The organism is Amorphus orientalis (assembly GCF_030814015.1).
GTDB lineage: Bacteria > Pseudomonadota > Alphaproteobacteria > Rhizobiales > Amorphaceae > Amorphus > Amorphus orientalis.
Genome location: NZ_JAUSUL010000002.1, coordinates 972,374 through 1,084,568, shown reverse-complemented (window position 1 = coordinate 1,084,568; position 112,195 = coordinate 972,374). Strand labels below are relative to the sequence as shown.

The following is a 112,195-nucleotide window of genomic DNA, read 5'->3' as shown; positions in this document are numbered from 1 at the left end:
GGCGTCGTCGGAATCCAGCGCGGCGAGACCGTCTGCGACGGTATGCGGAGGAAGGTTTCCCAGAATCTGGAGGCGGATCGCCTCTTCGACTTCTGTCAGGGCGGTGTAGTCGAAGGAATCGCCGAGCGTCGCGATGAAGCCGATGCGCAGCTCGGGCGTGAGGGCGGTCAGGAGTTCGGCGACGTCGACCTCGTGCAGGCCGTCGATCAGCTGTTCCAGAGTGTCACGGTCTTCCGAGACGACGGCCGCTTCCACCGCTTCGAGAAAATCGGTGTTCAGATGGCCCTCGTCATCGCGAAAAAGGGGCGCGATCTCTGTGCGGATATCGGCTTCGGCGGCTTCAGCCATAAAGCGACCCTTCTGGAACGGTCCGCACGCAACAGATGCGCGGGACCACCAAGCACGAGAAAAGACGGGTGTGCAAAGTTGTAGACCGCGCGGCACGAATATCGAGGGTCCGCACCGATTGCCGCGGTTTTCGCAGTGACTGTTAGACGATCCGGGAGCAGGGCGAAATCACCCGGACGAGGAAAATGATGGGTCAACCGCCGGTTTCGGCCGAAAGCCGCATGACGTGCGCGCACCCGGTATCCGGTAGCTGGGCCAATCGCACGCCGCGGTCTCGTGTGACGATCGAGTAAGCGCACACTGTGCGCGTTCCCGGTCGAGGTCAAGAGCGCCGCGGGGGAGGTGCGAGGGCCGGGCGACGAATCTGCCGCCCAGCCGAATGGCCGTCGGTCGGGGCCGGCATACTCGGCGTGGCCCTGACAGAAGGTCGGTGCGGGGTCAGCGCTCGTCGTCTGGCAGCTGAGCTTCGGAGTGGTCCTGGCCCTGCTGGTTCTGAACGTGTTTGGTGTCGAGGCCCCGCTCGTCGGAATGCTGGGACTTCTCGCGGTTGGAGAGGATCTCGTCCTCTTCGACCATGTCCTTGGGCATGTCCGTCATCGCGCCGGACCCGTCGTTCTTGCCCTGTGCGCCGTGGCCCATCTTCTTTGACGCGTTTGCCATGTCCAACTCCCTTCGATTTGCGGGATCGAGCGATCGCAAGGGCTCGATCCGTTGGGAAGGGCCAACGCATTCCGCCGCCCGAAGTTCGCGGTGAGGTGTCGGATCGCCGGCGGACGGAGGGCTCCCGTCAGTGCGAGCGCGCGATGCGGAAGGCGACCAGCCGTCGCCGGAACGGAAGGAGCGCAGCGAGGACTCCCACAACAAGGATCCAGAATGCCGGGCGCGGCTCCGGGGCAAGCTGCAGATTGGCTGAAAGGACGGCCTGCCAGGGAATGCGTGTCGCAACGCCGTACCAGCCGGCCTCCAGGAACGCCGTCACCACCGCACCAAGGCCGGCCACGCCGATCAGCGTGAACGGGGAGGCGAGGGGGAGGCCCAGCGCGTGGGCAGCGCGATAGCTCATCACGAGCAGGAAGAAGCCGAGCATCAGCGCGGCCTGGTCGGCGTCGATCTTCGCTTGCATGAAGAAATGCAGGATGGCGAGCGCGGCGCAGAGATAACCGATGCGGTGGAGCTTCTGCCAGGTGTTGCCGAGCCGGTGGATCGCGCCATCGGTCGAGGTCGCGGCGAGGACCGCGAGCCCGGCAAGCGCCGCGAAGCCGATGGTCAGATAGACCCGCGAGACCAGCTCCGTGACGATGCGCGCCGGGTTCCAGTTCTGGTCGGCCCAGTAGAGGACAAAGTGCCCGAACGCGTAGCCGAAGGTGGCAAGCCCCAGGAGCCGGCGGACGGTGATGAGGCGGTTCCAGCCGGTGATTCGGCGCAGCGGAGTGATCGCCAGCGTGAGGATCAGCAGTCGCACCGCCCATTCGCCGGTGCGGTGGATCGCCTCCGTCAGCGGCTTTGCCCCGAGATCGCCGATGGCGGCATCTAGGATGAGGATCAGTGCCGGTCCGAACGCGATCAGACAGGCCACCAGCCGGAGCCGGCTGAACCGTCCGGCCCGGTCGTTCCAGGGCATGTCCGCAGCTTGGACCCGCATGAACGGACGCCTCACGGAGGGCCGGGACAAACGCCGCCCGGCTCGGGGAGGCCGACTTTCAGACCGGTATCCCGATCAGGGGAAATAACAATGTTGGGAAAAATGGTGCGGTCGAGAAGACTCGAACTTCCACGGGTTGCCCCACAGCGACCTCAACGCTGCGCGTCTACCAATTCCGCCACGACCGCACATGCTCTTTGAGGGCGTTGGCTGGGCCGACGCCGACGAGCGAGGTGGCATGTAACAAATCGGGGAAGGGGTTTCAAGCAAGGCCGTCGATCTCCATGATGGTTTGGAAAACTTCTTGTGGGTGAATCGAAAGCGATGCGCAGCGTGGACACTGCGGCGGACGCGCTCCTGACCGGTCTTCGCGCCGATCCGGATGCTCCGCCGGTCGAATGGGTGATCGAGGACGAGCCGGTCGCCTATGGCGATGCCCTGGCCGAAATGGAGGCCCGGGCGGCCGCGGTCGCCGAAGGCCGCGCCGCCGAGCGCGTCTGGCTCCTGGAGCATCCGCCGCTGTACACCGCCGGCACGAGCGCGCGCGCGGAGGACCTTGTCGCGCCCGACCGGTTCCCGGTGCACTGGACCGGTCGGGGTGGGCAGTTCACCTACCATGGCCCGGGTCAGCGGGTCGCCTATGTCATGCTGGATCTGTCGCGCCGGAAAAAGGACATCCGCGCCTTCGTCTACGGCCTGGAACAGTGGCTGATCGACAGCCTGTGGGATTTCCACGTGCGCGGCGAGCGGCGGGCGGACCGCGTCGGTGTGTGGGTGAGGCGGCCCGACAAGGGCGCGGACGCAGAGGACAAGATCGCCGCCATCGGCATCCGGGTCCGCCGCTGGGCGACGTTCCACGGCGTTGCCCTCAATGTCGAACCGGACCTCTCGCACTATGAGGGGATCGTCGCCTGCGGCGTCCGCGAGCACGGGGTGACGAGCCTCGTCGACCTCGGCAGGCCGGTCACGCTTGCTGACGTGGACGTTGCGCTGAAGGCGCGTTTCGAGCCGATCTTCGGGCCAACGGTCCGCGCCGCCGGCGGCGCGCTGACGTCGACCGCAGCCTGACGGCACAAGATCCCGCCGGGCCGTCTTTCCTGGGGGCACATCACGGGCTTGTTAGCGATGCATAAATGCATCGTCTGCGAGAATTCGGACTGAACAGGGCCGTGGCGGGACTCGCCACCCGGACCATTCGCGGGCATAAGATCCAGACAGCCCTCAGGCAGAATTCGTTCAGTTGCAGGAACAGCGTAAGTCCGATGCGAAAAATCACCTGTGCCATTGCCGCCGTGTCTCTCTTCTGTGCCGGCGGTGCCGCATCTGCGGACGACGACAAGCTTACGGCCGAGCAGGCGGGTACGCGGGACATTGTGGTTGATCTCGGTGTCGGGGCGCAGGTTCAGCCGAAGTTCGCCAGTTCCGACGACTACATCGTCCTTCCCTATCCGCTGATCGCAATCAGTTATCTGCGGCTGCCGGTCTTCGGCGAGCTGGTGTCGGCGCCGACCCGCGCTTTCTCGATCTATCCCTCGATCAACTTCGTGGGCTCGCGCTCGTCGAGCGATGCCTCCTATCTGACGGGAATGGACGACGTTGATTTCGCGTTCGAATTCGGCCCGGGTGTCGCCTATCGCTACGGCATGTTCCGCGGCTTCGCGAACCTGCGTTACGGCTTCACCGGCCACAACGGCTTCGTCGGCGAGGCGGGCGTCGATCTGGTGCTGAACCCGATGGAGCGCGTCCAGCTGTCGCTGGGGCCGCGGGTCGGCTTCGCCAACGACGAGTATGTGCAGACCTATTTCGGCGTTTCCGCCGCCGAGGCGACCCGCTCCCAGTTCGCGGCCTACGATCCCTCCGGCGGCTTCACCGATGTCGGCGTGGGCGGCCGGATCACCTACGACTGGACGGAGAAGACCAAGCTCCACCTCCAGGCCGACTACACCCGCTATATCGGCGACGTCGCCGATTCGCCGGTGGTGGAAGCCGGCAGCGAGGACCAGTTCTACGTGGGAATCGGCATCACCTACCGCTTCGGTCTCGACCTGTTCGACTAGCAGCGTCCGCCGCGGCTGGCGGCAGCATCGACCATCGCTTTCGAAGGCCCGCGCATCAACTGCGCGGGCTTTTTTGCGCGCGCGTGCGCGCAGCAATAAAGCGCAAGCAGAGCGCATTGCGCAGACGTTTCCGCGCATCCCGGCCGCACCCGATGGCGGCGGTCCGGAGCGCGGAGGTGAAAGGGGGAAAATTTCCTCTAAGGAAAAGTTGTGTCTCTTGAAGAAATATGATTGGGTGCCGGCGATCCCTCCCGATCGCGAAGGAAGCCAGTCCGCATGTGTGGCATTGTCGGCCTCTATCTGAAGAACCCCGAGCTCCGCAGCGGGCTCGGTACCCTGTTTTCCCCGATGCTCGCCCAGATGCGCGATCGCGGGCCCGATTCCGCGGGTATCGCGGTCTACCGGGACGCGGCCGCGAGCGACGCCAAGGTGGTCGTCTATCATCCCGAAACGCCTTACGGCTGGGACGCCGTGGCCGGCGAGCTGGCGGATCGCCTGGGCTGTCCGGTGACGGCCGAGCCGGTCGCCAACCACGCCATACTCACCGGCGGATCGTCGGCGACGGCGCTTCGCGATGCCGTCTTCGCGAGCTGCCCCGGTGTCCGGGTCATGAGCGCGGGAACGTCGCTGGAAATCTACAAGGACGTCGGCCTTCCCGCCGAGGTCCTGGACCGGTTCCGGGTGTCCGCCATGTCCGGGTCCCACGCGATCGGCCATACCCGCATGGCGACGGAGAGCGCGGTCTCCACGGAAGGGGCCCACCCGTTCAACACCGGCGAGGATCTCTGCCTGGTCCACAACGGGTCGCTCTCCAACCACAACGGCCTGCGCGAGTGGCTCTCCACCCACAAGGGCATCCCGTTCCAGACCGACAACGACTCGGAGGTCGCGGCCGCCTATCTCACCTGGCGCATGTCGGAAGGCGCGACGCTTTCGGAAGCCCTGGAGGCGGCCCTTTCCGATCTCGACGGCTTCTACACGTTCGCGATCGGCACCCGGGACGGGTTCGCGGTGCTGCGTGATCCGGTCGCCTGCAAGCCGGCGGTGATGGCGGAGACCGACGACTGGGTGGCGATGGCCTCGGAATTTCGGGCGCTCGCCGCACTCCCCGGCATCGAGGCCGCCACCGTCTGGGAGCCGAAACCCGCCACTGTCTACAGCTGGGGGCGCGCCTGATGGAGACCATCGATCTGAAGACCGCCTCGACCCGCGAGCTGAACGCGCGACTCCAGGGCGAGGGGGCGGGCTCCAACGCGGCCTTCGAGGTCCTGCATCCGGACGGACGCCACGCGCTCGCCTGCGGGCTGACGGCACCGATCGCCGTCAGCATCAAGGGCCATGTCGGCTACTACTGCGCCGGCATGAACGAGAACGCGACCGTCACCGTCCACGGCAATGCCGGCGTGGGCGTGGCGGAAAACATGATGTCCGGCCTCGTCCGGGTGAAGGGCGACGCCAGCCAGTCGGCCGGTGCGACCGGTCATGGAGGTCTGCTGGTGGTCGAAGGCTCCGCCTCGGCCCGCTGCGGGATCTCCATGAAGGGCATCGACATCGTGGTCAAAGGCTCGGTCGGGCACAACTCCGCCTTCATGGCCCAGTCCGGCCATCTGGTGGTCTGCGGCGATGCGGAGGACGGCCTCGGCGATTCCATCTACGAGGCGGTGATCTATGTCGCCGGCAAGACCGGCAAGCTGGGCGCGGACTGCGTCGAGCAGGAGATGACCAGCCAGGACCGGGCGACGCTCACCGAGCTTCTGGCCCGCGCCGGAATCGAGGCCGATCCCGCCTCGTTCCGCCGCTACGGGTCCGCCCGCACGCTCTACAACTTCACAATCGACAATGTCGGCGCCTACTGACCGCGAGGCGGTCGGTGCGCGAGCCGGAGGACCGGGTATGACGAGGCCTGCGCCGCATATGCGCGAATCCCAAATCTTCGATCGGGCGTCGATCCACGAGATCCAGCGCGCCGCGAACGAAGGCATCTACCGCATCCGCGGCTTCGGCGCGAAGCGCGCCGTGCCCCATTTCGACGATCTCGTGTTCCTGGGCGCGAGCATGTCGCGCTACCCGCTGGAGGGCTACCGCGAGCGCTGCGACACCGACGTCGTGCTGGGCTCCCGCTTCGCCAAGAAGCCGCTCCATCTCAAGATCCCGATCACGATCGCCGGCATGAGCTTCGGCTCGCTGTCGGCGAACGCCAAGGAGGCGCTCGGCCGCGGCGCCAACGAGGTCGGCACATCGACCACCACCGGCGACGGCGGGATGACCGACGAGGAGCGCGAGCACTCCAACCAGCTCGTCTACCAGCTGCTGCCGTCCCGCTATGGCATGAACCCGGTCCATCTGCGCAAGGCCGACGCGATCGAGGTCGTGGTGGGGCAGGGCGCCAAGCCCGGCGGCGGCGGCATGCTGCTCGGCCAGAAGATCTCCAAGCGCGTGGCGGCGATGCGCGACCTGCCGGAGGACATCGACCAGCGCTCGGCCTGTCGGCATCCCGACTGGACCGGTCCGGACGATCTGGAGATCAAGATCGAGGAGCTGCGCGAGCTCACCGGCTGGGAGAAGCCGATCTACGTCAAGGTCGGCGCGTCGCGCACCTATTACGACACGCTGCTCGCCGTGAAGTCCGGCGCCGACGTCATCGTCGTCGACGGGATGCAGGGCGGCACCGGTGCCACCCAGGAATGCTTCATCGAGAATGTCGGCATTCCGACGCTGCCCGCTGTCCGGCTGGCCAGCGACGCGCTGAAGGAACTCGGCGTTCATCGCCGCGGCGTCCAGCTCATCGTCTCCGGCGGCATCCGCACCGGCGCGGACGTCGCCAAGGCCATTGCCCTCGGTGCCGATGCGGTGTCGATCGGCACGGCCGCGCTGATCGCGCTCGGCGACAACCGCCCGGATCTGGCCGAAGAGTACGAAAAGCTCGGCACCGCGCCCGGCTTCTACGAGGACTGGCAGGCGGGCAACGACCCGGCCGGCATCACCACCCAGGACCCGGAGCTGGAAAAGAGGCTTGATCCGGTCAAGGCAGGACGGCGGCTCGCCAACTATCTCCGGGTGCTCACGCTGGAAGCCCAGACGCTCGCCCGGGCCTGCGGGAAGAGCCACGTCCACCACCTGGAGCCGGAAGACCTGCAGGCGCTGACCATCGAGGCGGCAGCCATGGCGCGTGTGCCGCTCGCCGGAACCGGGTGGATTCCGGGTCAGAATTTCTGACGTACGGCCCGAAACATGCACGTGCCGGACTGCCGCGGAGTGGCCGCGGATCCGGCGCCTGCCCGGACAGACTGCAAGACTGAGAAAAAAAGACCGTCACCAGAGGGGCCTTGGACGCATGACCGATCTCGCCCAGTTCGCGCGCGACACCGGCGTGAAATATTTCCTGATCAACTTCACCGATCTGAGGGGCGTGCAGCGCTCGAAGCTGGTGCCGGCACCGGCGATCGGGATGGTGCAGGAAAACGGTGCCGGTTTTGCCGGCTTCGCCACCTATCTCGACATGTCGCCGGCCGATCCGGACATGTTCGCGATGCCGGACGCCGACACGGTCATCCAGCTTCCCTGGAATCCGGACGTGGCCTGGGTCGCGAGCGACCTGATCATGGACGGCAAGCCGGTGTCCCAGGCGCCGCGCTGGGTCCTGAAAGACACGCTGGAGGCGGCATCCGAGCGCGGCTTCCGGATGATGGCCGGTATCGAGGCCGAGTATCACCTGATCGATCCCTCGGGCGAGGACATCTCCGATCCGCGCGATGTCGACGCCAAGCCCTGCTACGACCAGTCGGCGGTGATGCGCCGCTACGAGGTCGTGTCGGAGATCTGCGACGCGATGATCTCGCTGGGCTGGGGCCCGTATCAGAACGACCACGAGGACGCCAACGGCCAGTTCGAGATGAACTGGGACTATGCCGACGCGCTGGTCACCGCCGACCGGCACGCCTTCTTCAAGTTCATGGTCAAATCGATCGCGGAAAAGCACGGGCTTCGGGCGACCTTCATGCCGAAGCCGTTCCCGCACCTGACCGGCAACGGCTGCCATTCCCACGTCTCCATCTGGGAGACCGACGGGGACAAGAACCTTTTCGCCGACGACACGAACCCGCTGGGCCTGTCCCGGACGGCGCTCGCCTTCGTGGGCGGGCTTCTGGAGCATGCCGAGGCGATCTGCGCGCTGACCAATCCGACGGTCAACAGCTACAAGCGCATCAACGCCCCGGTAACGGCCTCGGGCGCGACCTGGTCGCCGAGCTCGGTCACCTGGACCGGCAACAACCGCACCCACATGATCCGCGTGCCCGATCCCGGCCGGTTCGAGTTCCGCCTGCCGGACGGATCGGCGAACCCGTACCTCCTGCAGGCCGCGCTGCTGGCCGCCGGTCTCGATGGCGTCGACCGGGAGCTGGACCCCGGCGAGCCGCTGCTGCATGTCAACATGTACACCGAGGGCCACACGGTGGACGCGCGCAAGCTGCCGCTCTACCTGATCGACGCGATCCGCGCCTTCGACGCCGACAGCGCGCTCAAGAGCAAGCTCGGCGACGACTTCTCGGCCTCCTACGTCAAAATGAAGATGGCGGAGTGGAACGACTATTCCCGTCACCTGACCGACTGGGAGCGCCAGCAGACATTGGATTGCTGAGGGCCTTTTCGCTCGCGCGGTTCGCTTCGCGTACCGCTCCGCAGGGGGCGGCGCAGCGGCGGCGCTGAACGGACGCTCAGAACTGGCCTCGCATTCGGGAGAGTGCGGGGCCTTCGTCATTCCGAGAGCGGTTCGGGCACCTCCGGCATCGGCCCGCGCTCGAGATAGGTCCCGAGCGCCACGTGGCTCCGGGTCGAGCGCACGCCTTCGATCTGCTGGATGCGCGACAGGAGGTGTTCCAGGCTGGCCGGGCCGGACGTTCGGACCTTCAGGATGAGGCAGGTGTCGCCGGTGACGGTGTGGATTTCTTCCACGTCGGCGAGGTCCTGAAGCGCGAGGACCGGTTTCGTCATGCCCCAGCCCTCGGTCGTGACATGGACGAAGGCCAGGAGCGGGCACCCGATCTTCTCGCCGTCCAGCCGCGCGACGGTGCCGCGGATGATCCCGTCGCGGCGCAGCCGCTTCACCCGTTCGTGGACCGCAGGGGCGGAGAGATGGACGTGCGCGGACAGGTCCGCATAGGATCGGTCCGCCCGTTCGGCGAGCAGCCTTAATATCATTCGGTCGGTCCGGTCGAGACCGGAAGGGTGTCGACTTCCCTGTCGAATGCCATTCGTTTCCATGGACGCCGCTCCCGATTTCCTTTGCCAGTTCTGCGTGATTTATCTCATCTGACCGTATGTCATACAAAGAAAGCTCATCTCAGACGAATCTTGTTCGGTCGATTGAGGTCGCGGCGCTGCTCGCGGCGGTGCTGCTGGTCGGGTCGAACGCCTTCGTCCTGAGCCCGATCCTGTCCGACGTGGCGTCCGGGCTCGGAACCGAGCCGTTCCGGGTGGCGTGGGCGATTTCCGCGTCCGGGGCGGCGACGGCGGTGTCGGCCCTGACGCTGGCGGGTCTGGTCGACCGCTTTCCGGCAGGACGGGTCCTCGGCGCGGCGGCGCTGCTTCTGGCGTTAGCCCAGGCCGCCGGTGCGGCCAGCCAGAACTGGATCTGGCTCTGTCTCTCCCAGGCGCTCGCGGGCGTGGCGGTCGGGATCATCCTGCCCGGGGCCTATGCCACCGCCGCGGCGACCGCGGAGCCGGGCCGCGAGGCCGCGCGGCTGGGATTCGTGCTGACCGGCTGGGCGCTGTCGCTGGTGTTCGCCGTTCCGCTGGCGGCGCTGGTCGCCGAGCAGTTCGGCTGGCGCTCGGTCTACGTCATTCTGGCCGGTCTCTCGGCGGTCGTGGGTGTCGGCCTGTTCGCCGGCCTGCGCGGCGTGCGCGCCGGAAGCGCTGCTCCGACGGCGCCCTTGCGCGCGCTGCGGCTGCCGAACGTGGCGCTGCTGCTTGCGGTGATGTTCGCGTTCATGACGGCGTTCTACGGCAGTTTCGCCTTTCTGGGAGAAGGGGTGCGGGCGGCGTTCGGCCTGACGGCCAAGGGAACCGGCGTGTTCGTGCTGGCCTACGGGCTGGGCTTCGGACTGGCCGGTATCGTCCTGGGCGTCGCGCCGCCGAAGATCTCGCGCGTCTACGTGCTGCTGGTCCTGTTCGGTCTCGCCTCCAGCTACTGGGCGTGGCGCTTCGCCCTCTCGTCGCCCACGGCGGCCTTCGGGGCGACGGTCATCTGGGGGATATTCAACCAGCTCGGCGTGAACGCCCTGGTGGTGTCGATGAACCGGCGGGCCGCCGAAGCCCGCGGGGCGGTCATGGGCCTCAACAGCGCCGTCACCTACTCGGCCGTCTTCGCCGGGCCGGTGGTGATGGGGCAGGTTTATGCCGGTTCGGGCTTTGTTGCGGTCACCGGGCTTGCCGCGGTCCTCATCCTGGTCGGCGCCGCAGTCAGCTGGAAGGCCCTGCAGCCGGCGGCGTGACTGCGCCGGATGCGGTCCGGCCGGACAGCCTCAGTCGCGGCTGTCGAGATGCTGCACCCGGCGCAGGTCGGGGAACATCTTCGCCCACAGACCCGCAACGGCCATGGTCCCGGCGCCGCCGACCACGACGGCGCCCACCGTTCCGATCATCGCCGCCATCACGCCGGCGCGGAACTCGCCGAGCTCGTTGGACGCGCCGACGAAGACCATGTTCACCGCGTTCACGCGTCCGCGCACGTCGTCCGGGGTCCACAGCTGCAGCAGGGTTTCGCGGACATAGACGCTGACCATGTCGAAGGCGCCCATCAGGGCGAGCGCCACGATCGAGATCCAGACCGTCTCCGACAGGCCGAACACGACCGTGAAGGCGCCGAAGGCGAACACGCACAGGAACATGGCGAGGCCGGCATGGTTGCGGATCGGGTTCATGGCCAGATAGACGGCCATGGCGACGGCGCCGACACCGGGCGCGGAGCGCAGGAGGCCGAGCCCCCAGGGGCCGAGATCGAGGATATCGCGGGCATAGACCGGCAGCAGGGCCGTGGCGCCGCCGAGCAGGACGGCGAACAGGTCCAGCGAGATGGCCCCGAGCACGACCTTCTCGTGGCGGATGTAGCGCAGCCCCGCGATCACGCTCTCCCACGTCGCCTTGGTGTTGACCGTCTTCTGGGCCGGCTGGGGGATCAGCATGATCAGGAGCATGGCGGTGAGGAACATGCCGGCCGCAGCGCCGTAGGCCGCGATCGGGTCGACGCCGTACAGCAGGCCGCCGGCGACCGGGCCGACGATGGTCGCGACCTGCCAGGCCGACGAGTTCCAGGCGATCGCGTTGGAGAGTTCCGCCTGGGGCACGATGTTGACGACCAGCGAACTCTGGGCCGGATTGAAGAAGGCGCGGGCCGTGCCGAAGACGACGAGGGTCGCGAAGATCGGCAGCACCGAGCCGGCGCCGGACAGCGTGAACACCAGAAGGAACACCGCGCATGCGGCTTCGACCGAAGCGCCGAGCATCATGATGGTGCGGCGCCGGTAGCGGTCCGAGGCCGTGCCGGCCACGAACACCAGGAGCAGCGCGGGCAGGAATTGCAGGAGGCCGACGAAGCCCAGGTCGAGCGGATTGCGGGTGATGTCGTAGACCTGCCAGCCGACGGCGACCGAGACGATCTGGACGGCGAAGGTGGCGGAGAAGCGGGCCGCCCAGTAGAGCGCGAAGCTCCTGTGGCGGAAGGCGGCGAAACGGGAAGCCGGGTGGCCGCCATGGGGAAGGGACATCGGCATGTCGCTTGTTGGACGGACCGCGCCACGGTGATCCGCGCGCGTGCGTCATGGTGGGGCAATCGAGCGGCCCCGAACAGGAATGATCAGCCGCTTTAGACCAAGCCGAGCGACGGCGCAAAGCCTGTCGACGGTGCCGCTGTCAGCCTTCGCCGGGGGCCGCAATGATGGAGAGATAGCGGGCGGGCATCGACAGGAGCGCGGCGGGCCCGTGCGGGGCGATGGCGTCGAAGAACAGCGAATCGCCGGGCGAGAGGGTGAACTCGCGCTCGCCGTGCCGGTAGATGAGTTCGCCCTCGAGCATGTAGATGAACTCCACGCCCTCGTGCTGGAATTCGGTAAAGACCTCGGACTGCTCGGTCAGGGTGATCAGGTACGGCTCCAGCGACACGCTGGAGCGGATCATGTGGCCGAGGAGCTGGTAGATGTGGCCGGCCCGGGTGCCGCGCCGGTCGATCTCCAGGCCCCGCCCGGCCGGCACGTAGGAGACGTCCCGGCTTTCCTCGAAGGAGCGGAAGAAGGCCGACAGCGGCAGGTTGAGCGCGCTGGCCAGCGTGGTGAGGGTGGACAGGGACGGCGAGGTCTGGCCGTTTTCGATCTTGGAGACCATGCCCGGCGACAGGCCCGTCGCCTGGGCCAGATCGGCAAGCGTCATCTGGTGCGCCTGCCGGTGGCGGCGCACCTCGCGGCCGATGTGCCGCTCGATCGAGCGTGTCTTCTCCGATGCGGCAGGCTCTGTCTGCGAGCTCATTCTCACCCGACCCGGCAGGGGAGCGCCCGGGAGAGGCGCCCCGATCAGACGATCAGCGGCAACGCGGCCGGGCGGGCGCCGTCCGCCGGGCCTGCCTCACACCGCCTTCGGATATGCGGTCTTCGGCGCCGTGCGCCAGTTGGAAATGCAGGGAATCTTGTTGCGGTCGCAGCGGTCGGCGTAGCTGCGGGCGATGTTGGTGACTTCCTCCATCAGACCTGCCTGGAGCGTGATCGGCGACAGGCCCATCCCGAGGAAGCGGTCGTTGGCGACGTGGAGGTCGTTCTCGTCCGCCTCGTTGCGCGGGTTGGGCAGATACTCGATCGACACGCCGGTCATCTCGGAGATCATTTCCGCGAGCGTCCGGATGCGGTGGGTCTCGGTCATCTGGTTCAGGATGTTCACCCGCTCGCCGGCCTGGGGCGGATTGTCGATCGCCAGCTCGATGCACTTGCAGGTGTCGCGGATGTTGATGAAGGCGCGGGTCTGGCCGCCGGTGCCGTGGACCGTCAGCGGATAGCCGATCGCCGCCTGCATCAGGAACCGGTTCAGCACCGTGCCGTAGTCGCCGTCATAGTCGAACCGGTTGATCAGCCGCTCGTCCATCGAGGTCTCGTCGGTCTGCGTGCCCCAGACGATGCCCTGATGCAGGTCGGTGATCTTCACCCCGTCGTTCTTGTTGTAATAGTGGAAGAAGAGCTGATCCTGGGTCTTCGTCATGTGGTAGATCGAGCCGGGATTGGCCGGATACAGGATCTCGTGATCGATCAGGTCCTCGCCGGTGTCGATCTTGATCTGGAGATAGCCCTCCGGGATCTTCATGCCGGCGGTGCCGTAGCCGTAGACGCCCATGGTCCCGAGATGGACCAGGTGGATGTCGAGGCCGGACTCCACGATGGCGCACAGCACGTCGTGGGTGGCGGTCAGGTTGTTGGAGACCGTGTAGCGCTTGTGGCGCGGCGTCTTCATGGAGTATGGCGCCGCCCGCTGCTCCGCGAAGTGGATGACCACGTCGGGCTTTTCGGTCTGCAGCAGGGTCAGAAGCCGGTGGTAGTGCTCGCCGACGGTGAAGGAGTGGTAGGGGATCTCCTTGCCGGTCAGCTCTTTCCAGACCTTGAGCCGCTCGCCCAGCGGCCGGATCGGGGTCAGCGATTCGACCTCGAGCTCGACGTCGATCTTGCGACGCGACAGGTTGTCCACGATCACGACGTCATGGCCGCGCTTCGACAGATGAAGGCTCGTCGGCCAGCCGCAAAACCCGTCGCCACCAAGGACAATTACCTTCGCCATACCCACTACCTGTTCATGCGGAGTTCGGGGCCGGGCGGATTTGAGCCGTCCGGACACCGATCATGCCGGTTCATCGTTTACGGCGCGGCGACGATTGCGACCGCACCATCCAGTGTTGCGCATCCGGTACGCCATCGTCGAGGCCGGCGAAGATTGCCGGCCCGGTTTGCCCCCGAATTTGTAATGTGGCTTAGCGCATCCGGACGGGCGATGCCAGCCGGAGACACCAGGCTTTTCTAAGGCTTTTCGCTCCGGCGTGTCCCTGTCACCGCCGGTCCGGACTTTCGGCCGGCGCGTGGAGCAAACCCCGCCAAACGGGCCGAAATGTGGAGGTCAGCGCCGAGTTGTGGCGACGAAGGCGGCGGCCCGCATTTCGCGCTCGCGGCGCTCGCGGCGGCGCATCGCCTCGGCATCGGCACCCCACAGCTGGATGTTCCAGTCCTCGTCGACGTGGGCAGCCGTCCAGGCATCGTCGACGCTGAGCCGGTCCCGGTAGACGGCCAGCGCGATCAGGACCGAGCCGGTCAGTGTCGTCATGGAGTGCAGCGCGGTGAGCGGCAGCGCCTCGTCCCGCGGAAGCAGGGCCTTCACGGCGCCGATCGCTTCCGGGGCCTGGGCCACCGGCATGACGCCCTCGGCCAGGATGAACCGGGCGCCGAGTTCGCGCTCCGCCCAGCCGAGGATCGGGTCCCAGATCTCCTTCTGGCGCTCGACCAGACCGTCGGGGCCGGAGGCGCGGTAGCACAGGAGATCGGTTTCCGCGTAGCCGGCGATGTCGTCGGCGACCGCCTCGCGGGCCGGATCGACGCCGTCCAGGGCGCTGTTCAGAAGCCGGGTGAGGGGCATCCGGTCGGGATCGATGCGGTCCTCCTGGGCGTCCCATTCGCCGGCGACCGCCGCGGCGATCCGCGAATCGGCAACGGTCAGGAGCTTCCCGCCGGGGGTGCGCACCGGCCGGCCGTCGAGGGTGATGGAGAAGCCGGCGTCCGCGGTGCTGGCTTCCGCCCGGTCGTAGAACCGCTTGGGAAGCTCCGGCCGCATCATGGTCTGCGCCCGGCGGACCGGGTCGGTCTCCTCGTGGGCGCCGAAAACGCTGTGGGCGCCGAAATCGTTGCCGCTCGTCATCCGTCGCTCCTTGTCCAGCCGACCGTGTCGGCGATTGCGGCCCGAAGGGAATCCACGTTGCTGCACATATGATCGCATCCCGCCGCCACAAGCGCTTCGACGGGATGATAGCCCCAGCCGACCCCGATCGCCGTGACACCGGCGGACTTGGCCATCTGCATGTCGAAGCTGGTGTCGCCGATGACGACGGTCGCCTGCCGCTCCGCACCGGTTTCGGCGAGCGCCTGTTCGACCATCCCGGGATGCGGCTTGGACGGGGCGTCGTCGGCGGTCTGGATCGTGGCGAACCGGCCTTCGAGCTCGAACCGCTTCAAGACCATGTCGACGCCGCGGCGGGACTTGCCGGTGACTATGCCGAGCAGGAGGTCGTCGGCGCGGTGGAGATCGTGCAGCAGTGCCTCGATGCCGGGAAAGAGCGGCTCGTGATGGGCGGCGTCCGCGCGCAGGTCGCGAAAGGAGTTCTTGTAGGCTTCCACCACGCGTGGAACCTCGCCGACGTGCTCGGCGCCGACCAGGGCGCCGACCGCCTGGGGCAGGGAGAGCCCGATGATGCCCAGGATCGCGGTGCGCTCGGGGGCCGGGAAGCCTTCGGCGTCGAATGCGCGCTCCATCGCGGCGACGATGATGTGCTGGCTGTCGACGAGGGTTCCGTCGCAATCGAAGAGGATGAGTTTCATCGGGTCGGGCGTCTCACTGGAACGCGTTCCGTTCGGCCGCGGCAGGCGCGCCGAAACGGGACATGTTCAAAAATATCGAATCCGGCGCCGTTTCCTGTCGCCCGGATGTCGTCATCGGCGCGGAACAGGCTCCGGGAAGCGCGCCGTGCTGACACGCCGCGGCACCGGGTGCAAGGCGGTGGGCGGTCTCAACCGCGTTCGGACAGGACCTCGTCCAGGGAGTTGGTGCCGGTGACGATCATGCGCGCGACGAGGGCGGCATAGTCCTGCCGGCTGATCGGACCGCCCGGCCGGAACCAGAGATAGTGCCAGTTGAGCATGCCGAACAGGGACATGGTGACCGGCTTGAGGAGTCGGGGGTCGCGGCGCAGGTCCGGGTTGGCATGGGCGATCGCTTCGGCGAAGACGTCGACGAGCCGGCGTTCCATCTCCTTCAATCGGTCCTGCTTGTCGGCGGGAAGCCGGCTCAGATTGTTGATCTGCACCTTGTGCTCCGCGTCGGCATCCCGGTAGGCCTCCAGGATCGCCGTGCACAAGAGGACCAGCCGCTCGGTGGGTCCGAGATCGGCGGGCACCGCCTCGACGGCGGCCACCAGATCCTCCAGATGCGCCTCGATGACGTCGAAGAGGAGCTGCTCCTTGTTGGTGTAGTAGTGGTAGAGCAGGGCCTTGGAGACGCCGCAGGCAAGCGCGATCTGGCTCATCGACGCGCCGTCGAAGCCGGTCTCGGCGAAGGCGTGGGCCGCCGCCGAAAGGATTGCCTTGCGTTTGTCGTCGTAATCGACCGCGCGCGGGCGGGCCATTCGAACCTTCCTTCACCTCGCGCGCGGGGCGGCTTGTGCCCCTCGCGCCGTTTCAGCCTTTCGGCCGCCGGTCGATGACGCGCTGCGCCTTGCCCATGGACCGTTCCACGCCACCCGGGTCGGCAACCACAATCCGCGTCGATACGCCGATGTTGTTCTTGATGTGGGCCTTCAGCTCGGCCGCCTGGGCGGCACGGCTTGCCTCGTCGGCCAGGCCCTCGCGGGCTTCCACATGAACGGTGACCTCGTCCATGCGACCCTCACGGGTTACTTCGATCACGTAGTGGGGGGCAAGCCCGCTGCAGCGCAAAAGCTGTTCTTCCACCTGGGTCGGGAACACGTTGACGCCGCGGATGATCAGCATGTCGTCGGACCGCCCGGTGACCTTTTCCATCCGCCGCATGGTGCGGGCGGTGCCCGGCAGAAGCCGGGTCAGGTCGCGGGTCCGGTAGCGGATGATCGGCAGCGCTTCCTTGGTGAGCGAGGTGAAGACCAGTTCGCCGACTTCGCCGTCGGCGACCGGCATCCCGGTCTCCTGGTTGATCACTTCCGGATAGAAATGATCCTCCCAGATGTGCAGGCCGTCCTTGGTCTCGACGCACTCGTTGGCGACGCCCGGACCCATCACCTCCGACAGGCCGTAGATGTCGACGGCATGGATGTCGAAGGCCGATTCGATCTCCTGGCGGACCGAGTTGGTCCAGGGTTCGGCGCCGAAGATGCCGACCTTCAGCGAGGTCGTCGCCGGATCGATGCCGCGATGGCGGAACTCGTCCAGGATCGCCAGCATGTAGGAGGGCGTGACCATGATGATGTCGGGCTTGAAGTCCTCGATCAGCTGGACCTGCCGTTCCGTCATGCCGCCGGAGATCGGCACCACGGTGCAGCCGAGCTTTTCGGCGCCGTAGTGGGCGCCGAGGCCGCCGGTGAACAGGCCGTAGCCGTAGGAGACATGGACGATCATGCCCGGCCGGCCGCCGGATGCCCGGATCGACCTGGCGACGACTTCCGACCAGACCTCGATGTCATGCTTGGTGTAGCCGACCACGGTCGGCTTGCCAGTGGTGCCCGACGAGGCGTGGACGCGCGCCACCTTTTCCCGCGGGACGGCGAACATGCCGAACGGGTAATTGTCGCGGAGGTCCTGCTTCGTCGTGAACGGGAATTTCGCGAGGTCTTCGAGCGAGGTCAGGTCATCCGGATGGACGCCGGCCGCATCGAAGGATTTCCGGTAGTGGGGCACGTTCTCATAGGCATGGCTGAGCGACCATTTCAGGCGCTCGAGCTGAAGCGCGGCAATCTCGTCGCGGGAGGCGACTTCGATCGGATCGAGAATGTCCCGGGTGGGGCTCAGGTCGAGCATGGCGTTCCTCCTTGGCGCCCGCCGAAGGTGCCGGTCTATCGGCGCCGGCATCCGGTCGGCGGGCGAGACGACGATGTTTTTCAGGGGCTCGGGGGCCGGGTGTCCTCGTCGAGCAGCGTGCCCGAGATGGTTCGGGACTGGCCCCGGAATTCCGCAATCGTGCTGCCGGTCTGATCGACCACCGTGATGTCGTAGATGCCGGAGCGGCCCTCCCGCCAGCGCTCCTCGGCGCGGGCGGTGAGAAGGTCACCGAGCTTCGCTGCCTTCACGAAGCTGATCGAGCACATCTGGGCGACGGTGCGCTGATTGTAGGTGTTGCAGGAGAAGGCAAAGGCGGAATCGGCAAGCGCGAAGATGAAGCCGCCGTGGCAGATGGCGTGGCCGTTCACCATGTGGTCCTGCACCGGCATGGTCAGCTCCGCCTTGCCGGGGGCGACGGAGACCAGCTCCATGCCCTGACCTCGGGAGGCCTTGTCCTCGGCCCACATGGCGTCGGCGCAGGCGCGGGCGATGTCCTGGGCGTTCATGGCCGTGCCTCAGCCCTTGCGGCCGGCAAAGGCCGGCGGCCGCTTCTCCATGAACGCGCGCACGCCCTCGGCATAGTCCGGGTGACGGCCGGCCGCGCGCTGGGTGTCGCGTTCCAGGTCGAGCTGGGTGGCGAGGTCGTTGTCGAGCGAGGCGTCGAGAAGGGTGCGCTGGCGGACCAGGCCTTCCGTCGGCGCCTTGCCGAACTGGGCGGCGAGCTTGGTCGCGTCGTCCATCAGGGCGTCGTCGTCGACCGCCCGGTAGATCATGCCCCAGGCTTCGGCCGTTTCGGCCGGGACCGGCTCGGCGGTGAGGCAGATCGCCTTGGCGCGGGCCAGTCCGATAAGGCGCGGCAGGATCCAGGTGCCGCCGGAATCCGGCACCAGGCCGATCTTGGCGAACGCCTGGATGAACTTGGCGGAGCGGGCGGCGAGAACGATGTCGCAGTTGAGCGCGATGTTGGCGCCGGCGCCGGCAGCCGTTCCGTTGACCGCCGCGATCACCGGGAAGGGGAGGTCGTGCAGCTTGCGGATCAGCGGATTGTACCAGGTCTCGATGGTCTGGCCGAGATCCGGGGCCTCGCCCCCTTCCGGCCGCACCCGGTCGGAGAGATCCTGGCCGGCACAGAAGCCGCGCCCGGCGCCGGTGAGCACCAGCGCGCGACAATCGGTGTCGGCCCGCGCCTCGTCGAGGGCGTCGGCGAGCGCCTGGTGCATCGCTTCGTTGAAGGAATTGAGCTTGTCCGGGCGGTTCAGCGTGACCAGCCGGTAGCCCTCGCGCACTTCGGTGAGAACCGGAGTCTCGGCCATGGCATTCTCTCCCAATCATGTCGGCGGTTGTCGATGCGATCCCCTTATCACGCGGATCGCCCTTACCGCTCTTTCGTCCGAAATCAGGGCTTGACTGACCGGACGGTTAATCAATTAGTATGAGCGAAAAGCAGGCCTGTCAACGCGTTCGCATAGGCGACGGACGGGCTGAAAGATCGCCGCCGCACCAGGCCGGCGGCACAGGGAGAGAGATATGTCGGAGCTGTTCGACCGCCACCGCGAAACCCTGAAACAGGCCGTCGAGGCCGCCCACACGCGCGGCTACTGGTCGCCCTATCCGGAGATGCCGTCCGGCAAGATCTACGGCGAGACGGCGAAGGCCGACGGCGAGGCCGCCTTCAAGGCGATGCTGGACGCCCCGTTCGACCTGGACCAGCCGACCACGGGCAAGCGCGTCGGCAAGGAAGAGAGCCCGTACGGCTTCAAGCTCGGCACGACCTATCCGGCGGTCGACGTCGATCAGCTGGTGAGTGCAGCCAAGACGGCCGGCAAGGCCTGGGCGCAGGCGTCCGTCGAGACCCGTGTCGGCGTCTGCCTCGAGGTGCTCGCCCGTATCAACCGGCAGTCGTTCGCGATGGCGAGCGCGGTCATGCACACGTCCGGGCAGGCGTGGATGATGGCGTTCCAGGCCGGCGGCCCGCACGCCCAGGACCGCGGCCTCGAAGCGGTGGCCTATGCCTACGAGGAGATGTCGAAGATCCCCGGGGCCGTTCGCTGGGAGAAGCCCCAGGGCAAAAATCCGCCGGCGGTGCTGGACAAGACCTTCAAGGTGATCCCGCGCGGGATCGGTCTGGTGATCGGCTGCGCGACCTTCCCGAACTGGAACTCCTATTCGGCCTATTTTGCGGATCTGGCGACCGGCAACGCCGTCATCGTCAAGCCGCACCCGATGGCGATCCTGCCGCTCGCGCTGACCGTGAAGATCACCCGCGAAGTCCTTGCCGAACAAGGCTTTGATCCGAACGTGGCGCTGCTGGCGCCGGACGAGCCCGACGCCCCGATCACCAAGGAGCTGGTGGCGCATCCGGAGATCGGGATCATCGATTTCACCGGCTCGCGGACGTTCGGCGACTGGATCCGCCAGAACGCGGCTGGCAAGCTGGTCTACACCGAGGAGACCGGCGTCAATTCGGTGGTCGCGCTGTCGACGGATTCCTTCAAGGGCATGTGCGGCAACATCGCCTTCTCGCTCTCGCTCTATTCGGGCCAGATGTGCACGGCGCCGCAGAACGTGTTCGTGCCCAGGGACGGGATCGAGACCGACGAGGGTCACAAGAGCGTGGACGAGGTGGCCGAGGGGATCGGCAAGTCGCTTGCGAAGCTGCTCGGGGATCCGGACCGCGCCATGGGGATCCTGGGCGCCGTCCAGAACCCGGACACGCTGAAGCGCATTGAGGCGGCCCGCGGGTTCGGCCGGGTGGTGCACGAGTCGGCGCCGGTGACGGGCGACTCCGTTCCGGAAGGCGCGCGCACGGCGACACCGCTTCTGGTGCAGCTCGATGCGGGCGACGAGGCGGCCTATCTGGAAGAGCGCTTCGGGCCGATCGCCTTTGTGATTGCCGCCACGGACGGGCCGGACGCGATCAGGCGTGCGGCTGGAGCCGCGAAGACCAAGGGTGCCATCACGGCGTCGATCTATTCGACCGACGATGGCCAGCTTGCCGCGGCGGAGGAGGCCTTCGCGGAGGCCGGCGCGCCGCTCTCGGAGAATTTGACCGGCCAGATCCTGGTGAACCAGTCGGCCGCGTTTTCCGATTTTCATGTGTCGGGGGCGAACCCGGCAGGCACTGCCAGCCTGACCGACGCCGCCTTCGTCGCCAACAGGTTCCGCGTTGCCACGGTGCGCCGACAGGCCGCCTGAGCTTCGAAGGAGCAGCGATCGAAATCGCTCGAAAATACTGGGAGGAAGAAAGACATGACTAGGCTTCGTCGACTTACGCGACTGGCCGCGGTGTCCGCCAGCGCGCTCGCGCTCGGCCTGACCGCTGCCGCTGCCGCGGACCCGATCAAGATCGGCTCCGTTCTCGCCGTCACCGGACCGGCGTCGTTCCTCGGGGATCCCGAGGAGAAGACGCTTCAGATGTACGTGGATCAGATCAACGAGGCCGGCGGTGTCGACGGTCGACAGATCGAACTGATCGTCTACGATTCCGGCGGCGATCCCAACAAGGCGCGCACCTTTGCGACGCGTCTGATCGAGGACGACGAGGTGTCCGCGATCATCGGCGATTCCACGACCGGCGCGACCATGGCGATGGTGCCGCTCGCCCAGGACTATGAAGTGCCGATGATCTCGCTGGCCGGCGCGGTCGTGATCATCGATCCGGTCAAGGAGTACGTCTTCAAGACGCCGCACACCGACCGCATGGCCTGCGAGAAGATCTTCCAGGACATGAAGGCCAACGGCTACACCAAGATCGGCATGATTTCCGGCACCGGCGGCTTCGGCAAGTCGATGCGGGAGCAGTGCCTGGACGTGGTCGGCACCTACGATATCGAGGTCGTCGCCGACGAGACCTACGGCCCGTCCGACGCCGACATGACGCCGCAGCTCACCAAGATCAAGAACACCGACGGCGTGCAGGCGGTGATCAACCCCGGCTTTGGCCAGGGTCCCGCGATCGTGACCCGCAACTATCGCCAGCTCGGGATCGACGTGCCGCTCTATCAGAGCCACGGCGTGGCCTCGAAGAGCTTCATCGAGCTCGCCGGTGACGCGGCCAACGGCGTCCGGCTTCCGGCCGCGGCCCTTCTGGTCGCCGACAAGCTGCCGGACGACGACCCGCAGAAGGAAGTCGTGGTGAACTACAAGACCACCTACGAGGAGGCGACCGGCGAGCCGGTGTCCACCTTCGGCGGTCACGCCTACGACGCGCTGATGATGCTGGTCGCGGCTATCGAGAAGGCCGGCTCCGACGATCCGGCCGCCATCCGCGACGCCCTCGAGCAGACCTCTGGCTTCATCGGCACCGCCGGCGAGGTGAACATGAGCGCCGACGACCATCTCGGCCTCGACGTCTCCGCGTTCGAGATGCTGGAGATCCAGGACGGCGACTGGGTCATCATCGGCGAGAACTGATCTCGCGCGATCGTGCCGGCCGGGAGAGATCCGGCCGGCACGCCTTCTTGCTTTGCACCCTTTCTGAAACGGCCGCCGCTCCCTTCGGGCCGGCCGGACTACGGGGCGGTCAGCGACCGCCGGGCACCCTTGGGTCCCGGCGCGGCGCGTCACTCGGGCGGAACCGATGGCTGAATTTCTGCAGTTTGCGTTTTCGGGGCTGACGGTCGGCGCGGTCTATGCGCTCGTCGCCCTCGGCTTCACGCTGATCTACAACGCCTCCGACGTGGTGAACTTCGCCCAGGGCGAGTTCGTGATGATCGGCGGCATGGCGACGGTGTTCATCGCCGCGGTGGGTGTGCCGCTTCCGGTCGCGGCGCTGTCGGCCATCGTCGTGGCGATGATCGTTGGGCTGCTGCTTCACCGCCTGGCGATCGAGCCGGCGCGCGGGGCGGACGCGGTGACGCTGATCATCATCACCATCGGCGCGTCGATCTTCCTGCGCAGCGCGGCGAGCTTCATCTTCGACAAGCAGTTCCACACGCTGCCCCCGTTCACCGGCGACACGCCGATCCTGTTCGGCGGCGCGGCGATCCTGCCCCAGAGCCTGTGGGTGCTGGCCGGCGGCTTCGTGATCGTCATCCTGCTGTGGGCGTTCATGAGCCGGACCATCCTCGGCAAGGCGATCCTGGCCACGGCTGCGAACCGGCTTGCGGCGCGTCTCGTCGGCATCAACACCAGCTACGTGGTCGGCCTGTCGTTCGCGCTGTCGGCGGCGATCGGCGCCATTGCCGGCATACTGGTCACGCCGATCACGCTGACGCGCTATGACGTCGGCACGCTGCTCGCCCTCAAGGGTTTCGCGGCGGCGATGTTCGGCGGCATGGGCAGCCCGATCGGCGCCATCGTCGGCGGCCTCATCATCGGCCTGCTGGAGGCCTTCGGCGCCGGCTACATCTCGTCGGAGTACAAGGACGCCATCGCCTTCATCGTGATCCTGGGCGTTCTGTTCTTCATGCCCACAGGGCTGTTCGGCCGGAAAAGCGTGGAGCGGGTCTGAAGCATGTCGCGTCTCGCCGCTCATCCCCTGTTCGTGCCGCTCCTGATCGCGGCGATCGTGCTCGCCTGTGGGTTCGGTCTCGGCTCCAACTTCTATCTCCGGGTCGCGACGCTGGTGTGGATCTCCGCGCTCGCCGCCATCGGCCTGAACCTGCTGATGGGCTTTGCCGGGCAGGTGAGCCTGGGCCACGCCGGCTTCTTCGGCATCGGCGCCTACACGACCGCCGTCGCGCCCAACGTGCTGTCGATCTCGCCGCTGCTGGCGCTCGTGCTCGGGCTGGTCCTGTCCGCCGCGATCGCGTTCCTGGTCGGCCGGCCGATCCTGAAGCTCAAGGGCCACTATCTCGCGGTCGCGACTCTCGGCTTCGGCATCCTGGTGTCGATGGTCCTGACCAACGAGAGCGGGCTCACCGGCGGGCCTGATGGCATGACCGTCGCCCGGCCCGAACTGTTCGGCCTGCGCATCCGTGGCGTCGACCACTGGTACTGGATCTCCGGCGCCGTCCTTGTGCTGGGCGCCTGGCTCGCCGGCAACCTGGTGCGCTCGCCCACGGGCCGGGCGCTGCGCGCGCTGCACGATTCGGAGGTCGCCGCCCGCGTGGTCGGCGTCGACGTGGCCCGCTACAAGGTGGTCGCCTTCGTCGTGTCCGCGGTCTACACGGCGCTCGCCGGCGGGATGCTCGCGCTCTTCAACGGCTTCATCACGCCGGACGTGGCCGGCTTCCTGCACTCCATCGAGTTCGTGGTGATGGTGGTGCTGGGCGGGCTCGGCTCGATCTTCGGCTCGGTCGTGGGCGCTGCAATCCTGATCGCGCTGCCGCAGGCGCTCTCGGCCTTCCAGGAATACGAACACCTGGCGCTCGGCTTCGTGCTGATGGCGTTCATGATCTTCCTAAGGAAGGGCATCGTTCCGAGCCTCGTCGCCCTGGTGTGGAGGGGAAGCAAATGAGCGCGCTCTCCGTTCAGGACATCGGCATCACCTTCGGCGGCGTGAAGGCGGTCGATTCCGTCTCCTTCAGCGTCGAGGACGGCCAGATCTTTTCCATCATCGGCCCCAACGGCGCCGGCAAGACCACGCTCTTCAACCTGATCTCAGGCGTCTACGTGCCGATGTCGGGACGGGTCACGCTCCAGGGGCAGGACGTGACCGCCGCCGCGCCGAACCGGCTTGCCGCGCGCGGACTGTCGCGGACCTTCCAGAACCTGCAGATCTTCTTCCGCATGACGGTTGCGGAGAACGTGATGGTCGGCCGGCATCTGAAGGAGGAGCGGGGCGTCTTCCCGCATCTGTTCTCGCTGCCGTCTGTGATCCGGCAGAACCGGCACAGCCGCAAGGAGGCGCTCAGGCTTCTGGAGCGGATCGGGCTGGCGGACCGGGCCGACGACCTGGCCGCGAACCTGCCCTACGGCGAACTCAAGCGGCTGGAGATCGCCCGGGCGCTCGCCACCGAGCCGAAGGTGCTGCTGCTCGACGAACCGGCCGCCGGCTGCAATGCCCGGGAGACGGAAAACATCGAGCACATGATCAAGGAGATCGCGGAGACGGGCGTGACCGTTGTCCTGGTCGAGCACGACATGCGGCTCGTCATGCGGATCTCCGACCGGATCCACGTGCTCGACTACGGCCGCACCCTGACGGAGGGCAACGCGGAAGAGGTCCGCACCAATCCGGAGGTGGTGAAGGCCTATCTCGGGACCCATGGCGCTGAGGAGGCGGCCCGTGCTCAGGATTGAGGATCTGCGGTCCGGCTACGGCCGCATCGAGGCCCTGCACGGCATCACCATCGAGGTGAACGCCGGCGAGATCGTCACGCTGGTGGGCGGCAACGGCGCGGGCAAGACGACGCTCCTGAAGGCGGTGTCGGGCGTGCAGCCGGTCAGCGGCGGACGGATCACGTTCGAGGGGGCCGACATAACCCAGGCAACGCCCCACAAGCGGGTGGCGCTGGGCATTTCCCAGTCGCCGGAGGGACGGCAGATCTTCGGGCCGCTGTCGGTGGAGGACAATCTCCGGCTCGGCGCCTACCGCTCCAGCCAGGGAAGTGCTGCGGTCGAGGCCGATCTGCAGAAGATCTACGCCATGTTCCCGATTCTGGCGGAGCGGCGAAAGAACCCGGCCGGCGGCCTGTCCGGCGGACAGCAGCAGATGCTGGCGATCGGGCGGGCGCTGATGAGCCGGCCGCGTCTGCTGCTTCTGGACGAGCCGTCGATGGGGCTCGCGCCGATCCTGGTCGACCAGATCCTGGAAACGATCGCGAGCCTGCGCGACCAGGGCGTGACGGTGTTCCTGGTGGAGCAGAACGCCTTCGCCGCGCTCTCGATCGCCGACCGCGGCTACGTCATCGAGACCGGCGAGATCGCCAAGGAAGGGACGGGCAAGGACCTGATCGCCGACCCGGCCGTGCGCGAGGCGTATCTGGGCGTTTAAGGCCCTCCGAGCGGTTCGGAGATCAGAGGCAGATCCTCCGCTTTCGGCGGCAAGTGCGCCGCGATTGCGGCCGGATTGGTGGCCTGCGCGGGTCAACCGCCACGTCCCGCGACGGTGCGCGCAGAGAGCACGACGGGACGCCTCATTTAGAAACCACGCCGCGCAGCCCGCCGCTGATCAGAACGGCGACGTCCGCCAGCGCGACCAGCGGATTGAGGCCACCGGCGACGGCCATGTAGCGCGGCTGCCATTCGGGGCTGAACTTGTTCTTGAATTTGTGCAGGCCACGGAAGTGGTAGTAGCGCTCGCCGTGCTCGAACACCGCACGTCCGACCCGGTTCCAGAGCGTCGCGCTGCCCGACCGGAAGCCGGCAAGCGGCGCCATGCCCAGCCGGAACCAGGCATAGCCCTCGTCCTTCAGAAGCAGGATCAGCTTCAGGAACAGGAAATCCATGGTCCCGTTCGGTGCGCCCGGCGCCACGCGCATCAGGTCGAGCGCGACCTCGTGGCGGCTGTCGGTCGTCATCAGGCTGGCGAAGGCGATCACCTTGCCGTCCTGCCTGAGCGTGGCGATCGGCTGGGTCGCGACGTAGTCGCGCTGGAAGGATCCGAGCGAGAAGCCTTTTTCTCGGACCTTGTTGTGGGTCAGCCAGGCATCCGAGACCTGTGCCAGCTCGTCGATGATCTCGCCCACCCGCTCCGGCGGCACCAGCTCGAAGCTGAGACCGAGCTTGTCGCCCTTGCGCAGCGCGGTGCGCAGTTCGGCACGGCGCGAGCCCTGCAGGTCGAACGCCTCGAGCCCGACGCGCGCGCTCTCGCCGAGCCGGAAGGCGGCGAGCCCCGCGTCCGCATAGAGCGCGAGGTGGTCCGGTCCGACCTCGTAGAACACCGCCCGGCCGCCGTGCCGGCGGGCCAGTTCGTTGAACTTCCACACCAGCCCCGGCCACGAGGCCGTCGCGCCGATCGGATCGAACAGGGCGACCCATGAGCGCCCCTGCCGGGCGAACATGATGAAGGCTTCGCCGTCGTCGGAGAACAGGATGCTCTTGTCGCCGGTCCGCACCAGGTTGGCCTCGGGCCGGTCCTGCTTCACCGCAATCGTCAGGGCCCGATCCATGTCTTCGGGACTGGGAGACGACGGGACGCCGGGCGCTGGCATCAACAGCCACCAGATCGCGAACAGCGAGCTCGCGAGCAGGATTCCGAGGAGCGCCCGGAGGCTGCGCGGAGCGTTGTCGGAGAATGCGAACTGCCACCACAGCTCGCTCGAGTAGGCGACCTCCTTGTAGGCGAAGAACATGACGGCGGTCGTTGCGATGGCCACCGTCGCGATCGCCACGATCCAGCGCCGGCTGAGCGTTTCGTGCAGCAGGGACGACGGCCGGTCGAACTCGGAGCGCGACAGAAGCAGCGACACCAGCAGCAGCGCCAGCACCATGGTCTCGCCGACCGCGAGCGCCTTCAGGGGCGCCAGCGCCAGCGCCAGCGCCGCCGCAATCGCCGTGACCCACCAGGCGCCGTCCAGCCGGAACAGGAGAAAGCGGGCCGTCACCACAAAGACGGTTCCGAGAATGCTCGACAGGAAATGGGCGCTTTCGACGATGGGCAGCGGCACGTAGGCGGCCAGGGCCTCCAGGCGTCGAGGCGGCGCCGGCGTCAGGCCGGACAGGACCAGCATCGCCCCGGTCACCAGGCTGAGCGTGGTCAGCACCGGCGGGGCCAGCGCCCGCGCCACTGCGGCGAGCCGCGTCGCGGCCGAGCCGGCCAGCGCGCGCCGCACTTCGAGCGTCACGATGATGAGGGCGGCGACGGCAAGCGGAAGGGCATAGTAGACCAGGCGATAAATGACGATCGCGCCGAGCACCTGATCAACCGGCACGACGCCGGCCAGTGCCGCGACGATGATCGCATCGAACACGCCGAGCCCGGCGGGCACGTGGCTGAGCACGGCGACGCCGATCGCGACCGCGAAGATGGCGACGAATGCCGGAAAGCCGATCGAGCCTTGCGGCAGCAGCACCCAGAGCACCCCTGCGCACGCCGTGACGTCGATGGCGGTGATCAAAAGCTGGCGCGCCAGAAGCCCGGCGGAGGGCAGCGGGAGCCGGAGGCGGGCCAGCCGGATCGTCCGGTTGCCCAGCAGCGTCCAGACGACCGGCAGGAGCGCGAGCGCGGCAAGGCCCGCTCCCGCGGCCTGCAGCAGGGCGGGGCTGGTGCGGACCACGTCGGCAACCGCATCGCCGGCGACGAGCAGGCCGATCGAGGCCGTCATGCAGAGCCCGAGGCCGAAGCCGACGGTGATGAACCCGATGAGGCGGGCGATCTGGTCGGGCTTCAGGCCGAGCGGCGTGTACAGACGGTAGCGGACGGCGCCGCCGGACAGCGGACCGAAGCCGGCCGTGTTGCCGATCGCATAGGCGCAGAACGAGGCCGGTGCGACGAGCCGGTATCGGATCTTCTGTCCGGCATATTCGAGGCCGGACACGTCGTAGAGCGTCAGCGCCCCGAAGCTGACGAACGTCAGAAGGACCGCGATCAGGACCCGCACGCTCGGGGTCTCGGCCAGGGCCTTGGCGACGTCATCGTAACGGACGTCTCGGGCCAGGTCCTCGATGGCCACCGCCACCAGGACCAGCAGCGCGACCGACAGGACCGGTCCGACGAAGCGGCGCCAGCGCCACCGTGAGCGACCGATCCGCGCAATTTCGGTATCGTCCGCCACGCCAGCCGTGTCCATTCCAGTCCCCGTCCGGTCGCTCGCAGGCCCGCATCCCGACGGTCCGGAGGGACCCGGCCGGGACCGAAAATTCAATTTCGTCTAGAGCATTTCCAGCCCAGGTGGAAACCGATTGGCCGTCCGGAAATGGCTCGACAAAAAGGGTTAGAGCCGTTCCGCGATTCCATCAAAGGCTGACCGGCTCTGGCGATCGATAATGGCACGTGCGGCTTTCAGGAAGCTGTCGCTTCGAGATCGTCCGCAATCCGCGCGAACACCGCCTCGAACATCTCAGGCGTGAGGCGGCCGGTGTTCGTGTTGTAGCGCGAGCAGTGGTAGCTGTCGTAGATCGCCGGCGCACCGGGCAGGCGGTGGACCGCGCCGTGGGCGAACTTGTGCCGGGACGGGCGCTCGCCGAACGTGGCGACGATCGCGTCATGGGCGATCTTGCCCAGCGCCAGGATCGCACCGACCGACGGACGCTGGGCGACGGTCGCGGCGAGGAAGGGCAGGCAGGTGCGGATTTCCGCCGGCAGCGGCTTGTTCTGGGGCGGGACGCAGCGCACCGCGTTGGTGATGGCGGCGCCCGACAGGGTCAGGCCGTCGTCCGGATCGGCCCGGTAGGTTCCGCTCGAGAAGCCGAATTTGGCCAGCGTGCCGTAGAGAAGGTCGCCGGCGAAGTCGCCGGTGAAGGGGCGGCCGGTCCGATTGGCGCCACGCAGGCCGGGTGCGAGCCCGACGATCAGGAGCCGGGCGTCGGGGTCTCCGAAGCTCGGCACCGGGGCGTTGAACCAGTCGGGATTTACGGCGCGGTTCTCTGCGCGGAAGGCGACCAGCCGCGGACAGTGGGGGCAGTCCCGGTCGGGATCCGTCCGGGAGGCGGGAACGATGGGCGCGGGTGCCGCAGCCATGGACGGTCAGTAGTCGTCCTGGTCTGCGGTCTCGCGGGCTTCGCGGTCGGCGCGCTCCTGGGCGCGCGCGGCGCGTTCGGCCGGATCGCGTCCGATTTTCGACTGCAGATTGACCAGATCGATGAAGTGGTCCGCCTGCCGGCGCAGATCGTCGGCGATCATCGGCGGCTGGGTCTGCAGCGTGGAGACCACGGAGACCTTCCGGCCGCGGCGCTGGACCGCCTCGACCAGGCGCCGGAAGTCGCCGTCGCCGGAGAACAACACGACGTGATCGACGTGTTCGGCCATTTCCATGGCATCGACCACGAGCTCGATGTCCATGTTGCCCTTGACCTTGCGGCGCCCGTTCTGATCGTAGAATTCTTTCAACGGCTTGGTAACGACATTATAGCCGTTGTAATCGAGCCAGTCGACGAGCGGCCGCAGCGTCGAGTACTCCTGATCCTCGATCATCGCGGTGTAGTAATAGGCTCTCAGGAGAAATCCCTTGGAGCTGAATTCTTTCAGAAGCCGGCGGTAGTCGATATCGAAACCGAGCGATTTCGCCGTGGAGTAGAGATTGGCGCCATCAATAAAAAGGGCAATGCGCTCGCGATCATCAAACATCGGATAGACTTTCTCTAAATACGCGAATACCGATCAAATACTCGTCACTGAGGTGTATGTGCCTGTCGTTTGCAGGTGTGGTTTCCATCTTGAAACCAGTGCGATTTCGACCGAAAACGACGGACGTTGATCAGGTGGCTACGAATCGAGCCACTTATGAATCGGACATATTTCACTCCCGGGTTGCTTTCAAGGCGAAGCAACAAAGATTGAAAAGTTGTAATGATTATTCACAAGGGCAGGGCATGTGCGGGGTGCCGGATGTCGTGCCGCCGGGGTAGTGCGGCGGATCTCGACGCAATCCCTTGCAATCGGGCCGTGCGACCTGATATCTGCTCCGGTTCCCCGAACGGCACAGGAGTTCTGCGGCGATGGCGCGCGTAACTGTTGAAGATTGTATCGACAAGGTCGACAACCGGTTCGAACTGGTTCTCCTTGCGAGCCACCGCGCCCGGATGATTTCGAGCGGCTCGGAGATCTCCGTCGAGCGCGACAACGACAAGAACCCGGTCGTTGCGCTCCGTGAGATCGCCGATCAGACGGTGAGCCCGGGCGATCTGAAGGAAGAGCTGATCCATTCGCTCCAGCGCTATGTCGAGGTCGACGAGCCGGAAGCGGAGACGGTTCCGATGATCGCCAACGAATCGGGCTCGGGCTCCTCCGAGGACGAGGTCGACCTGACCTTCAACCGGATGAGCGAAGAAGAGCTTCTGAAGGGGCTCGAAGGCATGGTGCCCCCGGACAAGAGCGAGGAGCTCTAGGACGGACGAACGACGGCCCGCGCAGCCGTCGGGGGGCTGCGACGGGACACGACTCTAGATGATGCGGCAGTACGAGCTTCTCGAACGCGTGACCCGGTACAATCCGGCGGCCGACGAGGGGCTCCTGAACCGGGCCTATGTCTATGCCATGCACAAGCATGGCAGCCAGACCCGGGCATCGGGGGATCCCTATTTCTCCCATCCGCTCGAGGTCGCCGCGATCCTGACCGACCTCAGGCTGGACGACGCGACCATCGCGGTCGCGCTTCTCCACGACACCATCGAAGACACCGACGCCACCCGGGCCGAGATCGACGAGATGTTCGGTCCGGAGATCGGCAAGCTCGTCGAGGGGCTGACCAAGATCAAGCGGCTCGATCTTGTGTCGAGCAAGGCCAAGCAGGCGGAGAATTTCCGCAAGCTGCTCCTGGCCGTGGCCGACGACGTGCGGGTGCTTCTGGTGAAGCTCGCCGACCGGCTCCACAACATGCGCACCATCCGCTACGTGCCGCCCCACAAGCGGGTGGCCGTGGCCGAGGAGACCATGGAGATCTATGGTCCGCTGGCCGGCCGGATGGGCATGCAGGAGGTTCGCGAGGAGCTGGAGGACCTGGCGTTCAAGGTCCTCAACGCGGAGGCGGCTGCGGCGATCACGGCGCGGATGGAAGCGCTGCGCGACCGCAACTGGAGCGTGATCCAGGAAATCGAGCTTGATCTCGCGGCCCGGCTCGCCGACGAGGGAATCGCCGCCAAGGTGTCCGGCCGCGAGAAGCGTCCCTATTCGATTTTCCGCAAGATGCAGCGCAAATCGGTCAGCTTCGAGCAGCTGTCCGATCTCTACGGGTTCCGCGTGATCGTGGACGACGTGGCCGAGTGCTACCGGGTGCTCGGCATCGTCCATACCTCGTGGCCGGCCGTGCCCGACCGGTTCAAGGACTATATCTCCACGCCGAAGCAGAACGACTACCGCTCGATCCACACCACCGTCGTGGGGCCGAGCCGGCAGCGGGCCGAGCTGCAGATCCGCACCCATGCCATGCACCGGGTGGCGGAGTACGGCATCGCCGCCCATGCGCTCTACACCGACCGGGAAGGTGGCGGGCGCAACATCGCGCGCCTGACCGCCGACAGCCGCGCCTACGAATGGCTGCGGCACACCATCGATCTCCTGTCGGAGGGGGACAGCTCGGAAGAGTTCCTCGAGAACACCAAGCTGGAGCTGTTCCACGACCAGGTGTTCTGCTTCACCCCGAAGGGTCGCCTGATCGCGCTGCCGCGCGGAGCGACCGCGATCGATTTCGCCTACGCGGTCCACACCGACGTCGGCAATACCTGCGTCGGCTGCAAGGTCAACGGCCGGATCATGCCGATCATGACCGAGCTTCAGAACGGCGACGAGGTGGAGATCATCCGCTCCAAGGCCCAGACGCCGCCGCCCGCCTGGGAATCGCTGGCGGTCACCGGCAAGGCGCGGGCGGCGATCCGGCGGGCGACGCGCGAGGCGGTCAGGAAGCAGTATTCCGGCCTCGGCACGCACATCATCGAGCGCGCCTTCCAGCGGCTGAACCGGACGGTGACGCCGGAGCAGCTCGAACTCGCGCGCGAACGGCTCGGCAAGGCCACGGTCGACGACCTGCTGGCGGCCGTGGGCCGGGGCGAACTGTCCTCCGGCGAGGTGGTCCGCGCCGTCGATCCGACGGCGAACCTCGACGGCGAGGCAAAGCCGGCCAAGAAGGTCGTGAAGAAGAAGGCGCCTGGGAAAGACGGTCCCCAGTCGCTGCCGATCCGGGGTCTGCGCGGCGACTATCCGGTGCGCTTCGCGCCGCATCTGGGCGCCGTTCCAGGCGACCGCATCGTCGGCATCCTGACCCCCGGCGAGGGCGTCACGATCTATCCGATCCAGTCGTCCGCACTGCAGGAATTCGAGGATCAGCCGGAACGCTGGGTCGACGTGCGCTGGGACATCGAGGACGACAGCCAGCAGCGGTTTCCGACCCAGATCATCATTGCCGCAATCAACGAGCCGGGGTCGCTGGCCTCCATCGCCCAGATCATCAGCGACAATGACGGCAACATCGACAACATCAAGATGATCCAGAAGGGCAGCGACTTCCACGACATGATCATCGATCTGGAGGTCTGGGACCTGAAGCATCTGAACCGGCTCATCCAGCAGCTTCGCGCGCTGCCGGTGATTTCGGATGCGCGGCGGGTCAACGGTTAGCGGGCGGCACGGCCGCCGAGACGGGCACGACGAGACGAGAAAGGCGGCGCCATGGCTCCTGAAGAGGTGCTGGACATCTTCCGTGACTGCGGGGCGATTCTGGAGGGGCACTTCGTGCTGACTTCGGGACTGCACAGCCCGATCTTCCTGCAGAAGGCCCGCGTCTTTCAGTATCCCGAGAAGACCGAGATCCTGTGCAAGGCCCTGGCGGACCGCATCCGTGCGGAGGTGGACGGGCCGATCGACCTGATCGTCGCCCCGGCGGTCGGCGGGATCGTGCCGGGCTATGAGACGGCGCGCCATCTGGGCGTTCGCGCCGTCTGGGTCGAGCGCGAAGCCGGTGTCTTCCAGCTCCGCCGGTTCGAAATGGAGCCCGGCGCACGGGTGGTGATCGTCGAGGACATCCTGAGCACGGGCCTGTCGATCCGCGAGACCATCACCGCGGTCAAGGCGATCGGCGGCGAGGTCGTCGCGGCGGCCGTTCTGATCGACCGCTCGGCCGGCGAGGCGGACGTGGGCGTGCCGCTGATCGCGCTGGCCGAGCACAAGGTTCCGGCCTATCCGGCTGACCAGCTCCCACCTGAACTTGCGGCGATGCCGGCGGTGAAGCCGGGAAGCCGGGGGCTTGCATAACGGCCGCGGTCGCGCCACTTGCCAAGCTGACGAGGCCGGTCAGGCGACAGGGCACGCGGGGGAGGGTTGGCGGATGAGCCCGCGGCACCTCCTCCGGGGTGTCGGCCGCCGCTGCGCCCGGCACCGTTCGGAGCGCTTCTAAACGCCGGCCGGAAAGCATATTTTAGGGAGGCGGTCCGTCGCTCGGGGATCGACCTGCCCACGCTACGACGTTTTGGACAATGATTTTCGGCCGCCGCGAAAGACCCAGATTTCAGGAACGGATGCGCACCGCGCTGTGGCCCCGCCGCTCGTGGGGGCGCTCGATGCGCTATTTCCGCAAGCGGGTCATGCGGCTGTCGGCGACGCCGCATGCGATCGCCGCCGGGGTGGCCGCCGGCGTCTTTGCCTCGTTCACGCCGTTCATCGGCCTGCACTTCATCCTCAGCTTCGTCGTGGCGTTCGTGATTGCCGGCAACTTCATTGCCGCGGCTCTGGGCACGGCGGTCGGCAATCCGCTGACCTTCCCGCTGATCTGGGCGGCTTCGTTCGAGGTTGGCCGCAGAGTCCTCGGCCGGGAGATGACGGAAGCGGCGAGCAGCTTCACCGAGTCGGGCGTGTCGGCCGGACTGCTTGCGGATTCGTGGGACAAGATCTTCTGGCCGGTGATCTTCCCGATGGTCGTCGGCGGGGCGCTGATCGGCTCGGTCGCGGGCCTGATCGCCTACTTCATCACCCGATACGTGGTCACCGCATATCAGACGGCGCGGCGCGCCCGGTTCCAGCAGAAGCTCGAGGCGATGCGCGCGGAAAAGGCCAATATCCGGCAGGAATCGTGACGGTCCGATGAGCTTCGAATTGCAGCGGCCCCTTCGGCTGGGCGTAAACATCGATCACGTGGCCACGGTGCGCAACGCACGCGGCGGACGGCATCCCGACCCCATCAGGGCCGCGCAACTGGCCATCGAGGCGGGCGCCGACGGCATCACGGCGCACCTGCGCGAGGACCGGCGGCACATCGTGGACACCGATATCGCGCGGCTGGTGCGGGAGATCGACCGACCCCTCAATCTGGAAATGGCGGCCACCGACGAGATGGTGGCGATCGCGCTGCACACGCGGCCGCATGCCGTCTGTCTGGTGCCGGAAAACCGCGCGGAACGCACCACGGAAGGCGGGCTCGATGTCCTCGGCGGACAACTCCGGCTGCGCACACCCGTTCGGCTTCTGGCCGATTCCGGTGCGCGGGTCTCGCTGTTCGTCGAGCCAGATGCGGAGCAGATCGACGCGGCGCGGGACCTGGGGGCGGCGGTCGTGGAGCTGCACACGGGGCGCTACTGCGATCTCGTGACCGCCGGCGACCAGGCGGCGGATGCCGAACTGGCCCGGCTCCGGGACGCAGCCGCACACGCCGACGCGATCGGCCTGGAGGTCCATGCCGGTCACGGCATCGATTTCGCCACGGTCGGCCGGATCGCCGCGATCCCCGAGGTGGTGGAACTGAACATCGGTCATTTCCTCGTGGGCGAGGCGATCTTCGTCGGACTGGCAGACGCCATAGCCAGGATGCGTCTTCTGATGGAAGAAGCGCGCGGAGAGGAACCGGCATGATCATCGGGATCGGCTCGGATCTGATCGACATCCGGCGCATCGAGCGCACGCTCGACCGGTTCGGCGACCGGTTCGTGGAGCGGGTGTTCACGGAGATCGAGCGCGAACGGTCCGACCGGCGCAGGAACCGGGCCGCCTCCTATGCCAAGCGGTTCGCCGCCAAGGAAGCGTGCTCCAAGGCGCTCGGCACCGGAATCCGCATGGGCGTCAAGTGGCGGGAAATGGGTGTGGTCAACCTGAAGACCGGGCAGCCGACCCTGGAGTTGAAGGGGGATGCGGCAGCACGTCTCGCCGCCCTGACTCCAAATGGCCACTATTCCTCGATTCATCTGACCATCACCGACGATTACCCGCTGGCCCAGGCCTTCGTGGTGATTTCGGCGGACATGATCACCGCCGCCCCGACCGACCGGTCGTAGCGGCCTTCGACACGACAGCGACGAGAGGTCCGTTGCGCGGGGTGTGGCGAGCCGATATCAAGGCCGCATCGCCGTGCATCCGCGAGGCTCGCCGCAACCAGGGCGGCACCGCCCGCGGCGCCGAACCACGGGCAACACGGCAACCAGGATTGCCCGCAGACATCTAGGGACAGAATGAGCGTGACCAGCGACAAACCCGCGAAGCAGGGCGGCCTCTACGAGACCGTGAAAGTGGTCGTACAGGCGCTTCTCATCGCGCTGGTGATCCGCACCTTCCTGTTCCAGCCGTTCAACATTCCGTCCGGCTCGATGATGGATACGCTGCTGATCGGCGACTATCTGTTCGTGAACAAGTTCAGCTACGGCTACAGCCGCTATTCGTTCCCGTTCGGCATGGTGCCGCTGTCGGGCCGCGTGCTGGCGTCGGAGCCCGAACGGGGCGACGTCGCCGTGTTCAAGCTGCCGTCGGACAACTCCACCGACTTCATCAAGCGGGTGATCGGGCTTCCCGGCGACAAAATCCAGGTGATCGACGGGGTCGTGCACATCAACGGCGAGGCCGTTCAGCGCGAGAAGATCTCGGACTTCGTCGACACCGATGCCAACGGTCAGGAAGTTCGCATTCCGCGCTATGTGGAAACGCTGCCGAACGGCGTGTCCTATCAGGTGCTCGATGCCGACGCCCGCGGCTTCTGGGACAATACCCGGGTCTACGAGGTGCCCGAGGGCCACTTCTTCATGATGGGCGACAACCGGGACAACTCGTCGGACAGCCGCGTCCTCAGCTATGTGGGCTACGTCCCGTTCGAGAACTTCGTCGGCCGCGCGTCGATCATCTTCTTCTCGATCCGCGAGGGCGCGCCCGTGTGGCAGGTCTGGCGCTGGCCCTGGGACGTGCGCTGGAACCGGATCCTCGATACTCTATGACCGGGCGCAACGGCGGCGGCTTGGCAGACGTCGAGGCGGTTCTCGGGCATCGGTTCGCCGATCCGGACCTGCTGCGCACGGCGCTGACCCACGCCAGCGCCCTGTCGTCTTCGTCGGAGGCCACCCAGAGCTATCAGCGGCTTGAGTTTCTCGGCGACCGCGTGCTCGGGCTGAGCGTCGCCGCGCTGCTCTATCGGGCCTATCCGGAAGCGGACGAGGGCGAACTCGCCCAGCGCTACAATCAGCTCGTGCGGGGCCAGACCTGCGCGGAGGTGGCTCGGGACTGGAACCTCGACAAGGCCCTGGTGCTGGGGGCGGGGGAGAACCAGTCGAAGGCAAAGCCGGGCACGGCGGTGCTGGCGGACGCCTGCGAGGCGGTCCTCGGCGCGCTCTATATCGATGCGGGATACGAAGCCGTGTCGGCCCTGGTGGAGCGGGAATGGGGTCCGCGCATGCGCAAGGCGATCCGGCCCGCGCGCGACGCGAAGACGACCCTGCAGGAGTGGGTCCAGGCCCGCGGCGAACCGACCCCGGCCTACCGGCCGATCGGGCGCAGCGGCCCGGACCACGCGCCGCGCTTCACGGTCGAGGTCGATGTGAACGGGATCGAGCCGGGGCGTGGTCACGGCGGATCCAAACGGGAAGCCGAACAGAACGCGGCACGCGCCGTGCTCGTTCGCGAAGGAGTCTGGAGCGATGACGGCGACACCGCCTGACGAGCCGCTTCGCGCGGAAGAGGCCGGCCCGGCGACGACCTGCGGCATCGTCGCGCTGATCGGGGCGCCGAATGCCGGCAAGTCCACCCTGGTGAATGCGCTGGTGGGCATGAAGGTCTCGATCGTCACCCACAAGGTGCAGACAACCCGCGGCGTGGTGCGCGGGATCATGCTGGAGGGCGAGACCCAGGTCATCCTGGTCGACACGCCCGGCATCTTCGACCCGCGGCGCAGGCTGGACCGGGCGATGGTGAAGACCGCGTGGGGCTCCGCCCACGATGCCGACCTCGTCTGCGCGCTGATCGATGCCAAGCGCGGTCTCGACGAGCCTGCGGAGAAGATGCTGGCCGGGCTGGAGAACATCCGCGGCCCCAAGGTCCTGATCCTGAACAAGGTCGATCTGGTGGCGAAGAGCGAACTTCTGGGGCTGGCCGAAGAAGCCAACCGCCAGGCGAACTTCGACGAGACGTTCATGATCTCCGCCCAGACCGGCAGTGGCGTGGCCGAGTTGAAGACGGGTCTCTGCGCGCGGATGCCGAAGGGGCCGTGGCTTTATCCGGAGGATCAGATCTCCGACCTTCCGGAGCGCATGCTGGCGGCCGAGATTACTCGCGAGAAGCTGATGCTCCGGCTGCACGACGAACTGCCCTATGCCTCCACCGTGGAGACGGAGCAGTGGAAGCGGCTGCGCAACGGCAGCGTGCGCATCGAGCAGACGATCTATGTGGAGCGCGAGAGCCAGAAGAAGATCGTGCTGGGGCAGGGCGGGCAGACCATCCGCGCGATCTCTCAGGCCGCCCGCGCCGAGATCGCCCAGATGATCGAGACGCCGGTGCACCTGTTTCTGTTCGTGAAGGTGCGCTCGCGCTGGGCCGACGACCCGGAGCGCTACCGGGAGATGGGCCTGGATTTCTCGAACTGAGCATGAGGACGTCGAAGAAGTTCCGATCGGGCACTCCGCCGGCAGGACAGCATCCATCAGCGCTCGACAGAGCGCCGGCCGGAGCAAAGCCAGGAAAAGTGGTCTGCGGTTTTCCGTCCGGCTTTGCGGCTTAATAAGCAGGCCGCCCACCCGGAGCCGGTGAGCGGAGCGAACTCGGCGTGAGGGGCAGAAAACAGGCTGCGGCCTGTGGCCCTGGATCCCGACTTTCGTCGGGATGAGCGGAGGTCTTGTGAAGCCATGGAATGGCGGGACGAGGGGATCGTGCTGTCGACGCGGCCGTTCGGCGAGACCAGCGTGATCCTCGATATCATCTCCAAGGAGCACGGGCGCGCATCGGGCCTTGTCAAGGGCGGGCGGTCGCGGCGGATGCGGCCCAGCCTGCAGCCGGGCAACTCGGTGGAAGTCACCTGGCGGGCGCGGCTCGACGACCAGCTCGGCAATTTCGCCGTGGAGCTGTCCAGGGCGCGGGCCGGCCATCTGATGGAGACGGCGACCGGCACGTTCGGCATCCAGGCGATCGCAGGCCTGCTTCGCCATCTTCCCGACCGCGACCCGCATCCGAGGCTTTACGAGACGGTGGGGCTGGTGGTCGAGCACCTGGACGAGCCGGCCGCCGCCGCCGCGGTCATGGTCCGGTTCGAACTCGCCTTCCTGGAGGAGATGGGCTTCGGCCTCAATCTCTCGAGCTGCGCGGCCACCGGTCTGACGGAGGGGCTGGTCTGGGTCTCGCCCCGCAGCGGCCGGGCCGTTTCCCGGGAAGCCGGCGAACCCTATGCCGACAAGCTGTTGCCTCTGCCGGGTTTTCTGACGGCGCCAGAGGACAGGCTGCCGAGTGGCGTCGGCGATCTGCGGGCCGCCTTCGACCTGACCGGCCACTTCCTCGACGCCTGCATTCTCGGTCCGGCCGACAGGGTGCTGCCGGCCGCCCGCGAGCATTTCGTCTCCGCGGTGGCGCGCGGGCTCGGCGCCAACCGGTAAAAGTCAGGGGAACTGCGGCTTTGCGGCGATTCGCAAGCTTGCCTCAAAGCCCCACGGCGTTTACCCAGATCCTATGGGCGAAACACTGATTCCCGACGGCGAGGGCATTGAAGAGGTCGACCTCAAGGCGGCCCTGGAAGAGCGCTATCTCGCCTACGCATTGTCGACGATCATGCATCGGGCGCTGCCCGACGTGCGCGACGGCATGAAGCCGGTCCACCGGCGCATCCTGTTCGGGATGCGGCAGCTGCGGCTGGATCCCGGCACATCCTTCAAAAAGTCCGCCCGCGTCGTCGGCGACGTGATGGGTAAGTTCCACCCCCACGGCGACCAGGCGATCTACGACGCGCTGGTGCGGCTCGCCCAGGATTTCGCGGTTCGCTATCCGCTGGTCGACGGGCAGGGCAATTTCGGCACCATCGACGGCGATGGCGCGGCGGCGATGCGCTACACCGAAGCGCGCATGACGGCCGTTGCCGGCCTGATCCTGGAAGGGCTCGACGAGGACGCCGTCGATTTCCGGGAGACCTATGACGGGCTGGAGCAGGAGCCGGTGGTGCTGCCGGGCTCGTTCCCGAACCTGCTCGCCAACGGCGCGTCGGGCATCGCCGTCGGCATGGCGACGAACGTGCCGCCCCACAACGTGGCGGAGCTGGCCGACGCCGCGCTGCACCTGATCAAGCATCCGGACGCGGCGACCGAGACGCTGGTCAAGATGGTGCCGGGGCCGGATTTCCCGACCGGCGGCGTCATCGTGGAAGACGCGGCGAACATCCTCGAGGCCTACCGCACCGGCCGCGGCGGGGTGCGCGTTCGGGCCCGGTGGGAGAAGGAGGACCTCGGCCGCGGCACCTGGCAGATCGTCGTCACCGAAATCCCCTACATGGTCCAGAAGGGCCGGCTGGTGGAGCGGATCGCCGATCTTCTGACGGCCAAGAAGCTGCCGCTGCTCGACGACGTGCGCGACGAGAGCGCCGAGGACATCCGCCTGGTTCTGGAGCCACGTTCCAAGACGGTCGATCCGGAACTCCTGATGGAGTCGCTCTTCCGGCTGACCGACCTGGAAAACCGGGTCCCGCTCAACATGAACGTGCTGATGGGCGGCACGGTGCCGAAGGTGATCGGGCTCAAGGACGCGCTGAAGGCCTGGCTCGATCACGTCAAGGAGGTGCTGGTCCGCCGGTCGCGCCACCGGCTCGACAAGATCACCCGCCGGCTGGAGATCCTCGACGGCTTCCTGGTCGTCTATCTGGACCTCGACCGGGTGATCCAGATCGTGCGCGAGGAGGACGAGCCGAAGGTCGAACTGATCAAGGCGTTCGATCTCACCGACGTTCAGGCGGAAGCCATCCTCAACATGCGGCTGCGCTCCCTGCGCAAGCTGGAAGAGATGGAGATCCGCAAGGAGCACACCAACCTGACCGAGGAGAAGGCCGGGCTGGAGGCGCTGCTCGCCGACGAGGACGCCCAGTGGTCCCGTGTGTCGGACAAGGTGAAGGATCTGAAGAAGACCTTCGGGCAGAACACCGATCTCGGTCGCCGCCGCACCACGTTCGCCGAGGCGCCGACGATCACCGGCGACATCGACGTCCAGGCGATGATCGAGCGCGAGCCGATCACCGTGGTGGTCTCGGAAAAGGGCTGGATCCGCGCGCTGAAGGGGCATCTGCAGGACACGTCGCAGATCGCCTTCAAGCAGGACGACCGATTGAAGCGCGTGCTGCACGCGGAGACGACGGACAAGCTGCTGATCGTGTCCACGGCCGGCCGCTTCTACACGATCGGTGCCGACAAGCTGCCCGGCGGGCGCGGCCATGGCGAACCGATCCGGCTGATGGTCGACATGGAGCAGGGCCACGACGTGGTGGACGTGCTGGTCCACAAGGCCGGACGGACGCTGCTGGTCGCCTCCACGGCTGGCCGCGGCTTCCTGGTGCCGGAAGCGGACGTGGTCGCCAACACCAAGCGCGGCAAGCAGGTGCTGACGGTGGGCGCCGGCGAGGAGGCCTACAGGATCGTGGACGCCTCCGGCGACACGGTCGCGGTGCTGGGCGAGAACCGGAAGCTGCTCGTGTTCCCGAAGGCGCAGATCCCGGAGATGAGCAAGGGCCGGGGCGTGCGCCTGCAGCGCTACAAGGACGGCGGGCTCGCCGACCTGAAAGTGTTCACCGCGGAGGAGGGGCTTTCCTGGTCCGACTCCTCCGGCCGCCGGCACGTGCGCTCGATGGAAGAGCTGCGCGACTGGCTCGGCGACCGCGCCCAGGCCGGCCGGCTTCCGCCGCCGAAATTCCCGCGCGCCAACAAGTTCGACGCGGCGGAGTAGTACGGGTCGATCGGCGGCGCATCTGCCGGCTATCTGACCCGGTCATATCCCGATTGGTTCGACCGGACCGACGAAGTCAGGGCTTTGGCATAACCAGAGCCGGGGCGAGATTGATGCCCGTGTGGTTGTAGATCGCCCAGCCGACGGCCTTGAACACGGTGTCGACCACCTGCTGCAGCAGCCGGAAAGCGGCGAGGCGCATCTCGATGAGCGTGTTCTGGAACGCCAGGCGATGAAGCCGATGCAGCCGTTTCTCTCTTTCCTCAGTGATGCGGCTTTCAGCCAATGCCTGTTTCGTCTGCAAGGCTTCCTGGGCAACGATCTCCAGTTGGCCTCTGAGATCGACCTGAACGGTGTTGAACCAGTCGCCCACACTCGCCTTCAAAGCCTCGATCAGACCATCCACGAAAGCGTCGACGGTCGACGGTTTAAAGCTTTCAAAGGTAAAAGCCATTTTCGCTTGCCTCACTGGATGACGCGGTAGGGCGTGGCACAAGTGGTCTGAGTTGCCCGATATCCAACTTTTGCCGGAAGCCCGCCGGTTCGATGATCCTCAGCCATGATCTCGATCGCCTCTATGCAGTTGTCGATGGCGAGAAGCACGTCGGTCTTGGCCTGGTCCGTCGCCAGGGGGGCCGCCCCGGCGTCGATCGCGGCTCTGGCGGTGGCGAAGTTCGCGATCGCCTCGGCGTAGGTGTCGGAGGCGGCGGCGTAGCTGGACGCCGTTCGATAGTCGCCGAGCTCGGTCTTCGCGACGAGCTGGGAGACGGTCTTATAGCCCTCGCCGATCTGGGGGACCGTGCTTTCCTGAAAGGCCGGATAGAAGACGCTGCAGGCGGAGAGCACGAGCGCGCAGGCAAGGGCCGGGACCGCTCTTCGCGCCGTTGGGGACGACGCCGTGACCGGGGCGGCGATGTCGCCCGGACGAAGGAGCCGGGGCAGGCCGTTGCGGCGGTGGTGATACGTCATCGATCGCATGAGGCTTCTCCTCTGTCAGGCCGCGAGGACGTTGGCGGATCGCAGCATGGCGCGGTCGGTGGTCGCCTCCAGGAAGGCGGTCCAGGTGTCGGAACTGGAGAGGGGGCCGAGGTTGAGTTCGCTCAGCACGGAACCTGCGATCGCGTCCGTCTCGGGCCCGTAGACGCCGTCCCGGCCGAGCGTACGGTCGAACAGGTAGAAAAGGCTGTTCTGGAGAAACAGGACGCGGCTCTTGGACATGGTGTGGAAACCGGGCGGCTCGCCGTTGTCGAAGTGGATGTGGTCCTGATGGGCGCGGTTGTAGTCGTAGGTGAGAACCGTGCCGAAGGACTTCCGCAGGACCGCTTCGATCCCGAGATAGAAATGCGGCGCGTCGGGAAAGCTGTCGGCGACCCATTTCCGGCCATCCTCGAAGACCAGGGCGTCGAGATCGAAGGTGCGGTTCTGGTGATGGTAGCTCTGTCCGCCGACGGACGGGTCGCGACCGACACCGCCGGTGAAGATCGCGGTCACCTCGCCGAGGCCGGCGGCCGCGCATTCCAGAAAGAGGCGGGCGAAGAAGCGTTCGGTCTCTTCGGCGAACTCCCGATCGATGAACGGTTCGATCGGCACGCCACGGACTCCGTAATCCTCCGGACGGACCCGGTCATAGTAGATGCCGACGCCTGCGAACTGGTCGATGCGAATGAGATCCGTCATCCGATGCCCCCCAATCGGAAACGATCGCCCCCAAGGACTGTCCGGGGCGAAATCCAATATCTCAAAGGTTGTACAATACGCCGCCTAATATCAACCAAAAAGTGTACACACTGAAAAAGCGGGGGCTGGCAGATTGGAGGCAGGGGAGGGCCGACAGGTGCAAGCGCGTGTAGCTCGGCGATCGTCCGTCGCTTTGTGCGAATTCCGAAACTCGGGATATCAGCCGCTTATTCGCCTGCCCTGTCCGACGGGGCGGGTTCGTCGCGCCTGAACACGTAGGTCTGCCCATCCTCGAGCATCAGGCTGAGAACGGTGCGCTGGCCGGTCCGGTCGGGCTGGAACGTGGCAAGCGCAAGGGGATCGGGACCAAGCGAGTCCGACAGGGATCGGAACCGGCCGGTCGGCGCCAGGGTTACGAGGAAGATGCCGTCGTTCCAGGGAGTGAGCTTGATGACGGCGCCGGTGGCGAACGCCATGGCCAGCGCGGTTCCGTCCTCGGTGACGGTCACCGCTCCCATGGCGTCGTTGCGATAGGTTCCCGTCGGAAACTCCGGCGGGCCCGACGGCTGCGACGGCGCTGCCCACCGGCCGGCTTCGTTCTCGGCGGCCGCCTTCGCGGCGCTCAGCGTTTCGGCGGCGTAATCGGTCTCCGGATTGCCCAGGAACCGGTCGAGAACCCAAAGCCCAACCGCATCCGGGAAGCCGACATTGGCCGCATTCGTCAGCACGACGATGCCGACGTCCCTGGATGGCAGGAAACCCACGAAGGCACCGAACGACAGCGTGCCGCCATTGTGCCAGACGATCTCACCGTTCGGCGTCGACTGCAGCGCCCAGCCCATCGCATAGGCGTTCTTTTCGTTCACGCCGATCCTGGCGGTCCGGGTCGCCGCGAGGTTTTCCGGCGAGACGATCTGCCGTCCCTCGAAGGTGCCGTTGCCGAGCTGAAGGCGCAGCCACCGCGCCATGTCCTCGACGGTGGAATTGATCGCGCCGGCACCGTCCAGATTGTAGGGGAACAGATCCGTAAACGGCACTTCGATGGTGCCGTCCGGCGTCCAGCGATGGCCGATCGCGTGGTTGGAGGCTGTTTCGATGGCCGTCGCATTGGCCGAGGAGTCCGCCATGCCGAGGGGCTCGAACAGGTCGCGGCGGAGGGCGTTTTCCCAGTCCGGCGCATCCTGAGCCCGGGCGACGAGCCGGCCCGCCTCCAGATGCGTGACATTCGTGTAGGTGAAGGTCGACCGGAAACTCGTCCGCGGTTCGACGAACCTCAGCGACCGGATCATCTCGTCCCGGTCGAAACCCAGGAAGCTGTAGATGTCGTTGACATAGGGCGGCAGCCCGGACCGTTGCGCGACGATGTCGAAGACGCGGAACTCCCGGGTGACCCAAGGGTCCATCAACTGGAACGCCGGGTCCAGGTCGACGACGCGGTCGTCCCAGCGGAAGGCGCCGCGGTCGACCGCGATCGCCAGCGTCGTCGCGAGAAAGGCTTTGCTGGTCGAGCCGATCTGAAAGACCGTGCGGGTATCGACCGGATCGCCGCCCTTGCGGCGCACGCCGAACGCGTTGGCGTAGACGAGTTCGTCCCCGGAGACGATCCCGACGGCCAGGCCGGGGGTGTCGAAGGCCGCCATGCCGTGCTCGATGTAGGTCTCGAGCCGCGGAACGAGATCGTCCAGGATCCTGTCGGTATCGGAATCGTCGGCCGATGCCTGGGAAACGGCGGTCAGCAGGATCAGCGAAAGGCCGACCAGACGACGCGCGGTGAACGAACACCATGAGCGTGCACGCATGGAACCACGAACCCCCATTGCCCTCGCCGCACCGCGACCGATGAGACGGTGCCGCACCTCAAACCATACAATCCGGATGGCTGCGCCACGCCTCGGTCGGTGGGTTTGGACACATCGGCGGGTTGCCGGGCTGTGCAAGGCTCACCACCGGGATAATGCGCGTCCTGCTTCCAGCATGCTCGCGCGTCCGTAAGCCGCACCCGTTGAGCGATGCGATCACGGGAACGAGAGCGCGATGCAGCCGTTGACGATAATATGGCACGTCTGCGCCCGAATTGTGGGCGAGTGTCCAACGGACCAATGGGGGAGAATAACCGATGGCAACGCGAACAAGACAGGCGGGCGCGTTCGGCGCCTGGCTCGTGTGTCTGGCCGCCCTGTTGGGGCTGATCGTATCCGCAATCAACGCCTTCAGCGCCGGCAACGGCATCGCCTTCACGCCAGGGGCCTACCTGGTCCTCGTGACGTCGGCGCTGCTTCTTGTCGGCAGCCTGTTTCTCGCGTTCGGACACCATCTGCCGCGCTGGATGGTCGTGGTGATGGCGATCCTGGTGGTGCTCGACATCCTGGGAACCGGCTTCGCCGCCTGGCTTCTGGAAACGAACGTCCTGCTGGGCGCAATGATCGCGGCCGGGATCGGCTGGCTGATCTACATCGCGATCGACCCCAGCCGGCGCGGCCATTCCACCCGTCACGCAGCGCAGGGAGCTTGATCATGACCCATCGCAACATCGCGCTCGCGCTCACCACCGCGCTCACCCTATCGCTCGCCGGCGGCGTCGCAATGGCGCAGGACGGCACCGGAAACAGCGGCGGCAACCAGAACCGGCCGGCGGCAGAGGCCGGAACCGGGCAGGACACCGGCGCGTCCGGGACCACGACATCGCCCGCCGGCCAGGGCGCCACAGTGGAGACCGGTCCTGCGGGAACTCAGCCCGGCAAGAATTCGTCCGTCCGGAAGGGGCCGGACCCGTGGATGGAAACCACCGACACGTGGGCGACCTTCAACGGCGACCTGCGCGCCCAGAAATATTCCCCGGCTGAGCAGATCACGCCGGAAAACGTCGGAAACCTGGAGCGGGTCTGGGAATATCACACCGGCGATTTCTCGGACGGCTCGGGTGACCGGCCGACCTCGGTCTGGTCGGCGACGCCGCTGTTCGTCAACGACACGCTTTATCTCGGCACGCCGTTCTACCGGATCATTGCGCTTACGCCGGATACCGGCGAGGAGAAGTGGAGCTACGACACCAAATCGCGGCTCGAGGCGCTGACGCAGCCGGCCTTGAAGAACCGCGGCGTCGCCTACTGGCAGGAGGACGAGCCGGCCGAGGGCGAGGCCTGCCAGAAGATCGTCTATATCGGGACGATGGACGCCAAGCTGCACGGCGTCGACGCCGACAGCGGCGAGCCGTGTGAGGGCTTCGGTGAGAACGGCGTCGTCGACGTCAACCAGTGGAACACGGTCAACGCCAAGTGGCCGCTGTCGCTGCTGCAGCCGCCCACGGTCTACAACGACACGCTGTTCGTCGGCTGGGCCGGCAAGGACTGGACCGATTCCGCGGCTCCTCCCGGCACGGTGTTCGCGCTGGACGCGAAGACGGGCGAGCTGAAGTGGATGTTCCACGCGCTGCCGAACGACGTCATCGAGCGGACCGGCACGGCGAACGTGTGGGCATCGATGTCGATCGACCCGGAGGAAGGGCTGCTCTACCTGCCGATCTCGTCGCCGAGCCCGAACTACTATGGCGGCAACCGGACCGAGGAGCTGCCGCTGGCAACCTCGGTGACGGCGGTCGACACGGAAACCGGCGAGGTGGTGTGGAGCCGGCAGCTCATCCACCACGATATCTGGGACTATGACACGGTGGCGCCGCCAACCCTGGTCGACATCCAGAAGGACGGCGAAACGATTCCCGCGCTGGTGCAGAACTCCAAGCAGGGGTTCCTCTACGTCCTGAACCGCAAGACCGGCGAGCCGATCTATCCGATCGAGGAGCGGGAGGTACCGGCCTCGGACGTGGAGGGCGAGCAGGCCTCACCGACCCAGCCGTGGGTGGAGACGCCCGCGCCGCTGATCGACCACGAGTTCCCGGGGATCTCCATCCTCGCCGATGCGGTGGCCTTCGGAGGCTGCACGGAGCAGTTCGAGAAGCTGCGCTATGACGGCATGTTCACGCCGCCGAGCACGCAAGGCACGCTCGCCTTCCCGCCGACGACGGGCGGCGGCCAGTGGGGCGGCGGCGCGGTCGACCCGGACAAGGGCATCTACGTGATCAACTCCAACCACGTGGCCCAGATCTATCAGCTGATCCCGCGCGCCGAGTACGAGCAGCAGTCCCAGGACGGCGAGACGTCCGGGGACTACGCCCAGGGCGACGTGCCCTATGCGTTCCATCTGGAGACGTTCCTGAACTGGGCCGGCATGCCATGCTGGAAGCCGCCCTACGGCACGATCGCCGCCTACGACCTGTCGACGGGCGAGCGCCTCTGGAACCTGCCGTTCGGCCAGGTCCAGAAGCACGGCTTCTACATGCCGAAGTCCTGGGGCTCGGTGACGATCGGCGGACCGGTGATCACCAAGTCGGGCCTGATCTTCATCGGCGCCTCGATGGACAGCCGGGTCCGCGCGCTCGACGTGGAAACGGGCGAGGTGCTGTGGCGCGACATCGTGGATGCGCCTGCCGTGTCGCTGCCGGCGGTCTACACCTACAAGGGCAAGCAGTACGTGACCTTCGCGGTGGGCGGAAACACGATCCTGCTGCCGAAAGTGAGCGATCAGGTCGTCACCTACGCGCTGCCGGACTGACCGGCCCGAAGAGCGCCAAGCTAGGGCAAACGAAAAACCCCGCGTCGGATGACGCGGGGTTTTTTTGTGTCCGGACCTCGATCAGGTCCGGGAAGCCTCACGGTCGATCAGGAGACGTTCTGGGACGCGTTCGGCGAGGCGGGCAGGACGACGACCTTGGTGCCCAGCGGCACGCGCCGGTAGAGGTCGATGATGTCCTGATTGAACAGCCGGATGCAGCCCGAAGAAACCTGGGTGCCGATGGTGTGCGGCTGTGTGGTCCCGTGGATCCGGTAGAGGGTGTCGCGGCCGTTCTGGTAGAGATAGAGCGCGCGGGGCCCGAGCGGATTGTCGGGGCCGCCGTCCATGCCGTCGGCATAGGGACCGTAGCGCTCAGGCTCGCGGGCGATCATGTCCTTGGTGGGCGTCCACCGCGGCCATTCCGCCTTGCGCTCGATTGAGGCCTCGCCGACGAAATTGAAGGCGGCCTCGCGGCCCACGCCGACGCCGTACCTGAGCGCCTTGCCGTTTTCCCGGACGAGATAGAGGAACCGGGCGCCGGGATCGACGACGATGGTGCCGGGCTTCTCCGGCGTGGAATAGGCGACTTCCTGGCGCAGCAGGCGCGGGTCGATCTTGGACACGTCGACGCCGGCGATCGGCCACGGCTCCGTTGTGATCGGGCCGTACATCGCAACGTAGTAGGGGTCCGGGCGATAGACGTTCGAGGCGGCGGTTTGAACGGTGGCCTGGTTCTGGGTGACGCAGCCGGCAAGGGCGAAGCTCGTCATGCCCAGGAGCACCGATCGTCTGCTGATCGACATTGTTACTCCGTTGGGTTCGCAGCGGTGAGGCGCAGGCGTCACCGGCATGGCACCGGAGATAACGCCAATGATGGTGAAAGGTTGGTCACCGGAGGCCGGAAAAAGGGAATCGGCTGGAGAAATCCCAAAAGAGATCGCACAGAGGAGGCCACGGCGCCGCAAACGCCTTCTCACATCCGTGCGAGCGAGGGGGTGGCGCTGACGGGCCATACGGTCCGGAACGGCACCGTCAGATGCGGAGCTTATCCGCCGCGGTCGAGGGATCGCCCGTGTTCGGCGTGCCTTCGGGCTCGATCAGCAGGAGCTCCACCTCCTCGTCGGCTACGGGACGGTGCTCGACACCCTTCGGCACGACGTAGAGGTCACCGGGACCGAGATCGACCGCGCCGTCGCGCAGCTCGATGCGCAGCCGCCCTTTCAGGACATGGAAGAAGTCGTCGGTGTCGGGATGGGCGTGCCAGACGAAGGCGCCCTTGAGCTTCACCACCATGACGTCGTGGCCGTTGAAGGTGGCCACGACCCGCGGCTTCCAGTGGTCGGAGAAGGTGGCGAGTTTTTCTGACAGGCGGACGGCCTTCGGCATCGGGGTCCCTTTCGTGACGATCACGGACCGACGGGATGCCGGAGGATGCGTGCGGCGTCTTGAACGATCCTGGCGCAGCGCGAGAGAGGGCCGGCTCAGCGGTCGATCCGCATCCGTCCCTGGCGGGCGGCCTCGACCAGCTCCTCGTGCTCGCGCTTCCGGCGCGCCTGGGCGATGACGATGATCGCGTGCAGCGACGGGATCAGAAGCAGGAAGGCGAAGGTGAACAGGGTCAGCAGCGACAGCACGATGACCAGAACGATCAGAATCAGGTTGAAGATCGCCGAGAAGATCTTGCCCTCGATCAGGAGCGCAAGCGGCGGAAGAAAGAAGGCGAGGACGTAGATCATCTTTGCTGGGCTCCGCAGACTCGGTTCGTTCCGCCGGTTCGGGAGATGCGGAACGCTTCAAGGCAAGGGGTCTGACGCGTCCGCATCGGGCGGACCGGTTGCCACCGGTGACTGTAGCTCTCCGTCAAGGCGGCGGGAAGCGTCAGATCGAGGGGATTTCGGTCGTCAAGACAGAGAAGAAACCGACCGCTACATAAGCGGTCAGTCGAGCCGCTGCCAGCCCTGGGGGCCAAGATGCTCCTGGGGGAGGAAGCGAATCTTGTAGTCCATCTTGGGCGATCCCTCGACCCAGTATCCGAGATAGACATAGGGCAGCCCCCGCACGCGCGCTCGCCGGATGTGATCCAGGATCATGAACGTTCCGAGGCTGCGCTTGGTTTCGGCAGGGTCATAGAAGGAATAGACCATCGACAGACCGTCGGCGAGAACGTCGCTCAGGGCCGTTGCGACGAGCGGCCCGTCGCCGCGTCCGCTCAAGCCGCTGTCGGGCCCGGCGCGGCGGTACTCCACCAGCATGGTGTCGACGTGGGTATCCTCGACCATCATCGCGTAGTCGAGGACCGACATCTCGGCCATCCCGCCGGCGGCGTGGCGGGAATCGAGATAGTCGCGAAACAGCGAATACTGCTCGGAGGAGGGCGCCGGCGGGATCTCTTCGCCGATGAGGTCGCGGGAATTGGCGAGGATGCGCCGGAAGGAGCGCGTCCAGTCGAATTCGTCGACGCACACGCGTACGGAAATGCAGGACTTGCAGCCTTCGCAGGCCGGCCGATAGGCGATGTTCTGGGAGCGCCGGAAGCCACCCTGGGTGAGTATGTCATTGAGGGCCGCCGCCCGGTCGCCGACCAGATGCGTGAACACCTTCCGCTCCAGACGACCGTCCAGATAGGGGCACGGCGCCGCCGCCGTCAGGTAGAACTGCGGATTGTCACTATACTGCCGCGTCATGGTCGGTCGGTCTGCTCTGCCTCGTTCGCGGGCCTTCTCACACGTGTGGCCCAATCGCTGAGATTGCGAAAGCCCATTCGACACAAGCGCATATAGGCCTTGCGCCGGGCCTACCTAGAGCATGGGTCGTTCACACTGAACTCAGCCTGAACCCAACGATGCTGCCCGAAACGCCGGTGCGGGTCGCAGCTCCGGTCGCTCACCCGGTCCCGTAGGCGAAGTCTCACGAATCCTGCGGCCAGAATGCCTCAACCGGACGGACATGGTACAGCCCGATCCCGCGAAAAATCGCCGGTTCCGCTCGACGGGTTTGTGAACCGGGTGAGCGCCGATTCTCAACCGGTATCAGCCGAGACCATAATACCACGGCGCGGCCAGGGAAAACGTGATCCACAGAAGCAGCACCAGCGGCGCTCCGGCCACCAGAAAGTCCCGGAACCGATAGTGTCCCGGACCCATGACCAGAAGGTTCGTCTGGTAGGCAAGCGGCGTTGCGAACGAGCAGTTGGCCGCCATGATCACGGCCACGACAAAGGGCTCCGCCGGCACGCCCAGCCGGGAGGCGAGCTGGATCGCCACGGGGGTGAACAGGACAGCCGCGGCGTTGTTGGTGAGGACGTTGGTGGTGGCGGCGATCACCAGGAAGATGGCCGACAGGATGATCGCCGGCGAACTGCCGTCGAGCGCGGTGACCACCGCATCGGCGAGCGCTGTCGCCCCGCCGGTGGCCTCGAGCGCGGATGCCGAAGCGATCGCGGCGCCGACGAGCATGACGATGCGGCTGTCGATCACGCGGACGGCCTGGCGGATGTTGAGGCATCCGGTGGCCAGCATCGCGAGCGCGCCGGCCATCGCGGCGACCACGATGGGGGCGAGTTCGAGGGCGGCCGAGGCTACGACGGCGGCGAAGATGGCCAGCGCGAGGGGAGCCTTGGCGCGCCGCGGAACGTCGGTCGCGGTCCAGTCCACGAGCAGCACGTCGCGGTTGCCGCGCAGCCGTTCGATCTGATCGCGGGTTCCGGCGAACAGCAGGACGTCGCCGGCCTCCATGCGGATCTCCGTCAGCGGCGTCCGCGGCATCCGGCTGCGCCGCTGGATGCCCAGCGCGACGCAGCCCGTGTCGGTCCGGAATCCGGCCTGGGGGGTGGTCCGGCCGATGAGACGCGAGCCGGGCGCGACGATCGCCTCGGCGAGGGTGACCACGCCGCCAGGCAGGGGCTGGGGCTCCGGCTCTCCGTCGGACGCCGCGTCCGGCATCATCGTGTTCTTCTGGGAGAGGATCTTTTCCAGCTTTGGCCGGGTCGCGGCGACGATGACGATGTCGCCGGCCCTGAGGGTGACGTCCTCGAATGGGGGCAGGATCGCGCGCTCGCCGCGCTGGACCAGGCGCACGGTGATCTCGGAGAGCTGCGGAAACAGCCCGGCCTGGGACTTTGCTCCGTTCAGCGGATGCCCCTCGCGCACCGGAATCTCGGCGATGAACTGGCGCCCGGCGCCGGCTCTGAGTTCGTCGGCCATGGTCCGGCGCGGCGTGAGGATGCGTGGCATCACGCCGAGGACGTAGATCGCACCGACCGCGATCAGGATCAGGGCGATCGGGGTGAAGGAAAAGAAGCCGATATCGGCCACACCCGCCCGCCGCGCCACGTCGACGGCCAGGAGGTTGGTGGAGGAGCCGATCACCGTCGCCATGCCGCCCAGGATCGAGATGAAGGAAAGCGGCATCAGCAGGCGGGACGACGACCGGCCCACGGCAGTGCCCAGCGCGGCGATGACCGGCAGAAACATGACCACCACGGGGGTGTTGTTCATGAATGCGCTGAGGAGACCGATGCAGAGGAAGGCGCCGGCAATGGCGATCCCGCCGACCCGGTCGACGGCCTTCACCATAATCCGCGCCGCTCCATCCAGGGCGTCGGTGTGAAACAGGCCCTGTCCGACAACGAGAAGCGCCAGGATCGTCAGCAGGCCCGGATTGGCGAACCCGGCGATCAGCGCGCTGGCGTCGAGGGACGACGGCCCCACACCGGCCACCGGGAAGATGATCATGTAGGCGACGATGACGCCGAGACTGATCAGTTCGATCGAGTATCGCTCGGTCGCGTACAGCACCACCGAAAAGACGATGACGCCGAAGGTCAGCCACATCGCAAGGTCGGACATCAGCGTCATGCAGGGTCCATCCCGCCACGTCGATCAAAAGGGAATGGTGCCCCGGCTGCTTCTCCGCGTCACGATCAAAGACGCGTCCGGTCGTGCAGAAGAGGCCACCGCCAAGAAAATGGCCTGGACCGGCGTTCCACCGGACCCAGGCCACATTGTCCCGGAGCGTGCCCCGTTCCACTGACAAGGTCGAAACGAAACGGACCCGCTCAAGGTCGTGAAGACAGGAGGGCATATTGGCGGGTCGACCGGGCCGCGAAAAGGTAGCCCATTCCGATTTCGGGGTCGGGCACGCAATTTCCGGCCCGGATCGGGCGCAAGGGGAGAGGTGCGGATGCCCGTTCGTCCGTTCGATCCGCCGTAGGCAGGATCAGGCGGTGGCGGGTTCGTCGTGTCCGGCCACCACCGAATCGAGCTGACGGAGCGCCGAAGAATCCACCATGACCGTGCCGAGCAGCATGTCGTGGAGCAGCCGCTTGCGGTCGGAGAAAAAGGCCACCAGCAGCACCAGCGGCGTCAGGAAGCTGACCGAGAGGTAGTAGAGGACGCCGTGGATCATGGCGAGCAGCGGATAGACCTTGCCGCCGTGCCAGAGCCGGAGCTCGATGCCCATGGCCCGCATGCCCGGCGTCGCGGAATTCGAGCCGCCCAGGGTGAAGGCGATGTAGAGGAGGGCGACGGCCGGCCAGAGAATGGCGAACAGGACCCAGGCCAGACCGAGGGTGAGGACGCCGAGAAAGAGGATCGCGATGGAGGCGGCGAACATCAGGACCGTGATCAGCACGCAGTCCATGAGGAAGGCCATGGAGCGGCGGAACCGCATGCCCTGATAGAGTTCGGGATGGGCGAACGGGTCGAAAAGGGGATGGCCGGCTTCGTAGTCCATCGCGGCGCTCATCGCGAAATCCTCCAGAAAAATCGCCATTCGTCCGCAGCCGGCCGGGGTCCGGTCGCCGCGAACGCAGCACTCAGCAGATGTGCATTGCGGCGCCGAATGTCAAAAGAACCGGGCGCGGCGCGGCCGCAGCGGCCTCAGAAATGGGATTCGGCCGCCTCCAGGCGGGTGACGGAAAAGCCCAGCCCCTCGATGGCCGTGATCAGCTCGGCGGCATGGGCCGCGTCGCGGATCTCGATGGTGAAATCGACCGAGGTTCCCTTGGCCGGCACGTTGAGAAACAGCCGGTGGTGGGACACCTCGAGGATGTTGCCGCCGAGCCGGCCGATGGTGCACGCCAGTTCGCCGAGAACGCCCGGCCGGTCCTGGATCACGACCCGCAGGGCCACGATCCGTTCGCCGCGCGCCAGCTCCCTCACCATGATGGAGGCGAGGATGCGCGCATCGATGTTGCCGCCGCACAGGACGAGGCCGACCTTGCGGCCGGCGAAGCGTTCCGGCGCCATCATGACGGCGGCGAGGCCGGCGGCGCCGGCGCCCTCGGCCATCGTCTTCTGCAGGGTGAGGTAGGCGTTGACCGCGCGCTCCAGCGAGGGTTCGTCGACCAGCATGATGTCGTCGACAAGCGCGCGGACCGCCGCATAGGTCAGCTTGCCGACATTCTTGACGGCGATGCCTTCGGCGAGCGTGTTGCCGCCGCAGGTGGGGCTTTCGCCGCGCAGCATCCCCCACATGGACGGGTAGAGGGCTGCCTCCGTGCCGACGATCGTGATGTCGGGCCGGAGTGCCTTCGCGGCAATGGCGATGCCGGAGATCAGCCCGCCGCCGCCGATGGGCACCACGAGCATGTCCAGGTCCGGCGCCTGCTCCAGCATTTCCAGGGCGATGGTGCCCTGCCCGCGGATGACGTCCGGATCGTCATAGGGATGGATCAGGGTCAGATCCTGTTCGGCGCGCAGGCGTTCGCATTCGATCTGGGACTCCGCCAGCGTCTCACCGCTGAGCACCACGCGTGCGCCGCGGGCCTGGGTGGCCTGCACCTTCACGAACGGGGTGGTCTCCGGCATCACGATGGTGGCGGGGATGCCGAGCCGGCTGGAATGGTAGGCGACCGCCTGGGCATGGTTACCGGCGGACATGGCGATCACGCCCCTGCGACGCTCCTCCTCGCTGAGCCGCAGCAGACGCACCAGCGCGCCGCGGTCCTTGAAGGAGTTGGTGACCTGCATGTTCTCGTACTTGACGTAGATCTCGGCGCCGACGAGCTGGGAGAGCTTCGGCGCCGGCAGGCAGGGCGTGCGGACCACCTGGCCGTCGATTTCGGCCGCCGCTTCCCGGATGGCGTCGAGATCGGGGAGGGGCGGAAGCGCCGTCTGCGTCAAGGTGTCGGTCACGATCGCCCTCCCGGTCCGGATCCCGTGGTCAGCTCTGTCCGCCCTGCAGCCGTTCGGCGATGCGGGGCGCGAAATAGGTGAGAACGCCGTCGGCGCCGGCGCGCTTGAAGGCCATCAGGCTTTCCATCATGACCCGATCGCCGTCGAGCCAGCCGTTCTGCACGGCCGCCATCAGCATCGCGTACTCGCCGGACACCTGGTAGGCGAAGGTCGGAACCGAGAAGTGGTCCTTCACGCGCCGGATGATGTCGAGATAGGGCATGCCCGGTTTGACCATGACGCTGTCGGCGCCCTCGGCCAGATCCAGCTCCACCTCGCGCAGCGCCTCGTTGGAGTTGCCGGGATCCATCTGGTAGGTGCGCTTGTCGCCCTTGAGCGCCGCCGAGGTGCCGATCGCGTCTCGGAACGGGCCGTAGAAGGCGGAGGCGAACTTGGCCGCATAGGCCATGATCTGCACCTGCTCGAAGCCGGCATTGTCCAGGCTCGCGCGGATCGCGCCGACCCGCCCGTCCATCATGTCGGACGGCGCGATCACGTCGGCGCCGGCCTCCGCCTGCACCAGCGCCTGGCCGCAGAGCTGGGCAACGGACGCATCGTTGACGATGTCCTCGCCCGACATCAGCCCGTCGTGGCCGTGGCTGGTGTAGGGATCCAGCGCGACGTCGGTGATCAGGCCGATCTCCGGCACCGCCTGCTTGATCGCCCGGCACGACCGGCAGACCAGATTGTTTCCGTTGAGGGCCTCGCTGCCGGTCTCGTCGCGCAGCCGGTCGTCGGTGTAGGGAAAGAGGGCGACGGCGGGAATGCCGAGCCGGGCGGCGCGTTCGACCTCGCGCACGATGTTGTCGATCGAGAGCCGGTCCACGCCGGGCATGGAGGGAACCGGATCGCGCCGGCCTTCGCCGTCGACCACGAACATCGGCCAGATCAGGTCATCCACGCTCAGGGAATTCTCGCGGACCAGCCGACGCGACCAGTCGGCCTGACGGGGCCGGCGAAGCCTGCGGCCCTGGACGATGTCGCGGACGTCGGCGGAGACGGTGAAGCGGGCGGGATCGATCGTCATTCAAGCAAACTCGTCTGGGGTCCGGTCGGACCGGGTTCGGGGAAATCCGGCTCCAAGCTAGTCCATTCGACGATCCCGTGAAACTGATGCCGCCGCGGCCGAGCGTCCCGCGCATCAAGCGCTTTGCCAAGCATGCCCAAATCGCGGTAGGGAGATCGGCGCTTTAGGCGGGGCATGAGAGCAGCATGAGCGAAGACATCCGGTTCGAACGGCACGGCCACAGCGGCCTGGTGATCCTGGATCGACCGAAGGCGCTCAACGCGCTCAGCCACGACATGATCCTGTCGCTCTACGCCAAACTTTCGGAATGGGCGAACGATCCCGACCTGCTGCAGGTGCTCGTCACCGCCGAGGGCAAGGCCTTCTGCGCCGGCGGCGACATCCGCCGGATCTGGGAACTCGGCCGGCAGGACTACGCGGCCGCGCGCAGCTTCTTTCGCGACGAATACCGGCTGAACGCCCTGATCAAGCGCTACCCGAAACCCTATGTCGCCCTGATCGACGGCATCTGCATGGGCGGCGGCGTCGGCCTGTCCGCCCACGGCTCGCATCGGGTCGCCAGCGAGAAGCTCGTCTTTGCCATGCCGGAGACCGGGATCGGCTTCTTTCCGGACGTGGGCGGATCGTTCGTGCTCTCGCGCATGCCCGGCCTGACCGGCCTTCACGCGGGCCTGACGGCCGGCCGACTCGACCTCGCCGACAGCGTCTGGGCCGGGCTGGTGACGCACCCGGTTGCCTCCGAGGCCATTCCGGGCCTCGTCGAGGCACTCCTGGGCGGCGCCGAACTGGAACCCACGCTGACAGACGCGGTCGCCGAGACGGGACCGTCCGCGCTTGCCGACCGGCAGGCCGATATCGACCGTGCCTACGCCGCGGAAAGCGTGACAGACATCATCGCCGGTCTGGAAGCAGTCTCCGAAAGCGACTGGGCGCGGGAAACGGCCGAGACGCTGCGGTCGCGCTCTCCCACGTCGCTGGCGCTGGCCTTCCGGGAGATCGCGGAGGCCGCCGACCTCTCATTCGAGGAATGCATGGTGATGGAGTACCGGATCCTGAGCCGCATCCTGAAGGGGCACGACTTCTACGAAGGGGTCCGGGCGCTGCTGATCGACAAGGACGGATCGCCCGACTGGCGGCCCGCCCGGGTGGAAGATCTCGATCCTGCGGCAATCGCCGCCCATTTCGATCCGCTGGACGGGGACGACCTGACGTTGGACTGACCAACCGGACGCCGCGTCCATTTCTGAAAGTGCCGTCATGATCGATATCGAGGCCCTGAAGGTCGATTCGCGAAAGTTCAGCTGGCGCACCGTCATGACCGTCTACATGCGGGTCCTGTCGGTGCTCTGGCTGCTGGCGGGTGTCGTCATCTGGGCCCGCATCATCGGCATCGCGCAGTTCGGTGGGATCTGGTTCTGGGAGCTGCCCGTCGAGATCCAGGTCGCGGCGGTCTATTTCGCCGTGCTCAGCCTCGTGGCGGGCGTCGGGCTCTGGCTGACGGTGTCCTGGGGCACGGTCCTGTGGCTGCTGGCGGCAGCGAGCCAGATCATCTTTCATACGGTGATGACCGACATGTTCGGCAGCAACACGCCGGCGGTGATCGGCAACGTCCTGACGGTGCTCGCCTATCTCGGACTGGTGTTCCTGATGGAGCGCGAGGAATCGAAGTGATCGCCTGCCTTGCCGGCACGCCGGAGCAGTCGGCGCACCACCGGGCGCAACCCGGGACCGGACAGGACGACGAGGGAGGAAGCTGAATGGCGAAAATCGGATTTGTCGGGCTCGGCAACATGGGCGGCCCGATGGCCGCGAACCTGGTGAAGGCGGGCCACACCGTCACCGGCCTGGACCTCGACGACGGGGCGAAGGCCCGGCTTGCCGATGCGGGCGGGCGCGCGGCCGGATCGCTGATCGAGCTGATGGGCGAGGCGGAGATCGTGATCACGATGCTACCGGCCGGAAGCCACGTTCGCTCGGTCTATATGGGCGGAGAGGGTGTGATCGCGCTGGCCCGGCCGGAAACGCTGCTCATTGACTGCTCCACCATCGACGTGCAGACGTCCCGCACAGTGGCGGCGGAGGCGGAGCAGGCCGGCCTGTTCATGATCGACGCGCCGGTCTCCGGCGGCGTCGGCGGCGCGGAGGCGGGGACGCTCACCTTCATGGTCGGCGGACCGGAGCCGGCGTTCGAGCGGGCCAAGCCGATCCTGGACGCCATGGGCAAAACGGTGGTCCATGCCGGCGGGCCGGGCAATGGCCAGGCCGCGAAGATCTGCAACAACATGGTGCTCGGCATCTCGATGATCGCGGTCTCGGAGGCCTTCAACCTGGCCGACCAGCTCGGGCTCGACCGGCAGGCGCTGTTCGACATCTCGTCGAAGGCGTCGGGGCAGTGCTGGTCGCTGACCACCTACTGCCCGGTGCCGGGCCCGGTGCCGACATCTCCGGCCAACCGCGATTACGCGCCGGGCTTCACCGGCGCGATGATGCTCAAGGACCTGAACCTCGCCCAGGATGCGGCGCGGACCACGGGTACCGCCACACCGCTTGGGGCCGGGGCGCAGCAGATCTACACCCTGCTGGCCAACGAGGGGCTTGCCGCCCGCGATTTCTCTGCGGTGATCGAGTTCCTGCGCGGCAACAAGTCGGACGAAGCGGGCTCGTAGCCCGAGGGCTGCCGATCTAAAGACCCGGGGCGCGCCGGTAGTCCTCCGGTCGCACCGGTCCGTAGAAGTCCTCCACGGCGTAGTGCTTGCCATTCTCGGTTTCGGCGAGGCCGAAGCCGTAGCGGGTCACTTCCGGCTTCAGGATGTGGGCCCGGTGGCTCGGGCTGTTCATCCACTGTTCGTGGAGCTGCCGCACGGATGCCGCGTCGGCCGGAACGGCACAGCGGAAGCAGCGCGCGATGTTCTCGGCGAAATGGCCGAGCGGAGAGCCGCCGGCCTTGGCGTAGCGCTCGGGCGGTCCGAGGCCCAGAAGAGAGGTGTGGGCGTAGTAGTTGCGCCGGCGCATGTCGTTGGCATGAGCCTGGGCGGCCCTGTTGAGGGCAGGGTCCAGGGTGAGCGGTGGCAGACCTTCCCGGGCACGCGCGTCGTTCACGAGGGCCAGGCTCTGCTGGCGCAGGGCCGGGAGATTGGAGCCGCCGGCGATGTCGAACGACCCGCAGGCGGCCACAAGAAGCGCGAGCCCGGCCGCACATGCGAACCGGGCCGTTTTGCGCGCTCTGATGCGAATCGGCGTGTGAACCATCGGGGGATCTCGCCGCAGCTTCACGCCGATCGCAAGGCCGTTGCTACGGCTTCTCGACCGTGACCGGGTCGGAAGTCAGCCGGAACCGCGGCGTCTCGAGCACGAAGACGACGCTGTCGTCGGCGCTCGCCCAGGAGGGCAGAGTGACGGTCTCGCTCAGCGTTCCGTCGCTGTCGGTGGTCGCCGTCTGGATCACCTTGTACTCGGCCTCCGGCGGACCCGCGCCGATCTCGACCTCGGTCTGGCCAGGGAGGCCGGATGCGCTGATCGTGACCGTGCCGTCCGCGGCAACCGTTGCCGGATCGACGAGCATGTTGGGTCCGGCCGCCGCGGGCGCCTCGACGCCGGGCAGGCCGACCCGCGAACCGAAGCTCTGCAGGTCGCTCTTCAGCTCGGGATTCTCGTCCAGATAGTCCTGCACGGACTGGCCGGCGCGTTCCGCCGCACCCTGGATCTCCTCGCCGGCACGGTCGAGCGCGCCCCGGGCGCGATCCATCCAGCCGCCACCGCCGAGGGTCGCGGGCAGGTTCACGACGGTGCCGGGGGCGGCGTCCTCCGCCGTCAGGCCGGGGTTGGCATCGTTGATCTCGGCCATCGTCACGTCGCAGCGCGCGGCCAGGTCGGCGAGGGTCTCGCCGGTGCGCACGGTGGCTTCCGCGCCGCAGCTCGACTGGGCGCTGGCGGGAACCGCGAGCGGGACGAGGAGCAGCGCGGCGAGGCCGGTTGTCCTGAGGCTGGTCAGAGGCGTCATTGCGGGGGCTTCCTTCCTTTTCGTTGCAAGGGGAGCTTAGTCGATGTCGACGACCTACTTGTTACGGCGTCCGATGCGTTCGGGATCGACCTTTCCGATCCGGTTCGGGTCGTTCTCCACGTCGCCTTCGAACGTGTTGTCGCCTTCGATGTCTTCCGGATCCGCCTTGCCCATGTCGGCGCCCTTGGAGCGCCCGATGCCAGGATCCTGGTTCAGGTCCCGATCCGGAGGGGTCGGCCGTTTCGGATGCTTGGAGTGTCCGCTCATCTTTTCCTCGACCTTGAGGTTTCGGCGTTTTCGCGTGCCTTCGGAACGGCTTGCGGACGGTCCTGGTTCCGGAGCGCGCGGCAGAAATGCAACAGCTCCGCGATTCACCAAGCGTTCATCCTGTCTCTTAAGGAGGCCTTTAAGGCGAGACGCGAGGGTGGCCCCACGGCACGCACGCAGAACAAGACAGTGCGGCCCGTCAGGAGGCTCAGACATGACCATGCACATCGGCGCCCCGGCCCGGCCGGCCGCGCTCACCATCGATGACCTGAAGCCGGTCTATCTCGAAGCCGTGAAGCTCGTCGAACGGGTTCACCGCCGCTTCCTCGACGTCGTGAAGGACGAGTTCGACCGGCTCGGCCGCACCGACGTCTCCAACGTCCAGGCGGTGCTGATCTACTATATCGGCGACAGCGCGGTGACGGCGAGCGAACTCAAGACGCGCGGCTACTATCTCGGCTCGAACGTCTCCTACAACGTCAAGAAGCTGGTCGAGCAGGGGCTGGTCCGTCAGGAACGATCCGAGTCCGACAAGCGCACGGTACGGCTGACCCTGACCGACGAAGGGCAGGAGATCGCCGCCGTCGTCGAGGCTCTCTTCGATCGCCACGTGCGCACCATGACCGCCGTCAGCGCCATCGATCCCAACGACCTCCAGTCGATGACCCAGAACCTGCAGCGGCTCGACCGCTTCTGGCAGGATCAGATACTCTACCGGCTCTAATCCCCTACAATCTGACGGTTTTCGCCCGATTCGAGCGTTGCGGCCACGGCACGAAGGCCGAGGTCCGCGCCCTGTAGGCGGCGTAGTCGGGCCGCGCGTCGAGCAGATGGCGCTCGGTCAGGGGCGCCGAAACCGTCACCATGACCAGCGTCAGCAGGACCGGTCCGGCGAAGGCCCAGAGCGCGCCGGACACGCCGTAGGCGGCGATCGCCAGTCCGAACCAGAGGACGGCTTCACCGAAATAGTTCGGATGGCGGCTCCAGGCCCACAGGCCGGACGCCAGCGTGGTGCGGGCGATCTCCGAGTCTGCCCGATGGCGAGCGAGTTGCCGGTCCGCGATCCATTCGATGGCAAGACCGACGGCGAAGAGGCACAGACCGGCCACCACCAGGGCGGTTTCGGCCGCCTCGGCCGGAAAGAGCAGTGCGGCGTGGACGGGGGCGGCAATCAGCCATTGCAGCACGCCCTGCAGCAGGAAGACCGTGAACAGGCTGCGCCACCAGAAGGACGGTCCGACCGTCTCCCGCATCCGGCGATAGCGCGGATCCTCCCCGTGGCTTCTGTTGTCGCGCTGCGCCAGATGCAGCGTCAGACGGGCTGCCCACAGGACGACGGCGCCGGCGATGGCAAGGGCGGCGGGGCTGGCAGCGCCCGCCAGGGCAAGCTCCGCGAAAGCGATGACTGCGAAGCCTGAGCCCCAGTAATAGTCGACCACGCCGGCGTCTTCCTTGCCGACATGAATTCGCCACATCAACGTGAACATCAGCAGGGTAATCAAAAACGTGACGGCCAGTGCCAGGGGCTGCGAGGCGGCCATGTCATCTCCCGCGCGTTAGAAGAGCTGCGCTCGTCTGCTGAAGTTTTCACCCATTCGTGATGGCGTTTTGTGCCGGCAGCGACCTGGGCGGCTCGTTGTTTGTTAACCTCGTCCGTGGTACCTCTTCAGGTAGATATGGCCACGTTCGGCTGTTGCATTTGGAGTGTCTAAGATGACCCTACGCGCGGTATTCGCGGGTGGATCAGGAGCCTTCGCCGGCGCACGGCGTCTTGCCGTGGGCGCCGCCGTTCTCGTGGGCCTCATGGTCGCCGGGCCGGTGCAGGAGGCTGCGGCCCAGGGGTCGACCCCGCTGCAGGCGCTCCAGAACTACAAGGTGCGCGCCGAGTGGGCCGACAAGTTCGATGCGACGCTGCCCGCGGTGAACGCGGTGAAGTCGTCGTCGCCGACGCTCTCTCCGGAAACCGCCAGCTATATCGAGCAGGCGATCCAGCGCTACGGCCAGATCGTGGCCCAGGGCGGCTGGCCCCAGGTGCCGCCCGGTGAACCGACGCTTCGTCTCGGCGTCAAGAACGCCAAGGTCCAGGTCCTGCGGCAGCGCCTGATGATTTCCGGCGATCTGAGCCAGACGGCAGGGTCGGCGCAGACATTCGATTCGTACGTGGACGCGGCGGTGCGGCGCTTTCAGCTGCGCCACGGCCTGAACCCGGACGGCGTGGTGGATCAGGCGACCCTGAACGCGCTGAACGTTCCTGCCCAGGTGCGCCTGCGCCAGCTCGAGACCAATCTGGTCCGGGTGCGCTCCATGTCCGGCTATCTCGGCGACCGCTACGTGATGGTGAACATCCCGGCGGCCGAGATCGAGGCGGTCGAGGACGGCCGCGTGCGTTCGCGCCATACTGGCGTGGTCGGCAAGGTCGACCGTCCGTCGCCCGTGCTGTCGAGCAAGATCCACGAGATCAATTTCAATCCGTACTGGACCGTTCCGGTCTCCATCATCAAGAAGGACCTGATCCCCAAGATGAAGGAGGATCCGGAGTATCTGACCCGGAACAAGATCAAGATCTACCGGTGGGGCAACACCGACGAAGAGCTGATGCCGACCGAGATCGACTGGAACACCGACGAGGCCGCCCAGTACATGTTCCGGCAGGAGCCGGGTGAGGGGAACTCGCTCGGAACCGTGAAGATCAACTTCCACAACCAGCATCAGGTCTATCTGCACGACACGCCGGCGAAGAACCTGTTCGGTCAGGACTTCCGCTTCCATTCGTCCGGCTGCGTCCGTGTGCAGAACGTGCGCGAACTGATCACCTGGCTTCTGGAAGGCAACGACTGGACCCGGGCCCAGGTGGACGAGACGATTCGCTCCGGCGAACAGCTCGACGTGCCGGTGAAGACCCAGACCGCGATCTATTTCAGCTACATCACCGCCTGGGCGACGGCGGACGGCGTGGTCCATTTCCGCCAGGACATCTACGATCGCGACGGCGCCGAGGGCCTGGCTCTCCGCTAGGATTTGGAGCGGCCGGACCCTTCGAAACCGACGATCTTCGAAACGCCCGCGTCCGAACCGGCCGCGGGCGTTTTTCGTGCGTGCGACGCGGCCGCGCGGGACAGCGCCGGCTGTTGCAATGCGGGGCGGCGGCCACTATCGTCCGCCAACACCGCGCGGGTGTCGCAATCAAGATCGCTGCCTGCGCCGGCTGGGCTTACATTCGCTGCGCTGACGATCGCGCTGAGCCCGTCGTTTTCGTAGGAAAGGGCAGGTGTTCTCGCTTCGACCGGAAGCCCCGCGCTGTGTTCGCCGGGACATCGCCCACGTCCCCGATCCGAAAGACGGAAGACCATGACCATGCAGAGTTCCACGTCCGCTGCCTTCGAGCCGAAGGAAGAAGGATTTTTCACCAAGCCGCTCGCCGAGGTCGATCCCGATCTGTTCGGCGCGATCGAGCAGGAGCTCGGTCGCCAGCGCCACGAGATCGAGCTGATCGCCTCTGAGAACATCGTCTCGCGCGCGGTTCTGGAGGCGCAGGGCTCGGTCCTGACCAACAAGTACGCCGAAGGCTATCCGGGCCGGCGCTACTATGGCGGCTGCCAGTTCGTCGACATCGCCGAAAATCTCGCGATCGAGCGCCTGACGCGCCTGTTCGACTGCAGCTACGCCAACGTCCAGCCGAATTCCGGCAGCCAGGCCAATCAGGCGGTCATGCTGGCGCTCGCCAGCCCCGGCGACACCGTGCTGGGCATGAGCCTTGACGCCGGCGGCCATCTGACTCACGGCGCCAAGCCGAACCTCTCCGGCAAGTGGTTCAACGCGGTCCAGTACGGCGTCGGCCACAACTCCGGCCTGATCGACTACGATCAGGTCGAGAAGCTCGCCGACGAGCACAAGCCGAAGATCATCATCGCCGGCGGATCGGCCTATTCGCGCACCATCGATTTCGCGAAGTTCCGCGAGATCGCCGACAAGGTGGGCGCGTACTTCATGGTCGACATGGCCCACTTCGCCGGCCTGGTCGCCGGCGGTGTGATCCCGAGCCCGATCCCGCACGCCCACGTGGCGACGTCGACGACGCACAAGACGCTTCGCGGCCCGCGCGGCGGCATCGTCGTCACCAACGATGCCGACATCGCCAAGAAGATCAATTCGGCCGTGTTCCCGGGCCTGCAGGGTGGGCCGCTCATGCACGTGATCGCCGGCAAGGCGGTTGCCTTCGGCGAGGCGCTCAAGCCGTCCTTCAAGCTCTACGCCCGCCAGGTGGTCGACAACGCCAAGGCGCTCTCGGAGACGCTGAAGGGCAACGGGTTCGACATCGTGTCCGGCGGCACCGACACGCATCTGGCGCTCGTCGATCTGCGCCCGAAGGGGATCACCGGCAAGGCGGCGGAAGTCTCGCTCGGTCGCGCCGGCATCACCTGCAACAAGAACGGCGTGCCGGGCGACCCGGAGAAGCCGACGGTCACCTCCGGCATCCGTCTGGGAACGCCGGCGGCGACGTCGCGCGGTTTCGGCGTCTCGGAGTTCCAGGAAGTCGGTCAGATGATCACGGAAGTGGTCGACGGTCTCGCCCGCAACGGCGAAGACGGCAACGAGGCCGTGGAGAAGGAAGTCCTCGGCCGCGTCCGCACGCTGACCGACCGCTTCCCGATCTATCCGGGTCTCTAAGCCCCGATGCGGTGCCCGTATTGCGGTGGCGGCGACACGCAGGTGAAGGACTCCCGGTCGACGGAGGACGACACCGCCATTCGCCGCCGCCGGGTCTGCATCACCTGCGGCGGCCGCTTCACGACCTTCGAGCGGGTGCAGCTGCGCGAGCTGTCGGTGATCAAGCGATCCGGCCGGCGGGTGCCGTTCGACCGCGACAAGCTGATGCGATCGGTCCAGGTCGCCATGCGCAAGCGGCCGACGCCGCCGGAGCAGGTGGAGCAGATGGTCTCGGGCATCGTCCGCCAGTTGGAGAGTTCCGGCGAGGCCGAGGTCACGGCCGAAGACCTGGGCAACCTGGTCATGGAAGCGCTGAAGACCGTGGACGACGTCGCCTATGTGCGCTTCGCCTCGGTCTACAAGGACTTCCGCGAGGCGAAGGACTTCGAGGCCTTCATCGGCGAGCTCGCCCAGCCGGAAACGACGGATCCCCACGACGAATGACGGCCACGGTCTGAGATGGTGCGATTGAGCGCGGACGAACAGGCCGAGCTCGACCGGCGGTTCATGGCCGCCGCGCTGGCGCTCGGCCGGAGAAACGCCGGGCATACGTGGCCGAATCCGGCAGTGGGCACCGTCATCGTCCAGCAGGGCGCCTCAGGCCCGCGCGTCGTTGCCCATGGCTGGACCGACATCGGCGGCCGGCCCCATGCGGAAGTGCGTGCGCTCGCGGACGCCGGCGAGGATGCGAAGGGCGCCACCTGCTACGTGACCCTGGAGCCCTGCGCCCACTATGGCCGGACGGGACCCTGCTCCTCCGCTCTGGTGGCCGCCGGCGTGGGCCGTGTCGTGAGCGCGCTGGACGATCCGAACCCGCTGGTCTTCGGGCGCGGCCTCAAGCGGATCGCCGCGGCCGGCATCGAGGTGACGTCCGGCGTCGGCTCCGCTCAGGCCCGCCGAGACCATGCCGGCCACATCCGCAAGATGACCGACAACCGGCCGCACATCCGTCTCAAGCTCGCGATTTCGCGTGACGGCATGATCGGGCGGCGCGGCGAGGGGCAGGTGCGCATCTCTGGTCCCGACGCCTGGACGCGGACGCACCTCCTGCGCGCGGAGACCGACGCCGTCATGATCGGCATCGGCACCGCCCTTGCCGACGATCCCGAGCTCACCTGCCGTCTTCCCGGGCTGGCGGCGCGTTCCCCGGTCCGGGTGGTGTTGGATCCCTCTGCGAAACTGCCGCTCGAGAGCCGGCTCGTCGCCACGGCCGATCTCGCGCCGCTGTGGGTGGTGGTGGCCCCGGATGCGCCCCGGGAAAAGATCGCAGCACTCCGCGACAGCGGTGCCTCGGTGCTCACCCGCCTGATCCGGCCCGGCGGCCGGCTCGACCTGCTGGACGTGGTGCGCGGACTGGGCGACTGGGGGCTGACCACGCTGCTGGTGGAAGGCGGCGCCCGCATCGCGCGCGGCCTGCTCGAGGCGGACCTGATCGACGAGGCGATTTTCTATCGGGCGCCGATGGAGGTCGGGAAGAACGGTGTGCCGGCGTTCGACGGGCTCGACATGGAGACCGTCGTCGACCCGTCCCGGTTCGAACTGCTGCATGAGGCTCTGGTGGGCGCCGACCAGATGACCCATTTCTGGCGCACGGAATAGGCTGGCCGCGGGCCCCGACGGCCGCGCAGCGAGAGACGAGGTGTTCATGTTCACCGGTATCATCACCGACGTGGGGCGCGTCGTGGACGTCGTGCCGGCGGAAGCCGGAATCCGGGCGCGGATCGCCAGCCGGTATCTTGCAGAGCGGATCGCCATCGGTGCGTCGATCGCCTGTTCCGGCGTCTGCCTGACCGTCGTGGAACGGGAGGCGACGGACGAGGGCGGGTCGGTCTTCTCCGTCGACATCTCGCCGGAGACGCTCGACCGCTCGACCCTGGGTGCATGGCGGGCCGGCAGCCCGGTCAACCTGGAGCGGGCGCTCGCGATCGGCGACGAGCTGGGCGGCCACATCGTCACCGGCCACATCGACGGTTTCGCCGACCTGATCGAGCGCCGGGACGAGGGCGAGATGGCGCGGTTCGTCTTCCGGGTGCCGGATCCGCTGAAGCGGTTCATCGCGGAAAAGGGGTCGGTGGCGCTCGACGGCACGTCGCTGACGGTCAACAGCGTCTCCGACGCGGAGTTTTCCGTGATGCTGATCCCGCACACGCTGACGGTCACCACCTGGGGCGCGGCGCGGCCCGGAGACCGGGTCAACCTCGAAGTCGACATGATGGCGCGCTACGTGGCCAGATTGCAGGAAACGATGGCTGTCCCGTCCGCGCAGGGCTGATCCGCGGGCGGACCACTGGACAAGGGCGGATGCCCATGGTTGGTCTCTGCGCTTCATGCATTCGTACCGAGCGACCTCGGCGGCACCGCAACGGGAGCCCGAGGGTCACGGCTGAAAGATTTCTGGAACGATGAAACAGACGGCTCCCCATGCCTTGGTGATCGAGGCCCGCTTCTACGGCGATCTGGCCGACGCGCTCTTCGAGGGCGTGCGGCGGGTGTTCGATGCCCGTGGCGTCACCTACGAGCGCATTGCGGTTCCCGGGGTGCTCGAGATCCCGGCCGCGCTGTCGATGGCCCTGACCGCCTCCGACGACGGCCGCGCCGAGTTCGATCTCGTGGTGCTGAACGGCTGCGTGATCCGCGGCGAGACCGGCCACTACGACATCGTCGCCGGCGAATCGAACCGCGCGATCATGGATCTCGTGGTGGAGACCGGCGTGCCGCTCGGCAATGCGATCCTGACCGTGGAGAACGGCGAGCAGGCCTGGGACCGGGCCGATCCGGAGCGCCGCAACAAGGGCGGGCACGCCGCCGAAGCGGCCCTTGCCATGTACGAACTCGCAGCACGTTTTGCCGGCTAGACCATGGGCGCGAACGATACCCAGCCGAAGGACCGTCCAGCCAACCAGCGCGGCGTTGCGCGGCTGGCGGCGGCCCAGGCGCTCTACCAGCTGGAACTGACCCGCGCCCCGGTCAACGACGTGATCGCGGAGTTCGAGCTCTTCCGTCTGAAGCAGGAGATCGAGGGCGCGAACTGGCGCGACATCGATTTCGCCTGGTTCAAGGAACTTGTCTCGGGCGTGGTGGAGAACCAGCGCGAGATCGATCCGAAGGTGAACGAGGCGCTGGCAGCCGAGTGGCCGCTCAAGAGGGTCGACGCGACCCTGCGGGCAATCCTGCGGTCCGGCGTCTATGAACTGCTGAAGCGCAAGGACGTGCCGGCGCGGGTCGCGATCTCCGAATATGTCGAGGTCGCCAAGGCGTTCTTCGACGACGACGAGCCGCGCATCGTCAACGGCGTGCTGGACCGGATCGGACGCGATCTGCGCTCGGGCGAACTGGCGGGCCGGCAGCGGCCGGTCGTGGAATGAGCGAGGCCGGGGGCCCGTTCGACCCGCGCGCGAACGCGCCGTCAGAGACGGGTGGCGGCCCCGCGACGGCAACATCGCGCCCCGGGGAGTTCGAGATCATCGAGCGCTATCTGGCGCCGCTCGCCTCCGATCCGGGTGCGGCAGGTCTTTCAGACGATGCGGCCGTGATCACCGCCGAGCCCGGTACCGACCTGGTCGTCACCAAGGATGCGCTCGCCGCCGACGTCCACTTTTTCGCCGACGATCCGCCGGGTTCCATCGCATCGAAGGTGCTGCGGGCGAACCTCTCCGATCTGGCAGCCAAGGGCGCCACGCCGGCCGGCTATCTGATGGCGCTGGCGCTTCCCTCCGACTGGACCGCCGACTGGCTGGAGGCCTTTGTCGCCGGACTGGCCGACGACCAGGACCGCTACGGGATCACGCTTCTGGGCGGGGATACGCTGAAGGCGTCCGGCGGGCTGACGATCTCCATCACGGCGTTCGGACGACTGCCGGCAGGGTCGATCGTGCGCCGCTCCGGGGCAAAGCCCGGCGACCGGGTGTTCGTGACCGGGACCATCGGCGATGCGGCACTGGGTCTCGCGCTGCGGTTCGAGCCGGGAAAGGCGTCCGCCTGGGGCCTCGACGACGCGATGGCCGCTCATCTCGCCGACCGTTATCTTTGGCCGCAGCCGCGCACGACGGCCGCCGCGGCGGTGCGCCGCTTCGCCTCCGCCGCCCTGGACGTGTCCGACGGGCTGATCGGCGATCTCGCCCACATGGCGTCGTCCTCCGGCGTGGCCGCCCGGATCGGCGCGGCCGACGTTCCCTTGTCTCCTGCCGTTGCCCAGGCGAGCCGCATCGATCCGGCGGCGTTCGAGATGGCGCTCACCGGCGGCGACGACTTCGAGATCCTGGCGAGCGTTCCGGAACAGTCCTGCGACGGCTTTCGGGATGCGTTGACCGCGATCGGGGTGCCTGTCACCGAGATCGGATCGATTGAAGCGGGTGAAGGGATTGTCGTCGTCGGTCGGGACGGCCAGCCGATGACCCTGGCGGGAACATCCTTTAGTCATTTCTAATATAAATACGTGCCCGGCTTGCCCGCGCGCGGCTGCAGGCGCATGGTGCGCCCGCCCACCAAGTTCAGACCGCGTTCAAGCGGCGATGCCGGATTTGCCATGACCAGCCCGACTGCCGAAGCCCATTTCGTCGACGACCGTCTGGCGCGCCGAAACGCGTTCCTGCTTGCCGCCGCCCAGGCACTGGGCGGGGCGATCACGTCGATCACCATCGCGACCGGCGGGCTGACGGGCTTCTATCTGCTCGGGCCGGACAAGTCGCTCGCCACGCTGCCGGTGACGACGATGGTTCTGGGAACGGCCTGCGGCACGGTTCCGGCGGCCCTCCTGATGCGGCGGATCGGTCGGCGCCCGGGCTTCATGATCGGATCCCTGGTTGGTGCTGCGGGGGGGATCGCGGCATGTCTGGCGATTCTCTACGGGTCCTTCCTGCTGTTCGCTCTGGCGACCTGGTTCACCGGCCTGTCGACGGCGTTCGTGCAGCAGTACCGCTTCGCGGCCACCGATACGGCGAGCGCAGTGTTCCGGCCGAAGGCGATTTCGTGGGTGCTGGCCGGCGGCATCCTGGCGGGCGTCATCGGCCCGCAGACGGTGATCTGGACGCGCGACCTGTTCTCGCCGATCCAGTTCGCCGGCGCCTTTCTGGCCCAGGCCGGGCTGTGCCTGATCGCCATGACGATCCTGGCCTTCGTGTCGATCCCCAAGCCGAAGATCTCGGATGACCGCACGAAAGGGCGGCCGCTCACTCAGATCCTGTCGGAAACGCGGATTGCGATCGCGGTTCTGTGCGGCGTCGTCTCTTATGCGCTGATGAGCCTGGTGATGACCGCGGCGCCGCTGGCGATGGTCCAGTGCGGGCTGTCGGCCGACAATGCGGCGCTCGGCATCCAGTGGCACGTGATCGCCATGTTCGCGCCGAGCTTCTTCACCGGCAATCTGATCGCCCGGTTCGGCCGCGAGACCATCACCGCGATCGGACTGGCGTTGCTTGCGACTTCCGGCATCGTGGCGCTCACGGGCCTCACGCTCGGCCACTTCTGGCTTGCGCTCATCCTGCTCGGTCTCGGATGGAACTTCGGCTTCATCGGCGCCACGGCAATGCTCACCGATGCGCATCGGCCCGAGGAACGGGCCCGCGTCCAGGCGGCCAACGATCTGTGCGTGTTCGGGTTCGTCGCGATCGCGTCGTTCTCCTCCGGCAAGATCCTGAACGTCGCCGGCTGGGGGATGGTGAACTGGGCGCTGTTTCCGGTCATTGCGCTGGCGCTTGCGGCGCTGTCCTGGCTCGTGCTGACCGGCCGTCACCGGACCGCTTAGACCGTCAGCGGTCCGACCCGTCCGGTCAGGTCGCGCCGGGCGCCCAATCGGGACGATTTCCCGACTTCTTTTTTCCAGGTTGAGCGGCCCAAGCGAAGGCCGGAAAAGCGGCCCGCAATCGCGGCGTTATTTTTGCGTCAGAGGAACGGCCAGCTGCGGTTTCTTGACCTGCCGGATGCATTGCGCCGGCGCCCCGGAGATCCTCCCGGCCTGCAACCCTGATTGGCGAAGCCCCGTCGGCACACTTGACGGCCCCCACCCCGGTCGGCACCAATGATGCCACTTCTGCCGGTATCGGGCCGGCCAATACACATAAAAATTACGGCGCCAACGGCTGAAAAAGCCGAGTCTGTCGAGGGAGGAATGGGAATGGTTGGAGTGTTGATTGTGGTCTTGTGCGGACTGTTGTCCGTACTCTACGGCGTCTGGGCCATCCGGTCCGTGATGTCGGCCAATGCCGGCTCGGAGCGGATGCAGGAGATCGCCGGAGCGATCCAGGAAGGCGCGCAGGCCTATCTGTCGCGCCAGTACACCACAATCGCCATCGTTGGCGTCGTCATCTTCATCATCGTCGCGCTTCTGCTCGGGATCGCCGTCGCCATCGGATTTGCGATCGGCGCGATCCTCTCCGCCGCCGCGGGCTTCATCGGGATGCTCGTCTCGGTGCGGGCCAACGTCCGCGTGGCCCAGGCCTCCAGCCAGAGCCTGGCGGCGGGCCTCGACATCGCCTTCAAGTCGGGGGCCGTCACGGGCATGCTGGTGGCCGGCCTCGCGCTCATGGGCGTCGCGGTCTACTACCTGATCCTGACCAGCTTCCTGGGCTATGCGCCGGGTGACCGGCTCGTGGTGGACGCGCTTGTCGCGCTCGGCTTCGGCGCGTCGCTGATCTCCATCTTCGCCCGTCTGGGCGGCGGTATCTTCACCAAGGGCGCGGACGTCGGCGGCGATCTCGTCGGCAAGGTCGAGGCGGGCATTCCCGAGGACGACCCGCGCAACCCGGCGACCATCGCCGACAACGTGGGCGACAATGTCGGCGACTGCGCCGGCATGGCGGCCGACCTGTTCGAGACCTACGCGGTCACGGTCGTCGCAACCATGGTGCTGGCTGCGATCTTCTTCGCCGGCACCGATCTCCTGACGGCGGCGTTGCTCTATCCGCTGGCGATCGGCGGATCGTGCGTGGTCACCTCGATCATCGGCACGTTCTTCGTCCGGCTCGGCGCGAACCAGTCCATCATGGGGGCGCTCTACAAGGGCTTCATCGCCACGGCCGTTTTGTCGCTGATCGTGCTGTTGCCGGTGACGGCGATCGTCTTCGGCGGCCTGACGGGAACGGTCGACCTCAGCGACGGCACCACGATCAGCCCGCTCGCGCTCTATTTCTGCGGCGTGACGGGGCTCGCGGTCACCGGGCTCATCGTCTGGATCACCGAGTACTACACCGGGACCGGCTTCCGGCCGGTGCGCTCGATCGCCGACGCCTCCCAGACCGGACACGGCACCAACGTGATCCAGGGGCTCGCGATCTCCCTGGAAGCCACCGCGCTGCCGGCCATCGTGATCATCGCCGGCATCATCGTGACCTACTCGCTGGCCGGCCTGTTCGGGATCGCCATCGCGGTGACGACGATGCTGGCGCTGGCGGGCATGGTCGTCGCCCTCGACGCCTTCGGTCCGGTCACCGACAACGCCGGCGGCATCGCTGAGATGGCGGATCTGCCCTCGGAGGTGCGCAACACCACCGACGCGCTCGACGCGGTGGGCAACACGACCAAGGCCGTCACCAAGGGTTACGCCATCGGCTCGGCGGGTCTGGGTGCGCTGGTCCTGTTCGCCGCCTACAACCAGGACCTTCGCTACTTCATCGCGAACTCGGAGGAGTATCCCTACTTCGCGGACATCGGGGCAGGGGCGCTCGACTTCTCGCTGGCCAATCCGTACGTGGTCGTCGGTCTCTTCTTCGGCGGCCTGCTGCCCTATCTCTTCGGCGGCATCGCGATGACGGCGGTCGGGCGCGCGGCGAGCGCGGTCGTCCAGGAGGTCCGCCGCCAGTTCAAGGAAAAGCCCGGCATCATGGAGGGCAAGGAGCGGCCGGACTACGGGCGCGCCGTCGACATGCTCACGAAGGCGGCGATCAAGGAGATGATCGTTCCCTCGTTGCTGCCCGTGCTGTCGCCGATCTTCGTCTATTTCGTGGTCTATGCGATCGCCGGAAAGGCCGATGCGTTCGCGGCCGTCGGGGCCATGCTTCTGGGCGTGATCGTCACCGGTCTGTTCGTCGCGATCTCGATGACCGCAGGCGGCGGCGCCTGGGACAACGCCAAGAAGTACATCGAGGACGGCCACTATGGCGGCAAGGGCTCGGAGGCCCACAAGGCGGCGGTGACCGGCGATACGGTCGGTGATCCCTACAAGGACACGGCCGGTCCGGCCGTGAACCCGATGATCAAGATCACCAATATCGTGGCCCTGCTGCTTCTGGCGGTGCTCGCCCACTGACGGCAGGTAGACATCGCGAGCCGATCCGACAGGACCGGCCGCAAAGGGCCGGCCGCAACGAAAAGGCGCCCGTCTCCGGCTGGAGGCGGGCGCCTTCTTATCCGTCCGGCAGGCCGAGAAATCCGGTCGCGGACCCCGGCAGCGGCCACAAATCAGAGCACCGGGCGCGTCACGCCCTTGAGAACCTGGGACACGAACCCGAGATCTTCACCGGTGGTCGGCGTCTTGCGGGCCTGATAGTCGAACACCTGCCCATCCTTGAGGCCGTATTCCGCAATGTCGCGGACGCGGCCTTCGGAATCGAAATAGACCGCGACGATCCGCCGGTCCGTCGTCCGGGCGTTCAGGAAGCGAACCGGTTGCTGCTCGGTCTGGGATATGTAGTAGAAGACCTCGTTGCTGGTCACACCGACAGTCGAGGGCGTACCCAAAGCGAGTTCGACCTGCTCCCGGCTTGCCCCAACGGGCGCCTGCTGCATCTGCTCTTCGGTGATCCGCTGGCCGTGAACGAACGTCTCGGACGTGCAGGCGCTGAGACCGACCACGAGCACCAGGGCAGCGAGGCCCGCGCGGGTGATCGGAAGGCGGGACCGGGTGTCCTGCGCGGACGAAACCAGATTGGCCCTGCGGGGCGTTGTTGTAGGCGTGAGGCGTGACCCAGACATGATTCTCGGTTTTTTCAATCGTCGTAAGGGTGAGAAGGCTGCGCCGCTTTATGCCTCGATCGTGGCACAGGCACGGCAGCCGGTGTTTTATCGCGATTGGTCCGTCGCCGATACCGTCGAAGGACGTTTCGAGATGGTGGTACTTCATCTTGTGCTCGTCACCGAGCGGTTGCGGGCCGAGGACGGCACAATCGCGCCCTCCGCCCAGGCGCTGTTCGACTTCTTTCTCCTCGACATGGACCGCAGCCTGCGGGAGATGGGGGTCGGCGATCTCTCGGTCGGCAAGCGCATGAAGAAGATCGGCCAGCAGGTCTACGGCCGGTTCGATGCATTTCGGCCGGGGCTGGCGGCCGGCGATGAGGCGAGCCTTTCGACCGCCATCGACCGCAACGTCTTTGCCGACGGATCCGAGCCGGAAGCGGCCGGCTGGCTCGCCACCTACGCCGTCGAGACGGTCAGCCGTTTGGCATCGCAGCCAACATCCGATATCGAGTCAGGACGTATCGATTGGCCCGAACCCTCTCAAACCCTGCGGAGATCCCCCGCATGACAGAGACCTTTGCGCTCAGCCGACCGATTTCCGTGACCGACGTCGCGCCCGATGGCCAGACCGTCGCCTTCGAGGCGGATGCGGAGGAACGGGAGGCACTCGCGGCCGCGTTCAATCTGTCCAGCATCGAATCACTCGCCGCGGACTTCGAGGTGAAGCCGTGGCGGGGCGACGGTCTGTCGGTCGCCGGAACGGTCACGGCGGTCGTGGTCCAGCCCTGCGTGGTGTCGCTGGCGCCGGTCCGCCAGACGATCTCCGAGGAGCTTTATCTCCGCTTCATGCCGGAAACGAAGGTCCGCAAGGGCAACGGCGAGATCGACATCGATCCGGGCGGCGAGGATCCGCCGGAGCTCTTCGACGGCGAATCGCTCGATCTCGGAGCCATCGCCGCCGAGCATGTCGCGCTCGGCATCGATCCCTATCCCAGGGTTCCCGGCGCCCAGTTCGATCCGGTCGAAGAGGGGGACGAGGAGGAGGACGAGGAGCCTTCGCCGTTCGCCGTGCTGGAGCGGCTCAAGCGCGGCGGGGGGCAATGAAGGCCCCGTTTCCCGCAGCCAGATTGTGGTTGTGCGTTGAGACGAAACGAGTATTGTCCTGCGGCCACTCGGTACGGCAACACTCAATCGCCGCGTCGTTTCGCCGGTCCCTCGGTCTCGGTTCGGGTCACGCTGGCGAGCGCAAGAATGGGCGCCTGTCCGTCCAGCCAGAAACGAGGAGCGCGGTGATGTCGGCCCTTTTCAGTCATGCGCCTGCACGATGGTCGGATCCCTCTGACGATGTCTCGAGGGGGTCCACGGTCCGGTGCAGGCCCGCTCACAATTAGGCCGGTTTCCGTATGGCGAAGACCGTCACGCTCTCGCTCGATGCCATGGGCGGCGATGGGGGACCCGAGGTGGTCATCCCCGGCGCCGAGATCGGCCTCGAGCGCTATCCCGACATCCGCTACGAGATCTTCGGCGACGAAGCCCGCGTCGCGCCGATCCTGGACAAGTGCCCCCGGGTGAAGGAGGCAAGCCGTCTGCATCATTGCGAGGTCGCGGTGCAGATGGACGACAAGCCGAGCCAGGCACTTCGCCAGGGACGCTGGAAGTCCAGCATGTGGCGCGCGCTGGAGGCCGGCAAGGACGGAACCGCCGGCGCCGTCGTCTCGGCGGGCAACACCGGCGCCCTGATGGCGATGGCCAAGTTCTGCCTCAGGACGATGCCGGGCGTGGAGCGTCCCGCCATCGCGGCGATCTGGCCGACGATCCGCGGGGAATCGATCGTCCTGGACGTGGGCGCGACCATCGGTGCGGAAGCGGAGCAGCTGACCGGCTACGCCATCCTGGGCGGCGCCATGGCCCGCGCCGTGTTCGGGATCGAGCGGCCGACCGTCGGTCTCCTGAACGTCGGCGTGGAAGAGGTGAAGGGGCTCGAGGAGATCAAGGCGGCGGGCCGGATGCTGCGCGCGGCAGACCTGGAGTCCATCGATTATTTCGGCTTCATCGAGGGCAACGATCTCGGCCGCGGCACCGTGGACGTGGCGGTCACCGAAGGGTTTTCCGGCAACATCGCCCTGAAGACGGCGGAAGGAACCGCCCGGCAGATTTCGGAGTATCTCCGCGCTGCCATGAGCCGGACACTGCAGGCCCAGCTGGGCTATCTTCTCGCCAAGCCGGCCTTCGACCGGCTGAAGGAGAAGATGGATCCGCGCAAGGTCAACGGCGGCGTCTTTCTCGGGTTGAACGGCCTTGTCATCAAGAGCCACGGCGGCACCGACGCGGAGGGCTTCGCCGCCGCCGTCGAGCTTGCATACGACATGGTGCGCAACGATCTGATGAGCAGGATCGCGTCGGATCTGGAGGCCTACCAGGCCTCCGGCGCGGCAGAACGAGCGGATGAGGGAAAGGAGGCGGCTAAGTGAGCGTAACCCGCGCAGTTGTTCTTGGGTGCGGGAGTGCGCTTCCCGATCGTGTCCTGACCAACGCCGATCTCGCCGAAATGGTCGACACGTCCGACGAGTGGATCCTTCAGAGAACCGGAATTCGCGAACGACGGATCGCAGCGCCCGGCCAGACCACGGCCGATCTGGGCCTCAAGGCCGCGCAGCGCGCGATCGCCGATGCCGGCATCGACGTGGGGACGATCGATCTGATCGTGCTGGCGACGGCCACTCCGGACAACACCTTTCCCGCGACGGCCGTCACCATCCAGGAACGGCTCGGCCTGACCAGCGGCGTGGCGTTCGATCTCCAGGCGGTCTGTTCGGGTTTCGTGTTCGCGACCACCACGGCCGATGCCTACCTGAAGAACGGTCTGGCCAAGCGCGCCCTGGTGATCGGCGCGGAGACTTTCTCCCGCATCCTCGACTGGGAGGATCGGACGACGTGCGTCCTGTTCGGGGACGGCGCCGGTGCCATGATCCTGGAAGCCCAGACCGGGGAGGGCACCGTCGACGATCGCGGCGTGCTCGCCACCAAACTGCGCTCTGACGGACGCCACAAGGAAAAGCTGTTCGTGGACGGGGGGCCGTCGTCGACCCAGACGGTCGGGCACCTTCGCATGCAGGGCCGCGAGGTCTTCAAGTACGCCGTCGCCATGATCACCGACGTGATCGAAGCCGTCTTCGACCAGGCGCAGGTGTCGGCCGACGACATCGACTGGTTCATTCCCCACCAGGCCAACAAGCGCATCATCGACGCGTCAGCCCGCAAGCTGGGCATCGCGGAAGAGAAGGTCGTGTCGACGGTGGATCGGCACGGCAACACGTCGGCCGCGTCGATCCCGCTGGCGCTCGACGTGGCGGTGAAGGACGGGCGCGTGAAGCGCGGCGATCTGGTTCTGCTGGAGGCAATGGGCGGCGGCTTCACCTGGGGCGCCACCCTGTTGCGCTGGTAGCCTAAGAATAATCGCTGCAAACCGGGTTTATATCCCGATCCCATGGACTTGCGCATTGACCCGGCGGTCGCGGCGCAATAGCGTTGGTATGGTCTGTCGGCGACCGGTTCGGATGCCGACCATCCAGATCGGTGAGGAGGCTCATGACGGGACGGACCGTGACCCGGGCGGACCTGTGTGAGGCTGTCTACCAGAAGGTCGGTCTCTCCCGAACGGAGTCGGCGGAACTGGTGGAGATGGTCCTCAAGGAGGTCGCCCAGACGCTTGTCGACGGCGAGACCGTCAAGCTGTCTTCCTTCGGTACGTTCGCCGTTCGTGACAAGGGCGAGCGAATCGGGCGCAATCCGAAGACGGGTGAGGAAGTGCCGATCGCGCCGCGGCGTGTCCTCGTCTTCAAGCCGTCCAATGTCTTGAAGAAGAAGATCAACGATGCACTCTCTCCGGAGGCCGGACCCGGCGACTAAGCTGAGCGGGGGGCGCTGATGGCTCAGTCCTCGACCCCGTCAGGCGACAACAAGGGGCCCGAAGCCTACCGGACGATCAGCGAAGTCGCAGCCGAACTGGAGCTGCCCCAGCACGTCCTGCGCTTCTGGGAAACCCGGTTCGGCCAGGTCAAGCCGATGAAGCGCGCCGGCGGCCGCCGGTTCTATCGTCCCCAGGACATCGAGCTGCTTCGCGGTATCCGCCATCTCCTCTATAGCGAAGGACTGACGATCCGCGGCGTCCAGAAGGTGCTGCGCGAGCAGGGGCCCCGCCACGTGGCTGCGATCGGACGCGGCGACAGCGACGTCTTCGGCGAGCCGGAAGCGCCGCCGCCGCGGCTCAAGCCCGCGCGCCATCACGAGGACGACGCGGCGATGGACGCGCAGGCGTTCTTTCCGTTTCCAGACGACCCGCACGACGCCCAGACGGGCCGCGAGGACTATGCGTCCCGCGCTCCGTCCCTGAAGCCCGCCGAGGAGGACTTCGAGGCGGCAGTGCGGCGCAAGCCGGCGAACCGCCGCCGACCTGCGCCCGCCGAGGACGACGAGGCCGACGCCTATGAGCCGAAGCCCTCGCCTCGGGTCTCCGCGCCCGGCCGGGGGCCATCCCGAGAGGCGCCGGACTGGCCCGAGACTGAGGAAGAGGCAGAGCCGCCGGCATTCGAGGGGGACGATCCGCTGCCGCCGGGGATCCTTCCGGAGGACGAACTGCCCAGCCACGAAGGCGAGGGACACTCGGGTGGCTTCCGCCTGTTCGATCGGCTGAAACGGGAGCCGTCGGCAAAGGCGGGCGATGCCAGCCTGTCGCGAGAGGACGTGCGCGACCTCCAGGCGGCCCTGTTCGAGCTTCTGGAGTGCAAGCGGCTCCTCGACCGCACCCGGTAGAGGCCGGGTCGTCCGGCGTCACAGATAGGGGCGCCGACCGGACGGAGCGGGTCTGTGGCCGAACCGGGCCGCGACCAGACGGCGCTGCCATTCGATGACCAGGACGGACAGGAGCAGCAGCACCAGTCCGGTCGGGGCCGACGGAAAGAACAGCGAACTTTCCAGAAGGTTCATCATCAGGATGCCGAGGATGGCGGTGGCGACCGTGTAGACGGGCGCGCTCGCCCTCGGGGTGCGCGGCGTCAGCGCAAACAGGCGCGCCAGCGACAGCGTGAGATCGGCGAGATAGATCAGGATGAGCGCGGCGCCGATCGCGCCCATCTGGACGACGATATCGAGATATCCGTTGTGGGACTGGTTGTAGCGGATCGTGAGCTCGTAGAGCCCCGACCACCAGCCGCGCTTGTCCAGAAGCGGGTGGGCTTCCGGCGGCACCGACCAGTGGGCGCCGAACCCGCGGCCGAGCAGCGGACTTTCGGAGATGTAGTCGATGGCCGCAGACCACAGATCGGTTCGCCCGGTGAAGGTGGCGTCTCCAGTTGCGAGCCCGATCCACTGGGTGAACGACCAGCCGAAGATCCCGCTGACCATGAGAACCAGTCCGCCCAGAGCGGCGATCGCGGCAAAGACGAGGGCGCCGGAATGCCGGCCCGCGCGCATCATCACCAGCGCCGGCAGGACCGCCACCACGATCACGAAGAAGAAGCCGATCGCGTTCTTCGACTGGGTGAGGAGAAGGAAGCCGACCCCGGCGATCGCCAGGGCCACGGCTGCCGCGCGCATCGGACCACGCGCCCAGGCGGCATAGCCGGCAAGCAGAACGATGCCGACGAGGGCCACCGCGCCGGCGATGTTCTTGTGCAGATGAATACCGGACAGACCGAGCTCGGTGAACGCGCGGCCGGGAAACAGGATCGTGTAGACGATGTTCAGGACAAGGATCGCGGCGAATGCGGCGGTCAGCGTCTTGAGGAACGTCTCGGCCGGAAGCCAGATCACGGCGGCGATCGCGATCACGAAATAGATCTCGTAGACCAGCGAGCGGCGGATCGTGAGGGCAGGGAACTGTGACCAGAGCGTCGACAGCGTCATCCACGCGAGAACCAGGACAATCGGCCAGCAGCGCAGGATCGTGCGCAGGGCGGCGCGCGGCTTCGCCACGCACAGGACCAGCGCGCCGGCCAGCAGCCCGAGCAGGATGATCTGACGCTTGGTGTCGCCCTCGGCCGCCGTGCCGGAACGGCTAAGTGCCGGCGCGAACAGGTCGAGGCCCACCAGCTCGTTCGCGATCAGCAGAAACAGCAGCGCGGCCGCGCATCCCCGCAGAAACACATCGAGTCGGGCCGACGCGGCCTGGTGGCGTCGCTCGGGTCGCAGGGCGGGTCTTGGCCCGGGCCGGGGCGCCAGCCTGCGCGGTCGGCCAATTGCAGTCCGGTTGGAGATGAACGGGGATCTGGCTGTCACCGGCAGGGTCCGCAGCTTCAGGGCGCGTCGAGGGCGTCCACGACACTAGAGCGCTTCGGCTCTCGATGAAATTGCAGACCGGCGACCGGCAAACGCCAAAGCCTATTTCCGGGGGGACCGGAATGGAAATGGGGGAGAGTGGTCGGAGCGGCGGGACTCGAACCCACGACCTCCTGCGCCCCATGCAGGCGCGCTACCAGGCTGCGCTACGCTCCGACAGTGTCCCGGTAGGTATCTGTTTGGGGGCGCGGGTTCAAGCGACAAACGGAAGATTGGTCACCGAACGTGCGGATCGGCCGGTCGGTCGGGTTTGCCGGGCCGCATTAACGGGAGTCTTACGCTTTTGCTCCACAGTCGATGACTGGAGGGAGACAAGCGACATGCGTAGCCGTCCGTCATCAGCACTCGATCAATCCACCGATTCGCCGGGAGCTTCCGCGCGCCGCCAGATGCCGCGCCTCTGGGCGCTGTGCATGAGCGGTCTCGGCGTCGCATTGCTCTTCAGCGTCATCGCCGCCTTCGCTGCTCCGGCCGAGCATCGCGCCGAGGTCGGTCTCTGGCTCGGTCCCGACGTGCGCAAGGGGCTGGATGCCGGGGCGATCGCGCCGCTCGTCCAGTCGGAAATCCTTCAGCGCGCGGCGCTGGCGACGCTCGCCCGCCGGCACAGCCTCGACCGTCTTCACGCTGCCTTGCCGGCGCCCGGTCCGATCGATCCGGTGGCCCGGCTCGGCAGCCTGTTCATCTCGCCGGCGCTCTCGTCGGACGAGCGTCTTGTCGACGGTCTTTCGCGGCGGCTGTCCGTTGCCGCGACCGGCGACCGCCGTCTGGTGATCACCGTCGTGGCCCGGGATCCGACGATCGCCGCGGATGCCGCCGGCGCGTTTGCCGGCGACCTGTCCTCGCGTCTGGAAGGGCTGACCGGTGCCGGCCTGTCGATCCGGCAGACGGCGCATAGCGTCGAGCAGGTCAGCCGCTTCGACGATCTCACCCTGTGTCTGGCGGGCCTCTTCGCCGGTACGGCAGTCGGTGCTGCTTTCGCCGGCAGGCGCGCGCCGCGACCGCTTCCGGCCGGATCGCCTTCCATGCCCGTCACCGCATCGCTTCCCGCGAAGGGGACGTCCTGGGTGGTCGCGCGGCGCAGCCCGGCCGCCTCCGCGTTTCCGCTCTATCCCGGGGAAGACAAGCGCAGCCGTGCGTTGGCGAACGCCGTCTGGACGGCGCTTGAAAATCGTGAAGAAGCGTCTCAGCGTCTCGTCCTGACGGGCGCCAAGGCCGGCCGCCGCCAGCTTGCCAGCGAACTGGCCGGAATGGTGGCGCGGAACGGGGGGCGCGCTCTGGTCATCGATCTGGCCGACGACCTTGCCGGAGCCCAGGATACCGTACGGGCGGGGTTCCGCGATCTCGCCGCCGGCCTCGTCCAGTGCGACGCGGTCATCGTGCGCGAGGCATCGTCAGGCGTCCATTTCATGGGACGGGGCTTCAGCCGGGAGGCCGGCACGGAAGAGACGGTGCCGGACGTCTTGGCGGCGCTGGAATCGACCTACGATCTGGTGATCGTGATCAGCGACGAGCAGACAGATGCCGATCCGGTCGAGGCGGCGATCTATCGCGGTGCGGTGGCGCTCATCGTGGCGCATCGATCCGACGCGCGAATCTGGCCGCGTCTGGACACGTTGACGGCGGCCGGGGTGGCCGACGCGCTTCTGTGCCCGCTGGAGCGCAACAAGACCCGCATCTGAACGGAGCCCGGCTCTTCAGGACGGGTCGGGCCGGGCCATCCAGCGGATCAGCAGCCCGGCCGGGATCACCCAGACCAGCCCTGCAATGGCGTAGTAGATCGTCTGGGCCCACGTGGCCGACTGGGCGAACATGGTCGCGCCGATCAGCATCGCGAACAGGGCGTAGACGATCACGAACACCGCCATCGTGATCGTTCCGATCAGCTTGCGCAGATTCTGGCTCATGGGTCTCCTTGATCCGAAACGAGGCCGGGGGCTGCGTCCGCTGGCCGCATCCGGGTGCGAAGCCGCAGTCATGCCCGGCAGGATGATCTATATCTGCCGGCGACGATTTCCACGAGTCGGATGCAGATGCCAAACACACCGTCCGCCGCCCACACAGAATCCGCGCTTCCCGCCATCCGCACCTGGCTTCTGTGCGTGGCGGCGCTGATCGTCGCCATGATCGTGGTGGGCGGCGCGACGCGGCTGACCGATTCCGGCCTCTCCATCACCGAATGGAAGCCGATCCACGGGGTGATCCCGCCGCTGAGCGCCGCGGAGTGGCACGAGGAATTCGAGAAGTACCGCCAGATTCCGGAATACCAGCTCATCAACAAGGGGATGAGCCTCTCGGAGTTCAAGGCGATCTTCTGGTGGGAATGGGCGCATCGCTTTCTGGGCCGGTTCATCGGCATCGCGTTCTTCCTGCCGATGGTGGTGTTCTGGGCGCGCGGCCAGGTGCCGGGCTGGCTCAAGCCGCGGCTCGTGGGGCTTTTCCTGCTGGGTGGACTGCAGGGCGCCGTCGGCTGGTGGATGGTGGCATCGGGCCTGGTCGACCGGGTCGACGTCAGCCAGTACCGGCTCGCGACCCATCTGACGCTGGCCTGCCTCATCCTGGCGGCGATCGTCTGGACCGCAGAAGGTCTCAAGCTGCACAGGCACGGGGTTCGAACACCGGCACCCGACCGGACCAGATGGATGGCGTGGGGCTTCCTCGCCCTGATCGTGGTCCAGATCTTCCTGGGCGGCCTGCTCGCAGGGCTCGATGCGGGCATGGTCTACAACACCTGGCCGCTGATGGACGGCCGGCTGATCCCGTCAGGGCTCTTCTTCGAGAGTCCCTGGTGGATCAACGCGTTCGAGAACCGCCTGACCGTGCAGTTCGACCACCGCATGATGGGGTATGCGATCGTCGTTTTCGCCGCCGTTCAATGGCTCGTTGCTGCACGTACCGCGGGCCGCTCCGCGGTGAGCAGTCGCGCCGGATTGCTGTTCGGGTTCGTCATCGTCCAGGCGGTGATCGGGATCGCCACGGTGGTTCTCGTCGTGCCTCTGATGCTGGCGCTCGCCCATCAGCTGACGGCGGCGCTCCTGCTGTGGGCTGCCGTGGTGCACGCACGGCGGACGGTGGCGGAAAACCGTCAGCCGGCGCTTTCGGCCGAAATTGAAAAAGGCGCCGTAAGCGCCTGATTCGAAATCTGGATCCGGGATTGCGACCGCCCGGATCGGGATGACCCGGGCGGGATGTCCTGAAAGCCCTTACGCCTTCGGCAGGGCCTGGTCGAGATCCTCGATGATGTCGGCGACGTCCTCGATGCCGACGGAGAGGCGAACCACGTCCGGTCCGGCGCCGGCGGCCACCTTCTGCTCGTCGTCCAACTGGCGGTGCGTCGTCGACGCCGGGTGGATAATCAGCGAACGGGTGTCGCCGATGTTCGCCAGGTGGGAGAACATCTTCACGTTCGACACGAGACCGACCCCGGCCTCGTAGCCGCCCTTGAGGCCGAAGGTGAACACCGCGCCGGCGCCCTTGGGGCAGTATTTCTTGGCGAGCGCGTTGTACTTGTCGCCGGGCAGGCCCGGGTAGCTGACCCATTCGACGGCCGGATGGCCCGACAGGAATTCGGCGACCTTGAGGGCGTTGTCGGAGTGGCGCTGCATGCGCAGTGGCAGGGTCTCGATGCCGGTCAGGATCATGAAGGCGTTGAACGGCGACAGGGCCGGACCGATGTCCCTGAGTCCGAGCACGCGGCAGGCGATGGCGAAGGCGAAATTGCCGAACGTCTCGTGCAGCACCATGCCCTGATATTCCGGCCGCGGCTCGGAAAGCATCGGATAGCGGTCGGTCTTGGACCAGTCGAAGCTACCGCCGTCGACGATCACGCCGCCGATCGAATTGCCGTGGCCGCCGAGGAACTTGGTCGCCGAATGAACGACGATGTCGGCGCCGTGCTCGAGCGGGCGGCAGAGATAGGGGCTGGCCATCGTGTTGTCGACGATCAGCGGAATTCCGGCGCGCTTCGCCACCTCGGCAATGCCCTCGATATCGAGGATCACGCCGCCGGGGTTGGCGATCGACTCGATGAAGATCGCCTTGGTCTTCGGGGTGATGGCCGCCTCGAAGCTGGAAACGTCATCCGGATCGGCCCAGACCACGTTCCAGCCGAAATTCTTGAAGGAATGGGTGAACTGGTTGATCGAGCCGCCATAGAGCTTGCGGGAGGCGACGAACTCGTCGCCGGGCTGCATCAGGGCGTGGAAGACCAGGACCTGGGCGGCGTGGCCGGACGCGACGCCGAGGCCGGCCGTTCCGCCTTCCAGCGCGGCGACCCGCTCCTCGAGCACGGCGACGGTCGGATTGGTGATGCGGGTGTAGATGTTGCCGAAGGCCTGCAGTCCGAACAGCGACGCAGCATGGTCGACGTCGTCGAAGACGTACGAGGTCGTCTGGTAGATCGGCGTCGCCCGCGATCCGGTGGTGGGATCGGGCTGCGCGCCGGCGTGAATGGCGAGCGTGGAGAAACCGGGTTCGTGGTCCTGGCTCATGGTCGACCTCCCTGTCGTTGCAAGCGCAAATCCAATGTCCGTCCTTAACGGGTGCGCGGCCGGATCGCCAGCGTTGCGTCGGGTCTGGCAACGGGGCCGGGCTTCACGGAACTGAGATGGAAACTTCACGAAACCGTCGAGCGGATGTCGTCAATCCCGGCCAATGGGAACGCTGGGAATTCTCATCAAGGAGTGATGACATGCGATACGGCCTTGCCGCCCTGGCGCTCGCCTCGGCCCTGACCTCCGGCGGTGCTGCGCTCGCCCAGAGCGATGCACCGGTTCCGCTCAGCTACGGCGTCCGCCCGTTCTATCTGGTGGACAAGCTGCCCGACGGCGAACTGAAGGAGAAGCTTGCGGCCTGCATGAACCAGACCCCGGCCAGGACCGCGTTCTCGATCGGTCATCGCGGGGCGCCGCTTCAGTTCCCCGAGCACACGGTGGAGTCCAATCTGGCCGCCGCCCGCCAGGGCGTCGGGATCCTGGAGTGCGACGTCACCTTCACGAAGGACAAGGAACTCGTCTGCCGGCATGCCCAGAACGATCTGCACACGACGACCAACATCGTCGCGACGGATCTGGCGGAGAAGTGCACGCAGCCGTTCACGCCGGCGTCCGACGGTGCAGAGGCTGCCGCCGAGTGCCGCACGTCGGACATCACGCTGGCCGAGTTCAGGACGCTGAAGCCGAAGATGGACGCGGCCGACAAGTCGGCCACCACGGCCGAAGCCTATCTCGGCGGCACGCCCGACTTCCGGACCGATCTCTATGTCGACGACGCGCAGCTGATGACCCACAAGGAGTCCATCGAGCTGTTCAAGAGCCTCGGCGCCAAGTTCACACCGGAGCTCAAGGATCCGTCCGTGGACATGCCGTTCGACGGCTTCTCCATGGATGACTACGCCCAGAAGATGATCGACGAGTACAAGGACGCGGGCATCCCGGCGTCCGATCTCTTCCCGCAGTCGTTCAATCTCGACGTGATCAGGTACTGGGTCGAGAACGAGCCGGAGTACGGCCGGCAGGCCGTCTATCTCGTCGAGCCCGACGACAGCTGGGACGGCAGCGACCCGTCGACCTGGGAGCACAGCCCGGCCGATATCGCCGACATGGGGATCAATTATCTGGCCCCGTCGATCAACATGCTGGTCGACCTGGACGACAGCGGCGAGATCGTGCCCTCCGACTATGCCAAGGCGGCGAAGGAAGCGGGCCTGACGCTGATCTCCTGGTCGCTGGAGCGCTCCGGTCCGCTCGCTAACGGCGGCGGCTGGTACTACAACTCCGTGACCGACGCGATCGACAGCGACAGCGACTATTACGCCGTCCTCGACGTGCTCGCCCAGGACGTGGGCGTGGTCGGCGTATTCTCCGACTGGCCGGCGACGGTGACCTACTACGCCAACTGCACCGGTCTCTGATCGGTCGGAGCTCCCGAACCGGGCGAGGGCGGTCCCGGCCGCCCTCTGCCCCCGCTCGGCGCCGCAGCCGTCAGGCCGTGTCGAGACGATATTTCAGGAATTCGCTGCCCTCGTAGTCGATCCGGTCGATCAGGCGCGCTCCGAGCCGGTCCAGCCCGCGCAGGTGCCTGCGGGACGGCGGCAGCAGGAACGTCACGTATGGGATGCGGGGATCGGCGCGGGCGAACGCCAGCGCCTTGCGCGTGATCCGGGCGCCGAGCCCGAAGCGCTCCGGCAGCAGGACCAGGCCGTAGTCCCATTCCGCGCCTTCTTTCTGGAACCCACCCCATCCGACATAGTCGCCGTCACAGAGGATGGCCCAGTGGCCGAGGCCGTCGCGGGCCCAGGAGGCCTCCTTGGTGGCGACGAATTCGGCGCACCGCTCCCGGTCCCAGGCGCCGGTCGCCAGCGGCATGTGCGCGGTCACGCGCGGATCCGACATGTGGGCGATGATGGCCGCCGGATCGACTGCGGTCAGGCGCGCGAACGAAATGCCGGTGTCGGATGCTGACATGGTTGCCATGGGCGGTCCGGCACTTACGGCTTCGATTTGTGGAGCCCCAGATGCTGGACGCCCTGCTGCCGCAGCGGGCGGCGCGCGGAGATCTGGCGGGAATTCACGCCGGACCACGAGATCTCGCCGGACAGCCGCGCGTATTCGATCTTCGGGCAGCGGTCCATGACCACCTGCATGCCGGCTTCCTCGGCTTCAGCGGCCGCGTCGTCGTTGCGGATGCCGAGCTGCATCCAGATCACCTTCGGACGCGGCTGAAGGGCGATCGCCTCGGCGACGATCGTCGGGACCGCGTCGGACCGGCGAAAGATGTCGACCATGTCGATCGGCTCTGGGATATCCGAAAGCGACCGGAAGACGGGCTGGTCGAGGATGGTGCCGCCGGCCTGGCCCGGGTTGATGGGGAAGACCCGGTAGCCCTTCGCCAGAAGATATTTCACGACGAAATAGGAGGGGCGCACCGCGTTCGCGCTCGCCCCGACGACGGCGACCGTCGAGACCGAATGCAGGATGTCGCGCACATAGTCGTCGCTGTAGCGATCGTGATCCACGGGTCAGCGCCCCTCCCAGTGGGGTTCGCGCTTGCCGACGAAGGCGGACAGTCCCTCCTTGCCGTCCCGGGTCATCAGATTGTCGACCATGACAGTCGAGCAGTGGGCGTAGGCATCCTGCAGGCCCTTCTCGATCTGGGCGTAATAGGCTTCCTTGCCCATCTGCAGCACCAGCGGCGACTTGGTGGCGATGCGCTCCGCGAGTGCCATGGTCTCCTCGGTCAGCTTGTCGTCGGGGACCACGTGGTTGACCAGGCCGATCTTGTCGGCGTGGCCGGCGGAAATCAGATCGCCGGTCATCAGCATTTCCAAAGCGTCCTTCCGGTCGACCGCGCGCGACAACGGCACCATCGGCGTCGAGCAGAACAGTCCGAACGTCACGCCGGTGGTGCCGAACCGGGCGCTTTCGGCCGCAACGGCAATGTCACAGGCGGCGACGAGCTGGCAGCCCGCGGCGGCGGCAACGGAGTGGACTTCCGCGATGATCGGTCGGGGATTGCGCGCGATGCCGTACATCAAGGCCGAGCACTGGTCGAACAGCCCCTGGAAGAACGCCCGGCCGCCGTCCGGGTCCTCGTAGTGGGCCGTCATCGCCTTCAGATCGTGGCCGACGCAGAAGGCCGGCCCTTCCGCTGCGATGACCACGCACCGGATGTCGCTATCGGAAGCGGCTCGCTCGAGCGCTTCGTCGAGGGCCGCCATCATCTCGCTGGTCAGAAGGTTGCGGCGCTTCTCGTCGATCAGGACCAGACGGCGGACCCGGCCGACGGTCTCCTCGCGGACGAGATCGCTGGCATCCAGGGGCGGGGCAGTGTCTGTCATGGCCATGGCGGTTTCTCCCGTTTGCCGGTGTGTCCGGACGTGGGGACCTGGGGCCGCCGTTCCGGATCTGTCGCGCCGATCGGAGCGAACGGTGCCCGGAAAGGTCGGGACTGGCAAGTCACGCACGGGTCAACCCGCTGGACCCCGGCGTCGCCTTCCGGCACATCTCTGACAACGGGAAAAGACGAAAGGGAGGTGGGCGTTCCATGGAGTCGGTTGGCGAGATCGCGAAGTTCCTGGCGAAGGAATTCCCGCCGGTGTTCGGGCCGGATCGGGGCTGCAGCGTCGAGGTTGCCGAAGCGGGCAGGGCGGTGTGCCGGCTCGTGCCGACCGACGACCACCTCCGGCCGGGAAACATCGTGTCGGGTCCGACCATGATGATGCTCGCCGACGCGACCGCCTATGCCGCGCTGCTATCGATCTATCCCGGAGCCATCCAGGCGGTCACCACCAACCTCTCCATCAACTTCATGAGGTCGATCCCGGCCGGTGCGGCCGTGGTGGCCGAATGCGAAATCATCAAGCCCGGCAAACGGCTTGCGGTCATCACCTGCGAGGTGAGAGGCGCGGACACGTCCGATATCGCCGCCCATGTGGTCATGACCTACTCGGTGCCGCCGACGGCAAACGATGTGAAGGTATCATAATACCATACGGGCAAGATCCTGTTTTTTCGGCGAAAATTTCGTCTGAAGCGGCTTGACTGGCGCGCGCCGTCCGCTTATTTCCACGTCCATTCGCGACATTGGCCGTCTCGACGACGGTTGGCGGACACGCCAGCCGACCGGATCGTTTCGGTGTTCGCGCCAGATTGAAGGCCGTCCGCTCTTCCCGTTCGGGTAGAGGTTTCGGCCGAAATGAGGACGGCCCGCAAGGGCGGGACCCAATCAAGGGTGAAGCCATGAAAACCCCATCGGTCAAACCGGCCGAAGTTGAAAAGAAGTGGATCGTCATCGATGCCGAGGACCTGGTGGTCGGTCGGCTCGCGGCGATCGTCGCCAACCGTCTCCGCGGCAAGCACAAGGCGATCTACACGCCCCACGTGGACTGCGGCGACAACGTGATCGTGGTCAATGCCGACAAGGTGCGGCTGACCGGCCGGAAGTACGAGAACAAGAAGTACTACTGGCACACCGGCTATCCGGGCGGCATCAAGGAGCGCACCGCGCGCGCCCTGATCGAGGGCCGGTTCCCGGAGCGCGTCATCGAGGCGGCCGTCCGCCGGATGATCCCGCGCGGTCCGCTCGGCCGTCAGCAGTTCAAGAACCTGCACGTCTATGCCGGCCCCGAGCATCCGCATGAGGCCCAGAAGCCCGAGCCGCTGGATATCGCGGCGCTGAGCCGCAAGAACAAGAGGGAAGACTAATGTCCGATCAGCTGCAGTCCCTCGAAGAGCTGGGATCGGCGCTGGGCAGCGGTGACGCCGCCGTCGAGAGCCAGCCGGTTCACGTCCAGAAACTGGACGCCCAGGGCCGCGCCTACGCCACCGGCAAGCGCAAGGACGCCGTCGCCCGCGTGTGGGTCCGTCCCGGCACCGGCAAGATCCAGATCAACAAGAAGGACTACACGGGCTATTTCGCCCGCCCGGTCCTTCAGATGGTGATCCGTCAGCCGATCGTCGCCGCCGACCGCGACGGCCAGTTCGACATCGTCGCCACGGTTTCCGGCGGCGGTCTGTCCGGCCAGGCCGGTGCGGTCCGTCACGGCATCGCCAAGGCGCTGACCCACTACGAGCCGGAGCTGCGCAGCGTGCTCAAGCGCGGCGGCTTCCTCACCCGCGACTCCCGCGTGGTCGAGCGCAAGAAGTACGGCCGCCGGAAGGCGCGTCGGAGCTTCCAGTTCTCCAAGCGCTGATTTCAGGCGCAGGCGGGACGGTCTCCGGACCGTTCGCCGACGGAACCAGGAATCAGAAAGGGCCCGCTTTCGGCGGGCCCTTTTTTTGTGCGCGACAAACCGGACGGAGCGGGCGGGGGCGGCCCAAGAGGGCCTTGCCGCACGCCGGCCGTCAGGCTTCGTGGCCGTACTCGGCGCGCTCGAAGATGCGCTCCTCTTCCATGTAGCGGTCGAACTTCTCCTTGGTCAGCTTCGAGCGCTGCGCCAGAAGGAACGTGCCGATCGCAAGGATCGCTACGAGGAGCTGATCCCACCCGAACGGGATGATGCCGAGACCGTCGCCGAAATGGCCGAGGGCGGAGATCACGCCGATTCCGATGAGGTAGGGGATCAGCCAGACGGCTTCCGCGAGATCGAGCTGGGCCGGACCGTGGTCGCGGCCGAACCAGAACCGGCTCAACACGAACCAGGCAAAGCCGATCGCGAGCGCGATGCCGAGCCGCCAGATCGTGTCCCAGCCGCTCCAGTAGACGACGAGGGTCGCGATGATGAACGCGATCCCGGCGGTGACGCGCACAAGCGGGACCTTGAACGAGCGAGGGCGGTCGGGAAGCAGCGAGCGCAGGGCGACGACGGAAATCGGGCCGACCACGAAAGAAAGCACGATCGCAGCGCCGTTGAGGGCCACCACTTCCTGGAACGGCATCAGCACGAAGAACAGGGACGACACGACGAAGTTCAGGAACAGGGCGTAGAGCGGCACGCCGCGGTTGGAGATCTCCAGGAAGAGCCTGGAAAACAGGCCGTTCTGAGCGAGGGCAAGGGCCAGACGGCCGTTGGAGCCGGACGAGACCAGACCGGCGGCGAAGGTCGAGGTGACGGCGCCCACGTTGAGCAGGCTGACCAGCCACAGGATGCCGATCGCGCTGGCGATCGCCGCCATCGGGCCGAGCTGGTGGCCGAGCGAGAGGTTCTTCCAGCCGTTCGCCATCTGCTCAGGCGTGATCGCGCCGATGAAGGCGATCTGCAACAGGCCGTAGAGGACGAAGGCGATGCCCACGGCGAGCATCAGCGCGGCGGGAATTGTGAACTTCGGGTTCTTGGTCTCGCCGGCCATGTCGATGGCGTGGCGGAAGCCGATGAAGGCGAAGATGATGCCGCCGCTGGAGACCGCCGCCAGGATGCCCTGGAGACCATAGGGCGCGAAGCCGCCAGAGGCCTCGCTGGTGAAGTTGTCGCCGTTGAAGATGGAGAACAGGATGATGACGGCCAGCAGGATCGGGATGCCGATCTTGGCCCAGGTGAGCGTCGAGTTGACGTAGGCGAAGAATTTCACGCCGACGGCGTTGATCAGCGTGAACACCAGGAGCAGGGCGGTGCAGATGGCAATGCCCCACGCGGAGAGCTCCGAAGTGCCGCTGCCGACATAGAGCCATGGGGTGTGCGGGGCGAGGTAGTGAAGCATGGCTTCCACCTCGATCGGCGCGGTGGTGTTGTAACCCACCCAGGCCGACCAGCCCATGGCCATGGCGACGACGTTGCCATGGCTGAACTGGGGGACGCGGGCGATGCCGCCCGGCACCGGGAGCATGGCGGAAATCTCGGCGAAGGTGATCGCCAGAAGCAGCATGGCAACGGCGCCGATGCCCCAGGAGATCAGCGAGGCGGGGCCGGCGTACTGACTGGCGGCGAGCGGGGCGAACAGCCAGCCCGACCCGATCATGCCGCTGATGGCGACGAAGGTGAGACCGATCAGCCCGATCTCTCGCTTCATGTGATGCATACTCTGGAGCCCCCTGTTGCTTTCCGGCGGGTTCCGCTCCGCCGTCTTGTCGCCCCGAGGGGTGGAGCCTACGCGAGTCCCAACCTCTTTGTCAGTTCCGAGATTTCAGGCGCGCACAGGTTCGGCCGGGCAACACGTGTCGCGGCAACGGCGTTGTCGCGCACCGCCAAAGCCGATAAACGAGCCTCGGTTCCTTTTTCTCGGCGCATCCGGCGAAGACATGATGAGCGATCCCTCGCTGCCGCGGCCGACGGATAATGCCTTCACCGGCGCGTCCGTCTATGGCGGCTCCCACGAAGCGACCTACGCCGGCGTGACGTCGTTCATGCGCCGCCGGCTGACGCGCGATCTGCGCGGCGTCGATCTCGTGGTGTGGGGCATTCCGTTCGATGCGGCCGTGTCGAACCGGCCGGGCGCGCGGTTCGGTCCCCAGGCCGTCCGTCGGGCGTCGGCGATCTTCGACGGCGATCCGCAGTATCCGTTCGAGGCCGATCCCTTCGAGACCCTGGCCGTGATCGACTATGGCGACTGCGCGCTGGACTACGGCTTCCATGACCGGGTGCCGGGGGAGATCGCGCGCCAGGCCGGCGCGATTCTCGATGCGGGCTGCCATCTGTTTTCCATCGGCGGGGACCATTTCGTGACGCTGCCGCTCCTGGAAGCCCACGCGGCGCGGCACGGGCCGCTGGGTCTGGTCCAGTTCGACGCCCATCAGGACACGTGGCCGGACCTGGAAGGGCGGATCGATCACGGCAGCTTCGTGGGCCGCGCGGTCCGCGCCGGTCTGATCGATCCGGACCGCTCGATCCAGGTGGGGATCCGGACCCATGCGCCGGAGACATGCGGGATCGAGATCGTCGACGGCGACGCCGTCGAACGGCTCGGGGTGGACGGCGTGATCGAGCGGATCAGGACGCGGGTCGGCACCGGGCCCGCGTATATGACGTTCGACATCGACTGCCTTGATCCGGCCTTCGCACCGGGGACGGGAACGCCGGTCGCCGGCGGGCTGACGAGCCGGGAGGCCATGATCATCCTGCGCGGGCTCGGAGATCTCGACTTCGTCGGCGGCGATGTCGTCGAGGTTGCCCCCGCCTACGATCATGCCGACATCACCGCGATCGCCGGCGCCACCGTCGCGATGAGCTATGTGGGGCTTCATGCGGCACGACGACGAAAGGGCACGCCCGCCGGTTGACCGGTCACCCCGACCGCAACCCCGGACGGGCCGCATGCCCCTGGATCCTGCTTCAGCGCGACCGTGCCGTGCAGGGTCCGCTTCATCCTTCGACTGACGCTGAATTCGCCTCGAGGAGGCCTTTATGTCCAAGTCCTACAAGATCGCCGTTCTCGGCGCCTCCGGTTACACCGGCTCCGAACTCGTCCGCCTGCTTCTGCGGCATTCCGGTCTGGAGATCGCCGCGCTGTCGGCCGATTCCAAGGCCGGCAAGCCGATGGCGGAGGTCTTCCCGCAGTTTGCCGGCGTCGACCTGCCGGAACTGAAGAAGATCGACGCGATCGACCTCGCCGAGATCGACGGGGTGTTCTGCGCGCTGCCGCACGGAACGACCCAGGAGGTCATCTCCCAGACGCTGGCCAAAAAGCCGAATCTGAAGATCGTCGACCTGTCGGCCGATTTCCGCCTGGCGGATCTGGACGCTTACGCGGAATGGTACGGCCATCCGCACAAGGCGCCGGAGCTACAGGCCGAGGCCGTGTACGGCCTCGTCGAGATCCACCGGGAGAAGATCCGCACCGCACGGCTGGTCGCCAATCCCGGCTGCTACACGACGACGGCCGAACTGCCCGTGATCGCGCTTCTGCAGGCCGGCGCCATCGATCCCGAAGAGATCGTGATCGACGCCAAGACCGGCATGACCGGGGCAGGGCGCGCCGCCAAGGAGGGGATGCTCTTCTCGGAGGTCTCGGAAGGCATCCATGCCTACGGGGTCGGCAAGCACCGCCACATGGCGGAGCTGGACCAGGAATTCTCCGAGGCGGCCGGCAAGCCCGTGCGGCCGAGCTTCACGCCGCATCTGGCGCCGATGAACCGCGGCATCTATGCGACCACCTATGTGCGGGGAACCGGTGGCACGGACGCCGAGCGCATGCACGGCATCCTCGCCGACCGCTACGCGGACGAGCCGTTCGTCACGGTCCTGCCGTTCGGACAGGTGCCGCAGTCGCGGCACGTGCGGGGCTCCAACATGGTGCAGATCGGGGTCGTCGCCGACCGGCGGCCGGGCCGGGCCATCGTCATCTCCACCCTGGACAACCTCGTGAAGGGCGCGTCCGGCCAGGCGGTGCAGAACATGAACCTGGTCCTCGGCCTGCCGGAGACGATGGGGCTGGAGCAGGTGGCGCTGTTCCCGTGAGGCGATCGCGCTTCTGACGGTCTCAGAAGGGCGCTTTCGGGCGCCCTTTTTTTATGTCGGCGACGACTTGATCTTCGGGTCAAGAATGTTCACTCTATGTTCCGTAACGTGGGGGAGATTACGGGGAGGGGATTCTATGCCGGACCGTGCGGAGAAGGTCGACCGTCTGAGAGCGCTTCATCAGCGGGACCGGGCCTTCGTCGTGCCCAATCCATGGGATGCCGGCTCCGCCCGCCTTCTGACCGCCATGGGGTTCGAGGCGCTGGCGACCACCAGTGCCGGCTACGCGTTCTCCAAGGGAAAGCGGGATTCGTTCGCCGGCCTCAGCCGCGCCGAGGTCCTGGCCAATGCCGCCGAGATCGTCGCTGCGACGGACCTTCCGGTCTCTGCCGACCTGGAAGACGGGTTCGGTGCCGCGCCGGAAGCGTGCGCAGAGACCATCCGGAAGGCGTGCGATGTCGGTCTGGCGGGCGGATCGATCGAGGATGCGACCGGAGACGAGACGGCTCCGATCTACGAGCTCTCGCTGGCGGTGGACCGGGTGCGTGCGGCGTCCGAGGCGGCGCGCGAGGCGGGCTTCCTGCTGACGGCGAGGGCGGAGAACTATCTCTGGGAGAAGCCCGATCTCGACGACACCATCCGACGGCTTCAGGCGTTTTCGGAGGCCGGCGCCGATGTCCTTTACGCTCCGGGCCTTCCCGATATCGATGCGATCAGGGCGGTCTGCCGCGCCGTCGACAAGCCGGTGAACGTGGTGATGGGCCTCCAGGGGAAGACCTACAGCGTCGACGAGCTGTCCGAAGCCGGCGTTCGCCGGATCAGCGTCGGCGGTTCGTTTGCCCGGGCAGCCTTCGGCGGATTGAAGCGGGCGGCGGAAGAGGTGATGGCCCACGGCACCTTCACCTACGCCGAAGACGCGATGTCCGGATCTGAGCTGAGCCGGCTGATGTCACAGGCCAAATGCGACGATCGGCTGTAACCGCCTGTCCGACACGTCAGGCATGGACGGCAGTCGGCGAGAAACCGGATCGGAACCGCTCGGCGCCGGGCATACCGCCAAGAGACTCTCGTGGGCTCACAGAACACGGTGAGAGGCCGGCGGAATGTGGTCGCGCTCGCGCCGATCTCGTGCCCGGCGCTCACAGATGCTGGGGGCGTTCGCCGTCGTTGTCGAGAAACACGTAGATGCCGACGGCCAGGATCGTCATGTAGAAGCGGAAGGCCGCTTCCTGTCCGTTCCACATCTCCGACTGCCACATGGCGAACCATTCGCCACCGACGGTCATGAACCCGACGAACCAGAGCAGGAAGCCGAGGGTTACGCCGATCGCGGTCACGCTCTTGGCGCGCTGGAAGGCGGCCTTGGACGCGGTGATCCGGCGCGCCATGGCGATGGTCGCGGCGAGAAAGGCGAGGAAGGTGAGGCCCTCTGCAATAATGATGAGGGCATAGGCGGTCCGTTGGGCTTCCTCGCTGCGGACGGCGCGCCATTTCAGGTCGGAATCCGGAAAAATCGTGTCCATCGACAGGACGTGATGCACGAACTGCCAGTTGGTGCCGTAGTCCGCGAGGTTGCCGAGCGTGACCAGGAAACAGAACCCGGCAAGCCCGGCCGTGAGCAGGATCTTGGAGACGCGAATCATGAGCATGGACGATGGATCCGTCGATTGTCTGCTGGAGTCGAGCCGACCGTCGCGGTGCTCGTTGTGGACATGTCCCTGACCGAGATCCGTGACGACCGGTGCGCGCAGGGGGGAAGCCTCAGGACTTCACTTTCACGTAACTGCCGGGCGCATCCTCGATGGGTTTCAGCTTGCCGCCGCCTGGCTTGCGCGCCTTCACCTCTTCGCCCTTTGCGTGGGCCTGCATCCAGTCCCGCCAATCCGGCCACCAGGAGCCGGCATGTTCGGTGGCGCGGGTCAGCCAGTCGTCATAGTCGCCCTCGACCGGGGCATCGGACCAGAACTGATACTTGTTCTTGGACGGCGGATTGACCACGCCGGCGATGTGGCCGGAGCCGGCGAGGGTGTAGCGCACCTCGCCTCCGAAGAATCTGGAACCTTCGAAGACGGAGCGGGCCGGCGCGATATGGTCCTCCCGCGTGGCGAGATTGTAGACGGGGATGGTGACGTCCCCGAGCGAAATGCGGTGGTTGCCGACGGTGAGCGTGCCTTCCGTCAGGCGGTTCTCGAGATAGAAGTTGCGCAGATAGAAGGAATGGTTCGCCGCCGGCATGCGCGTGGAATCGGAGTTCCAGTAGAGCAGGTCGAACGGGAAGGGCTCCTGACCCTTGACGTAGTTGTTGACCACGTAGGGCCAGATCAGATCGTTGGAGCGCAGCAGGTTGAAAGCGGCGGCCATGCGCTCGCCCTCCAGGTAGCCCTTCTCGCGCATGTGCGCTTCCAGGCTGAGCAACTGTTCCGGATCGACGAAGACCTTCAGGTCGCCTGCGTGCTTGAAGTCGACCTGGGTCGCCAGGAAGGTGACGGTGTCCGCCCGATGGTCGCCGGTCTCCGCCATGTAGGCGAGGGTCATCGCGGTGAGCGTCCCGCCCACGCAGTAGCCGATCACGTCGATCTTGTCCTCGCCGGTGGCCTTCTGCACCAGGTCGAAGCTCTCGATGACGCCTTCGCGCATGTAGTCCTCGAAGGTCTTCTCGGCGAGATTGGCGTCCGGATTGACCCAGGAGACCACGAAGACCGTGTAGCCTTCGTCCACCATCCACTTGATGAAGGATTTCTCCGGCGTCAGGTCGAGGATGTAAAATTTGTTGATCCACGGCGGCACAACGAGGACCGGCTTCTTCTTCACCGTCTCGGTGGTCGGCGAATATTGAATGAGCTGGCGGACTTCGTTCTGGGCAATCACCTTGCCGGGCGTCGTGGCCAGGGTCTCGCCGACCTCGAACCCCTTCAGCGCGGTCTGCCGGATCCGGAGCTTTCCACCCCCCCGTTCGATGTCCTCCGCGAGCATCTTCATGCCGCGCACCAGATTTTCGCCGTTCGAGGTCGCGGTCGCGCGCAGCAGTTCCGGGTTGGTGAAGATGAAGTTGGACGGCGACATCGCGTTGGCGAGCTGCCGCACGTAGAACTCCGCCTTGTGGCGGGTGTGCTCGTCGATGTCCTCGGCTTCCTCGACGAGGTCCTCCGCCCACCGGGTCGTCACCAGGTAGACCTGCTTCAGGAAGTCGAAGAACTGGTTCTCCGACCATTCCGGATCCTTGAAGCGCTTGTCCTTGGGATCCGGCTCGATCGCGGGGTCGGCCTTCTCGCCGGCCATCTTCTGGAGCGTCGAGCTCCAGATCGACATGTAGCCGGCCCAAAGCCGGGTCTGGGCTTCCATTGCCCGGTTCGGGTCGGAGAGCCAGTACTGGCCGACGTGGGAAAGGGTTTTCACCCAGTCGTTGATCTCGTCGCCGTAACTCGGCGTCGTCTCGCCCTTCTCGATCGGTTCGAGATAGGCGGCGATCGCCTTCCCACCCTGTTCGATGACCTTGGCGAGATTGTCCGCAAAGGCCTCGGGATTGTTGACGATATACTGGAGGATCGGGTCTGGTCGGTTCTGGTCCATGGCCGCCTCTTTCGCCGGCGTCGTCTGGGGTCACAGCCAACAGATAGGATCGCGGTGTGGCCTGTGCGTGACGCTCATCCTAGCCGACCTTCGCAACCGAAATCGAGCGGCCAAGCATAGAGTTTTTCGCGATGCGGCCCGATCGTCAGGGTCCATGCGGATATGGGAGCGGGGAATTGCGCCGCGGGAGCATTCGGGCCATTGATGGGCGCGTATTTTCCCGGGCCCGGAGCCACACGATGCCGATTCGATCCTCGACCAGTCGCCCCTCCAGGACCCTCCGTGCCGCATCGGCCGTCCTGGCAGCGGCCCTGGTCGCCGGCTGCTCCAGCACCCCCGGGGCTCCGCTGATCGGCGACGGCTCGGCCGTGGTGCCGAAGGTCGGGACCGGCAATCCGGTGCGGCGCGACGGGTTCCCCAACGTGCTCGTCGATCCGGTCTCCGTGGAGGGCACGCCGCTGACCGCCGCCGAACAGGCCCAGGTTCAAGCGGATCTGACCGCACGTCGCGACGCGGCACAGGCTCAGGGCGCCTTTTAGACAAGGCGCGGGCCGGACCGGCCATCGAACGGCCGCAAGGCCGGCGCAATACTTCAATTATACGGTGCATGCGCGGGCGACTGGGCGTATGTTGCCCGGCCCATGAACCATTAACCATCCCATGGTAGCGTCGGGAGACGCGACACGGTGCAAGGTCAACGCGAGATGGACGACTTCCACAAGGTCAGACGGCTGCCGCCCTATGTGTTCGAGCAGGTGAACCGGCTCAAGGCAGCCGCACGAGCCGACGGCGCCGACATCGTCGATCTCGGCATGGGCAATCCGGACCTTCCGACGCCGCAGTTCATCGTCGACAAGCTGGTGGAGACCGTCAACAAGCCGCGCACCAACCGCTATTCCGCCTCGCGCGGGATCGGCGGTCTTCGCCGCGCCCAGGCCGCCTATTACGATCGCCGCTTCGGCGTGCGTCTGGATCCCGACACCCAGATCGTCGCGACGCTCGGGTCGAAGGAGGGCTTCGCCAACATGGCCCAGGCGATCACCGCGCCGGGCGATGTGGTGCTGACGCCGAACCCGAGCTATCCGATCCACGCGTTCGGGTTCCTGATGGCCGGCGGCGCGATCCGCTCGGTGCCGGCCGAGCCGGGCCCGGAATATTTCCACGCGCTGGAGCGGGCCGTGATCCACTCGATCCCGAAGCCGATCGCCGTGGTGCTGTGCTATCCGTCCAACCCGACGGCGTGCACGGCCTCGCTCGACTTCTATAAGGACGTGATCGCGTTCGCGAAGAAGCACGAGATCTTCGTGCTGTCGGATCTGGCCTATTCGGAGATCTATTTCGACAGCCCGCCGCCGCCCTCCGTTCTGCAGGTGCCGGGCGCGATGGACGTCGCGGTCGAATTCACCTCGATGTCCAAGACCTATTCGATGCCGGGGTGGCGCATGGGCTTCGCCGTCGGCAACGAGCGGCTGATCGCAGCGCTCGCGCGGGTCAAATCCTATCTCGACTACGGGGCGTTCACGCCGATCCAGGTGGCGGCGTCGGCCGCCCTCAACGGTGGCGACGAGCCGATCGAGGAGGTCCGCCAGATCTACCGCAAGCGCCGCGACGCGCTGGTCGACAGCTTCGGCCGGGCCGGCTGGGCGATTGACCCGCCGAAGGCCTCCATGTTCGCCTGGGCCAGGGTGCCCGAGCCGTTCCGCGAGCTGGGCAGCCTTGGCTTCACCAAGCTGCTGCTTGAGAAGGCGGAAGTCGCGGTCGCGCCGGGCGTCGGCTTCGGCGAGCATGGCGACGAGTATGTCCGTATCGCTCTGGTGGAGAACGAGCAGAGGATCCGGCAGGCAGCGCGCAATGTGCGTCGCTTCCTTGAATCGGCGGAGCAAACGTTGCACAACGTCGTGCCGATCGGTTCGCGCCGATAGGATTTCGCGCAACTCGCCAGATTCCGGGCTTCTATGAAACCAGTCTTGAAAGTCGGCCTTGCCGGCCTCGGTACGGTAGGGGCGTCCGTCGTGCGTCTGCTGGCGCGGCGCAGCGACGAGCTCGCCGCCGCATGCGGCCGCTCCATCGAGGTCGTCGCCGTCAGCGCCCGCGATCGCCAGAAGGACCGTGGCGTCGATCTGTCCGCCGTGCGCTGGTACGACGATCCGGTCGCGCTCGCCCGTGACGCGGACATCGACGTGTTCGTGGAGCTGATGGGCGGCGAGGGCGATCCGGCGGATGCGGCCGTGCGGGCGGCGCTCTCCGGGGGCCGCGCTGTCGTCACCGCGAACAAGGCGCTGCTCGCCAGGCACGGAACCGAACTCGCCCGTCTGGCGGAAGCGAACAGCGTGTCGCTGTCCTTCGAGGCGGCGGTCGCCGGCGGCATTCCGGTGGTCAAGACCATGCGCGAAGCGCTGCTCGCCAACCGGGTCGACCGCGTCTACGGGATCCTGAACGGCACCTGCAATTACATCCTGACACGGATGGAAGCGGAAGGCCTCGGCTTCGAGGAGTGCCTCGCGGAGGCCCAGCGCCTCGGCTACGCGGAAGCCGATCCGACCTTCGACATCGACGGGTTCGACGCAGCCCACAAGCTGGCCATCCTGACCAGTCTCGCCTTCGGCACCGAGGTCGACGGCGAAGCGGTCTATGTGGAGGGCATCCGGTCGATCGAGACGGCCGATCTCGATGCGGCCGACGAACTCGGCTTCCGGATCAAGCTGCTCGGCGTGGCGATCCGCGCCGGCGACGGCATCGAGTGCCGCGTGCATCCGACGATGGTGCCGAAATCGTCCGCGATCGCGCGGATCGACGGGGTGCTCAACGCCGTTGCCATCGACGGGGACGCGCTCGGCGAGATCATCCTGGTGGGGCCGGGTGCAGGCGGAGATGCCACCGCGTCGGCGGTGATCGCCGACCTGGCCGACATCGCCCGCGGCGACACCGTGCCGCCGATGGGGCGCGCCGCGCACCGGCTGGAGCCGTACTCGCGGGCACGGATGCGGCGTCATGCGGGCGGGTACTATATCCGCCTTTCGGTGGCCGATCGGCCGGGCGCCTTCGCGGCGATCGCGACCCGGATGGCGGAAAAAGGGATCTCCCTGGAATCCATCGTCCAGCGCCGCCGCAAGGCGGGGGAAAACAGTCGCGCGAGCGGCGGCGACGCCACAGTGCAGCCTGTATTCCTCGTCACCCACGACACGACCGAGGAAGCGGTGCGCGAGGCGCTTGCAGCGATCGCCGCAGACTCGGTAATTGCAACGGAACCACAAGTCATTCGAATCGAGCGCCTGGACGACACCACGCCGTCGGCGCAGCGGGAGGTATAAAATGGGTGCTGAGCGAAAGGGTCTGCGTCACGACGAGGCCGTCCTGGACCGGATCCTGACGCTCGAGGTCGTCCGCGTCACCGAGCGCGCCGCCGTGGCGGCCGCCAAGCTTCGGGGGCGGGGAGACGAGAAGGCCGCCGACCAGGCTGCCGTCGACGCGATGCGCCGCGAGCTGAACCACCTGCCCATCGACGGCGAGGTCGTGATCGGCGAGGGCGAGCGCGACGAAGCACCGATGCTCTATATCGGCGAGAAGGTCGGTACCAAGCAGGGCCCGAAGGTCGACATCGCCCTCGATCCGCTCGAGGGCACCACGATCTGCGCCAAGAACCTGCCGAACTCGCTCGCCGTTCTGGCCGTCGCGGAGGGCGGAAGCCTTCTGAACGCGCCGGACGTCTACATGGAGAAGATCGCCGTCGGCCCGGGCTACCCGCCCGATCTGATCGATCTCGACACGCCGCCGGCCGAGCAGATCGCGGCGGTGGCCAAGGCCAAGGGCTGCGCGATCAACGAGGTCGCGGCCTGCATTCTGGACCGTCCGCGCCACGCCAAGCTGATCGAGGAGGTCCGCTCGACCGGTGCTGCGATCCGGCTGATCGGCGACGGCGACATTGCCGGCGTGATCCACACGACGAACCCGGAAGACACCGGGATCGACATCTACATGGGGATCGGCGGCGCGCCGGAAGGCGTGCTGGCCGCTGCGGCGCTGCGCTGCATCGGCGGACAGATGCAGGGCCGGCTCGTCATCAACAAAGACGAGCAGCGCGAACGCGCCGAGCGGATGGGTGTCACCGACATCCACAAGAAATACTCGATGGAAGAGATGGCGTCGGGCGACGTCTATTTCGCCGCGACCGGCGTCACCGACGGAAACCTGCTCCAGGGCGTCCGGTTCGGGCGCGAGACGGTCACGACGCACACGGTCGTGATGCGCTCGTCCACGCGGACCGTCCGCTGGATCAAGGCGACCCACGCGAACCTCGAGAAGTTCAAGCTCGATTGACCGAATCGCTTCCGTTTGCCATCGCACTTGGATGGTGAACGAAACGGGTTCGTCCGGGCGCTCCCCTCCGGGAGATGACGCGCCGGTGCTGCTGGGCGTTCGGTCGTCCGCGACCGGCCGCTCTTGGCGTGCGCGGCTTGGTCCGGCCCAGGAGATCGAGGCGCGTGCCATCGCCCAGCGGCACGGCCTGCCGGAAATCGTCGGCCGGGTCCTGGCCGGCCGGGGCGTGGACTGCGACGGCACCGAATCGTTTCTGGCGCCCAGCCTGAAAACGCTGCTGCCCGACCCATCCACCGTCACCGACTGCGAAGCGGCGGCCGAACGGCTTGCCGATTCGATCGAGCGCGGGGAGCGCGTCGCCGTGTTCGCCGACTACGACGTGGACGGCGCGACATCGGCGGCGATCCTGGTCCGGGCGTTGCGCGCTTTCGGCCTCGATCCGATTATCTACGTGCCCGACCGGGTCAGCGAGGGCTACGGCCCGACGGTCGAGGCCGTCCGCCATCTCTCCGAATCCGCCGACTTGCTCGTCGCCGTCGACTGCGGGAGTGCGGCCCACGACCCGTTCGAGGCCGCGCGCACGGCCGGGATGGACGTGGTCGTGATCGACCATCATCCGGTCGGCGAGACGCTGGCGCCGGCACGCGCCATCGTGAACCCGAACCGGCAGGACGACCTGTCGGGTCTCGGGCATCTTGCCGCCGTCGGCGTGACCTTCGTGGTGCTGGTCGCTCTCAATCGCGCCATTCGGGCGCGACGAGGTGCGGCCGCCGCCCGGGCACCCGATCTGCTGGGCTTCCTGGATCTCGTGGCGCTCGGAACAGTCTGCGACGTGGTGCCGCTTGCCGGGCTCAACCGGGCCTTCGTCGTCAAGGGCCTGCAGCTGATGCGGCAGCGGATCAATCCCGGCCTGACGGCGCTTTCCGACTGTGCGCGTCTCTCCGGCCCGCCGGAAGCCTATCATCTGGGATTTCTGCTGGGGCCGCGGATCAATGCCGGCGGACGGATCGGCGAGGCGGGGCTCGGCGCACGGCTCCTGACCAGCGACGATGCGGCATCGGCGGCGCGGATCGCCGTCGAGCTCGACCGGCTGAACCGGGAGCGACAGGCCGTGGAGGCGGCGGCACTCCAGGAAGCCGAAGCCATGCTTTTGCCGCTCGCGACGGCGGGCGAGCTGCCGCCGGTCATCGTGGTTGCCGCGCCGACCTGGCATATCGGCGTGGTCGGGCTGGTCGCCTCGCGTCTCAAGGAACGCTACCGGCGGCCGGTGTTCGCGATTGCTTTCGATGAAGAGGGGAAGGGTGTCGGCTCCGGGCGCTCGGTCGCCGGCGTCGACCTCGGACTTGCCGTGCGCGAGGCGTTTGCCGAAGGGTTGCTGATTAAGGGCGGCGGGCACGCGATGGCGGCCGGCCTCACCGTGGCCCAGGACCGGCTCGGAGACCTGACCGACTGGATCACCGCGCGGCTCGCCGGCGACGTCGAGGCCGCGCGCGGCTCGGACGGACTCAGCGTCGACGGCGTCCTGTCGCCCGGCGGAGCGACCACCGACCTGATCGGCCTGCTTGAACGGGCCGGGCCGTTCGGGGCCAAACATCCCGAACCGGTGTTCGCATTCGGCGACCTGCTCGTCGACACGGTTGCGGAGGTGGGCGACGCGCACCTGCGCGCCTCGTTCAAGGCCGAAGACGGCGCGCGGCTCGACGCCATGGCGTTCCGCGCGCGCGGGACCGATCTGGGCGACACACTGGTCCGGTCGCGGGGCGCGCCCCTCCAGGTGGCCGGCGGGCTGATGCTGGACACGTTCCGCGGGCCGCCGAAGGTCCGGCTCAAACTCACCGACGTCGCCATCAAGAGCTGAAGCGGCCCTCTGCCGTCGTCGGAACGGCCAGCCGCCAGGGTACCAAACGCGACGGGTTACGGCTCCCGGGCCCTTTGGGGAAACATCCCAGACCAATCCTCCACACCGATGGCTTCGCCGATCTCTCCCCTTGCATCCCGGCATCTGTCTCTGTAATGCTCATTTTGAGCATATGGGGTCGGCGGACGCCTTCACGGGCGTCGGCCGTCGTTCAGATCCGCGATTGCGCGACCGGTCGGACCGGCGCGCGGGCAGATGCGGAAAGGGAGAAGCCGATGATGGCAGGATGGGGAATTCGCGCGGCAACCGGACTGGCATTCGCTCTGGCAGCGATCGTTCCGAGCGCGGCCCAGGATCCGATCAAGATCGGAGAGATGAACAGCTACAAGGCGATACCGGCATTTCTTGAACCGTATTCCAAGGGGATGGAGCTGGCTGTCGAAGAGGTCAACGCGGCCGGCGGCGTGCTCGGAAGGCCGCTCGAGGTCGTCGCCCGCGACGACGGCGCCAATCCGGGCGACGCGGTTCGCACCGCCGAGGAGCTCGTCGCCCGCGAAGGGGTCGATCTTCTGGCCGGAACGTTCCTGTCGAACGTCGGGCTTGCGGTCGCCGAGTACGCCAAGCAGCGGAAGGTCTTCTTCCTGGCCTCAGAGCCGCTCTCCGACAAGCTGACCTGGGAGAACGGCAACCGCTACACGTTCCGGCTCCGACCCTCGACCTACATGCAGGTCGCCATGCTGATGGACGCTGTCGAGGCTTCGGGCGCTAAGCGCTGGGCGCTGGTCTATCCGAACTACGAATACGGCACGTCCGCCGCCGAGACGTTCAAGCAGCTCCTGAAGGAGCGCGTGCCGGACGCGGAAATCGTGACCGAGCAGGCGCCGCCGCTGCGCAAGATCGATGCGGGCGCGGTCGTTCAGGCGCTGGCCGACAGCCGGCCCGACGGCATCTTCAATGCGCTGTTCGCCGGCGATCTCGCCCAGTTCGTCCGGGAAGGCCAGACGCGCGGCCTGTTCGACGAGATGGCGGTCGTCAGCCTGATCACCGGCGAGCCGGAATATCTGAATCCGCTCGGTGGCGACACGCCGACCGGGTGGGCGGTGACCGGCTACCCCTGGTACGGCATCGACACGCCGGAACACGATGCGTTCCTGAGCGCCTATCAGGAGATGTTCGACGACAATCCCTATCTCGGATCCGTGGTCGGCTACTCCACCATCAAGGCGATCGCCGCCGGTATCGAAAAGGCCGGCACGACCGATACGGAGGCGCTGGTCGACGCGTTCAAGGGGCTGACCGTCGAGACGCCGTTCGGGGACGTGACCTTCCGCGAGATCGATCACCAGTCCACAATGGGGGCCTATGTGGGCAGCCTCGATCTCGTCGACGGCGAGGGGCGGATGGTGGATTTCCGCTACGTTTCCGGCGAGGAGGTCATGCCGAGCGACGAGATGGTGCGCGAGCTTCGCCCGGCCGACTGAGCCGGCCGCTCCACCATTGACGGCAATAACGTGAGGCGCCCGCGGCCGGACCCGGTCGGCGGGCGCATTCCGTGAGCGTGCGATGACACTCGACGGCCTTCTCTTCCAGGCACTTAACGGGCTCGCCCAGGCGTCGTCGCTGTTCATGGTGGCGGCCGGGCTGTCGCTGGTCTTCGGCGTCACCCGGATCGTGAACCTGGCACACGGCTCCTTCTTCATGCTGGGGCTCTATCTCGCCTGGACGGTCGCCACGACCGTCGGGGGTGCGCTCGGCTTCTGGGGTGCGCTTCTCGTGGCGCCGCTGATCGTCGCCGGCCTCGGGGTCGTCATCGAAGTCGCGATCCTCAGACGGCTCTACCGGGCGCCGGAGCTGTTTCAGCTCCTGTCGACCTTCGCGGTGCTGCTGGTCCTCAACGACGCGGCCCTCTATCTCTGGGGGCCGGAGGATCTTCTCGGGCCCCGCGCCGCCGGCCTCGAAGGCGCGGTGACGCTGCTCGGCCGCCGCTTTCCGACCTACGACCTGTTTCTGATCGCCATCGGCCCGGCCGTGCTTCTGGCGCTGCACGTGCTGGTCTCGCGCAGCCGGTTCGGCCGGCTGATCCGGGCGGCGACCGAGGACCGGGAGATGGTCGGCGCGCTCGGCGTGAATCAGGCGCTCCTGTTCACGGCCGTGTTCGCGCTGGCCGCGGGTCTCGCAGGACTGGGAGGCGCGCTGCAACTGCCCCGACAGCCAGCCACGCTCACGCTGGATCTCGACATCATCGCCGACGCCTTCGTGGTGACCGTGGTCGGCGGAATGGGCTCGATTCCCGGCGCGTTCCTGGCGGCGATCCTGATCGCGGAGATCAAGGCGCTCTGCATCGGCATCGGCCAGATCAGCGTGTTCGGGCTCGATCTCAACCTGTCGAAGTTCACGCTCGTCGCCGAATTCGTGGTGATGGCTGTCGTCCTCGTGATCCGGCCCTACGGGCTTCTCGGACGGGCGCCGCCGCCGGTGCGCTCGTCGGCGCCGCCGGAAGCCCCGCTGAGGGTGCAGGGATGGCGGTTCAGGGGCGCCGCGCTCGTCCTGATCCTCGTCCTTGCGCTGCTGCCGCTAGCGGCCGCCGACCGGCCGTATTCGCTGGTCATCGCGACCGACATCCTGATCGCGGTCCTGTTCGCGGCCAGCCTGCACTTCATCATGGGGCCGGCCGGGCTCGATTCGTTCGGGCACGCGGCCTATTTCGGCCTCGGCGCGTACGGCGCGGCCCTGGCCGTCACCAAGCTCGGCCTGCCGATGGGACCCGCGTTCGTGGTTGCGCCGCTCGCGGCCGCAGCCGGGGCCGCCCTGTTTGGCTGGTTCTGCGTCCGGCTCTCCGGCGTCTATCTGGCGATGCTGACGCTCGCCTTCGCCCAGATCGTCTGGTCGATCCTGCACCAGTGGGAAGCGGTTACCGGGGGGTCAAACGGCATCTTCGGCGTCTGGCCGCCGGCGCCCTTCGACAGCCGTGGCGGGCTCTATCTGCTGGCGCTTGCGGTCACGGTTGCAGGCGTCTTCGCCATCCGCACGATCACCTATGCGCCATTCGGCTACGCGATGCGGGCGGGCCGCGATTCGCCGCTTAGGTCCGAGGCGATCGGGATCGGCGTCCTGCGCGTCCACTGGCTGGCATTCGTCATCGCCGGCGCGCTCGCGGGCCTGGCGGGAGCGCTGTTCGCCTTCTCCAAGGGCTCGGTGTCGCCGGAGATCGCGTCGATCGCCAAATCGGTCGATGGTCTCGCCATGGTGCTGCTCGGCGGCGTTCATTCCCTCGGGGGCCCCATCGTCGGCGCGACCGTGTTCACCTGGCTCTCCGACACCGTCTCCCGGGCGACGGACTACTGGCGCGCCCTTCTGGGCGGGATCATCCTGTTGATCGTTCTGGTCATGCCGGGCGGCATCATGGGAACGGTGACGCGGGCGGTCCGGACGCTCAGGAGGCGGGCCGCATGAGCCTTCTGGCGGTCAAAAACCTCTCCCGGCGCTTCGGGGGCGTCACGGCGGTCGACGATGTGAGCTTCACCGTCGGGGCCGGGGAGGCGGTCGCCCTGATCGGACCGAACGGGGCCGGGAAGTCCACCTGCTTCAATCTGATCGACGGTCAGCTCGCCGCCGATACGGGCGAGATCGTGTTCGATGGTCAGACGATCTCGGGCCTGAAGCCGCGCCAGCTGTTTCGGCTGGGAATCGCGCGCACGTTCCAGATCGCGACCGTTTTTCCGACCATGACCGTTGCGGAGAACGTGCAGCTCGCGCTCCTGTCCCACCGGCGCGAGATCTTCCGGTTCGCCGGCGCGGTCGCGAAGCGGCACCGGTCCGAGGCCGTGGCGCTTCTGGCCCGGGTCGGCCTTGCCGACAGCGCCGACCGCGCGGCGCGCATGCTCGCCTATGGCGACGTGAAGCGCCTGGAGCTGGCGATCGCGCTCGCCAACCGTCCGCGCCTGCTGCTGATGGACGAGCCGGCGGCCGGCATGGCGCCGCAGGAGCGCGCCGGACTGGTGGAGCTGGTGCGCGGCGTCGTGGCCGACGGCCAGGTCTCGGTGCTGTTCACCGAACACTCGATGGACGTGGTGTTCTCCTTCGCCGACCGGGTTCTGGTGCTCGCCGACGGCCGGCTGATCGCAAGCGGTACGCCGGACGAGGTTCGCGCCGACAGGACGGTGCAGGAGCGCTATCTCGGCACCGGCCCGGAGGCGCGCGCATGAGCCCGGTTCTGGAAATCGAAGCGCTGTCGGCCTGGTATGGCGAGGCGCAGATCCTGTTCGATGTGGACCTGACGCTTGGCCGCGGCGAGGTCGTGGCGCTGATGGGGCGCAACGGCGCGGGAAAATCCACCACGCTGAAGGCGATCATGGGCCTCGGTGTCCGGGTGGACGGCGCGGTGCGCTTTCTGGGCCAGTCCATCGTCGGAGCGCCCGCCTACCGGATCGCGCGGGCCGGCCTCGGATACGTTCCCGAGGACCGGCGCATCTTCAAGGGGCTGACGCTGGAGGAAAATCTCGACATCGGCCGGCATCCGCCACGCACCTGGCCGGACGGTCGCCCGGCGCCGTCCTGGACCCAGGCGGACCTGTTCCGCCTGTTTCCCAATCTGGCGCGAATGCCGGGTCGGGCGGGCGGCGCCATGTCGGGCGGCGAACAGCAGATGCTGACGGTGGCGCGGACGCTGATGAGCAATCCGCTGGCGCTTCTCCTCGACGAGCCCTCGGAAGGCGTGGCGCCGCTCATCGTGGAGGAAATGGCGGCCACGGTCCGCGCCCTGAAGGCGGAAGGCCTGTCGGTCCTGTTGTGCGAGCAGAATCTGGGCTTCGCGCGCGCGGTGGCCGACCGGGCGGTCGTCCTGGAGCAGGGCCGGGTGTGCTTTTCCGGCACGATGGACGCGCTTGTCTCCGACCCGGACGCCCAGGCCCGCTATCTCGGCGTCTGACGCCCGTCTTCAGCCGACGCCCCGGAGGATCGCGCGCAGGCGCGCCGGGGTGACCGGCAGTTCCGTGATCGCACCGGGCTGGCCGATGGCGGCATCGATCGCCGCTGCGATCGCCGCGCCCGCGCCGCTCGTGCCGAGCCCGCCGCATCCCTTCATGCCGAGGGGCGTCAGCGGAGAGGGGGCGTCGTCGGCGATCAGGCATTCGATGTCCGGGATCTGATCGGCCGTCGGCAGCACGTAATCCGACAGCGTCATGGCCAGGGGTTCGCCCCCGGGCGAATAGGCGAGTTCCTCCGACAGCGCGCCGCCGATCCCGTGGGCCGCGCCGCCGGAAAGCTGGCCCTCGATCAGCCGGGGATTGATCGCGTTGCCGACGTCGGCGGCGACCAGATAGCGCTCCACCGTTGCGGCGCCGGTGTCTTCGTCCACGGCGACGACCGCAGCGTGAACGGCGTAAGGATAGGTCGGGCCGTCGAGGGTTACCCAGGCCTCACCGGAAAGTCCCGCTCCGTCGTCCGGCGCGAGGTCCGGGCCGAGGGCTGCGACCCGTTCCGGGCGCAGGGCGCGCGCGACGGCGCCAATCGGCAGCCCGGGCGCATCGGAATGATCGATGGCGCGGACTTCTCCGGCCTCCAGCATGAGGCGCTCGGCGGAGACGCCGATCAGGGCGGCTGCTGCCGCGAGCGCCTTCTCGCGGACCTTTTCCGCCGCCTGCTGCGCGGCCGTCCCGGTCATGACGGTGGTGCGGTTGCCGCGCGCGCCCTGGCCGAAGCCGATCCAGTCGGTCCGGCCATGGACGACGCGCACGTCGGTATAGGGAACGGCGAGGATATCGGCGACGATCTGGGCGATTACGGTCTCGACGCCCTGGCCGATATCGGCAGCTCCGGTGACCACTTCGACGGTGCCGGTGTCGTCGATGGTGATGCGGACGCCGTCGCCGCCGCCGCCGGCAGACGGTTCGACCACGATCGACAGGCCGAGCCCGACCAGTTCGCCCTTGGCCCTGCGGGCCGCCAGACGGCGGTGGAGCGCATCGATGCCGAGGGTTTCGGCAGCCCGCTCCAGAAGGCCGGCATAGTCGCCGGAATCGTAGACCACTGGCCAGTCCAGCACCGTCATCGGACGCTTGAAGGGCATCGCGTCCCGCGGGATCAGATTGCGCGCGCGCAGCTCCGTTGGGTCGATCCCGAGCCTGTCGGCGACCGCATCCATCAGCCGCTCGCGAACAAAGGCCGCCTCCGCGACCCCGCCGCCGCGGCAGGGGCCGAGGGGCGTCTTGTTGGTCAGGAGCACCTCGCCGCGTACCCGGTAGGCTGGCAGTTCATAGGGCCCCGGCAGCATGGCGGCGGTGAGGTCCGCCGCGGTCAGCGCGTCGGGGCGGAGGTAGGCACCCTGGTCGAGCTGGAAGTTGACGTCGATCGCAAGGAGGCGTCCGTCATCCCCGGCGGCAACGCGCGCCAGATGACGCTGGGCCCGGCCGGGACTGGCCGCAAGGATGTGTTCGCGCCGGTCCTCCACCCAGCCGACCGGCCGGCCGAGACGGAGCGCGGCAAGGCAGACGAGAACATCTTCAGGGCCGATTTCGCCGCGTACGCCGAACGACCCGCCCACATGTCCTTCATAGAGGAAGATCCGTGACGCCGGGCGGCCGACCAGGCCCGCCAGCAGGTCCCGATCGATATGGGGCAGCTTCGCCGCGCCATAGACTTCCAGCACGTCGCGCGCGCCGTCCCACTTTGCCACGAGGCCGCGGGTCTCCAGCGGCATGGCCGCCTGGCGGGCGATTGCGAGGTCCAGCTCGACGATCACATCCGCCCGGCTGAACGCGGCATCGACATCGCCGTAGCCCTTGTCGACGACGGCGGCCAGGCTGCCCGGCACGGTGTCGGGCCCGTGCGGCACGCTGGAATCGACGGCAACGTCCAGAAGGTCGGCGCCGATCTCGACCCGTTCGGCCGCGTCCTCGGCGATTGCCGGCGTGTCTGCGATGACCACGGCAACGGGTTCGCCGACATAGCGGGCTACGTCCCGCGCCAGGATCGGCTGGCGGAAGGCGGCGAGATCGTCACCGGTGTCGACCCGGTACCCGATCGGACCGACATCGCCCAGATCGTCGGAGGTCCAGACCGCGACGACGCCGGGAACGGCGCGGGCCGCGTCGAGCTGCAGATCGGTGATGCGGGCGTGCGGGTAGGGCGAGCGGATGACCCGGAGGGCGAGCTGGTCGGGCAGGGCGATGCCGCTGACGAACCAGCCGCGGCCGGCGACCAGCGGTCCGCTTTCCAGGCGGGTAAGGGGACGGCCGAGATGACGCATCACGGGGCCCGCCTGGCTTCCTTCGCCGCCCGGCGGATGGCACGTCGGATCGGTCCGTAGCCCGTGCAGCGGCACAAATTCATGGAAACCAGCGCGTCGATGGCGTCGTCGTTCAGGAACGGATCGTGTTCCAGCGCGGCGGCCGCGAGCATCAGGAAACCCGGCGTGCAGAAGCCGCACTGGACGGCGTCCTCCTCGTCGAACGCCTCCTGAAGCGCATGAAGCCTGCCGCCGGTGGCAAGGCCTTCGACCGTGCGCAGACTGCGTCCTTCCAGCTGACAGGCGAACATGAGGCAGGCGCGGGCCGGGTCATCGTCCACGATGACCGTGCAGCTTCCGCAGACGCCCTGTTCGCAGCCGACCGGGGTGCCGGTCAGGTGCATCGCGCGCAGGAGATCCGCGACGGTCTGGCGCGGCTCGACCTCGGCGGTGCAGTCCGACCCGTTCAGGCGGAAAGACACGGAGACGCGGCCGCTCATGGCGCGCTCCGGAGCCTGCAAGGGCGAACGCTGGGAAGGGGGCAAGGCACGGGACGGCTCATCTGGTGGTCTGCTGCAGGGCGCGCAGCACCATGCTGCGAACGAGGTCGCGACGATAGAGGGCGTCGGCCTGATAGTCCTCCAGGGGGTCGATGATCTCGGCGGCAAGTTCGGCCGCCTGCAGGAAGCGCGGTTTGCTCGGGGCGGAGCCTTCCAGTGCCTCCTCGACCTCGCTCAGGCGCCTCGGCACGGCTTCCGCACCGCCGGTGGCGATCCGGACGCGGGTCATGCGGCCGCCCTTCAGCTCGTACAGCGCGAGGGCCAGCACGGTGGCGTAGTCGCCGGTCCGGCGGCCGAACTCGGAAAAGCCCCAGCGCGTCGCGCCCGGCAGCTCCGCGATGGTGGCGGCCGTCATCATCTCGTCCTCGCGGGCCGTCGTCGCCATGACGCCGGCAAAGAATTCAGAGGCCGGGACGGACCGGGGACCATCCTGCCGGCTTTCGAGCGTCAGATTGACGTCGAGCGCGACCACGGCGAGCGCCCATTCGGACGCGGGGTCGGCCTGGGCGAGGCTCCCGCAGAACGTACCACGGCATCGCACGGGCCACGGACCAACCTTCTCAGCCATGGAGGAGAGCAGGGCGCCCAGCGGACGTTGCGGGGACAGTCGGCGGAGATCCTGATGCCGGACCAGCGGGCCAATCTCCAGACGCCCGTCTTCCTCGGCCAGGGGCGGCGCATCGGT

108 protein-coding genes, 2 tRNA genes and 2 pseudogenes (2 of these 112 cut by a window edge) are annotated in these 112,195 nt (G+C 67.0%); 64 read left to right on the top strand and 48 right to left on the bottom strand.

The annotated features are described in order from the left end of the window. The 4 genes from mgtE to J2S73_RS12830 form a co-directional block, all read right to left on the bottom strand. Positions 1-348, bottom strand: partial view of a magnesium transporter gene (gene mgtE / locus J2S73_RS12845; protein ID WP_306885940.1) — the 5' portion only. Its footprint begins 1,059 nt before the window's first position; only the first 348 of its 1,407 coding nucleotides appear in the window; it begins with the start codon at positions 346-348; the stop codon falls past the left edge of the window. A gap of 438 nt (positions 349-786) precedes the next feature. Further along, positions 787-1,008, bottom strand: a complete 222-nt coding sequence (locus J2S73_RS12840; RefSeq protein ID WP_306885939.1) for a hypothetical protein — start codon at positions 1,006-1,008, stop codon at positions 787-789. Between the two features lie 127 nt (positions 1,009-1,135). After that, positions 1,136-1,990 (bottom strand): protein-methionine-sulfoxide reductase heme-binding subunit MsrQ, encoded by an 855-nt coding sequence (msrQ, locus tag J2S73_RS12835; protein WP_306885938.1) that lies wholly within the window; start codon positions 1,988-1,990, stop codon positions 1,136-1,138. A 103-nt stretch (positions 1,991-2,093) separates the two neighbouring features. Beyond that, positions 2,094-2,178, bottom strand: a tRNA-Leu gene (locus J2S73_RS12830). A 136-nt stretch (positions 2,179-2,314) separates the two neighbouring features. Between J2S73_RS12830 and lipB the strand changes: the two genes are divergently transcribed. The 6 genes from lipB (at position 2,315) to glnT (ending at position 8,686) form a co-directional block, all read left to right on the top strand. Continuing rightward, positions 2,315-3,058, top strand: a complete 744-nt coding sequence (gene lipB / locus J2S73_RS12825) for a lipoyl(octanoyl) transferase LipB (protein WP_306886316.1) — start codon at positions 2,315-2,317, stop codon at positions 3,056-3,058. Between the two features lie 194 nt (positions 3,059-3,252). Further along, entirely contained in the window at positions 3,253-4,047 is a 795-nt protein-coding gene (locus J2S73_RS12820) for a MipA/OmpV family protein (protein ID WP_306885937.1), read from the top strand. Positions 4,048-4,323: 276 nt separating this feature from the next. Continuing rightward, positions 4,324-5,223, top strand: coding sequence for a class II glutamine amidotransferase (locus J2S73_RS12815; RefSeq protein ID WP_306885936.1), 900 nt, complete (start codon positions 4,324-4,326; stop codon positions 5,221-5,223). Then, entirely contained in the window at positions 5,223-5,903 is a 681-nt protein-coding gene (locus tag J2S73_RS12810; RefSeq protein WP_306885935.1) for a protein glxC, read from the top strand. Before J2S73_RS12815 ends, J2S73_RS12810 begins: the two co-directional genes overlap by 1 nt. Before the next feature lie 58 nt (positions 5,904-5,961). Beyond that, the gene (locus J2S73_RS12805; RefSeq protein ID WP_370874430.1) at positions 5,962-7,263 is read left to right on the top strand and encodes an FMN-binding glutamate synthase family protein; all 1,302 of its coding nucleotides are present in this window, start codon (positions 5,962-5,964) and stop codon (positions 7,261-7,263) included. Positions 7,264-7,381: 118 nt separating this feature from the next. Beyond that, the gene (gene glnT / locus J2S73_RS12800; protein WP_306885933.1) at positions 7,382-8,686 is read left to right on the top strand and encodes a type III glutamate--ammonia ligase; all 1,305 of its coding nucleotides are present in this window, start codon (positions 7,382-7,384) and stop codon (positions 8,684-8,686) included. Between the two features lie 116 nt (positions 8,687-8,802). Here the strand turns inward: glnT and J2S73_RS12795 are convergent, their stop codons facing one another. Next, positions 8,803-9,309: an Lrp/AsnC family transcriptional regulator gene (locus J2S73_RS12795; protein WP_306885932.1), complete on the bottom strand. Its 507-nt coding sequence runs from the start codon at positions 9,307-9,309 to the stop codon at positions 8,803-8,805. A gap of 56 nt (positions 9,310-9,365) precedes the next feature. On the opposite strand from J2S73_RS12795, the gene J2S73_RS12790 reads away from it, so the two are divergent. Beyond that, positions 9,366-10,538, top strand: a complete 1,173-nt coding sequence (locus J2S73_RS12790; RefSeq protein WP_306885931.1) for an MFS transporter — start codon at positions 9,366-9,368, stop codon at positions 10,536-10,538. A gap of 30 nt (positions 10,539-10,568) precedes the next feature. Here the strand turns inward: J2S73_RS12790 and J2S73_RS12785 are convergent, their stop codons facing one another. The 9 genes from J2S73_RS12785 to paaG all read right to left on the bottom strand — a co-directional run bounded on the left by J2S73_RS12785 (position 10,569) and on the right by paaG (position 19,156). Then, on the bottom strand, positions 10,569-11,810 hold the full coding sequence (locus tag J2S73_RS12785) for an MFS transporter (RefSeq protein WP_306885930.1): 1,242 nt from the start codon (positions 11,808-11,810) through the stop codon (positions 10,569-10,571). A 145-nt stretch (positions 11,811-11,955) separates the two neighbouring features. Continuing rightward, complete coding sequence (locus tag J2S73_RS12780; RefSeq protein ID WP_306885929.1) at positions 11,956-12,564, bottom strand: helix-turn-helix domain-containing protein; 609 nt, start codon at positions 12,562-12,564, stop codon at positions 11,956-11,958. Between the two features lie 96 nt (positions 12,565-12,660). Then, entirely contained in the window at positions 12,661-13,854 is a 1,194-nt protein-coding gene (locus J2S73_RS12775) for an NAD-dependent epimerase/dehydratase family protein (protein ID WP_306885928.1), read from the bottom strand. Between the two features lie 333 nt (positions 13,855-14,187). Then, on the bottom strand, positions 14,188-14,979 hold the full coding sequence (locus J2S73_RS12770; RefSeq protein ID WP_306885927.1) for an ATP12 family chaperone protein: 792 nt from the start codon (positions 14,977-14,979) through the stop codon (positions 14,188-14,190). Continuing rightward, a complete protein-coding gene (locus J2S73_RS12765; RefSeq protein ID WP_306885926.1) occupies positions 14,976-15,656 on the bottom strand; it encodes an HAD-IA family hydrolase in 681 nt (226 codons plus the stop codon). Before J2S73_RS12765 ends, J2S73_RS12770 begins: the two co-directional genes overlap by 4 nt. Before the next feature lie 188 nt (positions 15,657-15,844). After that, entirely contained in the window at positions 15,845-16,459 is a 615-nt protein-coding gene (locus J2S73_RS12760) for a TetR/AcrR family transcriptional regulator (RefSeq protein ID WP_306885925.1), read from the bottom strand. Between the two features lie 52 nt (positions 16,460-16,511). After that, complete coding sequence (gene paaK, locus J2S73_RS12755) at positions 16,512-17,822, bottom strand: phenylacetate--CoA ligase PaaK (RefSeq protein WP_306885924.1); 1,311 nt, start codon at positions 17,820-17,822, stop codon at positions 16,512-16,514. 80 nt (positions 17,823-17,902) lie between these two features. Next, positions 17,903-18,349 (bottom strand): hydroxyphenylacetyl-CoA thioesterase PaaI, encoded by a 447-nt coding sequence (gene paaI, locus J2S73_RS12750; protein ID WP_306885923.1) that lies wholly within the window; start codon positions 18,347-18,349, stop codon positions 17,903-17,905. A 9-nt stretch (positions 18,350-18,358) separates the two neighbouring features. Then, entirely contained in the window at positions 18,359-19,156 is a 798-nt protein-coding gene (paaG, locus tag J2S73_RS12745) for a 2-(1,2-epoxy-1,2-dihydrophenyl)acetyl-CoA isomerase PaaG (RefSeq protein ID WP_306885922.1), read from the bottom strand. A gap of 214 nt (positions 19,157-19,370) precedes the next feature. Between paaG and paaN the strand changes: the two genes are divergently transcribed. The 6 genes from paaN to J2S73_RS12715 all read left to right on the top strand — a co-directional run bounded on the left by paaN (position 19,371) and on the right by J2S73_RS12715 (position 25,722). Continuing rightward, positions 19,371-21,038 carry a phenylacetic acid degradation protein PaaN gene (paaN, locus tag J2S73_RS12740; RefSeq protein ID WP_306885921.1) on the top strand — a complete coding sequence of 556 codons (1,668 nt, stop codon included), beginning with the start codon at positions 19,371-19,373 and terminating at the stop codon, positions 21,036-21,038. 54 nt (positions 21,039-21,092) lie between these two features. Next, positions 21,093-22,256, top strand: coding sequence for an ABC transporter substrate-binding protein (locus tag J2S73_RS12735; RefSeq protein ID WP_306885920.1), 1,164 nt, complete (start codon positions 21,093-21,095; stop codon positions 22,254-22,256). 166 nt (positions 22,257-22,422) lie between these two features. Further along, entirely contained in the window at positions 22,423-23,295 is an 873-nt protein-coding gene (locus J2S73_RS12730; RefSeq protein ID WP_306885919.1) for a branched-chain amino acid ABC transporter permease, read from the top strand. Positions 23,296-23,298: 3 nt separating this feature from the next. Continuing rightward, positions 23,299-24,243 (top strand): branched-chain amino acid ABC transporter permease, encoded by a 945-nt coding sequence (locus tag J2S73_RS12725; RefSeq protein ID WP_306885918.1) that lies wholly within the window; start codon positions 23,299-23,301, stop codon positions 24,241-24,243. Continuing rightward, positions 24,240-25,028: an ABC transporter ATP-binding protein gene (locus tag J2S73_RS12720; RefSeq protein WP_306885917.1), complete on the top strand. Its 789-nt coding sequence runs from the start codon at positions 24,240-24,242 to the stop codon at positions 25,026-25,028. The genes J2S73_RS12725 and J2S73_RS12720 overlap by 4 nt, the downstream gene beginning before the upstream one ends. Further along, a complete protein-coding gene (locus J2S73_RS12715) occupies positions 25,015-25,722 on the top strand; it encodes an ABC transporter ATP-binding protein (RefSeq protein ID WP_306885916.1) in 708 nt (235 codons plus the stop codon). The genes J2S73_RS12720 and J2S73_RS12715 overlap by 14 nt, the downstream gene beginning before the upstream one ends. A gap of 142 nt (positions 25,723-25,864) precedes the next feature. Here J2S73_RS12715 and mprF read toward each other — a convergent pair whose 3' ends face one another. The 3 genes from mprF to J2S73_RS12700 form a co-directional block, all read right to left on the bottom strand. After that, positions 25,865-28,459, bottom strand: a complete 2,595-nt coding sequence (gene mprF, locus J2S73_RS12710) for a bifunctional lysylphosphatidylglycerol flippase/synthetase MprF (protein WP_306885915.1) — start codon at positions 28,457-28,459, stop codon at positions 25,865-25,867. A 212-nt stretch (positions 28,460-28,671) separates the two neighbouring features. Further along, the gene (locus J2S73_RS12705; protein WP_306885914.1) at positions 28,672-29,349 is read right to left on the bottom strand and encodes a uracil-DNA glycosylase; all 678 of its coding nucleotides are present in this window, start codon (positions 29,347-29,349) and stop codon (positions 28,672-28,674) included. 6 nt (positions 29,350-29,355) lie between these two features. Next, positions 29,356-29,955, bottom strand: a complete 600-nt coding sequence (locus J2S73_RS12700; protein ID WP_306885913.1) for a LabA-like NYN domain-containing protein — start codon at positions 29,953-29,955, stop codon at positions 29,356-29,358. Between the two features lie 371 nt (positions 29,956-30,326). Between J2S73_RS12700 and rpoZ the strand changes: the two genes are divergently transcribed. The 11 genes from rpoZ to parC all read left to right on the top strand — a co-directional run bounded on the left by rpoZ (position 30,327) and on the right by parC (position 41,469). Next, positions 30,327-30,716: a DNA-directed RNA polymerase subunit omega gene (gene rpoZ, locus J2S73_RS12695; protein WP_306885911.1), complete on the top strand. Its 390-nt coding sequence runs from the start codon at positions 30,327-30,329 to the stop codon at positions 30,714-30,716. A gap of 58 nt (positions 30,717-30,774) precedes the next feature. After that, on the top strand, positions 30,775-32,940 hold the full coding sequence (locus tag J2S73_RS12690) for a RelA/SpoT family protein (protein ID WP_306885910.1): 2,166 nt from the start codon (positions 30,775-30,777) through the stop codon (positions 32,938-32,940). A gap of 51 nt (positions 32,941-32,991) precedes the next feature. After that, the gene (pyrE, locus tag J2S73_RS12685) at positions 32,992-33,573 is read left to right on the top strand and encodes an orotate phosphoribosyltransferase (RefSeq protein WP_306885909.1); all 582 of its coding nucleotides are present in this window, start codon (positions 32,992-32,994) and stop codon (positions 33,571-33,573) included. Between the two features lie 263 nt (positions 33,574-33,836). Continuing rightward, the gene (locus tag J2S73_RS12680; RefSeq protein ID WP_306885908.1) at positions 33,837-34,391 is read left to right on the top strand and encodes a DUF2062 domain-containing protein; all 555 of its coding nucleotides are present in this window, start codon (positions 33,837-33,839) and stop codon (positions 34,389-34,391) included. A 7-nt stretch (positions 34,392-34,398) separates the two neighbouring features. Further along, on the top strand, positions 34,399-35,163 hold the full coding sequence (locus tag J2S73_RS12675) for a pyridoxine 5'-phosphate synthase (protein WP_306885907.1): 765 nt from the start codon (positions 34,399-34,401) through the stop codon (positions 35,161-35,163). Continuing rightward, positions 35,160-35,582 (top strand): holo-ACP synthase, encoded by a 423-nt coding sequence (gene acpS, locus J2S73_RS12670; protein ID WP_306885906.1) that lies wholly within the window; start codon positions 35,160-35,162, stop codon positions 35,580-35,582. Before J2S73_RS12675 ends, acpS begins: the two co-directional genes overlap by 4 nt. A 174-nt stretch (positions 35,583-35,756) precedes the next feature. Then, entirely contained in the window at positions 35,757-36,509 is a 753-nt protein-coding gene (gene lepB / locus J2S73_RS12665) for a signal peptidase I (protein WP_306885905.1), read from the top strand. Beyond that, positions 36,506-37,225, top strand: coding sequence for a ribonuclease III (rnc, locus tag J2S73_RS12660; RefSeq protein ID WP_306885904.1), 720 nt, complete (start codon positions 36,506-36,508; stop codon positions 37,223-37,225). The genes lepB and rnc overlap by 4 nt, the downstream gene beginning before the upstream one ends. Next, positions 37,206-38,147, top strand: a complete 942-nt coding sequence (era, locus tag J2S73_RS12655; RefSeq protein WP_306885903.1) for a GTPase Era — start codon at positions 37,206-37,208, stop codon at positions 38,145-38,147. The genes rnc and era overlap by 20 nt, the downstream gene beginning before the upstream one ends. A 258-nt stretch (positions 38,148-38,405) precedes the next feature. Then, positions 38,406-39,146, top strand: coding sequence for a DNA repair protein RecO (gene recO, locus J2S73_RS12650; RefSeq protein WP_306885902.1), 741 nt, complete (start codon positions 38,406-38,408; stop codon positions 39,144-39,146). A gap of 73 nt (positions 39,147-39,219) precedes the next feature. Continuing rightward, on the top strand, positions 39,220-41,469 hold the full coding sequence (parC, locus tag J2S73_RS12645; protein ID WP_306885901.1) for a DNA topoisomerase IV subunit A: 2,250 nt from the start codon (positions 39,220-39,222) through the stop codon (positions 41,467-41,469). Positions 41,470-41,545: 76 nt separating this feature from the next. On the opposite strand, the gene J2S73_RS12640 is transcribed toward parC, so the two are convergent. The 4 genes from J2S73_RS12640 to J2S73_RS12625 all read right to left on the bottom strand — a co-directional run bounded on the left by J2S73_RS12640 (position 41,546) and on the right by J2S73_RS12625 (position 44,945). Further along, positions 41,546-41,923 carry a hypothetical protein gene (locus J2S73_RS12640; RefSeq protein WP_306885900.1) on the bottom strand — a complete coding sequence of 126 codons (378 nt, stop codon included), beginning with the start codon at positions 41,921-41,923 and terminating at the stop codon, positions 41,546-41,548. Positions 41,924-41,934: 11 nt separating this feature from the next. Then, positions 41,935-42,447 carry a hypothetical protein gene (locus J2S73_RS12635; protein WP_306885899.1) on the bottom strand — a complete coding sequence of 171 codons (513 nt, stop codon included), beginning with the start codon at positions 42,445-42,447 and terminating at the stop codon, positions 41,935-41,937. Between the two features lie 15 nt (positions 42,448-42,462). Beyond that, positions 42,463-43,146 (bottom strand): extensin family protein, encoded by a 684-nt coding sequence (locus tag J2S73_RS12630; protein WP_306885898.1) that lies wholly within the window; start codon positions 43,144-43,146, stop codon positions 42,463-42,465. A 227-nt stretch (positions 43,147-43,373) separates the two neighbouring features. Further along, positions 43,374-44,945, bottom strand: a complete 1,572-nt coding sequence (locus J2S73_RS12625) for a serine hydrolase (protein ID WP_306885897.1) — start codon at positions 44,943-44,945, stop codon at positions 43,374-43,376. Between the two features lie 317 nt (positions 44,946-45,262). Between J2S73_RS12625 and J2S73_RS12620 the strand changes: the two genes are divergently transcribed. Then, complete coding sequence (locus tag J2S73_RS12620; protein WP_306885896.1) at positions 45,263-45,658, top strand: hypothetical protein; 396 nt, start codon at positions 45,263-45,265, stop codon at positions 45,656-45,658. A 2-nt stretch (positions 45,659-45,660) separates the two neighbouring features. Continuing rightward, positions 45,661-47,754, top strand: coding sequence for a pyrroloquinoline quinone-dependent dehydrogenase (locus J2S73_RS12615; protein ID WP_306885895.1), 2,094 nt, complete (start codon positions 45,661-45,663; stop codon positions 47,752-47,754). A gap of 107 nt (positions 47,755-47,861) precedes the next feature. Here the strand turns inward: J2S73_RS12615 and J2S73_RS12610 are convergent, their stop codons facing one another. The 8 genes and pseudogenes from J2S73_RS12610 to hemB all read right to left on the bottom strand — a co-directional run bounded on the left by J2S73_RS12610 (position 47,862) and on the right by hemB (position 55,956). Then, on the bottom strand, positions 47,862-48,557 hold the full coding sequence (locus J2S73_RS12610; RefSeq protein WP_306885894.1) for a L,D-transpeptidase: 696 nt from the start codon (positions 48,555-48,557) through the stop codon (positions 47,862-47,864). Positions 48,558-48,786: 229 nt separating this feature from the next. Continuing rightward, a pseudogene (locus J2S73_RS21685) lies at positions 48,787-48,987 on the bottom strand (cupin domain-containing protein); the annotation flags it as partial. 248 nt (positions 48,988-49,235) lie between these two features. Further along, a complete protein-coding gene (locus tag J2S73_RS12600; protein ID WP_306885892.1) occupies positions 49,236-49,490 on the bottom strand; it encodes a hypothetical protein in 255 nt (84 codons plus the stop codon). Between the two features lie 201 nt (positions 49,491-49,691). Next, positions 49,692-50,438, bottom strand: coding sequence for an arginyltransferase (locus tag J2S73_RS12595; RefSeq protein WP_306885891.1), 747 nt, complete (start codon positions 50,436-50,438; stop codon positions 49,692-49,694). 345 nt (positions 50,439-50,783) lie between these two features. Continuing rightward, on the bottom strand, positions 50,784-52,610 hold the full coding sequence (locus J2S73_RS12590) for an SLC13 family permease (RefSeq protein WP_306885890.1): 1,827 nt from the start codon (positions 52,608-52,610) through the stop codon (positions 50,784-50,786). Between the two features lie 361 nt (positions 52,611-52,971). Continuing rightward, positions 52,972-53,526 (bottom strand): RDD family protein, encoded by a 555-nt coding sequence (locus J2S73_RS12585; protein ID WP_306885889.1) that lies wholly within the window; start codon positions 53,524-53,526, stop codon positions 52,972-52,974. A 107-nt stretch (positions 53,527-53,633) separates the two neighbouring features. Then, the gene (locus J2S73_RS12580) at positions 53,634-54,890 is read right to left on the bottom strand and encodes a threonine ammonia-lyase (protein ID WP_306885888.1); all 1,257 of its coding nucleotides are present in this window, start codon (positions 54,888-54,890) and stop codon (positions 53,634-53,636) included. Positions 54,891-54,918: 28 nt separating this feature from the next. Then, entirely contained in the window at positions 54,919-55,956 is a 1,038-nt protein-coding gene (hemB, locus tag J2S73_RS12575) for a porphobilinogen synthase (RefSeq protein ID WP_306885887.1), read from the bottom strand. 185 nt (positions 55,957-56,141) lie between these two features. Here hemB and J2S73_RS12570 point away from each other — a divergent pair, with 185 nt between their 5' ends. The 3 genes from J2S73_RS12570 to mmsB all read left to right on the top strand — a co-directional run bounded on the left by J2S73_RS12570 (position 56,142) and on the right by mmsB (position 58,622). Then, the gene (locus tag J2S73_RS12570) at positions 56,142-57,176 is read left to right on the top strand and encodes an enoyl-CoA hydratase/isomerase family protein (protein ID WP_306885886.1); all 1,035 of its coding nucleotides are present in this window, start codon (positions 56,142-56,144) and stop codon (positions 57,174-57,176) included. 37 nt (positions 57,177-57,213) lie between these two features. After that, complete coding sequence (locus tag J2S73_RS12565; RefSeq protein WP_306885885.1) at positions 57,214-57,627, top strand: DUF6163 family protein; 414 nt, start codon at positions 57,214-57,216, stop codon at positions 57,625-57,627. Positions 57,628-57,713: 86 nt separating this feature from the next. Next, a complete protein-coding gene (gene mmsB, locus J2S73_RS12560) occupies positions 57,714-58,622 on the top strand; it encodes a 3-hydroxyisobutyrate dehydrogenase (protein WP_306885884.1) in 909 nt (302 codons plus the stop codon). 16 nt (positions 58,623-58,638) lie between these two features. On the opposite strand, the gene J2S73_RS12555 is transcribed toward mmsB, so the two are convergent. The 3 genes from J2S73_RS12555 to J2S73_RS12545 are packed head-to-tail and all read right to left on the bottom strand — an operon-like array spanning position 58,639 to position 60,223. Next, a complete protein-coding gene (locus tag J2S73_RS12555; RefSeq protein ID WP_306885882.1) occupies positions 58,639-59,205 on the bottom strand; it encodes a CAP domain-containing protein in 567 nt (188 codons plus the stop codon). A gap of 43 nt (positions 59,206-59,248) precedes the next feature. Continuing rightward, the gene (locus tag J2S73_RS12550; protein ID WP_306885881.1) at positions 59,249-59,956 is read right to left on the bottom strand and encodes a LysM peptidoglycan-binding domain-containing protein; all 708 of its coding nucleotides are present in this window, start codon (positions 59,954-59,956) and stop codon (positions 59,249-59,251) included. Positions 59,957-60,010: 54 nt separating this feature from the next. Next, positions 60,011-60,223 carry a hypothetical protein gene (locus J2S73_RS12545; RefSeq protein ID WP_306885880.1) on the bottom strand — a complete coding sequence of 71 codons (213 nt, stop codon included), beginning with the start codon at positions 60,221-60,223 and terminating at the stop codon, positions 60,011-60,013. Between the two features lie 214 nt (positions 60,224-60,437). On the opposite strand from J2S73_RS12545, the gene J2S73_RS12540 reads away from it, so the two are divergent. After that, positions 60,438-60,947, top strand: coding sequence for a MarR family winged helix-turn-helix transcriptional regulator (locus J2S73_RS12540; protein WP_306885879.1), 510 nt, complete (start codon positions 60,438-60,440; stop codon positions 60,945-60,947). A 4-nt stretch (positions 60,948-60,951) separates the two neighbouring features. Here J2S73_RS12540 and J2S73_RS12535 read toward each other — a convergent pair whose 3' ends face one another. Continuing rightward, positions 60,952-61,764, bottom strand: coding sequence for a DUF1295 domain-containing protein (locus J2S73_RS12535; protein ID WP_306885878.1), 813 nt, complete (start codon positions 61,762-61,764; stop codon positions 60,952-60,954). 172 nt (positions 61,765-61,936) lie between these two features. On the opposite strand from J2S73_RS12535, the gene J2S73_RS12530 reads away from it, so the two are divergent. Continuing rightward, positions 61,937-63,238 carry a L,D-transpeptidase family protein gene (locus tag J2S73_RS12530; RefSeq protein WP_306885877.1) on the top strand — a complete coding sequence of 434 codons (1,302 nt, stop codon included), beginning with the start codon at positions 61,937-61,939 and terminating at the stop codon, positions 63,236-63,238. On the opposite strand, the gene J2S73_RS12525 is transcribed toward J2S73_RS12530, so the two are convergent. Further along, positions 63,235-63,579 carry a hypothetical protein gene (locus tag J2S73_RS12525; protein WP_306885876.1) on the bottom strand — a complete coding sequence of 115 codons (345 nt, stop codon included), beginning with the start codon at positions 63,577-63,579 and terminating at the stop codon, positions 63,235-63,237. The genes J2S73_RS12530 and J2S73_RS12525 overlap by 4 nt on opposite strands. Between J2S73_RS12525 and glyA the strand changes: the two genes are divergently transcribed. The 9 genes from glyA to J2S73_RS12480 all read left to right on the top strand — a co-directional run bounded on the left by glyA (position 63,578) and on the right by J2S73_RS12480 (position 73,172). Next, positions 63,578-64,891 carry a serine hydroxymethyltransferase gene (gene glyA, locus J2S73_RS12520; protein ID WP_306886315.1) on the top strand — a complete coding sequence of 438 codons (1,314 nt, stop codon included), beginning with the start codon at positions 63,578-63,580 and terminating at the stop codon, positions 64,889-64,891. The genes J2S73_RS12525 and glyA overlap by 2 nt on opposite strands. Before the next feature lie 6 nt (positions 64,892-64,897). After that, complete coding sequence (nrdR, locus tag J2S73_RS12515; protein ID WP_306885875.1) at positions 64,898-65,374, top strand: transcriptional regulator NrdR; 477 nt, start codon at positions 64,898-64,900, stop codon at positions 65,372-65,374. 15 nt (positions 65,375-65,389) lie between these two features. Further along, a complete protein-coding gene (gene ribD / locus J2S73_RS12510) occupies positions 65,390-66,529 on the top strand; it encodes a bifunctional diaminohydroxyphosphoribosylaminopyrimidine deaminase/5-amino-6-(5-phosphoribosylamino)uracil reductase RibD (protein WP_306885874.1) in 1,140 nt (379 codons plus the stop codon). A 46-nt stretch (positions 66,530-66,575) separates the two neighbouring features. After that, on the top strand, positions 66,576-67,202 hold the full coding sequence (locus tag J2S73_RS12505) for a riboflavin synthase (RefSeq protein WP_306885873.1): 627 nt from the start codon (positions 66,576-66,578) through the stop codon (positions 67,200-67,202). Between the two features lie 130 nt (positions 67,203-67,332). Further along, positions 67,333-67,785 (top strand): 6,7-dimethyl-8-ribityllumazine synthase, encoded by a 453-nt coding sequence (gene ribH / locus J2S73_RS12500; RefSeq protein ID WP_306885872.1) that lies wholly within the window; start codon positions 67,333-67,335, stop codon positions 67,783-67,785. Between the two features lie 3 nt (positions 67,786-67,788). Continuing rightward, entirely contained in the window at positions 67,789-68,295 is a 507-nt protein-coding gene (nusB, locus tag J2S73_RS12495; RefSeq protein ID WP_306885871.1) for a transcription antitermination factor NusB, read from the top strand. After that, positions 68,292-69,356 carry a thiamine-phosphate kinase gene (gene thiL / locus J2S73_RS12490; protein WP_306885869.1) on the top strand — a complete coding sequence of 355 codons (1,065 nt, stop codon included), beginning with the start codon at positions 68,292-68,294 and terminating at the stop codon, positions 69,354-69,356. Before nusB ends, thiL begins: the two co-directional genes overlap by 4 nt. A gap of 99 nt (positions 69,357-69,455) precedes the next feature. Beyond that, the gene (locus J2S73_RS12485; RefSeq protein WP_306885868.1) at positions 69,456-70,673 is read left to right on the top strand and encodes an MFS transporter; all 1,218 of its coding nucleotides are present in this window, start codon (positions 69,456-69,458) and stop codon (positions 70,671-70,673) included. Positions 70,674-71,042: 369 nt separating this feature from the next. Next, positions 71,043-73,172 (top strand): sodium-translocating pyrophosphatase, encoded by a 2,130-nt coding sequence (locus J2S73_RS12480; protein ID WP_306885867.1) that lies wholly within the window; start codon positions 71,043-71,045, stop codon positions 73,170-73,172. Positions 73,173-73,324: 152 nt separating this feature from the next. Here the strand turns inward: J2S73_RS12480 and J2S73_RS12475 are convergent, their stop codons facing one another. After that, positions 73,325-73,837 carry an outer membrane protein assembly factor BamE gene (locus J2S73_RS12475; RefSeq protein ID WP_306885866.1) on the bottom strand — a complete coding sequence of 171 codons (513 nt, stop codon included), beginning with the start codon at positions 73,835-73,837 and terminating at the stop codon, positions 73,325-73,327. Here J2S73_RS12475 and J2S73_RS12470 point away from each other — a divergent pair. From J2S73_RS12470 to J2S73_RS21680, 6 genes and pseudogenes are all read left to right on the top strand, one after another. Next, positions 73,836-74,387: a ubiquinol-cytochrome C chaperone family protein gene (locus J2S73_RS12470; protein ID WP_306885865.1), complete on the top strand. Its 552-nt coding sequence runs from the start codon at positions 73,836-73,838 to the stop codon at positions 74,385-74,387. The two genes, J2S73_RS12475 and J2S73_RS12470, sit on opposite strands and share 2 nt — an antisense overlap. Next, positions 74,384-74,923: a DUF177 domain-containing protein gene (locus J2S73_RS12465; protein ID WP_306885864.1), complete on the top strand. Its 540-nt coding sequence runs from the start codon at positions 74,384-74,386 to the stop codon at positions 74,921-74,923. Before J2S73_RS12470 ends, J2S73_RS12465 begins: the two co-directional genes overlap by 4 nt. A gap of 299 nt (positions 74,924-75,222) precedes the next feature. Next, positions 75,223-76,290 carry a phosphate acyltransferase PlsX gene (gene plsX, locus J2S73_RS12460; RefSeq protein WP_306885863.1) on the top strand — a complete coding sequence of 356 codons (1,068 nt, stop codon included), beginning with the start codon at positions 75,223-75,225 and terminating at the stop codon, positions 76,288-76,290. Next, positions 76,287-77,264 (top strand): beta-ketoacyl-ACP synthase III, encoded by a 978-nt coding sequence (locus J2S73_RS12455; RefSeq protein ID WP_306885862.1) that lies wholly within the window; start codon positions 76,287-76,289, stop codon positions 77,262-77,264. Before plsX ends, J2S73_RS12455 begins: the two co-directional genes overlap by 4 nt. Positions 77,265-77,407: 143 nt before the next feature. Beyond that, positions 77,408-77,728, top strand: a complete 321-nt coding sequence (locus tag J2S73_RS12450) for an integration host factor subunit alpha (protein WP_306885861.1) — start codon at positions 77,408-77,410, stop codon at positions 77,726-77,728. A gap of 18 nt (positions 77,729-77,746) precedes the next feature. Beyond that, positions 77,747-78,026: pseudogene (locus J2S73_RS21680) on the top strand (MerR family transcriptional regulator); the annotation flags it as partial. Positions 78,027-78,649: 623 nt separating this feature from the next. Here J2S73_RS21680 and J2S73_RS12440 read toward each other — a convergent pair. Further along, positions 78,650-79,963, bottom strand: coding sequence for an O-antigen ligase family protein (locus tag J2S73_RS12440; protein ID WP_306885860.1), 1,314 nt, complete (start codon positions 79,961-79,963; stop codon positions 78,650-78,652). A 271-nt stretch (positions 79,964-80,234) separates the two neighbouring features. Then, positions 80,235-80,311: transfer RNA gene (locus J2S73_RS12435), tRNA-Pro, on the bottom strand. 257 nt (positions 80,312-80,568) lie between these two features. Here J2S73_RS12435 and J2S73_RS12430 point away from each other — a divergent pair. Then, entirely contained in the window at positions 80,569-81,834 is a 1,266-nt protein-coding gene (locus tag J2S73_RS12430) for a hypothetical protein (RefSeq protein ID WP_306885859.1), read from the top strand. 15 nt (positions 81,835-81,849) lie between these two features. Here J2S73_RS12430 and J2S73_RS12425 read toward each other — a convergent pair whose 3' ends face one another. After that, positions 81,850-82,059 carry a DUF2842 domain-containing protein gene (locus J2S73_RS12425; protein ID WP_306885858.1) on the bottom strand — a complete coding sequence of 70 codons (210 nt, stop codon included), beginning with the start codon at positions 82,057-82,059 and terminating at the stop codon, positions 81,850-81,852. Between the two features lie 126 nt (positions 82,060-82,185). Here J2S73_RS12425 and J2S73_RS12420 point away from each other — a divergent pair, with 126 nt between their 5' ends. Then, positions 82,186-83,286: a COX15/CtaA family protein gene (locus J2S73_RS12420; protein WP_306885857.1), complete on the top strand. Its 1,101-nt coding sequence runs from the start codon at positions 82,186-82,188 to the stop codon at positions 83,284-83,286. 69 nt (positions 83,287-83,355) lie between these two features. On the opposite strand, the gene J2S73_RS12415 is transcribed toward J2S73_RS12420, so the two are convergent. Then, positions 83,356-84,642 (bottom strand): O-acetylhomoserine aminocarboxypropyltransferase, encoded by a 1,287-nt coding sequence (locus J2S73_RS12415; protein WP_306885856.1) that lies wholly within the window; start codon positions 84,640-84,642, stop codon positions 83,356-83,358. Positions 84,643-84,842: 200 nt separating this feature from the next. Here J2S73_RS12415 and J2S73_RS12410 point away from each other — a divergent pair, with 200 nt between their 5' ends. Then, positions 84,843-86,063 (top strand): glycerophosphodiester phosphodiesterase family protein, encoded by a 1,221-nt coding sequence (locus tag J2S73_RS12410; protein WP_306885855.1) that lies wholly within the window; start codon positions 84,843-84,845, stop codon positions 86,061-86,063. Between the two features lie 70 nt (positions 86,064-86,133). Here J2S73_RS12410 and J2S73_RS12405 read toward each other — a convergent pair whose 3' ends face one another. The 3 genes from J2S73_RS12405 to J2S73_RS12395 are packed head-to-tail and all read right to left on the bottom strand — an operon-like array spanning position 86,134 to position 87,995. Next, a complete protein-coding gene (locus J2S73_RS12405; protein ID WP_306885854.1) occupies positions 86,134-86,625 on the bottom strand; it encodes a GNAT family N-acetyltransferase in 492 nt (163 codons plus the stop codon). Between the two features lie 14 nt (positions 86,626-86,639). Beyond that, positions 86,640-87,167, bottom strand: a complete 528-nt coding sequence (locus J2S73_RS12400) for a CoA-binding protein (RefSeq protein WP_306885853.1) — start codon at positions 87,165-87,167, stop codon at positions 86,640-86,642. 3 nt (positions 87,168-87,170) lie between these two features. After that, entirely contained in the window at positions 87,171-87,995 is an 825-nt protein-coding gene (locus tag J2S73_RS12395; RefSeq protein ID WP_306885852.1) for an enoyl-CoA hydratase, read from the bottom strand. A 200-nt stretch (positions 87,996-88,195) separates the two neighbouring features. Here J2S73_RS12395 and J2S73_RS12390 point away from each other — a divergent pair, with 200 nt between their 5' ends. The 3 genes from J2S73_RS12390 to rpsI all read left to right on the top strand — a co-directional run bounded on the left by J2S73_RS12390 (position 88,196) and on the right by rpsI (position 89,843). Beyond that, on the top strand, positions 88,196-88,636 hold the full coding sequence (locus tag J2S73_RS12390) for a PaaI family thioesterase (RefSeq protein ID WP_306885851.1): 441 nt from the start codon (positions 88,196-88,198) through the stop codon (positions 88,634-88,636). Between the two features lie 254 nt (positions 88,637-88,890). Continuing rightward, positions 88,891-89,355, top strand: a complete 465-nt coding sequence (gene rplM, locus J2S73_RS12385; RefSeq protein ID WP_306885850.1) for a 50S ribosomal protein L13 — start codon at positions 88,891-88,893, stop codon at positions 89,353-89,355. Next, positions 89,355-89,843, top strand: a complete 489-nt coding sequence (rpsI, locus tag J2S73_RS12380; RefSeq protein ID WP_306885849.1) for a 30S ribosomal protein S9 — start codon at positions 89,355-89,357, stop codon at positions 89,841-89,843. The genes rplM and rpsI overlap by 1 nt, the downstream gene beginning before the upstream one ends. 151 nt (positions 89,844-89,994) lie before the next feature. On the opposite strand, the gene J2S73_RS12375 is transcribed toward rpsI, so the two are convergent. Beyond that, entirely contained in the window at positions 89,995-91,596 is a 1,602-nt protein-coding gene (locus tag J2S73_RS12375; protein ID WP_306885848.1) for an APC family permease, read from the bottom strand. Positions 91,597-91,828: 232 nt separating this feature from the next. Here J2S73_RS12375 and speB point away from each other — a divergent pair, with 232 nt between their 5' ends. The 3 genes from speB to J2S73_RS12360 all read left to right on the top strand — a co-directional run bounded on the left by speB (position 91,829) and on the right by J2S73_RS12360 (position 94,959). Beyond that, positions 91,829-92,803: an agmatinase gene (speB, locus tag J2S73_RS12370; RefSeq protein ID WP_306885847.1), complete on the top strand. Its 975-nt coding sequence runs from the start codon at positions 91,829-91,831 to the stop codon at positions 92,801-92,803. A 124-nt stretch (positions 92,804-92,927) separates the two neighbouring features. Continuing rightward, entirely contained in the window at positions 92,928-93,980 is a 1,053-nt protein-coding gene (gene argC, locus J2S73_RS12365; protein WP_306885846.1) for an N-acetyl-gamma-glutamyl-phosphate reductase, read from the top strand. Positions 93,981-94,116: 136 nt separating this feature from the next. Beyond that, entirely contained in the window at positions 94,117-94,959 is an 843-nt protein-coding gene (locus J2S73_RS12360; RefSeq protein ID WP_306885845.1) for an isocitrate lyase/PEP mutase family protein, read from the top strand. 160 nt (positions 94,960-95,119) lie between these two features. On the opposite strand, the gene J2S73_RS12355 is transcribed toward J2S73_RS12360, so the two are convergent. Together J2S73_RS12355 and phaC are read right to left on the bottom strand one after the other, a co-directional pair. Continuing rightward, positions 95,120-95,629, bottom strand: coding sequence for a DUF2165 family protein (locus J2S73_RS12355; RefSeq protein WP_306885844.1), 510 nt, complete (start codon positions 95,627-95,629; stop codon positions 95,120-95,122). 112 nt (positions 95,630-95,741) lie between these two features. Then, a complete protein-coding gene (gene phaC, locus J2S73_RS12350; RefSeq protein ID WP_306885843.1) occupies positions 95,742-97,550 on the bottom strand; it encodes a class I poly(R)-hydroxyalkanoic acid synthase in 1,809 nt (602 codons plus the stop codon). Between the two features lie 239 nt (positions 97,551-97,789). Here phaC and J2S73_RS12345 point away from each other — a divergent pair, with 239 nt between their 5' ends. The 9 genes from J2S73_RS12345 (at position 97,790) to J2S73_RS12305 (ending at position 108,652) form a co-directional block, all read left to right on the top strand. After that, positions 97,790-98,089, top strand: coding sequence for a hypothetical protein (locus tag J2S73_RS12345; protein ID WP_306885842.1), 300 nt, complete (start codon positions 97,790-97,792; stop codon positions 98,087-98,089). A gap of 165 nt (positions 98,090-98,254) precedes the next feature. Continuing rightward, the gene (locus J2S73_RS12340) at positions 98,255-99,472 is read left to right on the top strand and encodes an LL-diaminopimelate aminotransferase (RefSeq protein WP_306886314.1); all 1,218 of its coding nucleotides are present in this window, start codon (positions 98,255-98,257) and stop codon (positions 99,470-99,472) included. 33 nt (positions 99,473-99,505) lie between these two features. Then, a complete protein-coding gene (locus J2S73_RS12335) occupies positions 99,506-100,861 on the top strand; it encodes a homoserine dehydrogenase (RefSeq protein WP_306885841.1) in 1,356 nt (451 codons plus the stop codon). 1 nt (position 100,862) lies between these two features. Continuing rightward, the gene (gene glpX / locus J2S73_RS12330; RefSeq protein ID WP_306885840.1) at positions 100,863-101,867 is read left to right on the top strand and encodes a class II fructose-bisphosphatase; all 1,005 of its coding nucleotides are present in this window, start codon (positions 100,863-100,865) and stop codon (positions 101,865-101,867) included. 31 nt (positions 101,868-101,898) lie between these two features. Continuing rightward, entirely contained in the window at positions 101,899-103,725 is a 1,827-nt protein-coding gene (recJ, locus tag J2S73_RS12325) for a single-stranded-DNA-specific exonuclease RecJ (protein ID WP_306885839.1), read from the top strand. Between the two features lie 278 nt (positions 103,726-104,003). Next, positions 104,004-105,206, top strand: coding sequence for an ABC transporter substrate-binding protein (locus J2S73_RS12320; RefSeq protein ID WP_370874439.1), 1,203 nt, complete (start codon positions 104,004-104,006; stop codon positions 105,204-105,206). Between the two features lie 82 nt (positions 105,207-105,288). Beyond that, positions 105,289-107,178 (top strand): ABC transporter permease, encoded by a 1,890-nt coding sequence (locus J2S73_RS12315; RefSeq protein ID WP_306885837.1) that lies wholly within the window; start codon positions 105,289-105,291, stop codon positions 107,176-107,178. Further along, the gene (locus tag J2S73_RS12310; RefSeq protein WP_306885836.1) at positions 107,175-107,930 is read left to right on the top strand and encodes an ABC transporter ATP-binding protein; all 756 of its coding nucleotides are present in this window, start codon (positions 107,175-107,177) and stop codon (positions 107,928-107,930) included. The genes J2S73_RS12315 and J2S73_RS12310 overlap by 4 nt, the downstream gene beginning before the upstream one ends. Continuing rightward, positions 107,927-108,652, top strand: coding sequence for an ABC transporter ATP-binding protein (locus J2S73_RS12305; protein ID WP_306885835.1), 726 nt, complete (start codon positions 107,927-107,929; stop codon positions 108,650-108,652). Before J2S73_RS12310 ends, J2S73_RS12305 begins: the two co-directional genes overlap by 4 nt. 9 nt (positions 108,653-108,661) lie before the next feature. On the opposite strand, the gene J2S73_RS12300 is transcribed toward J2S73_RS12305, so the two are convergent. The 3 genes in view from J2S73_RS12300 to J2S73_RS12290 are tightly spaced (at most 58 nt apart) and all read right to left on the bottom strand, a layout consistent with a single transcriptional unit that may run on beyond the window. Then, positions 108,662-110,971, bottom strand: a complete 2,310-nt coding sequence (locus tag J2S73_RS12300; protein ID WP_306885834.1) for a xanthine dehydrogenase family protein molybdopterin-binding subunit — start codon at positions 110,969-110,971, stop codon at positions 108,662-108,664. After that, positions 110,971-111,450 (bottom strand): (2Fe-2S)-binding protein, encoded by a 480-nt coding sequence (locus J2S73_RS12295; RefSeq protein WP_306885833.1) that lies wholly within the window; start codon positions 111,448-111,450, stop codon positions 110,971-110,973. Before J2S73_RS12295 ends, J2S73_RS12300 begins: the two co-directional genes overlap by 1 nt. Positions 111,451-111,508: 58 nt before the next feature. Next, positions 111,509-112,195, bottom strand: the 3' portion of a protein-coding gene (locus J2S73_RS12290; RefSeq protein ID WP_306885832.1) for an FAD binding domain-containing protein. It continues 171 nt past the right edge of the window; 687 of the gene's 858 nt are visible here — the last part of the coding sequence; its start codon lies off the right edge, out of view — the gene reads right to left on this strand; its stop codon occupies positions 111,509-111,511.

Coding starts and splice junctions, on each gene's coding strand:
- J2S73_RS12840 (WP_306885939.1), bottom strand. CDS start 1,008: ATGGCAAACGCGTCAAAGAAGATGGGCCACGGCGCACAGGGCAAGAAC.
- msrQ (WP_306885938.1), bottom strand. CDS start 1,990: ATGCGGGTCCAAGCTGCGGACATGCCCTGGAACGACCGGGCCGGACGG.
- lipB (WP_306886316.1), top strand. CDS start 2,315: ATGCGCAGCGTGGACACTGCGGCGGACGCGCTCCTGACCGGTCTTCGC.
- J2S73_RS12820 (WP_306885937.1), top strand. CDS start 3,253: ATGCGAAAAATCACCTGTGCCATTGCCGCCGTGTCTCTCTTCTGTGCC.
- J2S73_RS12815 (WP_306885936.1), top strand. CDS start 4,324: ATGTGTGGCATTGTCGGCCTCTATCTGAAGAACCCCGAGCTCCGCAGC.
- J2S73_RS12810 (WP_306885935.1), top strand. CDS start 5,223: ATGGAGACCATCGATCTGAAGACCGCCTCGACCCGCGAGCTGAACGCG.
- J2S73_RS12805 (WP_370874430.1), top strand. CDS start 5,962: ATGCGCGAATCCCAAATCTTCGATCGGGCGTCGATCCACGAGATCCAG.
- glnT (WP_306885933.1), top strand. CDS start 7,382: ATGACCGATCTCGCCCAGTTCGCGCGCGACACCGGCGTGAAATATTTC.
- J2S73_RS12795 (WP_306885932.1), bottom strand. CDS start 9,309: ATGGAAACGAATGGCATTCGACAGGGAAGTCGACACCCTTCCGGTCTC.
- J2S73_RS12790 (WP_306885931.1), top strand. CDS start 9,366: ATGTCATACAAAGAAAGCTCATCTCAGACGAATCTTGTTCGGTCGATT.
- J2S73_RS12785 (WP_306885930.1), bottom strand. CDS start 11,810: ATGTCCCTTCCCCATGGCGGCCACCCGGCTTCCCGTTTCGCCGCCTTC.
- J2S73_RS12780 (WP_306885929.1), bottom strand. CDS start 12,564: ATGAGCTCGCAGACAGAGCCTGCCGCATCGGAGAAGACACGCTCGATC.
- J2S73_RS12775 (WP_306885928.1), bottom strand. CDS start 13,854: ATGGCGAAGGTAATTGTCCTTGGTGGCGACGGGTTTTGCGGCTGGCCG.
- J2S73_RS12770 (WP_306885927.1), bottom strand. CDS start 14,979: ATGACGAGCGGCAACGATTTCGGCGCCCACAGCGTTTTCGGCGCCCAC.
- J2S73_RS12765 (WP_306885926.1), bottom strand. CDS start 15,656: ATGAAACTCATCCTCTTCGATTGCGACGGAACCCTCGTCGACAGCCAG.
- J2S73_RS12760 (WP_306885925.1), bottom strand. CDS start 16,459: ATGGCCCGCCCGCGCGCGGTCGATTACGACGACAAACGCAAGGCAATC.
- paaK (WP_306885924.1), bottom strand. CDS start 17,822: ATGCTCGACCTGAGCCCCACCCGGGACATTCTCGATCCGATCGAAGTC.
- paaI (WP_306885923.1), bottom strand. CDS start 18,349: ATGAACGCCCAGGACATCGCCCGCGCCTGCGCCGACGCCATGTGGGCC.
- paaG (WP_306885922.1), bottom strand. CDS start 19,156: ATGGCCGAGACTCCGGTTCTCACCGAAGTGCGCGAGGGCTACCGGCTG.
- paaN (WP_306885921.1), top strand. CDS start 19,371: ATGTCGGAGCTGTTCGACCGCCACCGCGAAACCCTGAAACAGGCCGTC.
- J2S73_RS12735 (WP_306885920.1), top strand. CDS start 21,093: ATGACTAGGCTTCGTCGACTTACGCGACTGGCCGCGGTGTCCGCCAGC.
- J2S73_RS12730 (WP_306885919.1), top strand. CDS start 22,423: ATGGCTGAATTTCTGCAGTTTGCGTTTTCGGGGCTGACGGTCGGCGCG.
- J2S73_RS12725 (WP_306885918.1), top strand. CDS start 23,299: ATGTCGCGTCTCGCCGCTCATCCCCTGTTCGTGCCGCTCCTGATCGCG.
- J2S73_RS12720 (WP_306885917.1), top strand. CDS start 24,240: ATGAGCGCGCTCTCCGTTCAGGACATCGGCATCACCTTCGGCGGCGTG.
- mprF (WP_306885915.1), bottom strand. CDS start 28,459: ATGGACACGGCTGGCGTGGCGGACGATACCGAAATTGCGCGGATCGGT.
- J2S73_RS12705 (WP_306885914.1), bottom strand. CDS start 29,349: ATGGCTGCGGCACCCGCGCCCATCGTTCCCGCCTCCCGGACGGATCCC.
- J2S73_RS12700 (WP_306885913.1), bottom strand. CDS start 29,955: ATGTTTGATGATCGCGAGCGCATTGCCCTTTTTATTGATGGCGCCAAT.
- rpoZ (WP_306885911.1), top strand. CDS start 30,327: ATGGCGCGCGTAACTGTTGAAGATTGTATCGACAAGGTCGACAACCGG.
- J2S73_RS12690 (WP_306885910.1), top strand. CDS start 30,775: ATGATGCGGCAGTACGAGCTTCTCGAACGCGTGACCCGGTACAATCCG.
- pyrE (WP_306885909.1), top strand. CDS start 32,992: ATGGCTCCTGAAGAGGTGCTGGACATCTTCCGTGACTGCGGGGCGATT.
- J2S73_RS12680 (WP_306885908.1), top strand. CDS start 33,837: ATGCGCACCGCGCTGTGGCCCCGCCGCTCGTGGGGGCGCTCGATGCGC.
- J2S73_RS12675 (WP_306885907.1), top strand. CDS start 34,399: ATGAGCTTCGAATTGCAGCGGCCCCTTCGGCTGGGCGTAAACATCGAT.
- acpS (WP_306885906.1), top strand. CDS start 35,160: ATGATCATCGGGATCGGCTCGGATCTGATCGACATCCGGCGCATCGAG.
- lepB (WP_306885905.1), top strand. CDS start 35,757: ATGAGCGTGACCAGCGACAAACCCGCGAAGCAGGGCGGCCTCTACGAG.
- rnc (WP_306885904.1), top strand. CDS start 36,506: ATGACCGGGCGCAACGGCGGCGGCTTGGCAGACGTCGAGGCGGTTCTC.
- era (WP_306885903.1), top strand. CDS start 37,206: ATGACGGCGACACCGCCTGACGAGCCGCTTCGCGCGGAAGAGGCCGGC.
- recO (WP_306885902.1), top strand. CDS start 38,406: ATGGAATGGCGGGACGAGGGGATCGTGCTGTCGACGCGGCCGTTCGGC.
- parC (WP_306885901.1), top strand. CDS start 39,220: ATGGGCGAAACACTGATTCCCGACGGCGAGGGCATTGAAGAGGTCGAC.
- J2S73_RS12640 (WP_306885900.1), bottom strand. CDS start 41,923: ATGGCTTTTACCTTTGAAAGCTTTAAACCGTCGACCGTCGACGCTTTC.
- J2S73_RS12635 (WP_306885899.1), bottom strand. CDS start 42,447: ATGCGATCGATGACGTATCACCACCGCCGCAACGGCCTGCCCCGGCTC.
- J2S73_RS12630 (WP_306885898.1), bottom strand. CDS start 43,146: ATGACGGATCTCATTCGCATCGACCAGTTCGCAGGCGTCGGCATCTAC.
- J2S73_RS12625 (WP_306885897.1), bottom strand. CDS start 44,945: ATGCGTGCACGCTCATGGTGTTCGTTCACCGCGCGTCGTCTGGTCGGC.
- J2S73_RS12620 (WP_306885896.1), top strand. CDS start 45,263: ATGGCAACGCGAACAAGACAGGCGGGCGCGTTCGGCGCCTGGCTCGTG.
- J2S73_RS12615 (WP_306885895.1), top strand. CDS start 45,661: ATGACCCATCGCAACATCGCGCTCGCGCTCACCACCGCGCTCACCCTA.
- J2S73_RS12610 (WP_306885894.1), bottom strand. CDS start 48,557: ATGTCGATCAGCAGACGATCGGTGCTCCTGGGCATGACGAGCTTCGCC.
- J2S73_RS12600 (WP_306885892.1), bottom strand. CDS start 49,490: ATGATCTACGTCCTCGCCTTCTTTCTTCCGCCGCTTGCGCTCCTGATC.
- J2S73_RS12595 (WP_306885891.1), bottom strand. CDS start 50,438: ATGACGCGGCAGTATAGTGACAATCCGCAGTTCTACCTGACGGCGGCG.
- J2S73_RS12590 (WP_306885890.1), bottom strand. CDS start 52,610: ATGACGCTGATGTCCGACCTTGCGATGTGGCTGACCTTCGGCGTCATC.
- J2S73_RS12585 (WP_306885889.1), bottom strand. CDS start 53,526: ATGGCGATTTTTCTGGAGGATTTCGCGATGAGCGCCGCGATGGACTAC.
- hemB (WP_306885887.1), bottom strand. CDS start 55,956: ATGACGATCGATCCCGCCCGCTTCACCGTCTCCGCCGACGTCCGCGAC.
- J2S73_RS12570 (WP_306885886.1), top strand. CDS start 56,142: ATGAGCGAAGACATCCGGTTCGAACGGCACGGCCACAGCGGCCTGGTG.
- J2S73_RS12565 (WP_306885885.1), top strand. CDS start 57,214: ATGATCGATATCGAGGCCCTGAAGGTCGATTCGCGAAAGTTCAGCTGG.
- mmsB (WP_306885884.1), top strand. CDS start 57,714: ATGGCGAAAATCGGATTTGTCGGGCTCGGCAACATGGGCGGCCCGATG.
- J2S73_RS12555 (WP_306885882.1), bottom strand. CDS start 59,205: ATGGTTCACACGCCGATTCGCATCAGAGCGCGCAAAACGGCCCGGTTC.
- J2S73_RS12550 (WP_306885881.1), bottom strand. CDS start 59,956: ATGACGCCTCTGACCAGCCTCAGGACAACCGGCCTCGCCGCGCTGCTC.
- J2S73_RS12545 (WP_306885880.1), bottom strand. CDS start 60,223: ATGAGCGGACACTCCAAGCATCCGAAACGGCCGACCCCTCCGGATCGG.
- J2S73_RS12540 (WP_306885879.1), top strand. CDS start 60,438: ATGACCATGCACATCGGCGCCCCGGCCCGGCCGGCCGCGCTCACCATC.
- J2S73_RS12535 (WP_306885878.1), bottom strand. CDS start 61,764: ATGGCCGCCTCGCAGCCCCTGGCACTGGCCGTCACGTTTTTGATTACC.
- J2S73_RS12530 (WP_306885877.1), top strand. CDS start 61,937: ATGACCCTACGCGCGGTATTCGCGGGTGGATCAGGAGCCTTCGCCGGC.
- glyA (WP_306886315.1), top strand. CDS start 63,578: ATGCAGAGTTCCACGTCCGCTGCCTTCGAGCCGAAGGAAGAAGGATTT.
- J2S73_RS12525 (WP_306885876.1), bottom strand. CDS start 63,579: ATGGTCATGGTCTTCCGTCTTTCGGATCGGGGACGTGGGCGATGTCCC.
- nrdR (WP_306885875.1), top strand. CDS start 64,898: ATGCGGTGCCCGTATTGCGGTGGCGGCGACACGCAGGTGAAGGACTCC.
- ribD (WP_306885874.1), top strand. CDS start 65,390: ATGGTGCGATTGAGCGCGGACGAACAGGCCGAGCTCGACCGGCGGTTC.
- J2S73_RS12505 (WP_306885873.1), top strand. CDS start 66,576: ATGTTCACCGGTATCATCACCGACGTGGGGCGCGTCGTGGACGTCGTG.
- ribH (WP_306885872.1), top strand. CDS start 67,333: ATGAAACAGACGGCTCCCCATGCCTTGGTGATCGAGGCCCGCTTCTAC.
- nusB (WP_306885871.1), top strand. CDS start 67,789: ATGGGCGCGAACGATACCCAGCCGAAGGACCGTCCAGCCAACCAGCGC.
- thiL (WP_306885869.1), top strand. CDS start 68,292: ATGAGCGAGGCCGGGGGCCCGTTCGACCCGCGCGCGAACGCGCCGTCA.
- J2S73_RS12485 (WP_306885868.1), top strand. CDS start 69,456: ATGACCAGCCCGACTGCCGAAGCCCATTTCGTCGACGACCGTCTGGCG.
- J2S73_RS12480 (WP_306885867.1), top strand. CDS start 71,043: ATGGTTGGAGTGTTGATTGTGGTCTTGTGCGGACTGTTGTCCGTACTC.
- J2S73_RS12470 (WP_306885865.1), top strand. CDS start 73,836: ATGATTCTCGGTTTTTTCAATCGTCGTAAGGGTGAGAAGGCTGCGCCG.
- J2S73_RS12475 (WP_306885866.1), bottom strand. CDS start 73,837: ATGTCTGGGTCACGCCTCACGCCTACAACAACGCCCCGCAGGGCCAAT.
- J2S73_RS12465 (WP_306885864.1), top strand. CDS start 74,384: ATGACAGAGACCTTTGCGCTCAGCCGACCGATTTCCGTGACCGACGTC.
- plsX (WP_306885863.1), top strand. CDS start 75,223: ATGGCGAAGACCGTCACGCTCTCGCTCGATGCCATGGGCGGCGATGGG.
- J2S73_RS12450 (WP_306885861.1), top strand. CDS start 77,408: ATGACGGGACGGACCGTGACCCGGGCGGACCTGTGTGAGGCTGTCTAC.
- J2S73_RS12430 (WP_306885859.1), top strand. CDS start 80,569: ATGAGCGGTCTCGGCGTCGCATTGCTCTTCAGCGTCATCGCCGCCTTC.
- J2S73_RS12425 (WP_306885858.1), bottom strand. CDS start 82,059: ATGAGCCAGAATCTGCGCAAGCTGATCGGAACGATCACGATGGCGGTG.
- J2S73_RS12420 (WP_306885857.1), top strand. CDS start 82,186: ATGCCAAACACACCGTCCGCCGCCCACACAGAATCCGCGCTTCCCGCC.
- J2S73_RS12415 (WP_306885856.1), bottom strand. CDS start 84,642: ATGAGCCAGGACCACGAACCCGGTTTCTCCACGCTCGCCATTCACGCC.
- J2S73_RS12410 (WP_306885855.1), top strand. CDS start 84,843: ATGCGATACGGCCTTGCCGCCCTGGCGCTCGCCTCGGCCCTGACCTCC.
- J2S73_RS12405 (WP_306885854.1), bottom strand. CDS start 86,625: ATGGCAACCATGTCAGCATCCGACACCGGCATTTCGTTCGCGCGCCTG.
- J2S73_RS12395 (WP_306885852.1), bottom strand. CDS start 87,995: ATGGCCATGACAGACACTGCCCCGCCCCTGGATGCCAGCGATCTCGTC.
- J2S73_RS12390 (WP_306885851.1), top strand. CDS start 88,196: ATGGAGTCGGTTGGCGAGATCGCGAAGTTCCTGGCGAAGGAATTCCCG.
- rplM (WP_306885850.1), top strand. CDS start 88,891: ATGAAAACCCCATCGGTCAAACCGGCCGAAGTTGAAAAGAAGTGGATC.
- rpsI (WP_306885849.1), top strand. CDS start 89,355: ATGTCCGATCAGCTGCAGTCCCTCGAAGAGCTGGGATCGGCGCTGGGC.
- J2S73_RS12375 (WP_306885848.1), bottom strand. CDS start 91,596: ATGAAGCGAGAGATCGGGCTGATCGGTCTCACCTTCGTCGCCATCAGC.
- speB (WP_306885847.1), top strand. CDS start 91,829: ATGAGCGATCCCTCGCTGCCGCGGCCGACGGATAATGCCTTCACCGGC.
- argC (WP_306885846.1), top strand. CDS start 92,928: ATGTCCAAGTCCTACAAGATCGCCGTTCTCGGCGCCTCCGGTTACACC.
- J2S73_RS12360 (WP_306885845.1), top strand. CDS start 94,117: ATGCCGGACCGTGCGGAGAAGGTCGACCGTCTGAGAGCGCTTCATCAG.
- J2S73_RS12355 (WP_306885844.1), bottom strand. CDS start 95,629: ATGCTCATGATTCGCGTCTCCAAGATCCTGCTCACGGCCGGGCTTGCC.
- phaC (WP_306885843.1), bottom strand. CDS start 97,550: ATGGACCAGAACCGACCAGACCCGATCCTCCAGTATATCGTCAACAAT.
- J2S73_RS12345 (WP_306885842.1), top strand. CDS start 97,790: ATGCCGATTCGATCCTCGACCAGTCGCCCCTCCAGGACCCTCCGTGCC.
- J2S73_RS12340 (WP_306886314.1), top strand. CDS start 98,255: ATGGACGACTTCCACAAGGTCAGACGGCTGCCGCCCTATGTGTTCGAG.
- J2S73_RS12335 (WP_306885841.1), top strand. CDS start 99,506: ATGAAACCAGTCTTGAAAGTCGGCCTTGCCGGCCTCGGTACGGTAGGG.
- glpX (WP_306885840.1), top strand. CDS start 100,863: ATGGGTGCTGAGCGAAAGGGTCTGCGTCACGACGAGGCCGTCCTGGAC.
- recJ (WP_306885839.1), top strand. CDS start 101,899: ATGGTGAACGAAACGGGTTCGTCCGGGCGCTCCCCTCCGGGAGATGAC.
- J2S73_RS12320 (WP_370874439.1), top strand. CDS start 104,004: ATGGCAGGATGGGGAATTCGCGCGGCAACCGGACTGGCATTCGCTCTG.
- J2S73_RS12315 (WP_306885837.1), top strand. CDS start 105,289: ATGACACTCGACGGCCTTCTCTTCCAGGCACTTAACGGGCTCGCCCAG.
- J2S73_RS12310 (WP_306885836.1), top strand. CDS start 107,175: ATGAGCCTTCTGGCGGTCAAAAACCTCTCCCGGCGCTTCGGGGGCGTC.
- J2S73_RS12305 (WP_306885835.1), top strand. CDS start 107,927: ATGAGCCCGGTTCTGGAAATCGAAGCGCTGTCGGCCTGGTATGGCGAG.
- J2S73_RS12300 (WP_306885834.1), bottom strand. CDS start 110,971: ATGCGTCATCTCGGCCGTCCCCTTACCCGCCTGGAAAGCGGACCGCTG.
- J2S73_RS12295 (WP_306885833.1), bottom strand. CDS start 111,450: ATGAGCGGCCGCGTCTCCGTGTCTTTCCGCCTGAACGGGTCGGACTGC.